Origin of the sequence: Streptomyces bugieae, from assembly GCF_036352915.1 — a bacterium.
Lineage (GTDB): Bacteria > Actinomycetota > Actinomycetes > Streptomycetales > Streptomycetaceae > Streptomyces > Streptomyces endophytica.
In genome coordinates, this window is sequence record NZ_JAZBJP010000001.1 from 673,811 (window position 1) to 789,153 (window position 115,343).

Consider the following 115,343-nt stretch of genomic DNA (forward strand, 5'->3'; position numbering starts at 1 on the left):
CGCGTTGGCCGGCGGCCCGTCCTCGAAGGTGGCGGGGAAGTTCGGCGCGGTGCCGCTGCCGGGCCCCGACGGGCCGGGCGCCAGCGCGCTGGGCGGCTCCAATCTGGCCGTCAACGCGCATTCACGGCATCCGGAGACGGCCGCCGAGCTGATCTCCTATCTGACGTCCGAGCAGGTGCAGCGCCGGGTGCTCACCGAGGGCGCGTTGCCACCGGTGTGGGCGGACCTGTACGCGGATCCGCAGCTGGTACGGCGGTTCCCCTATCTGCCGACGCTCAAGCGGGCCGTGCTGACCGCCCGGCCGCGGCTCAAGAGCCCGCGCTACGACCAGGTGAGCCTGGCGGTGCAGGCCGTCGTGCACGACGCGCTGGTCCACCGGCTGAGCACGGACGCCACCGTCGCGCGTCTGGAGCGCGAACTGCGGGCCATCGTCAGCCGCGGCTGACCCTCGCCTGCCCCTCTCCCCCTCCCTGATCTAGTTATTTGTTAAGTAACGGACGCGCCTCGAAGTGCCTCCCAAGCCCGGACAAATCAGGGCATCTTCCAAGCAGATTGCGTCTTTTCGTTGACACCGAAAAGACATGGCTACTTAACATGCATGCATAACAGCGACCCCGGCAGGCCGCACGGCATGCTCATGCAAGAACGGGATCACGGCAGATGCTCATCGCCACCGCAGACAACGGCTCCCCGGCCGAAGACGCGCCCTCCCTCCCCCTCACCGACCCGGCCGCCCCCGCGGTCCGGCCGGCCACCGGGACCTCGTCCCCGGACACGGCTCAGCGCTGGTGGCGCGACGCGGTGATCTACCAGGTCTACGTCCGCAGCTTCCTCGACAGCACCGGTGACGGCATCGGCGATCTGGCCGGTGTCCGCACGGGGTTGCCGTACCTCAAGAAGCTCGGGGTGGACGGCATCTGGCTCAGCCCCTTCTACCCCTCCCCGCAGCACGACCACGGCTACGACGTCGCCGACTACCGCGACGTCGACCCGGTCTACGGCGACCTCGCCGAGTTCGACCTGCTGGTGGCCGACGCGCACCGGCTGGGCCTGAAGGTCCTGCTGGACATCGTCCCCAACCACTGCTCCAGCGAGCACCCGTGGTTCCGCGCGGCCCTGGAGGACGGGCCGGGCAGTGCGGCCCGCGCGCTGTTCCACTTCGCCGACGGGCGCGGGGCGAACGGTGAGCTGCCGCCCAACAACTGGCGGGCGATGTTCGGCGGCCCCGCCTGGTCCCGGGTCACCGAGGCGGACGGCACCGCCGGCCAGTGGTACCTCCACATGTTCACGCCCGAGCAGCCCGACCTGAACTGGCGCAACCCGGCGGTGCCCGCCGACTTCGACAAGGTGCTGCGCTTCTGGCTGGACCGCGGCGTCGACGGCTTCCGGATCGACGTGGCAGCGGGCCTGTTCAAGCACCCCGAACTCCCCGACTCCCCCGACCCGTCGGCCGACGAGCGGACCCGCGACTCGGTCAACCCGCTGGCCTGGAACCAGCCCGAGGTGCACCAGGTGTGGCGCGACTGGCGCGCGCTGTGCGAGGAGTACACCGCCCGCGACGGCCGCGACCGGCTGCTGGTCGGCGAGGTCTCCGTACGCACCCCGAGCGAGCAGGCCGCGTACGTCCGGCCCGACGAGCTGCACCAGGCGTTCTTCTTCCACCTGCTGACCGCGCGCTGGGACGTCGACACCTTCCGCACGGTGATATCCGAGGCCCTGACCGACATCGCGGGCACCGGCTCCACGGTCACCTGGGTCCTCAACAACCACGACCAGGTGCGGACCGTCACCCGGTACGCGGCCGAACCCAGCAGCGGGCCTGAGGGCACCTCCCGGACGGAGTCCGGGCGAGGACTGGGGCCCGCCCGGGCCCGGGCCGCCGCGCTGCTGATGCTGGCGCTGCCCGGCGCGGCGTACGTCTACCAGGGCGAGGAGCTGGGGCTGCCGGAGGTCGTCGACCTGCCGGACGAGGTCCTGACCGACCCGATATTCCACCGCACGGGCAGCCGGCAGCACATCCGCGACGGCTGCCGGGTACCGCTCCCCTGGTCCGGGCACGCCTCCCCGTTCGGCTTCACCTCGGGTACCGACGCGGCGCGGCCCTGGCTGCCGCAGCCGGAGTGGTTCGCCGCACACGCCACGGACCGGGCCCTGGCCGACACCCGGTCGTTCTGGCACCTGTACCGCGAGGGGCTGCAGCTGCGCCGCAGCCTCCCCCAGCTCGGCGAGGGAACGCTGCGCTGGCTCCCCTCCCCGCCCCAGGTGCTGGCCTTCGAACGCGGCGACGGCCTGGTCTGTGCCGTCAACTTCGGCACCGAACCGGTGCCCGCCCCCGCCCCCGGCGTCCCGCTGCTGGCCAGCGGCGACTGCCCGGCGGGGACGCTGCCGGGCTCCACCGCCGCCTGGTGGATGCACGCCCCCGGGTCCGCGTCCGTACCCGCCCCCCGATAGCCCCACACCCCTCCCCCTCGACGCACCGCCAGTCCTCCCGAAGGGAAAACCACCATGAGACGACCCTCCGTACGACACACCCGAGCCGCCCTCTCCGGCGCGGCCGTGCTCGGCCTGGCGCTGTCCGCCACCGCATGCGGCGGCGGCGCCTCCGCCGGCGGCGGCAAGCAGGCACTCAGCGGCCAGACGCTCACCGTGGCCGGTGTCTGGACCGGCGTGGAACAGCAGAACTTCAAGAAGGTGCTGGACGGTTTCTCCGAGAAGACCGGCGCCAAGGTGGTCTTCTCCTCCACCGGCGACAACGTCTCGACCGTCGTCGGCAGCCAGATCGAGGGCGGCAACGCGCCCGACGTGGTGATGGTCCCGCAGGTCGGCGTGCTCCAGCAGTTCGCCAAGAAGGGCTGGCTGGCGCCGCTCTCGGCGGAGATCGGTGCCGAGGCCAAGCAGAACTTCGCGCAGGTCTGGAAGGACTACGGCACGGTCGGCAAGACCTACTACGGCCTGTACTTCAAGGCCAGCCACAAGTCGACGGTCTGGTACAGCCCGGAGGCGTTCTCGCAGGCCGGGGTGAAGCCCGCGAAGACGTACCAGGAGATGCTGAAGTCCGGCCGCACCCTCTCCGACTCGGGTGTGCCGGCCTTCTCGGTCGCCGGTGAGGCCGGCTGGCCGCTCACCGACTGGTTCGAGAACATCTACCTCTCCCAGGCCGGACAGGAGAAGTACGACCAGCTGGCGGCCCACAAGATCCCGTGGACCGACGCCTCCGTGGTCAAGGCGCTGACCACGCTCGGCAAGCTCTTCGGCGACAAGAACCTGGTGGCCGGCGGCGGTTCGGGCGCGCTGCGCACCGACTTCCCCGAGTCCGTCCAGCAGGTCTTCGGCCCCGAGCAGAAGGCCGCCATGGTCTACGAGGGCGACTTCGTCAGCGCCCTGGTCACCGATGAGCTGCACAAGAAGGTCGGCCAGGACGCCAAGTTCTTCCCCTTCCCGTCGGTCGACGGGGGCAAGGCGCCGGTGGTCAGCGGCGGTGACGCCGCGGTGGTGCTCAAGGCCGGGAAGAACAAGAAGGCCGCGATGGAACTGGTCAAGTACCTGGGCACGCCCGAGGCGTCGGCGATCTGGGCCAAGGCGGGCGGCTACATCTCGCCCAACAAGAAGGTGCCGGCGTCCGCGTACCACGACGAGGTCACCCGCAATGCGGCCAAGTCGCTGACCGGCGCCGGGAATTCGGTGCGCTTCGACATGTCCGACCAGGCACCGGCGGCGTTCGGCGGCACCCAGGGCGCCGGCGAGTGGAAGCTGCTGCAGGACTTCCTGCGCGACCCGTCCGACCCCAAGGGCACGGCCCAGAAGCTCGAAGCGGCCGCGGCCAAGGCGTACGGAAAGTAAGGACCGAGGGCTCCAGCCATGCCTGCCACCACTTCTGCGGTGCCGCCCGCCACCACGCGCGGCGGCCCGCCCCTCCCCCCGGGCGGCACTCCCCGCCGGACGGCCGCCGCCCCCGCGCGGCGCGCCGTCCGGCGCCGCCGCCGGATCGCCGCGGTGTTCCTCTTCCCCGCGCTGTTGCTGCTGGGGGCGCTGGTCGCGTACCCCATCGTGTTCTCGGTCATCCGGAGCATGTACGACGCCTCGGGTGACACCTTCGTCGGGGTCGGCAACTACACCCAGATGTTCCAGGACCCGGCCACGCTCCGGGCCATCCGCAACAGCGCGATCTGGGTCGTCTTCGCCCCCGCGCTGCTGACCGGACTCGGTCTGGTGCTGGCCGTGCTGACCGAGAAGATCCGCTGGAAGACGGCGTTCAAGCTGCTGATGTTCATGCCGATGGCGATCTCCTTCCTCGCCGCCGGCATCATCTTCCGGCTCGCGTACGAGCAGGATCCGCAGCGCGGCGTGCTCAACGCGGTCACCGTCGGCATCCACAACAGCTTCCAGGGCGAGTCCACTTCCTTCCCGACGGCCAAGGCCCGGCTCGGCGACAAGCAGCTGACCAAGCGCCCGGACGGCGGTTACCGCACGGCCCGGCACACCGGCCCCGGCCATGTCGTCAACCTCGGCCTGGTCGGTGTGGCGCCGAAGGACATGCCGCACGAGGCCCGGTTGGCGGCCGGGGCCGCCAAGTCCCCGGCCGGCCACGGTGAACTGCGCGGTGTGGTCTACCTCGACTTCACCCCCGGCGGTGGCGGCAAGCCCGGCACCGTGGACCGCGGTGAACGCGGGCTGCCGAAGCTCACCGTCGAGGCGGTCGACTCCCGGGGGAAGGTGGCCGGCACGGCGACCACCGCGGCCGACGGGTCCTACCGGCTGACCGGGCTGGCTCGGGGGTCGTACGCCCTGCAGCTGCCGGCGAAGGACTTCGCCCCGCCGTACGAGGGCATCGCCTGGCTCGGCCCGACCCTCATCACCCCCGCCATCATCGGCGCCTACATGTGGATCTGGACCGGCTTCGCCCTGGTCCTCATCGGCGCCGGACTCTCCTCGATGCCGCGGGACGTGCTGGAGGCCGCGCGGATGGACGGCGCGAACGAGTGGCAGGTCTTCCGCAGGATCACCGTGCCGCTGCTCGGCCCCGTCCTGGGCGTGGTGTTCGTGACGATGGTGATCAACGTGATGAAGGTCTTCGACCTCGTCTACATCATCGCGCCCGGGCCCGTACAGCAGGACGCCAACGTCCTGGCCCTGCAGATGTGGCTGGTCTCCTTCGGCGGCGGCAACAACCAGGGACTGGGCAGCGCCCTCGGCGTCCTGCTGCTGCTCCTGGTGGTGCCGGCCATGGCCCTCAACATCCGTCGCTTCCGCAGGAGCCAGTCATGACCAGCGTCCAGCAAACCGTCACGCCGCGCAGGCGGTCGGCCCGCCCGGCGAAGCGGATCAGCCGGGTCGTGATCCAGCTGTTCCTGCTCGTCATCGGCCTGGTCTGGCTCACCCCGGCCGCCGGCCTGTTCGTCTCCTCGCTGCGTACGGAGGAGGCGAACGCCAACAGCGGGTGGTGGACCGCGCTGACCGCGCCCGGCCGGCTGTCCCTCGACAACTACGCGGCGCTGCTGAAGGATTCGGGCATCGTCCAGGCCTTCTGGAACACCGTGCTGATCTCGGTGCCCACCACGATCGCCGTCGTGGTGATCGCCGCACTGGCCGGCTACGCCTTCGCCTGGATGGACTTCCCCGGCCGGGACTGGATCTTCCTGGTCGTGGTCGCGATGCTGGTGGTGCCGGTGCAGATCGGGCTGCTGCCGGTGGCCAAACTGTTCGGCGCGCTCGGCCTGTTCGGCTCCATCCCCGGCGTCATCCTGTTCCACACCGCGTACGGTCTGCCGTTCGCCATCTTCCTGCTGCGCAACTACTTCGCGGAGATCCCCAAGGAGATGCTGGAGGCCGCGCGGATGGACGGCGGCGGGGAGTGGCGGATCTTCTCCCAGCTGATCCTGCCGCTGGGCCGCCCGGCCATCGCGAGCCTGGCCATCTTCCAGTTCCTGTGGGTCTGGAACGACATGCTGGTCGCCCTGCTCTTCGCGGACAACGAGTCGCAGCCGCTGACGGTCGCCCTGCAGTCGCAGATGCGGCAGTTCGGCAGCAACATCGGCGTGCTGGCGCCCGGCGCCTTCCTGTCCCTGATCGTGCCGCTGATCGTGTTCTTCGCGTTCCAACGGCACTTCGTCCAGGGGATCATGGCCGGTTCGGTCAAGTAGTCCGGGGTGCCCCCGTGCACGGGCCCGCTGTCCACGACAGCGGGCCCTGGCGCGTTCCCGCACTCAGCAACGGCACGTCTCGGCGGACTTCAGCCATCCGGTGAGGTCGGCGCGGGCGCGGGCCACCCGGGAGCGGACCGTGCCGATCGGGCAGCCCACGGCCGCGGCGGCGTCGGCGTACGGCATGCCGACCAGCTGCGTGAGCACGAACGCTTCGCGGCGTTCGTGGTCCAGGGCGTCGAGCAGCTCGCTCAGGGCCAGTCCGTCGTCGAATCCCGGCAGTCCGCTGGGCTGCCGGTGTTCCGCGACCGCCTGCCAGTCGTCGACGTCGGCGATCCGCGGGCGGGCGGCGGCCGACCGGTAGCGGTCGATCACCACCCGGCGGGCGATGGCCAGCAGCCAGGTACGCGCGCTGGAGCGCGCCGCGAAGTGCGGCAGGCCGGTCAGGGCGCGCAGAAAGGTCTCCTGGGCCAGGTCATCGGCACTGTGCGTGTCGCCGCTCAGATGGGCCACGAATCTCCAGACATCGCGGTGGGAGGCGCGTATGAAGCGCTCGACGGCGACCGGGTCACCGTCCCGCGCGGCCAGTGCGAGGCCGGTCAACTGCGCGTCGTCCGAGGCAGTCCGCTTGCCACGGGCCGGGCCAACAAGGGCAGGAATCATCGCCACATGTCCTTCGGAGCTGCGGGGCCGCACCAGGGCAGGGCACGTCCCCGTCGGTGAGCGGCGCTCCGGGGCACCCGGACGAGGCCGGTCACCACGGCTCGGTGCGGTGGTCGACGGGCGTACGTCCACGGGCGGCACGGAGGGCCGCGGGGCAAGGGCCGGCGTGTGGTCGGCGCGCTCTCCGAGGGAGCGCGAAGGGTGCGGAAGGCAACCGTGCGGACACGCCGGTACTTCGCCCGCCACCGATGCGCTGCGGGGAAGTCCCCAGGGCGGGCGGTCAGCAGCAGACGGGCGCCGCCGGCGGGCCCCTGCGGGAGAGGACGTGGTGCAGGAGGACCTCGCGCAGGCGCACGACATGACCGGTGCGGGCCATCGGGCGGGCGGGCGGTTCGAGGCCGGTGCGGTCCAGCGTCGTCAGGACCAGGAGCAGGGGCGCGAACAACACCGCGGCCGCGCTGCGGGCGAGCCGGAACGCGGCCGCCTCACCGCGCCACAGCCACACACCGCAGACCAGCGCCGCCAGCGCGTGCGCGAGGAACATGCCGGGGGTTCCGTGGAGGGAGTGCACCGGATGCAGTTGGCCCGTGTCGCCCACGACCGGCATGCCCACCATCCCCGGCATCCCGCCCCTCGGCGTCGGCACGGAGACCGGGCCGCCCGGGTGCGGCTGCGCCAGGTCGAAGGCGGAGTGCAGGCCGAGTTGGGCCAGGACGGTGGCACCGGTGATGACGAACCCGCCGCGTGCCCGCCCCGTCAGCCACCAGGCCACCGAGGCCGTGGCGCCGCATGCGCCCACGAGGGCCCACCACGGCAGGGACTGCGCGGACATCCACGCGTGCCCCAGGGCCGCGGTCGTCACGCACACCACCACGAAGATCGCGGCGCGTACGGCGCGTGAAACCGACCCGGCAGTCATGTCGGCCATCGTGCCAGCCGGTACGCCCGCTCGGCAGGGGGCACGGGGCGCGGGGCCCGGTTGTTGTCCGGATCTGCTAAAGCCGTGCCTGGAGGGTCAGTTGAGCGGCAGGGGCCGTAGGAGGAAGGCGGGGAGCAAGGAGGGGTTTACGCCTCCGCCCGCCGGTGCTCCCCTGTCGCGCAGTGGGTCAGCAGTGCCGCGGTCGCGTCGTCGACCACGCGGTAGCGCACCACCCGGCCGTCCCTGGCGCCCTCGACCACTCCGGCGGCCCGGAGCAGGCGCAGTGCCTGGGAGACCGCGGTGTCCTTCATGCCGGTGGCGACCGCAAGATCGGAGACGGCGATGGGGCCGGCCTGGTGGAGGGCGAGCAGCAGGGCCAGGCGCCCGGGCTCGGCGAGCAGGGCGAAGCGGTCGGCCCAGGCCCGGACCTCGCCTGGCTCACCGATGGCGGCGATGGCGTCGCAGACGCGGTGGCCGTCGATGGTGCGGTGGTCGGCGCGCTCGGCCGGGACGAGATGCATGAGGACATCTTCGCAGGTCATCGAATGTGATCTTGGATACCTGCACAGTTGTGCAGGCTTGAAGGGATCGTGGGACGACCCGTAAGGTTGGCGCGCCGTGGCGCTCGGGAAGACCGGTGACGGACCTCGTGGTCCCAGTCCGGAGCGGCCCTCGCCACTGTGATCGGGGAGTTCTCGTCCCGTTTCGTGCACGTTGGTGTGTACGGAGCCACTGGCCGCAGCCTGCGGCCGGGAAGGCAGGGGCGGGCGCGAGCGTCAGCGAACCCGTAAGCCAGGAGACCGGCCACGGCACTTCACGAAGTGATCCACGAGGTGCTGGAGCGTGACCACCGGATGGCCCTGTCCACCGATACCCCGACCACCCCTGCCCCCGCCACGTTCCGCTGGCGCCGGCAGGACACCGTCCGCACCGCGGGCCTGATGGCCGTCATAGCCGCCCTGCACGTCGTCGCCTTCGGCGTGCTCTTCCTGCTCGTGGTCCCCCACCACTATTCCGTCGGCAGCCAGGTCTTCGGCGTCGGGCTCGGCATCACCGCCTACACCCTGGGCATGCGGCACGCCTTCGACGCCGACCACATCGCCGCGATCGACAACACCACCCGCAAGCTGATGGCCGACGGCAAGCGTCCGGTGTCGGTGGGCTTCTGGTTCGCCCTCGGCCACTCCAGTGTCGTGGTCGTCATGGCTGCCCTGGTCGCCGGCGGTGCCCAGCTGGCCGGCGCCCTCCTCAACGACCAATCCCGCACCCACCAGATCCTGGGCACCGTCGGCACCACGGTCTCGGGCACCTTCCTCTACCTCATCGCCGCCCTCAACCTCATCGCGCTGACCGGGATCTGGCGGGTGTTCCGCGGTATGCGCGAAGGCCGCTTCGACGAGGCGGAGCTGGAGCAGCAGCTGGATTCGCGGGGCTTCATGAACCGCTTCCTGGGCCGGTTCACCCGCTCCATCTCCCGCCCCGGCCAGATGTTCCCGCTCGGCTTCCTCTTCGGGATCGGCTTCGACACCGCCACCGAGGTCACGCTGATGGTGATGGCGGGCAGCGGCGCCGCGGCCGGCCTGCCCTGGTACGCGATCCTGTGCCTGCCGCTGCTCTTCGCCGCCGGCATGAGCCTGTTCGACACCCTCGACGGCACGTTCATGAACTTCGCCTACCAGTGGGCGTTCTCCAACCCGGTGCGGAAGGTCTACTACAACCTCACCATCACCGGGCTGTCCATCGCCGTCGCGTTCTTCATCGGCACCATCGAGCTGGTGACCGTGCTCCACGACAAGCTCGGCCTCAGCGACCCGGTGACCGGCTGGGTCTCCGGCCTCGACCTCGACAACGTCGGCTTCATCATCGTCGGCCTGTTCGTGGTGGTGTGGGCCGCGGCGCTGGCGTACTGGCGGCTGGCCGGCGTGGAGAAGCGCTGGGCGGCGCGCTCCGCCGGCAACGGCTGAGGCCTCGTTCCGCCGCCGCGCGTCCCGGGCTCGGCGGGAACCGGCGGGCCGTCCCGGACGACTGACTGGGCCGGGCCCCATGCGGGGCCGGAGCTTCCGGGAGGGCAGTGGTGCGGGCAGAGCACGGTGCAGAAACGGGATCGGAGGCCGCCGCCGGGCCCGGCGGCGAGCCGGGCCGGGCGCGCGGAGCGGGGCCCGCGGTGACGGCGCTGCTGACCGCCGCGATGGCCTGTTCGATGCTGCAGCTGTTCCTCATCGGGGCGCTCGGGCCGCGGCTGGTCGGCGAGTTGGGCATCTCCCGGACGGTGCTGGGCCTGACCACGACGGCGGGCTTCGGCGCGGCGGCCCTGCTGTCACCGGTGGCCGGGCGGTTGGTGGACCGGGTGGGGCCACGGCGCTGCCTGGTGGCGCTGTTGCTGCTCGCCGCCGTCTCACTGGCCCTGATCGGGGCCGCACCGGGGCCGGCCGTGCTGCTGTCGGCGGTGACGCTCGGCGGACTGCCGCAGGCCCTGGCCAACCCGGCGACCAACAAGGTGATCCTGGCCGCCTTTCCGGCCGGGCGGCGCGGTGCGGTGACCGGGCTCAAGCAGTCCGGGGTGCAGCTCGGTGCCTTCGTGGCGGGGCTGCCGCTGTCGCTGGTGGCGGCGGGGACGGGCTGGCGGGGCGCGGTGTGGACGGCGGCCGGTACGGCGGCGCTGGCCGCGGTGTGGGCGGCCCGCGCACTGCCGCGCGACGCGGTCATCACGGCTCCGGGTGCGTGTCCGGCCCGGTCCGCCCACGGAGTGACGCGTCGGCTCGCGGTCTTCTCCCTGCTGCTCGGCTGCGGTATCGCCTCGGTCAACACCTACCTGGCGCTGTTCGGTTCGCAGCGCCTGGGGCTCTCGCCGACCGCGGCCGCCGCGTTGGTGGCCGTGCTGGGGGTGGCGGGCATCGGCGGGCGCGTCGGGTGGTCGCGGGTGGCGGGGCGGCCGGGCCGGGCCGAGGCGATGCCCGCCCTGCTGGCGGCCGGGGCGGTGGGCGCGGCGCTGCTGCTGGCCCTCGCGGTGGTGGTGCCTCCGCTGGTGTGGGTGGCCGCGATCGCCGTCGGCTCGTTCGCGGTGTCGGCCAATGCGGTGTCCATGGTCCTGATCATGCAGCGGGCGGCCCCGGGGCGGGCCGGGCAGGACTCGGCACTCGTCTCCGCGGGCTTCTTCGCCGGGTTCGCGGTCGGCCCGCCGGTCTTCGGCGCCCTGGTCTCGGCGACCGGCTACCCGCCGGGGTGGCTCCTGGTGACGGTGGAGTTCGTGGCGGCGGCGCTCGTGGCCGTGCCCCTGAGGTCCCGTCGCGGGCAGGAGGCCGCATGAGAAGGGCCAACCACCCCACGCAGGGGGCGAGTTGGGCCGATCGCGTTCTCGCGTCCGTACTGGGCCGGGTCTCGGCGACGGCGAGCGAGGTCGGCCCGCGCTTCCCGCTGTACGCGGATCCGGACACCGGCGTGTGGCGGACCACCTCGCGGGGGTCGTGGACCGGGGGCTTCTGGGCCGGGCTGTTGTGGTTGCGCGCGCTGTCCTCGGGCGCACCGGAGCACCGGGCGGCGGCGGCCGACTGCACCCGGCGGCTGCGGCACTGGCTCACGCAGGACACCGCCACCCGTGGCCTGGTGCTCTGGTACGGCACCGCGCCGGCCGCCGGGCCGGGCGGCGACGCGGCGGCGGCCCGGCTGCGGGATGAGGCGGCCCGCGCCTGCCTGGCGTCGTACGCGCCGGACCTGGGAGTGGTGCCGTGGGGCGACGCCTTCGGCGGGCCCCGGCTGCTGGCGCGGGCGGACGGGGTACCGGGGCTCGTACCGCTGCTGACGTACGCGACGGGCGGCGGTCGGACCGCCGCGTACGGGCATCTCACCCGGCACCTCGACCTGTGTCTGTCCGAGGATCCGCCGCGCCCGGCATGGCAGGCGCAGCCGCACGGCGGATGGACGGGGTGCGCCGAGCCCGCGCCGGGTTGGAGCCGTACCGCGGCGTGGCTGTTGTTGGGAGTGGCCGACGGGCTGCACCGGTTCGGGGAGGACGACCGGCTGCGGGCGGCGGGGGGACGGCTGGCGGCTCTGCGTCTCACGTCCGGGGCACGGCTCGTGCCGCTCGCGGAGGGCGGGGACCCCGGCGGTCCGGTGGACACCTCGGCCGCCGCGATCGAGGCGGTGGCCGCCTTGAAGCTGGCCGTGCTCGCCCGGCGGGCCGGTGACCGGCGGGAGGGCGAGCGGCTGGCGGGCCAAGGACGCCGGATCCTGCGGGAGTTGACCACGGTGCACCTGTCCGCTATCGGCGCACTGCTCGACGGCTGCTACGACGCCGGCCGTGGCCTCGCCATCCGCCACGAGCTGATCTGGGGAGACTTCTTCCTCGCGTGGGGGCTGGCGGTACTCACCGGCCTGGTGGCGCCGTTCACGGCATGACGGCGGCGTGCGGCAGTGCGCCCAGGGGCCTCAGCCGCGCAGGACGCGGCGGGCGACCGCGGCGACATGGAGTTCGTCCGGTCCGTCCAGCAGCCGGGCCGCGCGTCCCGTACGGAACAGTGCCGGCAGCGCGGTGTCCGGGCCGAGCCCGGCCGCGCCGTGGACCTGGATCGCGGCGTCGGCGACCTGCTGCAGCATCCGGGCCGCCGCGACCTTGGCCAGCCCGGTCTCCACCCGGGCGTCCGCACCCGCCTCCAGGCGGGCCACCGCCTCGTACACCAGCGGCCTGGTCGTGCGGATGGCCAGCAGGGCGTCGAAGACCAGCTGCTGGACGAGCTGGCGGTCGGCCAGCGGGCCGGCGGTGTGGCTCCGCGAGCGGGCCCGGTCACGCATCAGGCCGAAGGCCCGCTCGGCCTGTCCGAGCCAGCGCAGACAGCGCAGTACGCGGCCCAGCCGCAGCCGCTCCCCCGCGATCCGCAGCGCCTGGCCGGGCTCGCCCACCAGGTGGTCCGCGGGCACCGTGACGTCCTCCAGGGCGATCTCCCACTGGCCGCCCGCCCCGAGGACCGCCAGCTCCCGCACCACCCGGAATCCGGGTGCGGACGTGGGGACCAGCACCAGCGACAGGTTCTCGCCGGTCCGGGCCAGGACGGTCACCAGGTCGGCGTCGCCGGCGCCGGTGATGAACCACTTGCGGCCGTTCAGCGTCCATGTCCCGTCGGGCCCGGGGTCGGCGCGGGTGGTGGTCCGCGCCGGGTCGGTGCCCGGTGTGTCCGGCTCGGTCATGGCGTAGCAGGAGCGCAGTTCACCCGCCGCGAGGCGCCGGAGACAGCGTTCCCGGACCGGTTCGGTGGCGTGCCGGCCGAGCATCAGCACGTCCAGCAGCGCCGCCGAGCCGAGGGCGGCGGGGCCGTGGTCGCTGGCCCCCTCGGCCTCGGCCAGGTGCGCGTAGGCGGACAGCGGCAGGCCCTGTCCGCCGTACTCGACGGGCAGCGGCAGCGCCCACAGGCCGGCGTTCTTCGCCTCCTCCTGGAGGGTGCCCAGTGCGGCCCGTGCGGCCGGCCCGCCCGCGTCGAGCACCGGCTCGCTCGGCATCACCCGCTCCCGCACGAACGCCGCCACCCGCTCGCGCAGTTCGGTGACGGCGGGCGGACAGCCCGGCTGCCCGAACGGGGCGTGGTCGAAGGACGGTTCCGCCCCCTGAGCGCTCTGCTCACGGCCCGACGAGTTCATGGGGTTCACGGCTTTCCTCCGCATTCACCGGGAACTCGGTGAACCGATAGTCCGACTTACTGGCCGTGGAGTTGGTCGGCCCCGATCGCCGTCCGGTTCCCGCAGGTGTTTGTCCACGTGAGACATGCGGCGCACCGCAGCCGCCGGAGAGGAATGGCGTGAACGCCGTGGGCCATCCCACTGTCATCGGGACGAACCGGCCACTGGAGGAGATCCGCATCGACGTCGCGGGCCCCGCCGCGCTCACCGGGCCGGCCCTCGCCCACCTGCGGGCGCTCGGCGCGACGGCCCCGGAGCCGCCGGACGCGCGGACGGGCCCCGCCCGGTTCACCGCAACCGGCTCTGGAGCGGGGCGGGTCACCGCACACACCGCATGGGCCGATGTCCTGCCGGACGTGGACGCCGCCGACGAGGCGACCGTCCAGGCGGCCACCGGGATGATGCACGTCCACGGCAGACGCGAGGGCGCACCGCGCGGCCTCGCGGTCGACTACGCCGCCACCTGTGCGTCCGTCCTCACCGTGCAGGGTCTGCTCGCCGGGCTCCTGGGCCGGGCCCGGGGCGGCGGCACGGCCACGCACCTCGCCACCGGGGCCGACCGGGCCGCCCTGCTGACGCTCTCCCAGTACCTCGCGGCGGCCAACGCGCCGGAGGCGGAGGCCGTGCCGCCGGCTCCCGGCGGCCCGCCGTTCACCGCCGCCTGCGGCACCCGTTTCGAGCTGGAGGCGCTGGAGCCCGCCCCGTGGGCCCGTTTCTGGCGGGCACTCGGCGCCGCCGAAGCGGCGATCCGCGCCGGCTGGCCCGCCTTCCAGTTCCGTTACGCCACCGCCTGCGCACCGCTGCCCGAGGAACTGCACCGGACGGCGCACGCCGCCTCCTGGGCGCGCGTCCGGGAAGCCGCCGCCGCCTCGGGGGCCGAGGTGTGCGCCCTGCGCCCACTGGCCGAACGGGCGGCGGAGCCGCGCTCCGCCGCGCCGTGGACCCTGACGCCGCACGCCCGGTCACGGCCTCGGGGCACCTCCGGTCCCGTGGCCGCCGGCGCCCTCCCCCTCTCCGGCCTCACCGTCCTCGAAGCGGGCCGCCGCATCCAGGCGCCGCTCGCCGCCCATCTGCTCGGCCTGCTCGGCGCGGACGTCGTACGGATCGAGCCGCCGGGCGGGGACCCGCTGCGGGGGATGCCGCCCTGCGCATCGGGCATCTCGGCCCGCTGGCTCGCCCTCAACCGCGGCAAGCGGGCGGTGGAGATCGACATCAAGTCCCCCGCCGGACAGGCCGAGTTGCGGGAGCTGGCCGCCGGGGCGGATGTCTTCCTGCACAACTGGGCCCCGGGCAAGGCGGAGCACTTCCAGCTGGGCGCCGACCGCCTCGCGGCCGTCCACCCCGGGCTGGTGTACGCGTACACCAGCGGCTGGGCCGGCCGGCTGCCCGACGCGCCGATGGGCACCGACTTCATGGTGCAGGCCCGTACCGGCGTCGGCGAAGCGGCCCGGCCCGCGGACGAGCCGCCCGCCCCGTCCCTCATGACCCTGATCGACGTCCTGGGCGGACTGGTCGGCGCCGAGGCCGTGCTGGCCGGTCTGCTGCTGCGGGAACGCACCGGTCGCGGCGTACGGGTGGAGTCCTCGCTGCTCGGCGCCGCGGAGACGCTCACCGCACCGGCCCTGCACCGGGCCGCGACGGGTCAGGACCCGCGCCGCCCGGCCGGATTCCGCCGGCCGCTGCCGACCGCCGACGGATGGGTGGCACCGGCCGACGCCCCCGCGCGCCCGGCACCGGCCGGATCGGCGCGGCTGCGCGAGCTGACGACACAGCAGGCGGTGGCCGCCCTGCGCCAACAGGGCCGGTCCGCCACCGCCGTCACCACCGACCTCACCGCACTGCCGGAAGACCCGCGGCTGCGCGGGGCCTGCTCCCGCGACGCGCACGGTTCCCTCGTCGTTCCCTCGCCCTGGAGGTTCGCATGACGTCCCCGCTCCCCTCCCGGTTCCACGACCTGGTCCCGGCGGCACTCCGGCGCGCCTGGGCCGCCACGGGCCACTGCCCCGACCTGGATCTGTACGCGCTGTTCCGGGCCCGGCGGATCGCCGACCCGCACGCCACCGCCGTGATCGACGCCCACGGCGGGATCAGCTACGCGGAACTGGACCGCCGGGCACGATGTCTGGCCGCCGGGCTCGCCAGGGCCGGCATCCGGCCCGGTGACGTGGTCGGCGTCCAACTCCCCAACACCGGAGCGGCGGTGGCGGCCGACCTGGCCGTGGCCGCGCTCGGCGCCGTCGTCCTGCCCTTCCCGGTCGGACGCGGCGGCCGGGAGGCGCTGTCCCTGCTGGGCCGCTCCCGGGCCCGCGCGGTCATCGCCGCCACCGCGTATCGCGGCGTCGAGCACGCACGGGAGCTGGCCGCACTGTCCCGGCGGTCCGACGAACTGGCCGATCTGCGGGTGGTGATCGCGGCCGGCCCCGGGCCGGCCCCCGAGGGCTGCGTGTCCCTCGACGACCTCGTCCGCACCGACGCGTCCGCGTTCACCGCCGCCCGCCCCGATCCCGATACCGCGGCCCGGATCCTGGTCTCCTCGGGCTCCGAGTCCGAGCCCAAGATGGTGGCGTACTCGCACAATGCGCTCGCCGGCGGCCGCGGCAACGCTCTGGCGCGGCTGCTCCGTGACACGGTGCCGCCCCGTTGTCTGTTCCTCGTCCCCCTCGCGTCGGCCTTCGGCAGCAGCGGCACCGCCGTCACCCTCGCCCGGCACGGCGGATCCCTGGTCCTGCTCGACCGCTTCACGCCCGACGCCGCCCTGGACGCGATCCTGGCCCACCGCCCCACCCATGTGCTGGGCGTGCCCACCATGGTGCGCATCATGCTCGACCGGCTGCCGGACCGGGCCGAGGTGCCGACCGGGCTGACCGCCCTGGTGCTCGGCGGCTCCGCGCTCGACGCGGCCACCCACGACGAAGCCCGCCGGGCCTTCGGCTGCGCGGTGGTCAACTTCTACGGTTCCGCCGACGGCGTCAACTGCCACGGTGGTACGGACTACCGCCCGGACCGCGCCGGGCCGGGGATCACGGTGGGCCGACCGGATCCCGGCGTCTGCGAGATCCGTATCGCCCCGCTGCCCGGAGCGCCTGCCGACCGGCGGGAAGCCCCCTCCGGCGAGCCGGGAGAGATCATCGCGCGCGGCCCGATGACCCCGCTGTGCTACGTCGGCGCTCCCGAGCTGAACCTGCGCTACCGCACGGAGGACGGCTGGGTCCGCACCGGCGACCTGGGCGCGCTGGACGCCGACGGCACCCTGCGCGTCATCGGCCGCCTCAAGGACATCGTCATCCGCGGCGGCGCGAACATCAGCCCCGCCGAGGTCGAGGGCGAGCTCTCCTCGCACCCCGACATCCGCGACGTGCTGTGCGTCGGCTTCCCCGATCCCCTGATGGGCGAGCGCCTCGCCGCCTGCGTCGTCCCCCGCCCCGACCGCAAGCCCGACCTGGCGAGCCTCTGTGCCCACCTGGACGCCCGGGGCCTGGAGCGCCGCAAACACCCGGAGCGGCTGCTGCTGGTGACCGACGATCTGCCGCTCACTCCGGCGGGCAAGCCGGACCGGGCGGCCCTACGGGCGAGGGCGGCCGCCGAATTCCCCACGGGGCAGGGCGAGTTCGGCGGATGAGGGGTCAGGGGGCCGCACCTGGCGGCCCCCTCCGTACGCGGACGAACCGCCCGGTCAGGCCCCCGAGAACGCCTTCTCCATCTGTCCCGCGGCCTTGCGGTAGACCGCCAGCAGGTCGAGGTCCTTCCCCGGGTAGTTGACGACGTTCAGCTGCTCGGCGCCGGAGCCCGGCAGTACGGTCCCGGTCGACATGTTCTCGTTGTCCAGCACGAAGGCGGGCTTCTTCGCCGACAGGGCGGACAGCTGGGCCGGTGTGACCGCCTCGGGGCCGTACGTGCCGACCACCTTGGCCCCCGCCAGCTCGGCCGCCCACGTGGTGAACTTCTGCGACGCCACGGCCGGCGCCTTACCGTGCGGCCAGGTGGCCTTCACCTGCTTGGCGAGGGAGGCCCACGCCGCCGAGAACGTGCTGTTCCACTTGGCGGCGGCCCGCTCCGTGCCGAACTCCTTGCCCAGCCTGGTCACTTCGGCCCTGGCCGCCGCCGGCGTGTTGTCCAGGTTGACCTGGACCAGCTTGCCGTGGGAGCCCGCCGCCTCCTTGATCTTCCCGGCCCAGGGCTCGAAGGAGGCGTACAGCACGTAATCCGCCCCCGCGACCGCCGTCAGATCGGACGGCTTGAGGTCGTAGTCGGGTGCATGACGGATCGACGCCGGAACGATGTACCTGACGTCGCGGGCCCCGGCGGCCTTGGCCAGCGCCGCCTCCCACGTGGAGGTGGCGACCACCACGGGGCCCGACGACGCGCCCGCCTCGCCGGACGACCTATCGGTACCGGACGCGCCGGAACCGTCACCGCAGCCGGTCAGCAGCGCCAGCCCCGCACTCAGTGCGGCGATTGCGGCGAGGGGGCGGAAGGGGACGCGGAGGTGCGCCATGACGAGGTTCTCCGTTCGGGTATCAGATGGGCGGCGAGGGCGACCGCCCCCGCGGCGAGGACGAGGACCGGCCCGGGCGGCAGGTCCCAGGCCAGGGAGAGGAGAAAGCCGACGACGTTCACGACCACACCGATGCCGATCGCCCAGAGCGTGATCGACACCAGCGAACGGCCGAGCCGGCGGGCGGCCAGCGCCGGCAGCAAGGTCAGGGCGTCCACCAGCAGCGCGCCCGTCAGACGCAGGGCGCCCGCCACCGCGACCGCCACCAGGACCAGCAGCACCACGGTCAGCCGCTGCACCGCCACGCCCGAGCACACCGCCAGCTCCCGGTCGTGCAGCAGCAGGGCCAGCTCCCGGCGGCGCCGGACGAACAGCCCCGGTACGGCGACCGCCAGCACCCCCAGCACCACCAGATCGGCCGGCCGCACCGCCAGGATGGACCCCCACAACAGCGCGAACGCCCCGTTGGCGTTCACCCCCGACAGCGCCAGCAGCAACAACGCGGCGGCGATCGCCAGGCTCATCAGCAGCCCCATCGCCCCCGACAGACCGTCCGCGGTACGGGCCAGCGGCGCCACCCCCGCGCCCGACAGCGCACACGCCACCAAGGCGCACAACACCGGGTCCAGTCCCACGAGTTGGCCCACCGCGATGCCCAGCAGCGCCACATGCATCATCGCGAAGCGCACCGACATGATGTCCAGCCCGACGATCACCACCCCGACGACGGGCAGTCCGAGGGCGGCCAGCAGCAACCCCACCCCGGCCCGCTGTACCGGCACCAGCTGCAGCAGATCACCGATCTGCCCCCAGGCGCTCATGGCACCTCCCGCAGCCGCCCGGCAGCCATCTCCAGCGTCCGGTCGCACCGCGCCGCCATCGCCCGGTCATGGGTCACCACCAGCAACGTCACCGGCAGCGAGGTGAGCACCTCGGCGGCCTCCTCCTGCCCCGCGAAGTCCAGCGCGGCGGTCGGCTCGTCGGCCAGCAGCACCCCCGCCCCGGCCGCCACGCACCCCACCGCACGCGCGAGGTGCATCCGCTGCAACTGACCGCCCGACAGGCTGCTCACCGGCCGGTCGGCCAGCCCGCCCACGCCCAGTCGCCCGGCCGCCCGCTCCGCCTCCGCCAGGTCGCCGCTGCTCGCCAGCAACTCCCGCGCCAGCAAGGGGAAACGCCCGGCCGCCGGCCGCTGCGGAATCCACCCGCAGGCCCGCCTCCGCCAGGCCCACTCGGCGGCGTTGCGGCAGCCCCGGCCGCCGACCGCGATCTCCCCGTCGACCTGACGGTGCAGCCCGAGCACCGCCCGCAACAGCGTCGTCTTCCCCGACCCGTTGGTCCCGGTCAGCGCCACCCGCTCCCCGGCCCGCACCTCGAGGTCGACCCCGCTGACCGCCTCCAGCCCCCCGTGCCGGCACACCACACCCCGAAGCCGCACCCCGAGCCCACCCGCACCGCCCGTCTGCCGCCGCCCGGACGCCCCTGACCGTTCCTTGCTCCGTTCCACAGCCCAGTAGTCGGGGCGCGGGCGCATCGAGTTCCCGCGGACGCGAAAACCTTCGGTTCAGCGCCCGGGCGGCGGGGACGAGCCGTCGGAACACCGCGGCCCGTCCCCTCCCCTGAAGCTCAGCGCAGCTCCTGGATGCGGATCAAATTGCCCGCGGGGTCGCGGAAGGCGCAGTCGCGGATGCCGTACGGCTGCTCGGTCGGCTCCTGGACGACCTCGGCGTCGCCGGCCTGCACCCGCTCGAAGGTGCCGTCGAGGTCCTTGGTGGCCAGCAGGATCCAGCCGTAGGTGCCCTTGGCCATCATCTCGACGATGGTGCGGCGCTCGTCGTCGGTGACGCCGGGGTCGGCGGCCGGCGGCGCCAGGAGGATCGACGTGTCGGGCTGGCCGGCGGGGCCGACCGTGATCCAGCGCATCTTTCCGTTCCCGACGTCGTTGCGGACCTCGAAGCCGAGGACGTCGCGGTAGAAGGCCAGGGAGGCGTCCGGGTCGTCGTGCGGGAGGAAGCTGGTGTGAATGGTGATGTCCATGCCTCTCACGCTAGAGGCGCTCGGTGACCTGCGCTTCTCGATTCCTGATCGGTCGGGTCACCTGCTTCGCCAGGCACGCCGGCAGCTCCGCCGGCGCCTGCGCCGCCTGGCGCCGGTAGACGCTGGGCGGCATCCCGACCAGCTCGGTGAAGCGCGTGCTGAAGGTGCCCAGTGACGAGCAGCCGACCTCGAAGCAGATCTCGGTGACGCTGAGGTCGCCACGGCGCAGCAGCGCCATCGCGCGCTCGATGCGCCGGGTCATCAGGTAGGAGTACGGCGACTCGCCGTAGGCCAGGCGGAACTGGCGACTGAGGTGCCCCGCCGACATGTTCACGCCACGGGCGAGCGCCTCGACGTTCAGTGGCTGCGCGTACTCCCGGTCGATCCGGTCGCGGACGCGGCGCAGCAGCGCGAGGTCGCGCAGGTTCTGCGCTGTGGTGGGTCTGCCGGTCACGAGCGTGATCGTGCCACGTCCCGCCGGCGTTGCCCAGCGCCACCGGCATCCGGCGGGGCCGGGGAGCGCCGGTCACTCCCGCCAGCCGCTCACTCCCGCCAGCCGCGCAGCGTGGCCCGGATCGTCGACCGGAAGGTGGTCTCGGCGGTGGCGGCGTCGAGGGCCCCGGCCAGTTCGAGGGTGACGAGCCCGTGCAGCGTTACCCAGACGGAGAGGGCGATGGCCGTCGGCTCGCCCGCGAGGACGGACTCCGCCAAGGCGCGGTCGATCGCCGCGAGGAGCGGCCGGACGGGATCGCCGGTACCGACGGCGCCCGATGGATCAAAGGTCTGCACCCCGCCGAACAGCACCGTGTAGAGGTGGCCGTGCTCACGTCCCCAGCGCCGGTAGGCGACGGCCAGCGCGTAGAGGTCGGCGAGGGGGTCCTCGGAGGTCGGTACCGCGGACAGGCCCTGGAACAGGCCGGCGACCGCCCTCGCGCGCACCTCGCCGATCAGCCCGTCCTTGCCGTCGAACAGGGAGTACACCGCCGTCGTCGACGTCCCGGCGGCGGTGGCCAGCGCACGGACCGTCACCAGCTCCCGCGGACGGGTGGCGAACATCTCGGTCGCGCACGCCACGAGTCGTTCTTTGACGGTGTCGTCATTGGTTCTCGGCCTACCCATGGACAGCAGCCTACGCATCTTTGATAACGTCGTTTTGAAACAGCGTTCTGAAACTGTTCCGGCACATCGGTTCACGAAACGGGGTCGTCCGCCATGCCGCCATCCGCCATACGTCTCGTCCGCCGCACAGGCCGCCTCCTGCTGGCCCTGGCCGCCGTCGCGGGGCTGGTCGTCGTCTTTCTCGCGCTCCTCGTCCTCACGGACGGCGCCGGTTTCGGGCTCGCCGCATGGCTGACGACCCTGGGAGTCGCCATGGTCCTCGCGCTGTGGCGGGGCCGGCGCCGGGCCTGGCCGGCGCGGCTGGTGCCGTTCCTGCCGGTGGTGGTCGCGGCGGCACTGACGGCGACGGTCTGCGTCCCGACCGTGCCCACGGCGCGGCGGTACCCGTCCGCCCTGCCGTTCGTGACCACGCAGCACTGGAGGCTGGCCACGGGCAGCCGGGTCGCGGTCTACCACTATCCGCCCGCGAAGACCGCCACCCGGCGCCCCGTTCCGTTCGTGTACCTCAACGGCGGGCCGGTGCGCGGCATTTCGGTGCTCGACCACCGCTTCCTGGAGCTCCTGGCGCGCCAGGGCTACGACGTCTACACCTACGAGCAGGCCGGCGGCGGACGCAGCGACCTGCTGCCCATGGAGCAGTACACGATCTCCCGGTCGGTCCGCGACCTCGCCGCCTTCATCGACCGCCTGGGCGGCGGCCGGGCCGACGTCCTCGGGTTCTCCTCGGGCGGCGTCGTGCTCACCCGGGCCCTGGCCGACCGGCACGTCGCCGCCCGCGTGCACCGGGCGATCATCGCCGAACCCGGTCCGATGGACGGCCCGACCGCGCGGATCACCGGCCACCGGGGACAGAAATCCGCGCGCGGCCTGGCGCCGGCCATGACCGGACCACGTTCGACACGGGTCCCCCGCTACGCCGTCGCCTTCGGCCTCATGCGGCTCGGGCTCCTCACCCCGGACACCGGGCTGATCGGACAGGCCGAGGGCGACAACGCGTTCACCGCCGCCGATCTCGGCGACGACACCGCGTCCGCCTACTGCGCGCGGGACGCGCACCGCATCCCCGCCGAGAACACGCCGGGAAACTTCTCGTTCAGCCCCGCCGCCAGTCTCCGCGTCGAGCGGACGGTCAAGGACTCGCCGTCCCTCGCCCCGCGGCTGAGGCGCTCCCGGACCCCCGCGATGCTGATGATCGCCGAGTGCTCCTCGCAGGTCCGCCAGTGGGAGACCGCCGTCCTCGCCAACGACCCCGCGATCCGGCGCACGCAGGTCATGCCCGGCGTCGGACACCACATGTGGAACGGCCTCGACGACAACAACGACCGGGCCCGCGCCGCCATCACCGCCTTCCTGCAGGACGAACCGGCTCCCCTCCCGAACCACCCGACCCGCGGCGAGATCCCCGCCTTCCTTCGCGAGCACCGGTGAGGGGACCGCGGCACCCGCGGGGCGGGTTCGGTGTCAGGCGCCGGCCAGGAGGGCGGCCGCGGACTCGTAGCCGTCGGAGAAGTTCGCCCCGAAGGTGGTGGCGGTGACCCGAAGATGGAAGCCGGTCAGCGGCTCCTTCGGGGCGGTGCCCTGGGGCGCCCCTGTCCTGTCCGCTGTCGCCGCCGTGTCCGTTGACATGCGTTCCTCCCGGCATCTCCGGGTGAGGGGGATGGGGGGTCGGTGGGCGACAGCATCTATGAAACTAATCCTCCAAATAATAGGCTGAATGAAAGTTCTCATTCAGATTCCGCGCTCAGCCCGGCGACCGGCCGGGCGCAGGCCCGGGTTTCATCCGGTGGTATATGTGCAGGTGAGAGGTGAATCCGTGAGTGAACGCGGGACGGGATCGAGCACCTCACCGGCCGTGGGGCGGGCCCTGGACATCCTGCTGTACCTCGCCGGGCGGCCGGGCCTGGTGCAGACCGCGGCACTGGCCCGGGACCTCGGCATCCCGCGCTCGTCCGCGTACCACATCCTGTCGGTGCTGGCGGATCGCGGTTTCGTGACCTACGTCCCCGAGGAGCAGGCGTACGGCCTGGGACTCGCGTCCTTCGAGATCGGCTCCGCCTATCTGCGGCACGAGCCCCTGGAACGCCTCGCCCGCCCCATCCTGCGCGACCTCGCGAGCCAGCTCGGCCAGACCGTCCACCTGGGCATCCTCTACGGCGCGGAGACCGTCTACCTGCTCAAGGAGCGCCCCGCCACGGGCCGTTCCGGCGAGGCCGACGTGGCCCTCGTCACCGACATCGGAGTCCGGCTCCCGGCGCACCTGACGGCGAACGGCCGCGCCATCCTGGCCCACTCCCCCGAGGCGCAGATCCGGGCGCTCTTCCCGCGGCCCGGGAACCTCATCACCCGCACCGGCAAAGGCCCCCGCTCGCTCTCCGACCTGCTGAGCCTCCTCGCGCGGGACCGTGAACGCGGCTGGTCGGAGGAGGTCGAGCTGGTCTCGGAGGGGTTCCGCTCGCTGGGCGTGGCGGCCTTCGACCACCACGAGCGGCCGGTGGCGGCGCTCAGCAGCACCTGGCACCGGCACTACAGCCGGTACGACACCGACCAGGTGCGCGACGTCCTGCAACACGGAGCGGCCCGGCTGACGGCCGCGGTCTCCGGCCACGCCCCCTCGGGACGGCCGGGCGGGGGTGACGGGCGCGGAGGAATCGGTTCTCGGATCCGAGAAACCTGACGGGCATCGCTGGTTCCGGTCCGCCCCGTCGCCTGTCATGGGTCGCGGAACAGATCGGACCCCCGCCAGGAGGCAGCATGACCAGCGTTTCCCCCGGTGCCCGCGGCATCCGCGCACCCCGAAGCTCCGAACTCAGCTGTCTGGGCTGGCAGCAGGAGGGCGCCCTGCGGATGCTGATGAACAATCTCGACCCCGAGGTCGCCGAGCATCCGGAGGACCTGGTCGTCTACGGCGGCACCGGCAAGGCCGCCCGCGACTGGGCCGCGTACGACGCGATCGTCCGCACCCTCAGGACGCTGAAGAACGACGAGACGCTGCTGGTCCAGTCCGGCAAGCCGGTGGGCGTGATGCGCACCCACGAGTGGGCGCCGCGGGTGCTCCTGGCCAACTCCAACCTGGTGGGCGACTGGGCCAATTGGGAGGAGTTCCGCCGCCTGGAGCAGCTCGGCCTGACCATGTACGGCCAGATGACCGCCGGTTCGTGGATCTACATCGGCAGCCAGGGCATCCTCCAGGGCACCTACGAGACCTTCGGCGCGGTCGCCCGGAAGAAGTTCGAGGGGTCCCTTGCCGGCACCATCACCCTGACCGCCGGCCTCGGCGGCATGGGCGGCGCCCAGCCGCTCGCCGTGACCATGAACGACGGCGTGGCGATCTGCGTCGACTGCGACCCCACCCGCATCGAGCGCCGGATCGCCCACCGCTACCTCGATGTCGCCGCGGACGACCTGGACCACGCGCTGCGGCTCGCCGTCGAGGCCAGGGACGCCCGGAAGCCGCTGTCCATCGGCCTGGCCGGCAATGCCGCGGAGGTGTTCCCGAAGCTGCTGGAGATCGGCGCGCCCATCGACATCGTGACCGACCAGACCTCGGCGCACGACCCGCTGTCGTACCTCCCGGTCGGCGTGCGCGTGGACGAATGGCACGAGCTGGCCGCCAAGGACCCGGCCGCCTTCACCGAACGCTCCCGGGCGTCCATGGCCCGCCACGTCGAAGCCATGGTGGGCTTCCTCGACGCGGGCGCCGAGGTCTTCGACTACGGCAACTCGATCCGCGACGAGGCCCGCAAGGCGGGTTACGAGCGCGCCTTCGCCTTCCCCGGCTTCGTGCCGGCCCACATCCGCCCGCTGTTCGAAGAGGGCCTCGGCCCGTTCCGCTGGGCGGCGCTGTCCGGCGACCCCAAGGACATCGAGGCCACCGACAAGGCCATCCTGGAGCTGTTCCCGGAGAACGAGCACCTGCACCGCTGGATCAAGATGGCCGGCGAGCGCGTCGCCTTCGAGGGCCTGCCCGCCCGCATCTGCTGGCTGGGCTACGGCGAACGGCACCGCGCCGGTCTGCGGTTCAACGAGATGGTCGCCTCCGGCGAGCTGTCCGCGCCCCTCGCCATCGGCCGTGACCACCTCGACTCCGGCTCCGTCGCCTCCCCGTACCGCGAGACCGAGTCGATGCTCGACGGGTCCGACGCCATCGCCGACTGGCCGCTGCTCAACGCGCTGGTGAACACCGCCTCCGGCGCGTCCTGGGTCTCCCTCCACCACGGCGGCGGCGTGGGCATGGGCCGCTCGATCCACGCCGGCCAGGTCTGCATCGCCGACGGCACCGAGCTCGCCGCCCGGAAGCTCTCCCGCGTGCTCACCAACGACCCGGGCATGGGCGTCATCCGGCACGTGGACGCCGGCTACGAGCACGCCACCGCCGTGGCGCAGCAGCGCGGCGTGCGCATCCCGATGGCGGAGGACGACGCGAAGTGAGGACGGACCCCACCGTGGTGACCGCCGCGGACGTCGCCCCCGAACCCTGGACCGGCCGGGACGACGGACCCGGACCCGAGCACCTGCGCTGGCACCACGCGGTCGGCCTCGACCTCGCCGGTGCCGCGTCCTGCGACGCCGCGCTCGTCGGCTTCCGCAGCGATGAGGGGGTACGGCGGAACAAGGGCCGCCAGGGCGCGGCGAACGGACCCCGCGCGCTGCGCCGTGCGCTCGCGTCGATGGCCCTGCCGTCGCCGGTGCGGGTGCTGGACTCCGGTGACGTCGAGGTGGCCGACGGCGATCTCGAAGCCGGGCAGCACCGACTGGGCCGGGTCATCACCTCCCTCGTCGACCGGGGCCGCCCGGCGGTGGTGCTGGGCGGCGGCCACGAGGTGGCGTACGGCAGCTACCTGGGGCTCGCCGGCAGCCGCGCGGTGCGCGAGGGCGGCCGGCTCGGCGTGCTGAACCTCGACGCCCACTTCGACCTGCGCGAGGACGCACGCCCCAGCTCCGGCACGCCGTTCCTCCAGATGGCGCGCAGCGAAGAGCTGCGCGGGCAGCGGCTCAACTACTGGGTGCTGGGCGTGAGTCAGCCCAGCAACACCGAGCGGCTGTTCCGGACCGCGGACGAGCTCGGGGTGCGCTATCTGCCCGACACCGAATGCGGTCTGCTCGGCCTGTCGCGCGTGGACGCGTTCCTCGACACGTTCCTGGCCGGCTGTGATGTCGTCCACCTCAGCATCGATCTCGACGTGCTCCCCGCCGCGGTGGCCCCGGGCGTCAGTGCCCCCGCCGCCTACGGCGTGCCGATGGAGATCGTCGAGCGCGTCTGCACCCGGGTCGCGGCGAGCGGCAAGCTGGCCGTCTGCGACATCGCCGAGCTCAATCCGGACCTCGACGTCGACGACCGCACGGCCCGGGCCGGCGCCAGGCTGGTCCACCGCATCGTGACGTCCGGCGGCGCACCGTCCCGCCCGGCCTGACCGGACCCGCGACGGTCGCCCTCCCCAGCAGGTCGCCGGGCCGCGTGCTCCCGACGCTCGCCGCCCGGCGACCACCCACCGCCCGCTCACGGGCCTTCGGGCCCCTCGCCCCGCGAACGCGCCGTGCACCAGTAGCGGGTGGCCCGCCTCAACGGCCTCCCATTGGAGACCTGTGCACCGGTTGTCCGGGCCGGTTCAGCCGGCCCGGACAGCTCAGAAGTCCGTCTCCGTGAGTTCGCTGGACAGCGCCCAGAGGCGGGCGGCGGCTTCGGGGTCGGTGGCCCAGGGTTTGACGCCGCCGACGAGCATGTCGTCGGTCGCGGCCGGGTCCGCGAGGTCGCAGTCCTGGCAGTAGGCGCCGCCGTACCCGTCGAGAAGTGGGGAGGTCGCGGCCCAGACCGCGGTGGCCGCGCCCTGTTGCGGTGTCTTGAATCCGTCGGCCGGCCGGCCGTCGGGGGTCACCCAGCCGTGCGCGCGCCACTCGTCGCGCGGAACGTGGCGTTGCAGCGGAGTGAGGATGCTGCCCGGGTGCACGGCGAAGGCATGCAGCCCGCTCGCGGCGCCGAGGCGGTCGAGGTGATGGGCGAACAGGGCGTTGGCCGTCTTGGACTGCGCGTAGGCGAGCCAGCGGTCGTAGCCGGTGCGGAAGTGGAGGTCATCCCACCGGATGTCGGACAGGAAGTGCCCCGAGGAGGCCACGGCCACCACCCGCGAGCCGGGGGCGAGGCTGGGGCGGAGGCGGTTGACGAGCGCGAAGTGCCCGAGGTGGTTGACGGCGAAGTGGGCTTCCCAGCCGGGCCCGATGCGGGTCTCCGGGCAGGCCATGATTCCCGCGTTGTTGATGACGATGTCGAGGGTGCGCCCGGTCCGGAGGAAGCGGTCGGAGAAGGTCCGGACGCTTTCCAGGTCGGCCAGATCGAGCGCCTGGACCTCGGCCTCGGGGACGTCCCGCAGGGCTTCCTCGGCGAGGGCCGCCCGCCGTGCGGGGACGACCACACGGGCTCCGGCGCGGGCCAGGGCGCGGGTCGCCTCCAGGCCGAGTCCCGAGTAACCGCCGGTGACCAGCGCGGTGGTGCCGGTCAGGTCGATGCCGGCGAGGACGTCGTCGGCCGTGCTGTGCGCGCCGAATCCCGTGCCGATCTTCTGCTGCTTCATGATCATGCGGACGACGCTAAAAGCTTGAGTGCACGCTAGGTCAAGGTACGGTTCGCCGAGGGAAGGCACAGCGGGGAGCAAGGGGTGGGCAGGATGGATGGGACCGCGAACGGCATGTCCATCGGCAGGGTCGCCGAATTGACCGGGATGAGCGTCCATGCGCTGCGGTTCTTCGAGCGCGAGGGGCTGTTCCTTCGGGAGATCCCTCGCTCCGCCGGGGGCCGGCGCGTCTATGCGCAGACGGATGTGGACTGGCTGGCGCTGTGCGACCGGCTGCGTGCCTCCGGCATGCCGATCGCCACGATCAGGAAGTTCGCCGACCTCGTCCGCTCCGGTCCGGGCAATGAACCCGACCGGCTGGCGCTGCTGCGCGCGCACGAGCGCGATGTGGAAGCGCGGATGGCGGACCTGCAGGCGTGTCTGGACGTCGTCCACGCCAAGGTCGTCACGTACGAGCAGCACGTGCGCAACGGAACTGCCGTGGGGGTGTGGGCGCCCTGAGGGCCGGCGGGGGGCTCACCCCCCGCCGGCCGGCGCTCAGTTGGTGCAGCTGTCGAGCATCGAGGAGAGGGCGGTCTTCTCCTTGTCGGTGGTGGTGAGCTTCCAGACGGACTTGATGTGGGTGTAGTCCTTGGCGTAGGTGCACCAGAAGGCGTGGTTGGTGGGCTTCCAGTCGGCCGGTCCGCTGTCGCTCTTGGAGCTGTTGGAGGACTCCGAGGCGATCAGGAGCTGGGGGTCCTTGAGGTCGTTGCCGAACGCCTTGCGCTGGTCGGCGCTCCAGGTGTCGGCGCCGGAGCGCCAGGCCTCGGCGAGCGGGACCATGTGGTCGATGGTGGCCTGGGCGACGTCGGTGACCGTCGTGTCGTCGTAGGCCGAGTACCAACTACCGCTCGACGGCTGACAGTTGCCGGACTCGTCGACGACGTTCTTGCCGTCGCGGGCGAGCACGTCCTGGCGGGTGGTGCAGCCGTCGGGCTGCTTGGCCCATATGTCGAATTTGTCGCGGGCGTAGCCGTCCATGGAGTGCGGGGGCGCGACGGTGAGGGCGGCGAGTTCGGCGCGGGCGGTGGCCGTCGAGGGCGGGGCGGGCGGTTCGGCCAGCGCGGGTGCGGCGGCCAGGCCGATGAGGGTGACGGAGGCGGCGGACAGGCCGATAACGGCACGACGCATGGGGTCTCCAGAAGTGTGGGGGGTTGGAGAGACACTTCAGGGAACCGCACAAGGGGGACCGAACGCTACGCGCGTTGAATGAACATGACAAGCTCATTCCTTGTTCATTACCTCCTCATGGGAAACCCCCGCCCACCACACGCACTTGCCCGGCGATCCGTCGTCCGCGCGGGCGGCCAGGCGGGGGTGAGCAGGCGTCAGCGGGTGGAGCCGCTCCAGTAGGCGTCGTCCCACCGGATCGCGTCGGGGCTGAACTCGACCTCGGCCCGGCCGGCGGCAGCGGGCGGCAGCGAGAAGGCGTACTTGCCGACGGCCGTCCTGCCGGGCAGGAGGTATCCGGTGAGGACCTTCTGCCGGCCGCTTCCGTCGATCACCAGCTCCGCCGAGGCCCCGTCGGCGTCATTGACGTCGGGCAGCCCGGTCTTGATGGAGACCCGCTGCTTTCCGGTGTTGACCACCGTGATCGTGACCTGAACGGCCTTGTTGCCCTTGGCGTGACCGTAGGCGATGGCGTCCGGGGTGAACGGTGTCGGCTTGGCCACGGTGACCTTCAGTCCGTCGCCGAAGGTGTACGACTCGCCGAAGGACAGATGCCGGGCCGCCTCCTCGGCCGCCGCCTTCTCGTTGCCCTTCTTGATCTCCCTGACCTTCGCGCGGGCGTCGTCGACGGCGTGTTTGACCGTCAGGACCGTGACGACCCCGCTGCCGGCGGCGATCAGCAGGCCGACGATGCCCATGACGAGACCGCTGACGGCCATGGCCTTGTTGGTGGCCAGGCCCTTGCGCGCATGGCTCAGTCCTATGGAGCCGAAGACCAGGGCCAGCAGGGCCGGCAACCAGGAAATCCAGAACAGGATGATGAACAGGCCGAGGCCGATGCCGACCAGGCCGAGCACCAGAGCCGTGATGCCCATGCCGTTGCGTGGCTGCGCAGGCGGCACCGGGTACGGCAGGCGGGGGACCACACCCGCCGGGGACGACGAAGGCGGGGCCCACGGATCGTGGTCCAGCGGCGGTCTCCCCGAGGACGAGGAGCCGTCGGAAGAGGTGGGCGTGGTCATGCGGATCCCTTCGGGCAATGAGGCACTCGGACCTGCCCGAGTTTTTTCGATTTTATGACCTCGTACCGTCGATACCGGTCCCTCACCCCCGGGACGCGAGGACGCCCCGGCCTTCCACGGCACCCCGGGACGGCGCGGAAGCCGATAGGCGGGACATTTACCGCCAATTCGGCAAATCTCGATGTGATCTTCGTCGGAACCTGCGCCCGCAGGCGACATGACGGCGAGGAAATGCGCCCACGGCGCGTAGATTCTCGGCCACGGGGAGATCATCGGGGCCATTTACGGCTCCTCCCTTCGGTTTTGACGGAACGCAGGCTTCAGCAGGCGTTCCGGTATTTCCCGTTTTCCGGTCTTCTTGGGGGGCACCGTGCGGCACGGCCGCATATCCATCTGCGCCGGTCCGGCCGTCCTCGCGCTCGCTCTCGGGCTGTGGGGCATCACGCGCGAGCACAGCATGTGGCGGGATGAGGCGGCGACCTGGCAGGCAGCACATCGGTCACTGGCCGAGATAGCGCACATGGTCGGCCAGGTCGACGTCGTCCACGGCCTGTACTACGCGGTGATGCACGGCGTGTTCGCCCTCTTCGGCGACAGCCTGATCACCCTGCGGCTGCCCTCGGTGCTCGCCGCCGCCACCGCCTGCGGACTGACCGCGCTGCTCGGCGCCCGACTCGCGACCGCCGTGGCGGGAACGGCCGCCGGGCTCGCCCTGGCGGTCGTGCCGGCGGTTCAGGAGCACGCCCAGGAGGGCCGGTCGTACGCCCTCGTGCTCGCCTTCGTCGTACTCGCAACGTGGCTGCTGGTAGCCGCACTTGAGCGGCCGGACGGTCGGCGGTGGGCCGGGTACGCGGCGGCCACGCTGGTCGCCGCGTGGCTCAACTGGTTCTCGCTGTTCGCGCTCGTCGCGCACGGCGTCACCATGGTGTGCGTCCGGCCCGACCGAACGCGCCTTGTCCGGTGGGTACTTGCCGCCTCGGCGGCCGTCGCCGCGGCGCTGCCGGTGATCCTGACCAGCCGGGCCCAGTCCTCGCAGGTCTCCTGGATCAAGCCGCTCGGCTGGTCGACGGTACTGGGTGTGCTGATCACCGTGGCGATCGCGGCCCTCTGCACGCGGCTGCCGCAGGCACGCGGGGTGGCGGGCACGCGCGAGGAAGCGCCGTATGCGCGCCTGAACCTCGCGGTGGTCGCGCTCCCGCTCTGTGCGGTGCCCCAGGTCGGACTGGCGTTGATCTCCGTCGTCAAACCCCTCTTCGTCACCCGCTATGTGCTGTTCGCGTACGTGGGGCTCGCGCTCCTGATCGGCGTCCTGCTCGCCACGATCGCCGCACGGGTCGGACCGGGCGCCCGCGTGCTGCTCCCGGTCGCCGTCACCCTGGCCCTCCTGGCGCTGCTCCCGATCGAGCTCCGCCTGCGTACCGAAGAGAGCCGCATCGACGACGTCCTCAGCGCGGCGGCCACGGTCGGCCAGGTGCGCGACACCGCCGACGGCGTCCTCTACATTCCCGCCGCGCGCCGCGACACCGCTCTCGTGTCGCCCCGGGAGTTCGCCGGCCTGCGCGATCTGGCCCTGGCCCAGGGGCCGGTGGCATCGGGCACGCTGAAGGGCATAGAGGCCGAGCCGCGCGACATAGAGCGCGCCATGCTGGGCGCGCGGCGCATAGTGCTCGTCACCGACCCCGGGCCGGAGCGGGCCGACACCGTCCGCGACCTCACCAAGCAGCGTGTGCTGAAGGAACGCTTCGTGCGCTGCTCGACCAGCGTCGTACGGGGCCGCCAGGTGAGCCTCTACGCACGCGGGAAGTGTCACCCAGCAGGTGGGCAGGACGCCCCGCGCACCGGCTCGGCACGCCGGGCTGCTCAGGGGTAGCCGCCGGCTCACCCCTCCCCCGTCATCCGCCGTGCCCTTCCGGCGGGGTACGGGGGCGGAGCTGTTGCATGAGGGCGTCGCCGAGCGCGGGTGCCGCCGGGCCCGGGTGGTCGACGCCGAGCTGGGCGGCCAGCTCCCCGAGGTGCAGACGGACGGCGGCTTCCAGCAGCTGGGCGTAGGTGTCGACGGCGGCGTGGATGCGGTACCTGGCGGTCAGGGCGAGGGCCGCGGCGAGCGGGGCGGCGGGCCACCACCACACGGTCAGCGCGGCGTACGGCACGGACCAACCCGCCAGGGTGACGGCCCGGGTGAGGGCCTGCTCGGCGGCGGTGATCTCGGCGCGGGTGGTGTCGGGCAGCACCAGCCACAGGTGCGGCCACAGCACGGCCAGATCGAGGTGGTGGTCGCGTTCCAGTCGTACGGAGACGGCGTGGATCCGGTCGCCGCTCCAGGTGGGCCGGGCGGGTTCCTCGGCGGCGAGGCGCCGCAGCGCTTCGAGCGCGGCCCGGCGCGGGGCCCGGTCGGCCCGGAGTCCGTCGCGGGCGAGGGCACGGGCGTCGGCGTCCCGCTGCTGTCGGTAGCGGTGCGCCGCGGCGTGCCAGCGGGCCCGGCGGCCGGCGACGCGGGCTCGGGCCCACTGCCGCAGCGGGACCGGCCAGGTCTCCCAGTCGGGGGCCAGCGTGCCGCGCTGGACCAGTACGCCCAGGCCCTGGGCGACCAGTCCGGCCGCCGCGGCCGCGGCGAGGACCGCACCGAGCAGGACGACCTGACCGCCGACGGTGGTGGCGGCGGGGGTCTGGGCCCAGCGGGTGAGCCGGTCGGTGAGGCGGTGCGGGTCCAGGGCGTGGGCCTGGCCCAGGGTCGCGGCGACGGTGGCGGTGGCCAGGAAGAGGGCGCCGGGCAGGACCAGGAGGGTCAGCCAGCGCTCGGCGAGCTTCTGCCCCAGGGCGCTCAGGAAGCCGCCCACCGCTACAGCCGTTCCCTGCGCAGGGGCCGGTCGCTGATGCGGCAGCGCGGGGGCTCGCCGCGGTCGGGCCAGGCATGGCGCGCACAGAGCCCGGCCGGGCACAGCAGGACCCACTCGTCAGGCGCCGGCGAGGTGATGCCGAGCGGGGTCAGCCCGCGGGCGCGGCCGTTGACACCCGCGGCGTCGCCGGCGGCCAGCAGCGCCTCGTGGAGCACGTCGAGCGGTGGCCCGAGGTCTCCCCCTGCGCGCAGCGCCGCCAGTAGCCGCTCCAGGGGAGCCGCGCCGTCGGTGCCGTACGCCTCCAAGGTCGCCCGGATGCGGTCCAGTTGGTCGCAGACATAGGCGATGTCCTCGCGCGCGTCCGGTGCGTACGCCCCTTGGCCACCGTCACCGCCACTGCCGGCGCCGTCGCTGCCTCCCCACATCCCTGCTGTGCCCCCTTCGCCGTCGGTTCGGCGGCCTCTCCCGGGCTGCGCGCCGTCGGCGCGGTGTTCCGCCTTGAGCTGTCCCGTCAACTGGCGTTCCATTGTGCCCAATTGGTGCGTGAGATCGGTGCGGACGGGGAGGCTCGGTGGGACAGCGTGACGAACTCCTGGCGGCGGTGCGGGCGCGCGTCGACCAGGTGGCCGCGACCGGGGACGCCTCCGTGGTGCTCGCGGCGGCGGCGCGTGCGGAAGCCCACCGGCTGGCCGCGATCATCGCCGGCGATCCCCTCGACGTGGAGGCCGCGCACGCCCTGGGCCGGCTGCACTACGCGCGTGCTCAGGCTCTTCCCGAAGCGCTGGCCGGACCGGACGTGGCGGACGCACTCCGCTTCTTCACGCCGTGCTTCATCGCGGGACGGGACGACGACCTGCCGCGCCCGCTGCTCACCGCGCTCGCCGAACGGGCCGTCCCGGCCGGGTTGGACGGGCTCGCGTACGCGTCGGAGACGGACGCCGGCCCGGCCTTCCTGACCTCGCTCGTCGCCCTGTGGCGGCGGATCGCGGAGCACACCCCCGCCGACGCCCCCGAGTGGCCCGGGGCGCTGGCGAACCTCGGAACTGCCTTACAGCGGCGGTTCGAACACCTCGGGGAGGCGGCGGACGCGGACGAGGCGGTGACCGCGATCGACGCGGCCGTCCGGGCCACCCCTGACGGTCATCCCTACTACCCCATGCTGCTCTCGGACCTGGCCGTCGCCCTGCAGAGGCGGTTCGGGTGCACGGGCGTGCCGCAGGATCAGGACGCCGCGGTGGAGACGGCGCGTGCGGCCGTCCGGGCCACCCCTGAGGACAGCCCGCACCGCGCGATGCATCTGCACAACCTCACGTCCGTACTCCGGGACCGTTTCGACCGGACGGACGCGGCGGCTGACCTGGACGATGCGGTGGAGTGCGGCCGAGCGGCGGTGCGGGCCGCGGCAGCCGGCCACCCCGGTCCGGCCAGCTACGCGAGCACCCTGGTGCAGGCCCTGCGGGCCCGGTTCGCGCGCACGGGAGACCTGGCGGATGCGGACGAGGCCGTCGAGTGGGCACGCGAGGCCGTCCGGAGTGCCGACAGTGATGACCCCGAGCGTGCCCGTTGCCTCCATGAGCTCGGTGTCGTGCTGCAGCAGCGCTTCGAGCGTTCCGGGAAGCGGGCGGCGCTGGACGAGGCCGTGGAGGTGGCCCGGGCCGCGGTGCGGGCCGCCCCGGCCGATCCGCTCCACCGCGCCGTTCACCTCAACAACCTCGGCATCCGGCTGCAACTGCGGTACGAACGGGCCGGTGCGATCGCCGACTTGGACGAAGCGGTCGAGGCGGGACGGGAGGCCGTCCGCGGCACTCCCCGCGCACACCTCGGTCGTGCCGACCATCTCTCCAACCTGGGCATCGCCCTGCGGATGCGGTTCGAACGCGGCCGTGTGCCCGCGGATCTCGACGAAGCCGTGGCGGCGGGGAGGGCGGCCGTCGAGGGCGCGACGGACGCTCACCCGCACAGCGCCACCCACCGGGGCAACTTCGGCGTCACTCTGCTCGTCCGCGTCGAGCACACCCGCGACGCCACGGGGGTCGACGAAGCGGTGGACGCGGTCCGCGCCGGCGTCCGCGGCACGTCGGACGGCGATCCGGGCCGACCGACGTTCCTGTCCAATCTCGGCCTCGCGCTGTGGTTCCGTTTCTCCCGCAGCGGCGCACTCGCCGATCTGGACGAAGCGGTCGAGGCAGGACGGGCGGCGGTGCACGCCCTCCCCGCCGACCACCCCGAACGTGCCAGGTGCCTGCACACCCTCTGCCTCGTCCTGCGGACCCGGTTCGACTGGACGGGGCAGCTGGCGGACCTGGACGAGGCCGTACGGGCGGCACGCCTGGCGGTGCGGCTCACCTCCGACGACCGCATCGGCCACGCACGCCAGTTGGCCGGCCTGGGCATCGTGCTGCGGATGCGTGCCGAACGCACCGGCGCGCTCGGCGATCTGGAGGAAGCGGTCGAGGCGGGGCGGGCGGCGGCCCGCACCCTTCCCGACGCCCCTCCGGACCGGCCCGACCACCCCGACCATGCCGTCCACCACGCCGTCCACCACGCCTCCTCCGACCACCTCGCCCCCTCTCCTCACCCCGATCACGCCGCGCACCTGACCAGCCTCGCGCTGACCCTGCAGCAGTGCTTCGCGCGGACGGGCGACCTCGCGTACCTGGACGAGGCCGTGGAGACCGGGCGAGCGGCCGCGCGGGCCACTCCCGACGACCACCCGGACCATGCCCTGTACCTCAACAACCTCGGCATCGCCCTGCGAGAGCGTTACGAGCACAGCGGTGTGCCCGCGGATCTGGACGAAGCGGCGAGGCTGGGGCGCGAGGCGGTCCGGGCCACTCCGCACGACCATGGCCACCGCTCCGCATACCTGGCCAACCTGGGCAACGCCCTGGCCATGAGGTTCGATCGTTCCGGTGCGGCCCGGGACCGTGACGAAGCGCTGGACGCGTGGGAGCAGGCCGCCACCATGAAAGCCGGTGCGCCTTGGTTGCGCGTCCGCGCGGCCCGTAACGCGGCGGAACTGGTGGCGGCTTCGGCGCCGGTGCGGGCCGCCGCGTTCCTGGAGCGGGCGGTGCTGATGCTGCCCGAGGTGGCGCCACGCCGGCTGCGGCGGGGTGACCAGCAGCATGCTCTCGGCGCCCACGCCGAGGGTCTCGCCGCCGACGCGGCGGCCCTGGCCCTGGCCGATCCCGAGGGCGGCACACCGTCCGAACGCGCCACCCGCGCCCTGCGGCTCTCGGAGGCCGGGCGAGGCGTGCTCCTGGCCCAATCCCTCGATGTCCGCGGCGACTTGACCGAGCTCACCGAGCAGCATCCCCGGCTCGCCGGCCGTTTCTGCGCACTCCGCGAACTGCTCGACCAGGACACCGCCGTGATCCCCGCCGGGATCGGCCGAGTCCGGCCCGGAGGCATCGGAGCCGAGCGCCATCGGCTCGCCGGGGAGCTCGACGACGTGCTGCGCCGCATCCGGGCCTGCGCCGGATTCACGACCTTCGGCCTGCCGCCGGGCCTCGACGAGCTCTTGGCGGAAGCCGCTCATGGCCCGGTGGTGACCCTCAACGTCAGCCGCTACCGCAGTGACGCGATCCTGCTCACCCGTCACGGCGTCGGCTCCTGTCCGCTGCCGCGGCTCGACCGGGACTCCGTCCTCGACCGGGTCGGCGTCTTCTCCCGCGCGCTGGCCGAGGCGACCGCGCCGGACGGCGACCGGGTCGCCGCGCAGCAGACCCTGCGCCGCACACTGGAATGGCTGTGGGAGGCCGCGGTCGAGCCGGTCCTGTCCGCCCTCGCCGCCATGGGTGAAGCGGTCCCCACGGGCGAGGAGGTGCCAACGGGCGAGGGGACGCCCACGGGCCAGGACGGTCGGCCGCTGCCCCGCGTGTGGTGGACACCGGGTGGACCGCTGGGGCTGCTGCCCCTGCACGCCGCCGGGTTCCACACCGAGCCCGCACGGGGACCGGCCCCCCGTACCCTGTTGGACCGCGTGATCTCCTCGTACACCCCCACCGTCCGCGCCCTGCGGCACGCCCGCAGGCGTCAGGCCCGGTCCGCGGACCGGTCCCGGTCGCTGATCGTCGCCATGCCGACCACCCCTGGGCAGAGCCCCCTGCGGTACGTCCCCGAGGAAGTGCGCCGGATCCGGCCGCTCCTCCCCCGCCCGGTCCCGCTCACCGAACCGCCCGTCGCCCACGACGACGTGTGCGCGCCACCCGCCGCCGAGACCCCGACCACGGCGAGCGTCCTCGCCCGTCTCCCCCAGTGCGGCGTGGCCCACTTCGCCTGCCACGGCGCGAGCGACCCCGCCGACCCGTCGCAGAGCCGGCTGCTGCTGCACGACCACGCCACGACACCGTTGACGGTCTCCGCCCTGGCCCGGGTCGACCTCGACCACGCACGCCTGGCCTACCTCTCCGCCTGCAGCTCGGCGGCGCCGGGCGGCCCTCGCCTCCTGGACGAGGCCATCCATCTCACCAGCGCCTTCCAGCTGGCCGGATTCCCCCATGTCATCGGAACGCTGTGGCCGATCAACGACCGCCTTGCCGCCGAGATCGCGGAGTCCTTCTACACCCATCTGACCACCGGCCCCCGGGAAAGCCTCGCCCCCGACCGTGCCGCGGCCGCCCTCCACCACACCCTGCGCGCCGTACGCGACCGCTTCCCGGCCACCCCGTCCTTGTGGGCGAGCTATCTTCACGCCGGGGCGTAGAGCCTGTCCGAGCCACCGAACGAACAGCCGCACGAGCAGCCGCACGAGGAGCGTATGAGCACCTTCCTGGAGACCGCGCGGATGACGCTGCGCCCGTTCACCGCAGGGGACGTGGACCGGCTGGTCGAGCTGGACGGCGACCCCGAGGTGATGCGGTACCTCAACGGCGGGCGGCCGACGCCGCGCGAGACGATCCGCACCGAGCACCTGCCGCGCCTGCGGCACTCCTTCCCGGCGACCGGAACCGTCGGCTACTGGGCCGCCGAGGCCAAGGAGACCCGGGCGTTCCTCGGCTGGTTCGAGTTCCGTCCCGTCGAGGAGGACGGCCCGGCCGTGGTCGAGCTCGGCTACCGCCTGCGCCGGGCCGCCTGGGGCCACGGCTATGCCACCGAGGGCTCTCGGGCCTTGATCCGCAAGGGATTCACCGAACTCGGCGTGCAGCGGGTGACCGCGAACACCATGGCCGTCAACGCCGCCTCACGACGGGTGATGGAGAAGGCCGGCCTGCGCCACGTCCGCACCTACGTCGGTGACTGGCCCGACGCCATCCCCGGTTCCGAGCACGGCGAGGTCGAGTACGCCCTGACCAGGGCCGAATGGGAGCAGCGGACGGTGCGTCAGTAGTCCGCGACCAGCAGCCGGTAGCCGACGTCAAGGGCGTCGCGGGCGAGCAGGTCGGCGTGGCGTTCCTGCCACCGGCCGGTCGCCAGGTCATCGGCGAGCGCCGCCAGGCCGGGGGCGAGGGCGTCCTCTCCGGTCTGGGCGAGCAGGGAGATGCCGGCACGCACCTGCGGGTCGAGGTAGGCGTGGGGGCGTCGCCAGTACGCGGCGCCGAACCCGTCGGTGCAGTCGTGCGGGACCGGAACGGGCTCCACGCGCGCGCCGCCGAGCAGGGCGACCAGGTCGTCGATCGGGATGGCGCGGGCGTCGTCGAAGGCGGCGGCCTGCGGGAGGTAGTCCCGGACGAGCCAGAACCGTTCGCGGAAGACCTGTTGGTCCCAGGTCAGGATGACGATGCGGTGGCGGGCGACCCGGCGCAGTTCGGCGATCCCGGCCGCCAGGTCGGTCCAGTGGTGGACGGTCAGCAGCGCCATGACGGCGTCCGCGGCGTCGTCGGACAGCGGGAGGTGTTCGGCGACCGCACACACGGCGGGCGCGGAGCCGGGCGGGCGCTGGGCGAGCATGACCTGGCTGGGCTCGACCGCGAGGACGGTGTGCGGTGTCTCGTAGGAGCCGGTGCCCGCTCCCACGTTGATCACGTCCGCGGCGTCCCCGAGCGCGGCGCGGATCCGCGCGGCGATCCGCGGGTCGGGCTGCCGGGTCCGGCCGTACGTCGCCCCGAGCGTGTCGTAGAGAGCCATGCCACTCAGTATCCGGACGGGACGGCGGCCCGGGCCATGGGGGGGGTGCGGAGAGGTGCACCGTCAGCAGTGCGGCCCGGCCGGCGTCCTCGAACGCCGGCCGGGCCTGATGCGCAGTCAGCTGACCTGCCACGTAGGCACGTTGGTGTTACGGAGCCATCTCGTAAGCCCCGGCCAGCGCCTCCACCCGCTCCCAGACGCGTGCCGAGCGGCCGTCGTCGACGGCCGGGCGGCGGACCGCGCCCAGGGCCCAGGCCTGCTGTGCCTCGGTGGCGGAGTCCTTGCCGTGCAGCTCGACGGCGTGTGCGGAGAAGTCCCTGACCAGGACGGCGAAGAGTTCGTCCAGCACGTCCTCGTCGAGGGTGGTGAGCTCGGCCTGCTCCAGGATCAGCTGGCCGTGCACGACCAGGGCGAAGAGCTGGCCGATGGCGAGGAGGAGGTCCAGGTCGCGGCTCTGCTTCTCGTCGGGTGCGGCGGTGGTGACGAACTCGCAGAGGGCGTCGGCCTGTTCGCGGAAGCGGGCGACGTTGGGGAGGTGGGCGTGGGCGTCGTAGGCGGCGCGCCAGTCGTGGAAGCGGATGGCGCCCAGGCCGCGGGCCGGCCCCTGGCGGAAGAGGAACGCGTCGTCCGCCGCGTCGAGGCGGGTGGGCACGGGCGGGTACTCGGCCGGGGCGAGCAGGTGGTTGCCCATGAACTTGAGGATCAGCGCCAGGTTGACGTGGACGGTGCCCTCCAGCTTCGGCAGGCCGCGGATCTCGGTGGCGGCCTGGGCGAAGTAGGTGTCCTTCTCGAAGCCCTTGGCGGCGATCACGTCCCACATCAGGTCGATGACCTTCTCGCCCTCGGTGGTCACCTTCATCTTCGTCATGGGGTTGAAGAGCAGGTAGCGGCGGTCGTCGGGGCCGGCGGAACGGAAGTAGTCGACGGCGCGGTCGCTGAACAGCTTCATGCCGACGAGCCGGACGTAGGCGTCGGTCAGTTCGCGGCGCACGTGCGGGAAGGCGGTGACCGGGCGGCCGTAGAGGATGCGGTTCTGGGCGTGGGTGACGGCCTCGTACATCGCGTGCTCGCAGATGCCGATGGCGCCGGTGCAGAGGTTGAACTTGCCGACGTTGACGGTGTTGAGGGCGGCGTCGAAGGCGGCGCGGCCGGTGTGCAGGATGTCGTCGGGGCCGACCGGGTAGTTCTCCAGGCGGAATTCGCTGACGTACTTCGAGGAGTCGACGACGTTCTTCACCAGGTGGTACGCCTCGTGGCGGCTGTCGGCGGCGAAGAAGACGTAGCCGTCGGGGCCCTCGATGTCGGTGCGGCGGCCGAAGACGGAGACCAGGCCGGCGGCGTTGCCGTTGCCGATGTAGTACTTGGAGCCGGTGGCGCGGAAGCCGCCGGCACCGTCGGGCTCCAGCAGCATGTCGGTGGAGTAGATGTCGGCGCCGTGCGCCTTCTCGGACAGGCCGAAGGCGAACACCTCGCCCTGGTCGAGGAGTTCGGCCGCGCGGGTGCGGGCGGCGGCGTTGTCGCTCTGCCAGACCGGGCCGAGTCCGAGGATGGTGACCTGCCAGGCGTACCAGTAGTCGAGCCCGTAGAAGCCGAAGATCTCGTTGAGCGCGGCGATCCGGGCGGTGTCCCAGCGCTTGTCCTGCTGCCCTTCGCCGGCGGCCGAGGCCGGGGTGAGGAAGGTCGCGAACAGCCCTTCCTTCGCGGAGAACGCGAGGAAGTCCGCGAGCCAGGCGCGGGAGCGGTAGTCCTCGATCAGCTTGCGCTTGCCGCGGGTCTCGAACCAGTCGACGGTGGCGCGCAGCAGCCTGCGGGTCTCGGGGTCGAAGTGCGCCGGGTCGTAGGTGCGCGGGTTGAACAGCAGCTGGTCGGCCATGGAGGGTTGCCTTCCGGGGGTCGGTGGTTGAGGGGTGTGGTTACGGGGCCGGGTCGGCGGACGGTGGTGCCGTGCCGAGCCGGCGGAGGGTGGCGAGGACGTCGTCGAGCCAGTCGAGCGTCATCCGCTCGTAGGCGATGCCGCCGCGCAGCACCACGTGCTGGAGCTGCTGTCCGGCGTCGGGTGCCGCGGGGGCGTCGGGCCCGGTGAAGTCGCGGCGCTCGCCCGCGAGGTAGTGCGCGAGCCGGTCGCTGTGCGCCCGGTGGTGCCGTTCGACCTCACGGATCAGCGCGGACGGATCGTCGAAGGCCGCGCCGCGGATCTTCACCGCGAGGTCGTGCCGGACGCTCTCGGGTTCGATCGGCTCATGGAGCCACTCGGAGAGGGCGGCCCGGCCGCGGGCGGCGACGGAGTACTCCTTCTTGTCCGGCCGGGCCTGCTGCGGCACCTCGCGGACGTCGATCCAGCCGTCGCTCTCCATGCGCTTGAGCACGCGGTAGATCTGCTGGTGGGTGGCGGTCCAGAAGTATCCGATGGACCGCTCGAAGCGCCGGGACAGCTCATAACCGGAGCCCGGCCGCTCCAGCAGCGAGACGAGGATCGCGTGTTCGAGCGCCATGCCCCGATCCTTCTATGCAACTCGTTGCATAAGCAAGAGGGCCCGGCCCGGTGAGACCCGGCTCACCCTGACGTCACCTCGGAAGCCGCCGCCGGCCGCACCATGAGCGAGACGGTCGCCCCTGCGCCCTGGCATGATCGCCGGATGCTGCGCAGCGTGGAGATCACCGCCGAACTGACCAACCCCCCGCGGGACGAGGACTTTCACAACCTGCACTGGCAGAAGAAAGTGCAGCTGAGCCTGGATTGCTTCATCTGCGGGCGCACCAGGCGCACGACCACCTTCGAGGGCGGGCAGGAACACGCTCTCTGTTCGGGCGACGAGGAGTACCCGGGCCATCCCACTGCCGGTCGGATCGCGGCCTTCGACGTCACCACCGAGCGGCACCGGACGACGCTGCGGGCCGTCGTCGACTACTGGTGGGCGCCGTTCCACGACGCGAAGCGGGACCGGGCGTCGACCGCGCTGACGCGTGCGCCGTGGGTCCGCCTGCACCTCGGGTACCACTGCCCGCAGGCCGGACGGTCCGGAGCGTTCAGCACGCAGACCAACATGGTCAGGCCGGTACCGGACGCCTGCAGCCACTGCGCCCGTCCGCTGGCCACCAGCGAGCGGGCCCCCGCCCTCCGGCTCCTCACCTGAGGTGCTGCCCGGTCCAGATGATCTTTCCCTCGGGGGTGTAACGGGTGCCCCAGCGATCGGCGAGGTGGGCGACCAGGTACAGGCCGCGGCCGCCTTCGTCCGTGGTGGCGGCGTAGCGCAGGTGCGGTGCGGTGCTGCTGCCGTCGGAGACCTCACAGGTCAGCGTGCGGTCGCGGAGGAGGCGGACGGCGACCGGTGGGGTGCCGTACCGGATGGCGTTGGTGACGAGTTCGCTGAGGACGAGTTCGGTGGTGAAGGCGGTCTCTTCCAGGCCCCATTCGGCGAGTTTCGCGCTGACGGCGGTGCGGACCGGCGCGACGGCGGACGGCTCGTGGGGCACGTCCCAGTGGGCGACCTGGGCGGCCGGCAGTCGCCGGGTGCGGGCGACGAGCAGCACGATGTCGTCCTCCTGCTCGGCGGGGAGCAGGGTGCGGCAGGCGTCCTCGCAGATCTCATCGACGTTCCGGTCCGCGGCTCCGGCGAGGGCGCGGCGCAGCAGGGTCAGGCCGGTGTCGAGGGAGCGGTCGCGGCTGCGGATCAGGCCGTCGGTGTAGAGGACGATGCGGGTGCCTTCGGGGAGGTGGTGTTCGCTGCTCTCGAAGGGGAGTTGGGTCAGGCCGAGGGGTGGGCCCGCGGGAACGTCCGGGATCGTGACGGTGCCGTCGGGGAAGACCAGCGCCGGTGGTGGGTGGCCGGCCCGGGCCATGGTGCACTGCCCGGAGACCGAGTCGTAGATCGCGTACAGGACCGTGGCTCCGGTGACGGTGATCGCCTCGGTGTCGGTGGATTCGTCGCGGTCGATCCGGTCGACGAGTTCGTCGAGGTGGCTGAGCAGTTCGTCGGGCGGCATGTCGAGGCCGGCGAAGTTGTGGATCGCGGTGCGCAGCCGGCCCATGGTGGCGGCGGCGTGCAGCCCGTGACCCACCACGTCGCCCACCACGAGGGCGACGCGCTCCCCCGCCAGCGGGATGACGTCGAACCAGTCGCCGCCGACGCCGGCCCGGGCCGGCAGGTAGCGGTGGGCGACCTGGACGGCGTCCGGGCGCGGCAGATCGCTCGGGAGCAGGCTGCGCTGGAGGGCCACGGCCGTGGCGTGCTCGCGGGTGTAGCGGCGGGCGTTGTCGATGCAGAGGGCGGCCCGGGCCACCAGCTCCATCGCCGCCGAGCGGTCATCGCCCTCGAACGGGGCGCGCTCGCCGGTGCGCCAGAAGTGCACCACGCCCAGTTCCGCGTCCCCGGCTCGCAGGGAGGCGGTGATCAGGGACCGGAATCCGCTGCGGAGGAGGGTCCGGGCCGGCTCCGGTGCGCGTGACCGCCAGCCGCTCGCGACCTCCAGATCGGGCACCAGCAGGACGTGGGGATCGGTTCCGGAGCGGACGAAGGCAACGGTCTCCGCCGGCACCGCGGCGACCCCGGGCGTCCGGGCAACTGCCGCGCGCCGCATCTCCCCCGGCGCCTGCGCACCGGGCTCCTCGCCGCGCAGCACCCACTCCGGTACGTCGACCGTGACGGCGTCCGCGAAGCGCTCCACCGCCACCTGCGTCAGTTCCTAGGCGGTGTGCGTCACGTCCAGTGTGGTCCCGATGAGCAGGCTGGCGTCGTAGAGCAGTTGGAGGCGTTCCCGGGCGACCTCGGCGCGTCCGGTGACGGCCTTCAGCTCCGTGGTGTCCCGCAGGGTGACCACGCTGCCGCCGTGGGGGCCGGTCGGGCGGCAGCTGGCGGCGAGCAGCCGGTCGTGCACCCGGTGGACCTCGTCCGTCGCCTCCCGGCAGGAGGCCAGCAGGTCGGTGAAGTGGGCCTCCAGGCCCAGGTCGCGGACGTCGCGCTGTTCGGCGCCCCGGGGCAGTTCCAGCAGCCGCCGGGCCTCGTCGTTGGCCAACAGCAGCCGCCGGTCGGGGCCGACGATGAGCACGCCTTCCCGGACGGCGTGCAGTACCGCGTCGTGGTGCTCGTACATGCGCGTCACCTCGGCCGGCCCCAGGCCGTGGGTCTGCCGGCGCAGCCGCCGGCTCACCAGTGCCGCGCCGCCGACGGCCAGGGCGAGCGCCCCGGCCACCGCGCCCCCGAGCAGCGGCAGCTCCCGGTTCACCGCTTCGGACACCGTGGTGATCTGCACGCCCGCGGTGACCACACCCACCACGGCACCGCGCGCGTCGGTCACCGGGACCACCGCGCGGATCGCGTCGCGGGGTGCGCCGGTGAACTTCTCCGTGAACGACTCCCCGTGCAGCGCCCGTGCCCAGTCACCCGAGGCCGGGTGGCCGATCAGCGACGGCACGGGGTCGGTGTAGCGGGCCGGTGGGGCTGAGTACGGCGACGAAGTCGACCCCGGAGTCCCGCCGGATCGCTTGGGTGCGGGGCTGCAATACGGCGGTGGGATCGGGAGCGCGCAACGCCGCTGCCGTACCGGGCGCGTGGGCGAAGCCCACCGCCACCCGAGGGACCGGGCGCCGGCGGTCTGCTCGCTCTCGCTGCGGGCCTGCAGCACCTGCACCGCGCACCGTCGGCCCCGCCGACGCAGCCGGGAGCCACCCCGGCGTGACATTCACCATAGGAAATTCTCGGAATTCAAGGGCAACTGCCCGGTTTAACGGAATTTTCCCCTCCGGTTCTCCGGTCGCCAATGGCCGGGCAACGGCGGATCACTGGGCGGCATGGCCGCTCAGCCTTACGATCAGCGCCTGCCGCACCGCGCACCCCCATACCGCGACGGCTCGTCGTGATTTCCTCACTTCCTTTCTTGATCCAGAAGAAGGCTTCATGAAGCTTCGTCGTGCCTTGACGGCGGTCGCCGCGACCGCCGTGCTGCCGCTCGCCCTCGCCGCCTGTTCGTCCGGCGGTTCCGACCACCCGTCGTCCGGCGCGTCCGCAGGCCACAAGGGGTCCTCGAACGCTGCCGGCGGACCGAATGCCGGCCTGCTCAACGGCACCCGGCTGAAGGCCCTGCTGCTTCCGGTCGGCGAGCTGCCCAAGGGCTACAAGGCCGACCCGCAGGCCACCCGTGACTCGGGGACCGCCTTCGCGCCCGCCTCGTCGAAGGCGCCGCTCAACCTGGCCGGGGCCTGCCCGAAGCTGGAGGCCAGCGCCTGGATCCAGACCGCCGGTCTGGAAAGCGCCGCCTTCGCCCAGGGCGACTTCGCGAACGCCTCCCAGGAGGAGTTCAATCAGGAGGTCGACAGTTTCAGGGGCAAGGACGCGCAAACGGTCATGCTGCGCCTGGGCCAGGTCCTGCAGCACTGCGCGCATTTCACGGACAAGTCCAACGGCACCACCGCCGCGGTGACGATCAAGACCACCACCGTTCCGAAGATGGGCGACCAGACCCTCAAGGCCGTCCTCACCGCCCCCGAGTGGGAAGGTGGCACCACCCTGGTGGCGTCCCGGGTCGGCAACACCGTGATCACCACCTTCTACAACGTCCAGTCCGGCGACAAGGGTTCCGCCGGACTCGGCCTGACCAAGAAGATCGTGGCGCAGGCGCAGAAGGCGAAGTAGCCGGCCCGGCGGCCTAGCCGACCCGGTCGAGCAGGGCCCGGGCGTCCGCCCGGTGCCGTTGCACGGTATTCCGCTCGCCGTCCGCGTCCCCGTCCGCCGTCCCGTCCGCGTCGCCGTAGTCGTCCAGGACGGTACGGGCCCGGGCGCGGGCGGCGGAGTGGCGGCCGAGGTCGGCCTCCAGCCAACCGGCCCTCAGCCGGGCGGAGTTGTGCTCGCGCCGACCGGCCTCGCCGAGGGCGGCGTAGACCGCGATGGCCTTCTCCACATGGCCGAGGGCGTCTTCGTAGGCGCGCTGTACGGTGCCGCCGTCGGCCCCGCCGTCACCGTCGTCATCGTCGTCTTCCGGGTCGCCGGGCTCGGACGCGCGGGCACCAACCAGCAACTCGGCGGTCTGGCGGTGGGTGGCGGCGAGTTCCCACCGCAGCCGGGTGCGCCGCTCCTCGTCCGCCGACGCGGCGAGCGCCTCGGTGAGCAGCAGCTCGGCCGTGGCCAACAGGGCCCGGGCGACCGGCGGTCCGCTCTCCGCGTCGCGCAGGGCGAGCCACGCGCGGGCCCGCACGGCGCGGGCCACGCGGTCCGGCTGCCCGAGGGCGCGCCAGAGTTCCTCGGCACGGGCGTAGGCGGCGCTGGCCTGCTCGTGCAGCCCGGCGCGGTGGAGGGCGTCACCGGCGAGATGGGCGAGCGCGGCATGGTCGCGCTGCCCGTCCCAGCCCTTGGCGAGGTCGGCGGCGAGCAGGAACTGTTCGCTCGCCGCCCGCGCGTCGCCGGTCGCGTCGAGGCATTCGCCCAGCCACCGGCGGGCCCGCACGACCCGGCCTTCGGGGTGGTGCTTGACGAGGTCGGGCAGGGCGCTCTCCAGAACGGACGCCGCCTCACCGAACCGCCGGAGGCGGCGGAGGGCACCGCCGAGCACCAGCCGCGCCCAGGCACCGGGACCGGCACTGTCGGCGGCCTCGTCCGCCCAGTGCGTGGCGTCGAGCGCGTGGGCGGCCACCTCGGCGTCGTCGCCACCGAGAGCGACCAGGGCCTCGGCGAGGACGAGATGGAGGCGGGCGGCGCCGACCGGATTGAGCAGCTCGCCGCCGTGTTGGAGAGCGGCCCGGGCGGATGTCTCGGCGGTCCGCGGATCTCCCTCCTGGAAGGACAGCTCGGCCAGCTGGGCCTCGGCCTCCGCGGCGTACCAGGGCACGGCGGCCTCGTGGAACAGCTCCGCCGCCCGGCCGAACAGCTCGGCGGCCCCCGGTGCGTCGCCGCGCCCCTCGACCACACTGCCCAGCAGGCAGGTGGCGTCGGCGAGGCCGGACAGCATCCGCTCCTCGCCGCGGTGCCGCTCGGCGAAGGCGAGCACCGCGCGCACCTCGTCCTCCAGGGCCGCCGCGGCCGCTGCCGGGTCCGGCGCCGCGTGCAGCGTACCCAGGCGGGTGCGGGCGGCGGTGTTCAACGCCACCGTCAACTGCCGTGCGGTGGCCCGGCCTTCGGCGTGCAGCGCACGCAACGTGCCGCAGATCGCGTCGAGTTCGGCGAAGCCCTCCGGACGTCCGGAGACCGCGGCGCACGAAGCGGCGCGCACCCGGCAGAGGGCGGCCTCGCCGGGGTCGCCCGCGGTCTCGAACCGCTCGGCGGCCGTACGGAACAGCGGAATCGCCGTGTCCGGGTCGTCGAAGGCGTCCATGGCCACCTGGTCCGTCACCTCGGCGCGGGCGCGCGCGTCCAGTTCGGTGCCGGTGCGTTCCGCGGCGTCGGCGACCGCACTCCAGGCGGCGCGGGCGTCCGGGTGCTGCGCCCGGGTGAGGCGGCGGGCCTCGGCCAGCAGCGCGTCGACGTCGTCCGCGGCCTCGGCTGCCGCCTCCGCTTCGACCGGAACGGGCCCGGGAGCGGGATCCGGAGCGGCAGCCTCCGGGCGGACGGTGGTGCGCGGGCCGAGCCGGGCGGCGCGTACACCGAGGGGAAGCCGGTCGGTGAGCGGGGTGCCGGCCATCCGCCGGGCCACCCCGCTGCCGACGGCATCGGTGCCGTTGCGTGCGTCGAAGCGCCCGGCCAGGTCGGTGGCCGCGGCCTCGGTACGCGCCAGGAGGCGGGCGACGGTGAGGGTGGTGCCGCCCGGTGCGGGCACGGGACGGCCGCCGTGGCCCAGTGCCACCAGCCTCCGCAGCAGCAGCGCCGTCGGGGCCAGCAGGTCCAGCCCGTCGAGCAGTTCCCCGTCGGCGTCGAGGTGTGCCGTGTGCTCCGCCAGGATCTCCAGGCCGCGGGCCTCGTTGCCGGTCAGTGCGCAGAATTCGATGTGCCGGCCGATGGTCGGCAGGAGGCTCTCGTTGCCGCGGGCCATGCGGTAGCCGCGCAGATGGTGGTGGCGGGCCTCGTCGTACCGCCCGAGACGCACCAGGGGCAGCAGGGATTCGGAGAGGACGCGGTGCGGTTCCTCCCGGCAGCTGAATTCGCCGCCCAGCACGGGTGCCCAGAGGGCCAGGGCACGTGCGTCGTCACCGTGGTCGGCGTACCAGGTGCCCTGCGCGTCGCGTTCGCAGGCGTGGCAGTTGCTCATCTCGTCGCGGTCGGCGGCGATCCACTCCTCCAGCAGCCGGCCGGCGAGGGCGTCGTCGCCCAGGTGCTCGGCGAGGCGGAACTCGGCGGCGCGGACCGCGCGCATCGAGTACCCGGCCGTGCGGTAGCGGTGTGCCATCTCGGTGAGCCAGCGGCGGATGGCGTCCAGGGGAATGCCGGGGTAGTCGATCATGCCGCTGCTGACCCACTTGAAGCGCCAGTGGAGCCGGTAGACGGCGTAGCTGTCGAAGTCCCCGGGATCCTCGTCCCACATGCGCAGCAGCCGGGAGAACGGCACGAACATCTTGTCGCTCTCCGCGCTGAACTGGTAGCCCTTGATCAGCCCGAAGAGCGCGTCGAGGAGCAGCTTCCGGTCACCGGTCCCCTCGGCACGGTCCACGAGTTCCTCGGCGCGGCCGTTGCGGGCCGGGCCGTTGGGGGCCTCTAGGTTGTCCGCCAGCCCCCGGCGGATCTCCGCGATCTCGCGGAGCCTGCGGACATCGGCGTTCATCGGGCCTCCTCCTGGCCGTCGGAGTGCGTGGCCCAGCGCAGCAGCTCCAGGAACGCGCGGTTGAGCAGCGCCGAATCGGCGGGCCGGAGCGGGCGTTGGGCCATCAGCAGGGCCTGGCCGTACAGCGCCTCGGCGGCGGTGCCGGCCAGTTCCCGGTCCTCGATCCGGGCGATGCTGCGGACCAGCGGGTTGTGGTGGTTGAGGACGAGCCGGGCGCGCGGTTGGCTGCCGCGCAGGCTGCCGAGGATGCCGGCCCACAAATCGTCCGCCTGCGCCTCCTCCTCGGCCCGGGCGCGTTCCTGGCGGGCCGAGCGGTCGTCGAGGTGGAGCGCCGGGACGGACACCGGGTGGAAGGTGCGCAGCACCACGTCCACACCGAGCGGGTCGAGCTTGCCGCGGGCGGCACCGAGGAATCCGGAGACCGCCAGTTCCTCGGCGGGTTCGACCGGGTCGAGGTGGGCGGCGACGGTGTCGGCGTCGAGCTCGGCGACGTTCGTGCCGGGCCGTACCTCCGGCAGCAGCTCGATGAGCTCGGTGTCGTACGTGTAGCCGCCGTTGACGACGCCGATGCCCTGGGCGGCGGCGATGGCGGCGACCTGCCGGAACTCCTCGACGGTCCGGGTGAAGTGCACCACCGGGTGCCGGCGGGCGAACTCCTCCAGGGGCAGCTGCCCGTCCGTGGTCTCGAACGGCAGCCACGGCAGCATGGTGGTCAGCACGTCCCGGTCGTGTCGGGCCAGGGACTTCACGCCCAGGTGGTGCACGGAGAGGAACTGTGCGAGCCGCTCGGGATCCCCGCCGGCGAGACCGGTGAACCACTCCTTGACGCGTGCGCCGAGCGCGTCGCGGACCGCCGCGAGGGTCTCGTCGGCGTACAGGCTCTCGCGGGAGGCGGTGGGGCGCAGGCTGTCGGTGTCGATGACGCAGCGGACGAAGAACGCCCAGTCGGGCAGCAGCTCGTCGGCCCGCTCGGTCAGCAGCATGCCCTTGAGGTGGACCCGGTGCCCGGCACGCTGCGCGGGGCTGACCGCGGAGGGCAGGACGTAGGCGACGCCGCGTACCCCCGCGACCGGCAGGTCGAGGTCGATGGCGTCGAGCGGTGTGAAGCCGAACTGCTGGTGACAGTGGCGGGCGAGGGCGACGCGCCGCGCGGCCGGGGAGGGGTGGCGGCGCTCCCAGACGGCCGGGCGGTCGGTGACCGGTTCGTCCCCGACCCGTACGTCATAGGGCAGCAGCGCGCCGAAGTCCTTTGCCAGTGCGGTGACCCGGGCCTCGGTGAGCCATTCGGCGGCGCCGGGCCGGGCGGTGAGGTGCACGGTGGTGCCGGGCTCCGGGTGCGCGTCCTCGGGCAGGGTGCGCACGGTGTACGAGCCGTCGTCCCGGGCCGTCCACTCCACGGGCGGCGCGGCGGCGTCCCGCGCCGACCGGCTGACGACGCGGATCTCCTCCGCGACGACGAAGCACGCCAGCAGCCCGATGCCGAACTGGCCGAGGAATCCGGCCCGGGCCGACTCCAGGCCGTCGCGCTTGGAGCTGCGCCCGATGGTGGCCAGCAGATCGTGCACATCGGCCTCGGTCAGGCCGACCCCGGAGTCCGCCACCCGCAGCACGCCTGGTTCGTCCGCGTGCAGGCGCACGCGGGCGGGCGCGTCGGGCTGTTCGGCGTGGCGGGCGGTGATGGCGTCCACGGCGTTCTGCAGCAGTTCGCGCAGATAGACCTTGGGGCTGGAGTACAGGTGGTGGGAGAGCAGATCCACCAGGCCGCGGAGATCGACCTGGAAGGTGTGCGGTATGTGATCGGCAGTCATTCATCCCTGCGCAGGCGGACGTGCGGTGCGTGGGCCCGGCGGCGCGGATAGGGCGGCAGTTGGCCGTCAGTGGTCAGATCCGGCCATCATAGGAGCCGCGGCACGGAGTCGACCATGGAATTCCTGCGCGGCGCTCAGCCGGCCGGCCCGGCCGCCCGGAGCGGGCAGCCGGTGCCGACGCGGGCGTCGAGGTCGGCGCGCAGAGCGGCGAGTTCGGCCATCCGGGCATCGATGAGGGCGATCTTCTCCGCGAACAGCTCGGACAGTGCCTCCGCGGAGTCCGGTGCGTCGCGCAGTTCCTCGCCGAGCCGGCCGATCTCCGCGAGGGAGAAGCCGAGCGTCTGCGCGGTGCGGACGTAGAGCAGCCAGGCCACGGTCTCGGGCGGGAAGTCGCGGTAGCCGTTGGGCAGCCGCCGGCCGGTGACGAGCCCGAGCTTCTCGTAGAAGCGGATGGTGTCCTTGGTCATGCCCGCCTGCGCGGCCAGTTCCCCGATGAGCATGACTCCCCGTCAGGTCGTGGGCTTGACCTTGGAGCCTACTCCACCCTTTAGCGTGCGGCGACGCCGTCGTGAGGCCGCGTTCTGAGACCTCGTCATGGGACCAGGTCATGAGAACAACAGGAGTCGCCGTGACACCCCTTGCCGCCCCGTCCCGCCCGTCCTATCTGCGCGTGGTGCGCGCGAGTGCCTGGTACGACCTCGTGGTCACGGCGGGGTTCGCGACCCCGTGGACGTACACGCTGGTGCATGGCGCGCTGTCGTCGTGGGGCGCCGCGCTCGGGCTGGGCGCCATGCCGGCCCGCGAACCGATGCAGACCCTGTTCGCGAACCTGATGGGTTCGGTCGTGGTCGTCTGGGCCCTGCTGCGCGTGGTCAGGCCGCTGCCGGTGCACGGACTCTACGACGCCGCCGCGCGCACGCTGTTCGCTTCCTGGCAGGCGTACGCGCTGGTCCACGGGGCCCCGCGGGTGCTGTGGCCGTTCTTCCTCGTCGAGGTGGCGTTCGGCGTGGTCCAGCTCGTGCCGTGGTGGCGCAACCGCCGTGCCCTGCCCGCACCGGAGCGGCGTCCTCGGTCCGCTCACCCCCGGGAGCTGTCCGGGCCCACCGACGGCAGGTAGCGCGGCGCTCGCCAGGCGTGCAGACGGTGCTCCACCGCGGCCCCGAGCGACAGCAGCTCGGCGTCCTGGTGACCGCCGGCCATCAGGAGCAGGCCGACCGGTAGCTCGTCGACGAATCCGGCGGGCACCGACAGGGACGGGTAGCCGGCCACGGCCGCGGGGGTGGAGGACGGGATCACGTCGTTGTCGCCCCGCGCACAATCGGTCGTCCAGGCGGGCGGGTTCGTCGGCGCGGCGATGGCGTCCAGGTGGTGGGCGGCCATCGTCTCGTCGAGGGAACGCCGGGACAGGTCCGTCAACTCGGCGCGCCGCGCCCGGTATCCGGGGTCGGTGGTGGGCGGCGCGGCGAGCGCCCGCTCGAACAGTTCCTGGCCGGCGAAGCAGCTGCGTTCCGCCGGGTGGTCGCGGTCGAACTCGATGAGCCGGGCGAGGTTCCGCGGCCCGTGGCGGGTGGCGAGATAGGCGTCGATGTCCCGGTGGAACTCGCTGAACAGCGCCGGGAATTCGAGCTCGGCGAGCCGGCCCTGGTACGGCGGCGTCACCTCGACGACCACGGCTCCCGCGGTGCGCAGCCTCTTCGCCGTACGGGTCATCAGGGCGTCGACCCGCGGCCCGAGCGAGGGCAACCGCCACAGACCGATCCGCTTACCGCGCAGACCGCCGGGTCCGCCGGAGCGGCCGGGCACGCCGCGGCGCACGCCGCCGTCGCCGCTGAGCGCCGCGAGGGTGAGCGCGACATCGGTCACGTTGCGCGCCATGGGCCCGGCGGTGTCCTGCTCGGCGGAGATCGGCACCACGCCGGCCTGGCTGACCAGCCCGAGGGTGGGCTTGTGGCCGACCACCCCGTTCATCCCGGCGGGGCAGACGATCGAGCCGTCCGTTTCGGTGCCGATCGCCACCTGCGACAACGACGCGGCGAGCGCGGCGGCTGAACCGGCGGACGACCCGCACGGGTTCCGGTCCAGGACGTACGGGTTGTGGGTCTGCCCGCCCACCGCCGACCACCCCGATGTCGGCTTCTGCGCGCGGAAGTTCGCCCACTCGGAGAGGTTGGTCTTGCCGAGGATCACCGCTCCCGCGGCCCGCAACCGGGTCACCAGGGCGGCATCGCGGTCCGGCGGGGTCCCGGCGAGCGCGAGCGAGCCGGCCGTCGTCGGCATGTCGTGGGTGTCCACGTTGTCCTTGAGCAGGACGGGGATGCCGTCGAGCGGGCCGCGCGCGGTGCCGTGCCGGTGCCTGGCGTCACTGGCGGCCGCCTGGCGCAGGGCCGTCGGGTCGGTACGCAGCACCGCGTGGATCGTGGGGTCGACGGTCGCGATCCGCCGCAGATAGGCCCGGGTCAGCGCGGCCGAGGTCAGCGAACCGTCCGCCATGCGCGCCTGTAACTCCGGGATGGTCACGGTGTCGAGGTGATCGAGCCCTGGTGCGGCGGACGAACGCCCCGGGTCTGCCGTGGAGTTGGAGCCGTGCGCGGTGGTGGCGGCTTCGGCCCGTGGCTGCGGGGCCCCTGACAGGACGAGGGCTCCGGCACCCAGGGCGGCGAGCAGCGTGACGATGCTCCTGTTTCTCATGAGCGGTGGCTTTCCCATGAGGGGCAGCGGACTACATCCCGGCGATCCGCCGCAAGAGGGCGTCGGGGCGTGTGCGCCGTGCCGTGCGGACGTGGGGGCCGGACCTCTTTGGAGAGGTCCGGCCCCCACGGAACGCATGGGCGCAGTAAGGCAGTTACCGCAGTGCGGCGGTCAACGCACTACGGGCGGACGAGGAGGATCGAGTTGATCGGTGTCAGGTCCTTGTCGATGTAGTAGCCGGCCCAGAGGTAACCCTGGCAGTCCCCCGTCCCGTTGTAGCCGGTGCAGGTGCGGGCCGTCGCGCCGCCGGTCTGGTTGTTCAGGACGTAGTGCTGCCCCACCTGGTTGCTGAGGTTGTGGGGCCCGTAGCTGTAGAAGGCGAGGGACGGGCGGTCGCCGTTCCACCCGGCGTTCTGCGGGTAGACGCAGACCGCCCCGGACGGACAGCCGTGCAGGCTGCCCGCGGCCTGGGCGGCGTTGGCGCCGGTCGCACCGACCGTGGCCAGCGCACCGACGGCGAACACCAGCGCGGCGGCTTTGGTGATCTTTCGCATGGTTCTCCCCCTGATGGTCTGGTCCGCGTGACCGCTGCACAGGAACCCGGCGGCATGCGGCGCGAGGTGCCGTACGACGGTCGCGACAGGATTTTTCACCAGATGCCGCGGTCGCACCATCTATTCGATCTGGGGCGAAATCGGCGGCGGAAAGGGGTGACGTGTGGTACTCGCGACGGGCCGGTCAGAGCCGCCGCGGTGGGTGCGCGCCGCCCACCACGACCGCCCACTCCACGACAGCCCCTCCGGCTCAGTTGTGGCGGGTGGTGGCGTACACCTCGATGGCGTCGCGCTGGTACGCGGCCAGGCCCGGCGCGATCGCCTCGTATGCGGCACGCCACTGCTCGTTCTCCACACAGGCGCGTCCGATGGCCCGGTGCTCCTCGGGCGAGACCTCGCGGATCCCGGCCAGGGTCCGGTACTGGGCGTCGATGTGCGCCTGGACCGTGTCGGAGTCGACGGGCTCACCGGCGGCCATCAGCTCGGCCAGCCGGACCATCTGTGCGGTACGCGCCCGGTGCCCGGCCTCGACCTCGGCCTCGGTCATCGTCGACGTGTACCGCTCGACCTCCGCGGCCAGCTCCGGGAACTCCCGCAGGTTCGGTCCGTACTGGTCGGGCCGGACGCCCTCGAAGAGGTTCTCCGGTCGGTTGATGCCGGTCATGGGGGTACCGTCCGTTCTGGACCGCTCCAGTTCGGTGATCGTGCGGGCGACGGTGCCGGCCAGGGCGTCGAGCCGGTCGCGCTCGGCGAGCAGCCGGCGGTGATGACCGCGCAGCGCCTGGAGCTCGTCGACCTGCTCGGCCAGGATCCGGCCGATCTCGATCAGCCCCAGGCCGAGCGCCCGCAGCACGAGGATCTGCTGCAGCCGCAGCAACTGCCGCTCCTCGTAGTAGCGGTGGCCGTTCGTGCCGATCCGGGCCGGCGGCAGCAGGCCGATCTCGTCGTAGTGCCGCAGCGTCCGGGCCGTCACGCCCGACATCCGGGCCACCTCCGCGGTCGGCCAGGCCATCGCCGCCTCCCTCACGAGTGCTTCACCAGGGCCGGCCTTTCCGGCCCTGGTCGGAACGGTAGAAGCTGCCGCTGCGGCAGCTTCAAGTCCGGCGGGTGAATGCCTTTTCTCAGGACTTCGGGGAGTACCCGGCACCTCGGGTGACGGTGGGCGGTACGCGGCCGATCCCGGCCCGACCGCCCGAGGAACCGGGGCATGGCGCCACGCCCCGGCCCCCGGTTGTGGTCGGGTGCCGACGGGGTCAGCCGAGGTGCTGGAGCGCCTGGCGCACCCCGAGGGCGTTCAGCCGGATCGTGAAGCGCGCCGTGTCGTCGAGGGTGAGCGCGCGGGCCTTCCCGGCGTCCGGCACGAGGGTCACGTCGGCGCAGAGGGCGACGGCGTGGACGAAGCCCTCGGTCTCCTCGTCCTGGAGCGCGAACAGCAGGTTGCAGGAGTAGCTGGTGCCGTCGGTGACCTCCCCGCCGAGGAACGCGTCGGCGAGCGCCGCCTCGGTCTTTTCCCAGAAGGCCGGGTTACCGAAGGACTGCCCCAGTCCCTGGCGGACGGTCTCCCTGAGGGAGAGCACCATGACGCCGACCGGGGCGGTCTCCTGGAGTCCCCAGCCGGGGATGATCTTGACCGTCGCGCTGTCGGGGAGCGTCCCCGCCGCGCGGCTGATCGCGCCGAGGTCGTGACCCTCGGTCGCCTGGCCGGCGATCGCGTGCTGGAAGGTGTCGGCGATGCGCTGTGTCTGCGCCAGGGCGTCGGGGCCCACTTCGAAGACCGTCCGGAAGGTGGTCTTCTCAGCGGTGGGCTGGTCGGCCATGACTGCTCCTCATCTGCGGGAATGAACACGTCGCGCCGACGGGCAAGTATGCCGACCGGGCCGCCCGGCGGCCCCGCCCCGTCCTTCCCCGCACCCGATCCGCCGGTCGCCCCAGCGGGCCGGTCGCCCCTCCACGCGACATGGGAGAGCCGTCCTTCGACACGCCCGGTTACGGTTTCGCATGCCTTTCTTCGCTATTGCCCTGACCTTCGGTGTGGTCGGCGGCGGTCTCACCTACGCAGTCGCCAAGGCCCACCTCGGCCGTCACCCCGGGCGGCCGGTTCTTCTGGGCTTGGTGTGGGTGTGGGCCGCCGGTGTCGTCAGCCTTACCTTCGGTACCCGGTCGGGCGGCGGCCAGGCCGTGAATATCGCCCTGCTCGATGTCGGCAATCCGGCCGACATCGTTGATTTCCTCTTGAACATGGCGCTGTTCCTGCCCGGCGGAGTCCTTTTCGCCGCGCTGGGCTGCCGGTGGTTCACGGCCGGTCTCTTCGGCTTCTCCGGATCCCTCGCCATAGAGACGACGCAGTACCTCGTCCATTCCGGGCGGACCTCGGACCTCAACGATCTGTTGTCCAACACTCTGGGTTGCCTCGTCGGCTTCGCCCTCGCGGCACTGGTCGGCACCGCCGTCGGCCGGTCCCCGGAACCGTCCACGACCGTGGAACCGTCAACGACCGCGGATCTCACCAGTGGCTGAACCCCATGGCCGGTACCAGACTTGAACTGAACGTGGGTCATCACCGCATGAGCAATCACCACGTGCGAATCACCCGTCAGCGATCCCTCTGCGAGTCCGATCATGGCCGATATCTGGATGCCCCAGGCTATGAGAGCGGACCTCGGTGACCATGCCCCGTGTGATCCCGGGTTCCCGCCGAAAGCCGTTGCGCACATCACCGCCGACCGTGAGGCCACGGCGGCGGCTCCGCAGGATCTCCTGCCGTTCGACAGTCTGCAGAATTTCTTCACGCACGCCGGGAAAGACAAAGCCCCTCATCTCCTGTGGAACCCGTTCACCGGGCAGTTCGCCCAGTTCTTCCCGGCCACGTCCCGGAGCAAGGCGCTGCGCGACCTGACCGGCGGCACCCGTACCAATCGTGCGGGCAAGGTCGTCATCCAGATCGAGGCGCTGTTCTTCCCGCACTGCCGGGTGAACGGTCAGGTCTTCACGGCGCTGGCCGAGACCCCTTGCAAAGGCTGGGCGGAACTCCATGCCTGGGTGCGGTCCTGGGGAGTGCCGGACACCTGGCCCATGGGGCCGCCGACCGATTTCACCGTGCATCACTCCGCGAGCATCTGGCAGTCCCGGGGCGGCTGGTACGCGCACGCACATGTGCCGGAGAACGACCACGTCGACCCCGGCTCGTGGCCGCTCTTCACGCGGCAGGCGGCGGCAACCGAGCCGTTCCCCGGCCCGGACTTCTTCCACACCGGCCAGAGATCTCCGGTCATCGCGGCCATGCACGGCCGGCTGATCGCCGAGGGCTGCGACCGGTATCCGCCCGGGGACCGGATCGACGTCTGGGAATCCGGAGACGTGATGTCCTACGCGGCGTGGCAGGAGAAAGCGGGCCTTTCCGGTGCCGATGCCGACGGAATTCCCGGTGAGACCAGCTGGGACCGGCTTCGCGTGCCCCACCCCGTCTGACGTGCGGCCGCTCAACTGACCTGAGTCCACAGCCCGTTGGGCCCGCGGCTGCCGTAGCCGCGGGCCCAACGGGTGAGGAGGACGGTCGGGGCCCGGTGTGGTCGGGGCCCCGGTGTCGTCGGGCCTAGTGGGCGGCTCCCGCCGCACCAGCCGACTTGTGGAGCACCATCGCGGACCCGCCGCCCCGGCGCTTCGGTTCGGCGACCGCCTGGGTCCGGCCGTCGCGGAGGAACTCCAGGGCGGCCACGGCACCGATCTCCGGTGACGGTGTGAACGTCTTCGGTGCCTCGACGAAGTGCTGGCCGAGCCGTTCCAGGGCCGCGCGCTCAGGGGACTTGAGGAACGCCGGTTCCGCCTCGGTGTCCGGGCGGTTGCGCTGCGAGATCCGCGGTGCGGCGACCGCTTCGGGCAGGGTCATCCCCAGGTCGATGCGGTTGACCAGGGTCTGCAGCACGGTCGTGATGATCGTGGCGCCTCCGGGCGAACCGACGGCGAAGCGCGGCTTGCCGTCCTTCAGGACGATCACCGGGGACATGCTGCTGCGCGGCCGCTTGCCGGGGCCGGGCAGGTTGGGGTCGGGCACGTCCTTGGCGAGCGGCGTGAAGTCGAAGTCGGTCAGCTCGTTGTTGAGCAGGAAGCCGCGGCCGGGCACGGTGATCGCGGAGCCGCCGGTCTGCTCGATGGTGAGGGTGTACGACACCACGTTGCCCCAGCGGTCGGACGCCACCAGGTGCGTGGTCGAGGGGCCTTCGTACGGCTCGTGGTTGCCGGACCCCTTGGTGCAGCCGTTGCCCGGATGCCGCGGGTCCGCGGGCGCGACCGGGCTGGTCAGGGTGCTGGTCGGCTTGATCAGGCAGGCCCGTTCCTTGGCGAACTTCTTCGCCATCAGCTCCTTGGTGGGCACGTCGGAGAAGGCCGGGTCGCCCACCCACCGGTTGCGGTCGGCGAACGCGATCCGGCTGGCTTCGAGGTAGTGGTGGAGCGCCTGGACCCGGTCGGCCGCGGAGAGGTGGAAGTTCCCCAGGATGTTGAGGGCCTCGCCGACGGTGGTGCCGCCGGACGACGAGGGCGCCATGGAGTAGACGTCGAGGCCGCGGTAGGTGGTGTGGGTCGGGTCGCGGCGCAGTGCGGTGTACTTCGCGAGGTCACCGGCCGCCATCAGGCCGGGGCGGATCTTCGCGTCGGCGCCCGGGGCCACCGGCGGGTGCTGGACGGTCCGGACGACATCGCGGCCGATGGCGCCCCGGTAGAGCGCGTCCATGCCCTCGCGGGAGAGTTGCCGGTACGTACGGGCGAGGTCCGGGTTGCGGAAGCGGGAACCGACGACCGGGAGTTTGCCGTGCGGCAGGAAGAGCTTCGCGGTGGAGGAGATCTTCCGGAAGCGCTCCTCGTTCATCTCCGTCTGGGCGCGGAATTCCTCGTTGACGACGAAACCGTCCTCGGCGAGCCGCGTCGCGGGCCGCAGGGCCTTGGCCGGGGAGAGCGTTCCCCAGTCGCGCAGCGCCTTCCGCCAGGTCGCCGGCGTTCCCGGAACACCCACGGACAGACCGGAGTTGACGGCCTCGGGGAACGGGATCGGCTTGCCCGTCGAAGGATCGACGAACGCGTCGGACTTCATGCGGGCCGGCGCGGTCTCCCGGCCGTCGATGGTGCTGACCTTGCCGGTACGGGCGTTGTAGTACGTGAAGTAGCCACCGCCCCCGATGCCCGCCGAGTACGGCTCGACGACGCCCAGGGCCGCGGCGGTGGCGACCGCGGCGTCGACGGCGTTGCCGCCGTGCCGCAGCACTTCGATGCCGGCCCGGGAGGCGTAGGGGTTGACGCTGGAGACGGCGCCGCCACTGCCGGTGGCGACGGACTCCTTGGCAGGCGGCCTGAGTCCGGTTTCCGAACCGGCCAACGCGGCACGGGGCGCGGACCCGGTGCCCGGCTGGGCACCTGCGCTGAGGGAGAAGACGAGGGGAACGGCGACCGCGACAGCTGATGTGGCGGCGACCACGACACGACGACGGACAGGCAAGACGCCTCCGGGGATCTCTCGACGAGGGGTGAGATTGCCGAAACCCTGACAGCGGTTGATCAGCGCAGCAACGCCTGAGGGCAATAATTGCGCTTCTTCTGAGGTTCCCGCCCGGTAACCACACCAACTACGCCACGTGCATCAACGGCACCGACTGCACCGGCCACTACGGGACTACGCCACGGGAGGCAGGGAAGCGCCTCCGGCATTCCGGTCGAAATCCCGCCCGAGAGCCGCAGCGGTACTCCTCGCCGCATACCGGAAGTACCGGCTCCGCGCACCCCCGCCACCCCGCGCACCGGCACCGGGCCAGGGGTAGCATCGCGAGAGAGCAGGGAATTTCAGAAGCATCGTCGGATCGAGGAGTTCGAGGCGCTCACGGCTTCAACTTTCGCCCCGTCGAAGTGAGCTGAGCCAGTCCATGGAGCGGGACTGAGGGTGCTTCCGGGTGTTGTTGAAGCCCTATGTATCGGGTTTTCGACAAGGAGATCGTCATGAACAGCCCGGCACGGTCACACCCGGAACACGAAGACTTCCCCTGGACCATATCCGTCGCCGACCACCCACCGCGCACCGACAGTGCACAATACAAAGCCAGTCGCAAGCTGATGCGTGAGCTCGTCGACACGACGGATGACTGGACGTTCGCCCCCGGCCCGTACCAGGACCACCACGGCGGCGGAGTCTGGGTCAAGGACGGCGACGGCTGGATCTGCCTGTTCCTCCCGCTCGGCATCGAGTGGTCGGCGCAATTCTGCGCGGACCCCGCGAAGGTGGACCGCGTGCGCCAGTGCGCGGCCCGGGTGGTCAGCGCGTTCCCGGACACCCTGCCCGGTTACGCGAGCTTCGGCTACGACGACGGCGAGCGCCTCCTCGGCACCGCCATAAAGAATGCCGACCAGGTGTCCGAGTGGACGGACTCGATATTCAACGCCTCGGTGCCACTGCCCGCCGGTACCCATTCCGGGGTGCTCCCGAAAGCCGCCGGATACCACCATTACCCGAAGCCGATCGTGGACATCGACCACTTCCGCCATGACGACTTCGAGCTGTTCGTCACCGACGAGAAGGGCTTCTCGGTGGCGGTCGTACCGGTCTCGCCACGCGGCTCCGGAGACGGCCGGGTGCGCGTCCTCGCGGCCCACCCCAGCTCGGCCTACGCCGAGCGCCTGGTCACGCCGAGCCCGGCCGCCGCACCCCGGTCCGCCGCCGCGGACGCGGAGCCCGAAGCGCGGGCCGAGGACTGGAAGGGCGCCGTCCTTCCCGCCGACAGCCCCCTGGCGCGGCAGGCGTTCCGCCGGCAGGGCGGCTGACGGTCCCACGACCGGCACCCGTCCACCGCACCACGCGCCCGCGCACGTCCACATGCCCCTCACCATGCGCCCCTCGCCATGGGCCCTCACAGGGAACCGATCATGACCATCAAAGGAATCGATGTCTCGTCATTCCAGTCGGAGCAGTACCGGACCGCCGGCTCCGACTTCGTGTTCATCAAAGTCACCGAAGGGACCAGCTTCACGAACAAGAAATGGGTCGCCCAGCGGAAGACCGCCCGCGACGCCGGACTGGTGACCGGGTTCTACCATTTCGGCCGCCCCGGCTCCGTCTCGGACCAGGTCGATTTCTTCCTCTCCAAAATCGATCTGGTGGCGGGGGACGTCCTCGTCCTCGACTGGGAGGATCCGGGCGTCTCGAGCGCCTGGAAGGACAGCTGGCTCAAGGAGGTCCGGCAGCGCGCCACCGGCCACAAGGTGATCCTCTACTGCAACCGGGATTTCTGGCTGCACCGTGACAAGTCCGCGTTCGCCGGGGACGGCCTGTGGATCGCCCAGTACAACGGCCGGCCCGGTAAGCCCGATATCCAGCACCCGTGGCTCTTCCACCAATTCACCGATCGCCCGATCGATACGAGCATGGGGAACTTCCAGGACAAAGCGGCGCTGAAGCAGTGGTCCTCGTCCGTCGTGCAGCTCAGCTGACGCGGCTGACGGTGAGCCGGAGACAGGATTCGGCGCCGAGAAGAGGACGGGCCGGCTCGGGCAGCGCGATGTCGGTGTGCAATTCTCCGTCCTCGGCGGTCAGGGAACACGGGTCACTTCTGATCGGATCGACGCGATCGACCTCACCCGCGACCTCCGAGTTCCACGCGGCCCAGGCCTGAAGTCCGGAATCCGGCGCCTGATCAGGGTGGCCGACGTCCACGATGAGTGTGTCCTCCCAGTCGGCCACCTGCTCCAAATGGTCCTCCCAGAAGAACCGGCCGCTCCTTTCGACGAGGTGGAACACCCGGAGCCCCAACGTGTAGCGCGAGCGGTTCGGTGACTGGTTCTCGCTGCGCGCGCGGGCGCGCTCCGGGTCGAGGAGGAATGCGGTGGCCAGCGGGACCGGGGCGACCTGACCGTCCGCATCGGCGTGCTGGACGGCTTCCTGGTTCAGTTGAATCGGGCAGTAATGCGCCGCGGTCTGTTCGTGCAGCAGCACCGGCAGCCCGCGGACCGACAGCCGCGCCTCCGCCTGCCAGACCGTCTCCGCAGCACCGGGGCGCCAGCGCAGGGCGAGATGGCACAGGTCGACCCGGACCTGGTACTTCCCGAAGAGGAAACGGCGCAGATTCTGGTACCCCTCCTCGGAGTTCACCAGTCCGTAGCGTCCCGAGTGGGAGCGGTGGACGTAGGCCCGGTGCGCCTGGTGCACATAGGCGTGGTCGATGTGCACCAGGCCGTCACTGCGCGGGCCGACGGCCTTCTCGACCAGTCCGTAATCGGCGGCGTTGGTACCGACGAGGCAGAACACCCGCTTCGCGTCGAAGGCGGAATCCGGGATGTGCTGCGGCTGCCAGCCGGCGGGGGGCTCCTCGCCGTCGGACGCCCCGGGCGTGAGATAGGTGTACATCCGGGCCGGGGCGAACATCTCCGATCCGGCCGGCCCGAACGTCTCCATCGCCCAGTCGACCAGTCCCCCGCCGACGTCGAAGGAAATACCCCCGTGCGGCGTGCCGTAGGTGAAGAATTTGTCCACCAGCTCGGCACCGGGAACGCGCGGTGCGCCCGAGCTCGGATCCGCGGTGTGGGACACCTTCTGGATCATGCAGCGGGCCACCAGGCCCCCCATCGAATGGGCCACCAGATGGACCTTGACCGCGCCGGTCTTCCGGCGGACGAGCTGCACGAAGTCGTACAGCCGCTCCGCCGCCCTTTCCAGGTCGAACGTCTCCGGGGCCGCCGCCACGGAGGTGCCGAAGGTGGAGGCGGCGTAGTCGTAGAACCGGAACACCCAGACGGACTCGGCCGGGATCGTACCGTCGTCCTGCGCTTCGAGATACGCATGCTGATCGCCGCGCACCAGGAGCTCGTAGTCCTCGTCGATCATCAGCCGCAGCAGCGGCCCCTCGAACTGGTAGAAGCACGGCGCACCGTCACCGTCCACGCGGATGTGGGTGGCGCCGCTGTTGAGCCCGTAGAACGGGTCGTCGACCTGCTTGTCCACCCCGCTGGGCGGACCGGCGTACCCACGCAGATAGATGAGGGGCGATCGCTCCGTCATGGGAGAGCACCTTCCCGGGGCAAACCTCTACCGAGGCGCACGCCCTGCGGAGGCACCTGTCCTCCCGCTGCGGCCGGCGCGCGGTGAACCGCTGACCAGGCCAGCTTCCGGGCCCACCACGGCGCGCGCCAGCCCGGCGGGGCCAGCCGGGTCGTCCAGGGCCCGGCGGCCGCGTACGAGGAGGGTGCGGGGCCGCGCTAGGAGCGGCGGCGCGGTTTGCCGCTCCGGCCGCTCTTGCCGCCCTGAGGGCCGCCGGAGCCGCGGCGCCGACCGGCGCCGGCCGACCTGCCGCCCGCCTTGCCGGCCGACGCACCGGCGGCGGGCTTACGCCGGGCGCCGCCCGCCTCGGCACGCTTGGTCTTCGGCGACTGTTCGGGGGCGGCAGCCGGGCGCCGGCCGCGGGAGCTGTTGACCGTGCGCCCGCGAACGATCCCGATGAAGTCCTCGACCATGTCGGTCGTGGCGTCCTGCGGCCACGACAGCGCGACCCGGGACTCGGGAGTGTCCGATACCGGCCGGTAGGTAAGGTCCTTGCGGTGGTGCAGGCGGGCGAGGGACTGCGGGACGACGAGGAGCCCCACCCCCGCCGCCACCAGCTCGATGGCGTCCGCCGTGGTGGCGGGCCGCTCGAACGCGGGCAGGCCCGGCGGACGCTCCCAGTCGAGGGTGTCGTCGAGGGGGTGCAGCACGATCTCGTCGGCGAGGTCCTCGGCGCTGATCTCGTCGACCGCCGCCACGAGGTGGTCCTTGGGGATCACGACCACCGTGGTCTCGGTGTAGAGCGGGATCGCGGCCAGGTCCGTGCGGTCGACCGGCAGACGCACGAAACCCGCGTCGGCCTCGCCGCTCCGCAGCACGTCGAAGGCGTCGGCGGCGGGCACCTGGACCAGGGTGAGGGGGATGTCGGGCAGCCGCTCGTTCCAGATCCGCACCCACTTCGTGGGGGTCACTCCCGGGACGTAGGCGAGCCGGAACGAAGGGGATGCTTCCGAGCCTGTCACGTCGCCAGCGTAACCGGTCGTGGTCGGCGGTAGTGCATACGCTCGATATCCTTGGCTGCATGACGTCGCACCAAACCACCCAGACGATGAAGCCCGCCACCGCGGCGAAGAAGCTGGGTGTGTACCTCGAGGCCACCCCCGCCGAGTTCCAGGAGGGCGTCGTCTCGCGCGCCGAGCTGAACGCCCTGCAGGCCGATCCGCCCGAGTGGCTGCGGGAGCTGCGCCGCAACGGCCCGCACCCCCGGCCGGTGGTCGCGGCGAAGCTGGGCGTCTCGATCTCGGGTCTCGCCCGTGGCGGCATCACCGAGGCGCTCACCACGGAGCAGATCGACGCGCTGAAGGAGGAGCGTCCCGAGTGGCTGGAGCGGGAGCGCGCCACCCAGGCCGAGGTCCGCAAGGAAGCGCAGCGGGTCAAGGAGAAGCGCCTCAAGGACGAGAAGAAGCAGGCCTGAGGCCTGCCCAGAGGGCCTGACCCGCCCTTTCGCGGGTCGCCCCGCCCACCTGTCCGCACCCGTTCCGCACGGCGCCCAGCAGGGCGTCCCCGGCGGTCCGGGTGCGGTTTTTCGTGCTCGCCCCGTGGAAGCTCGACTCCCCCAGGCGCGTCAGGCGACCCGCACCGTGACGATGCGGCCGGAGGCCTCGACGACGAACAGCTCGTGGCGCGGGTCGTGGGCGCCGAAGCCGAGGGGCACGCGGACGCTGGTGGGCATCCGCAGCCCGCTCACCAGGACGCAGGACCGGCCCGTGGCCGGGTCCACCCGGAGGAGTTCGCCGTCGCGGAAGGACGCCACGACCAGATCACCCCGGAACGCCGTGAGGTCGTCCAGCAGCTTGGCGTCCCAGGGGTGCGGGCTCAGCTCGGTGACCGTGGTGTGGCGGGCCGGGTCCTTCAGCGGGATGCGGACGATCGGCGACGCGGTGCTGGTGAGGACGCTCGCGTACAGCTGGTCGCCGACGATCTCCAGGCCGTTGGTGCCGAAGACGGAGGCGGCCCGCGACCACCGCTCGTCCTCGGTCCCGTCCGGACGGAACTTCCGGACCCCGGTGGCCAGTTCGCGGCTGACGTAGAGGTTGCCGGCGGCATCGATGGCCAGGCCGTTGATGCCGGACAGCCCGTCCACGACCTTCTCGGGACTGGGGTGGGCGGCGGCCGGGTCGAAGCGCAGGATGCCGCTGCCCAAACCCGCGGTCAGGGGATTCACGCCGTAGTTGACGTACATGAGGCCGTCCGGTCCGCGCCGGATCCCGCCGGGCCCGTTGACCGGGAGGGTGGCCTTGAGCGTGCCGTCGGGTGCGTAGCCCTCGACCCGGTGCCGGGTGACGTGGGAGACCCACAGGGTGCCGTGCCCGTCGAAGGCCAGGTTCTCCCGCCAGTCCAGGAGCGGTATGCCGCCCGGCCGGAAGACCTCGATGTGCGTCCGCGCACCGCACGGCTGCGCCGTCGTGGCCCCCGGTGCGTGCCGCCCGGACGCCGCCGCCGGCGGTTGCGCACCGCCGAGCAGCAGCCCGGACAACAGCGCCGTCACCGCAACCGCCGCGCTCCCCCGACGCCCCATCCCCGCTGCCTCCCGCTCGCCGCTCGCCCGCTCGTTGTTCGCCGCTTGCCGCTTGTCGCTGCCGCGCTTCGTGCGCCAAGTCTGCTTTCTGAACGAGGAGTTAGGGAGGGCGTTTCCGGCACATGGTGGTGTCCGGTAATCACCGGTGCGGCGAGCCGGCCCTCGCCCCGGCGGCCCGCGGTCAGCCCAGGTCGTAGCGGAAGGTGTACGCGACGGAGGGGGCACCCGGCGTGGCGGTGTAGCTGCCGGTCCCGCTCAGCCCGGTCAGCTCTCCGGTGGCCGCGCCCGGTACGACCTCGAAGGTGCAGTGCACGGTCCCGTCGGGCTCGAACGAACCGCGCTCCTCGACCACGAAGGTGCCCTCGCGTCCGTCGAGCCGGCCGGCCAGCAGCTGCATGCCGGTGAAGGTGCCGGTCTTCTCCGTGACGTAGACGATGGTGTACTCGCAGTCGGTGTCGGCGGCCTCGATGCCGCCGGAGTAGGCGTTGGTGACGGAGGCGTGGGCGAGCTTCGGGCTCGTCTCGCGCCGGCCGACCGTCCGCTCCTCCCAGTTGGCGAAGGTGAAGTGGCCGGTGGTCTGCGTGGGCATGGTGGTCCTCTCGGTCGGCCGCCGGCACGGGCTCGTGCGGGCGGTGGATGACCAGCATCGGACCCGTACCTGACACCTTCTGTCAGGTACGGCGAAGGACCACGGGACAATGTCCCCATGCGCGCCGACCGGCTCCTCTCCCTGCTGTTGCTGCTCCAGAATCGCGGGCGGATGACCGCTCCCGAACTCGCCGCGGAGCTGGAGGTGTCGGTCCGTACGGTCTACCGGGACATCGAGGCGCTGATCACGTCGGGCGTCCCGGTCTGCGTCGACCGCGGGCCCGCCGGCGGGTACCGCCTGATGGACGGGTACCGCACCCGGCTGACCGGGCTCACCGACGCCGAGGCGGGCGCGCTGTTCCTCGCCGGAATGCCGGGACCGGCGCGCGATCTGGGCCTCGGGGCGGTGCTGGCGACCGCTCAGCTCAAGTTGCAGGCCGCGCTGCCGGCGGAGGCGGCGGACAGCTCCCGGCGCATCCAGGACCGGTTCCACCTGGACGCACCGGCCTGGTTCCGGGACGCCGATCCGGTGCCGCATCTGGCCCCGGTCGCCCAGGCGGTGTGGGAACAGCGCACGCTCCGGGCGCACTACCGGCGTTGGGGCGGTGAGGTGCACCGGGAGCTGCACCCGCTCGGCATCGTCCTCAAGGGCGGGCTCTGGTACCTGGCGGCGCGGGCGGACGGGACGGTGCGGACGTACCGGGTGTCGCGGTTCCTGTCGGTGGATCTCACCGGCGAGGTCTTCGAGCGGCCGGCCGGGTTCGATCTGGCCGCCTATTGGGAGGAGTCCTCCCGGCGGCTGGCGGCCGCGCTCCACCAGGGCACGGCCCGGCTGCGGATCTCCCCCCGGGCGCAGCGGCTGCTGCCCATGCAGTTCGGCGCGCTCGGCAGCCGGGCCCTGGAGAGCGCCGGGCCGCCGGACGGGGACGGCTGGGTCGAGGTGGAGATGGCGGTCGAGGGGGAGGCCGTGGCGGTGAGCGATCTCCTCAGGCTGGGCGCGGAGGCGGAGGTGCTGGGCCCGCCCGCGCTGCGGGAGGCGATGGCCCGGGCCGTGGCCGCACTGGCGGAGCGCTACTCCACGGCGTCCGCTGGCGCCGTACCCAATTGTTATGCGGGACCAATGGGATGAGTGAGGCACCTGATGGCATAAGTGACGTGCGGCTCCTTGACGGGTTCCCGAGGTCGACAGGAAGCTGAGCCGCCCCCCACGGCAACGTTCCCCTTTCACCGATGGAATGCCCATGCGCCCGCTTGTTTTCGCAGGCTCGCTCACGGCCGCCGTGGCCGCGGCCCTGCTGACCGCCCCTTCCGCTTACGCCGCTCCCCCCGGCGACAACGGCACCGTGAAGATCCACGACGCCAAGACCGGCGTGGACCTCCGCAAGAACGAGCCGCACGTCTGCACCTTCTACCTCGACTCCTTCGGCTTCGACGGTGCCCAGCAGGTCGAGTGGCACATCGAGGCCTGGGCCCCGACCGCCCACAGCAAGGGGGAGACGGTCACGTCCGGCTCCCTGACGCTGGACGGCGAGGGCCACGGCCGGACGCAGGACCTGTCCCTGCCCGACGGCCACTACAAGCTGTTCTGGAACTTCGCCGGCGAGCACGGCAAGGCCAAGCACAAGGTCTTCTGGACCGACTGCAAGGACGCCGCCGGGCCCGGCGCCGGCAAGCCGTCGGCGTCCGCCTCCGCGGGCGGGCCGGCGGCGAAGCCGAGCGCCTCGCCGACCTCCTCCGCCCCCGCGGGCACCGCCCCGACGTCCTCGGCTTCCGCGTCCGCCGCGCCGTCGCCGTCGCGCTCCGCGCAGGGCGGCGACCTGGCCGAGACCGGTAACGGCGCGCCCGTCGGCCTGCTGTCGACCGCCGCGGCCCTGCTCGTGGCGGGCGGCGGCTACCTGGTGTTCCGCCGCCGCAAGGCGCAGCAGCACTGATCCCGCCGGTGCTCCGGTGCCCCTGGTCGTGCCCCCGCGCGGGGACGGCCAGGGGCCCGAGCGGCGTTGTCAGTGGCGGCCGTCAGCTTGTGACCATGAACGAGGTTCCCGGCGACGACCGCCGCTTCCCGCCCGCGCTCGCCGAGGTGGCCGACGTCGAGTTCGACTCGGGGACCCGTCCGGCTTCCTGTGGGTGCCGGCCGACGGCGTCGGGCCGATGGAGGCCGTGATGGACGACCGCGCGTCCCGCCCGGACGCCGCGTTGACCGCCCTCGCCGAGCGCTACGCCACGACCCGGCGCCGGCCGGCCCGGCAGATCACCGACGAGGCCGAGGCGGAGTTCCCGACCTTCTCCGCCGACCTCGGCGCACTCTGCCGCTGAGTCCGGGGCGGCGTACCCCGCAGGGGGCGGACCACGGGTACCGCCTCCGCTCCGCCACCGCGTCTTCTCAACCTCCTTGACCTGCAACCATGTTGGGTCACTCACGCGTCTCACACGGCGCTGCTGCTGCCTCTAGAATCCGCAGCAACGAGAAGGGTGGCTCATGACGATCACGGGGGACGTCACCGTCGTCGTGCACGACGAGGACGCCGATGCGCAGGAACTGGACGAACTGACGCGAGGGCTCCTGGAGGAGTTGCTGGCGCTGGATCTGCCCGATGTGGCGCGCGGGCAGGAGCCCGGGGCGGTGGGCGGCAAGAGCGGGGTGTTGTCGTCGCTCACGACACTGGTGGTCAGCGGAGGGTTCTCGGTCGCCGCGCTGCGGTCCCTGACGCTCGTGGTGCGGGAGTGGATCAAGCGCAGCGGGGCCCGCAAGGCCGTGCTGGTCAGCGGGGAGCGGCGGTTGGAGATCGAGGGGGTCTCGAAGAAGACGCAGGAGGCGGTGGTGGATGCCTGGATCCAGGCCCTGGCCGCCGACGACGGGTCCGGCGCGGGCACCGCACCGACGTCGGAACCGCCGGCACCGGCGGCCCTGGAGGGGTCGGCGGGAGGCGCCTGATGGTCCGTCACCATGCTGTCGGCCGGGCGGCGGTGAGCGCGGGAGGTTCGGGTGGGTGAACGGCGTGCCCTGCTCATCGCCACCGAGCGCTATCTCGACGACACGCTCCCTCAGCTGCGTTCGCCGGTGCACGACGCCCGGAAGCTGGCCGCGCTCCTCGAGGACCCCGACGTCGGGCAGTTCGATTCCGTCCAGGTGCTGGTCGACGAGTCGAAGGCCGTCATCGAGGAGGCCGTCGAGCGGCTCTTCCAGGCCCGCGGGGTCGACCTCGCCCTGGTCTATCTGTCCTGCCACGGGCTGAAGGACGGCCGCGGCCGGCTGCACTTCGCGACCGTCAGGTCCAGCCGTGAGATGGTCCGGGCCAGCTCGGTCTCGGCGGAGTTCATCAAGGAGTCGATGGAGTACAGCCGGGCCAAACAGAAGATCGCCCTGCTGGACTGCTGCTTCTCCGGTGCGTTCGGTGCGTCCAAGGGTGGTGCGGACACCGAGGACATCCCCCGGCAGTTCGTCGACCGCGGCAGCTATGTGATCACCGCGGCCAACTCCGTCCAGGAGGCCCTGGAGGACGAGACCCCGGGGGCCGGCGCGGCCGAGTGGAGCTCGGTCTTCACCCGCGCGGTGATCGACGGCCTCACCACGGGCCGGGCGGACCTCGACGAGGACGGCTGGGTCACGGCGCAGGAGCTGTACCAGTACGTGGCCGAGGTGGTCGCCCGTACCCATGAGCAGAAGCCGACGTTCTTCGGCAGCGACATCCAGGGCGGCAACCGGCTGCGACTGTCGAAGGCGGCCGCGCACGCGCACCGGCCGTTCCCGAGCCTCACCGAGACCGAGGGCCCGTCTCCCCTGACCACGCTGGACCAGTTGCTGCCGCCGCTGACGGTGACCGAGGAGCGCGGGCTGTCGGCGGTGGACTGGCGGGACAGCGGCCGCCTGATCACCCCGGTCGGCCGGTCGCACCGCACGGAGGGCCGCCGGGTCCGCACCCACTGCGTGGACCTGTCCGGAGGTGCCGGACACGTCGCGGTGGCCGGTGGTCCGCGCAGCGGCAAGACGCTGCTGCTGCAGACCCTGGTGACGTCACTGGCCCTGACGCACACCCCGCACGAGGTCGAGTTCCACTGCCTCGACTTCGGCGGCGGCGGACTGCGCCGGCTGACGCATCTGCCGCACGTCCGCGGCATCGCCCACCGGCAGAACCCCGACGAGGTGCACCGCATGGTGGCGCACGCCGTCTGGCTCAACACCCTGCGGGAGAACCAGTTCGGGCAGCTGCCGTCGATCGACTCCATCGAGGCGTACCGCGGTGCGCGGGCCCGCGGCGAACTCTCCGACCAGCCGGTGGGCGATCTGTTCCTGCTGGTCGACGGCTGGCCGGAGTTCGCCGACAACTTCCAGGACCTCGCGGTGGCGCTGCGGGGCATCGGGGCGACGAGCCTGCGGCACGGTGTGCACCTCGCGGTGACCACACCGCACTGGTCGGCCCTGCCCAAGTCGCTGCTCGACGTGATGCTGACCCGCTTCGAGCTGGCGCTCAGCTCCCCCGACGATTCCCTCGTCCACCCGGAGCCGGCCGCGCGGCTGACCCCGGCGACCCCCGGGGTGGCCCTGTGCACCGACCGGGCCGAGAAGCGGTACGTGCACATCGCCCTGCCCCGGACGGACGGCCTCACCACCGTGGACGATCTGGCGACGGCGGCCGCCGCGCTCGGGCAGCAGGCCCGCGGCGGCTGGTCGCGGTCGGCGGCCGACGACATCGCGCCGCCCGTTTCCCGCGTCACGGACCAGCTCGATTTCACCCAGCTGATGGGGATCGGCGATCCCGGGACGTTCGACGCCGCCCAGGCGTGGCGGCCGCGCACCGCGCAGGAGCGGCTGCGGGTGCCGATCGGCATCGGGCCGGACGGGCAGCCGGCCGTGCTGGACCTCAAGGAGGCGGCGCAGGGCGGGATGGGCCCGCACGGGCTGTGCGTCGGCTCGACCGGCTCCGGCAAGTCCGAGCTGCTGCGCACCCTGGTGCTGGCGCTGGCGGTCACGCACTCCTCGGAGAACCTCAACTTCATCCTGGCGGACTTCAAGGGCGGCGCGACCTTCGCCGGCATGTCGCTGCTGCCGCACGTCGCGGCCGTGATCACCAATCTCGCCGATGACATGGCGCTGATCGACCGGATGCGGGATGCGATCACCGGCGAACTCCAGCGCCGCCAGGAGCTGTTGCGGGACGCCGGCAACTACCCCAACGTCACCGCCTACGAGAACGCCCGGGCCGCCGGCGCGCCTCTGATGCCGCTGCCCTCCCTCGTCCTGGTGGTCGACGAGTTCAGCGAACTGCTCACCGCGAAGCCCGACTTCATCGAGATGTTCATCCAGATCGGCCGGATCGGCCGCTCCCTGGGCGTGCACATGCTGCTCGCCTCGCAGCGGCTGGAAGAGGGCAAGCTGCGCGGCCTGGACACCTATCTGTCGTACCGGATCGGGCTGCGGACGTTCTCCGCCGCGGAGTCACGGGCCGCGATCGGCGTTCCGGACGCCTACCACCTGCCGAGCGCGCCGGGGTCCGGCCTCCTCCGGCACGACGGCGACGCCATGGCACGTTTCAAGGCCGCGTACGTCTCCGGCGTCTACCGGGCTCCCGGTCGTGCGGCCGAGCATCCGGATGCGCTCGCCGACACCGTCCTGGACGTGCTGGTGCAGCGGATGGACGGCCGGGGGCCGGCGGCGCACCAGGTGTGGCTGCCGCCGCTGGACGAGTCGCCGACGGTCGACCAGCTGCTGCCGCCGCTCGCGGTGACGCCCGCACGGGGCCTGCACGCGGACGGGTTCGCCCCCAGCGCACTCGTGGTGCCCGCGGGGGTGGTGGACAAGCCGTACGAGCAACGGCGCGACGTGCGGTACCTGGACTTCTCCGGCGCGGCCGGCCACGGGCTGTTCGTCGGTGGCCCCCAGTCCGGCAAGTCGACCGCGCTGCGCTCGGTGATCGCCGCGTTCGCCCTCACCCACACTCCGCGTGAAGTGCAGTTCTACGGCGTCGACTTCGGGGGCGGCGGGTTGCTCGACGTCGAGGGCCTGCCGCATGTCGGTACGGTCGCCTCCCGGCTGGACCCCGACAAGGTGCGGCGGACGATCTCCGAGGTCGCCGGCATCCTCGACCGCCGTGAGGAGTTCTTCCGCTCGCACTCCCTCGACTCCATGGTCACCTACCGCAAGCGCCGGGCCGCCGGGCACTTCCCCGACGAGGCGTACGGCGACGTGTTCCTGGTGATCGACGGCTGGTCGTCGTTCCGGTCCGACCACGACGAGCTGGAGTCCGCCGTCCTCGACATCGCCGGCCGCGGCCTCGGTCTGGGCGTCCACCTCCTCCTCGGCGCCAACCGGCACACCGAGGTGCGGCCCGCGCTGCGCGATCTGCTGCTCAACCGGGTGGAACTGCGCCTGGGCGACCCGCTGGAGTCGGAGGTCGACCGCCGGCAGGCCGAGAACGTGCCGATCGGGCGGCCCGGCCGTGGTCTGTCGCCCGACCGGGACCACTTCCTCGCCGCGCTGCCGCGGCTGGACGGCCGCCCCGACCCCGACACGCTCGGGGAGGCCCTGGCGGAGCTGGTGAACGCGGTGCGCACGCACTGGAACGGGCCGACCGCGCCGAAGGTCCGCATGCTGCCGGCCCTGCTCCCGGTCGATGCGCTGCCGCAGCCGGGCGACGGCCCCGCCACCGGCATCCCGTTCGCCCTCGACGAGACCACGCTCGCCCCGGTGCACCTCGACTTCGAGACCGATCCGCTGCTGGTCGTCTACGGCGAGAGCGAGTCCGGCAAGTCGTCGCTGCTGCGGCTGCTGGCCCGGCAGATCGCCGAGCGCCACCCGGCGGAGCGGGCCCTGCTGGTCGTCGCCGACTACCGCCGGTCCCTCCTGGGCGACATCCCGGACAGTCATATCTCCCACTACTGCGGTATGGCGCCCCAGTTGAAGGAGGTGATCGCCGGCCTCGCCGGTTCGCTGAGCCGCCGGATGCCCGGGCCGGACGTCACCCCCGAGCAGTTGCGCAAGCGCAGCTGGTACGACCTGCCGGACGCCTACGTGTTCGTCGACGACTACGACCTGGTGGCGACGAGCAGCGGCAACCCGCTGCAGCCATTGCTGGAATACCTGCCGTTCGCGCGCGATCTGGGGCTGCGGCTGATCCTGGCGCGCAGTTCCTCGGGCGCCGGCCGGGCGTCGTTCGAGCCCGTGATGCAGCGCACCCTCGAACTGGGCGCGCAGGGGCTGCTGTTGGCCGGCGACCCGGGTGAGGGGCACCTGGTCGGCAACCACCGCGCGCGCCACCTCCCGCCGGGGCGGGCACTGTTCGTCAACCGCAAGCGGGAGGCACGGCTGGTCCAGACGGCCTGGTCCCCGCCCGCCTGAGGAAGCCCGGGCCGCGAGGGGTCGCGGCCCGGGCACCTGTGGGGTCGGTCAGCTGTTGAGGCTGGTGTGGTTCCACCAGCCCTGGCGGCCCACGGTGAAGTCGACGTTCGTGCCGTTCCCGTTGAGCTTGCCCTGGTACTGCTGGCCCTTCTTCAGCGGGCTCTCGATGAGCTTGTCGTGCGCGTCCTTGATCGACTCGATGACGAAGGTCGGGACCTTCTTCAGGGTCGCCGGGTCGATGGCCGACGCGGGGCTGATGGTGACCGCCTCGTCCCAGTTCGGGCGGGCCGCGAGCTGGTGCGCGAGGTGGATCTCGTCGCCCTCACCGAACATCAGGTAGGTGAGGTACTCGGGGTAGGGGAGGTCGCCGAGCTTGCGGAAGTAGCGGACGTCCTCCTTCTTGCACTCGACCTCGGTCTCGGTCGTCGTCATCTGCTGGAAGTCACGCTTCCCGTCCTTGTCGACGACGACCCGCTCCAGGTGGACCCGGAAGACCTTGCCCTGCTGGAGCTCCGGGAGCTCGAAGTGGTGCGGACAGCGCAGGGAGTAGAAGACCCGCTCGCTCTCGTGCTGCGCCAGGTCCTTGAGGTACATGTCGCGCAGCTCACCGCTGTCCTTGATGGTGAAGGTGAAGACCGCCTGGTAGTTGTGGCCGGACTGCGGGTTGTACAGCGCCAGGTGGTAGAAGAACAGGTTCTTCTTGCCGAGGATCAGGAAGCGGTGGATGTGCTCGTGGCCGGCGTGGCCGGCTTCGGGGGTGGTGCTCATGGTGAGGTCCTGCCTTTCGTGTGGGGGGTGTTCGGGTGGGGGGCTTCCGGGTGGGAGTGGTGCTGCCGTCGGGCCCAGAAGGGGCGGTCGGGCCAGCGGGTTTCCCGGGCGTGCACGACGCGGTGGTCGTGCCGGTAGGCGGAACGGGCCGTGGCGACCTGCGCCGCGTACCCGGCCAGTGCCGTCCGGTCGCCGTGGAGCCGGGCGTCGACCGCCCGGCCCGCACTCAGCCCGGTGTAGAGGGCGGTGAGGATGCCCTGGGAGCTGAGCGGGTCGAAGGCGGCCGCCGCGTCACCGGCGGCCGTCCAGCCGTCGCCGTGCACCCGGTTCAGATGGGCGGTGTGCGCGGCGGCCCGGCGGGGTGGCGGAAGGTGGGTGAGCCCGTGCGGGCGGGCCCGGCCGGCGACGTGCCGGGTGGCCAGCAGCCGGTCCCGGAACCGCTCGGCGCCGTGCCCGCCCGCGACCGGCAGGTCGGGGTCGGTGAAATAGGCGACCAGCCGGTGCCGGGAGGGCAGCAGGGCCGTGTACCACCAGCCGTCCTGGTCGGACTCGACCAGGGAACGGCCGTCGGCGGTGTGCTGCGGGGCCGGGTCCAGGGTCAGGTGGAGGGCGGTCAGCCGGTCCCCGGTCCGCCGCCGGGCGCCGGCGCGGACGGCGATCGCCGCACCCCGCCCGGTGGCGTCCACCACCCAGCGGCAGCGGACCGTGCGTTCCTCGTCCCCGCGGGAGCGGTCGCGCAGGGCGAGCCGCCAGGTGCCGTCCGGTTGCCGGGCGGGGCGCCGTACGGCGGTGCGTTCGGCGAGGTCGGCGCCGGCCGCGCGGGCGGCGGCGCGCAGCCGCCGGTCGAACAGCGCGCGGTCGAGGTGCCAGCCGTGCCCGTACGGGTCGTGGAGGAAGTCCACGGCGTGCAGTTCGGCCGAGCCCCAGGCGGAGAGGTTGCCGTGGCAGGGCAGATGGCCGGTGCCCAGGACGGTTCGGTCGACGCCGAGGTCGGCGAGGAGCAGCCGCGCCACGGGGACCAGCGCCTCACCGGCCTTGGGCGGTCCGGTACCGGCGTCGGCCAGCAGGACCGTGCGCCCGGCCCGTACGAGGGCCAGCGCGGCCGCGCAGCCTGCCGGACCGCCGCCCGCCACCACGACGTCGTAGGCGGGCGCGGGGCTCACGGGGAGCCGTGCAGGGGGTCGAGCTTCTCCAGGTATCCGGCGGCGATCGCCGTCTCGTCGTGGCCGGTGGCCTCCTTGACCTCCTGGACCGCCTGCTGCACCAGCATGGCGGAGACGGACCGGGCGTCGACCTCGCCGGTCCAGGCGTCGGCCGCGCCGGCCAGTTGGGGCACGCCCGCCTCGGGCACCTGGATGTTGATGAGGTTGGCGTGGTCGGGGGCCGGCGGGTATCCGGGCTCGGACTCCACCTGGATGTAGCGGGGGAACTTGCCGTCCGCCACGGTGTATTCGTGGGTCTCGACGATGCCGAACTTGTACCAGTCGTCGATCATCTGCCGCCGCTGCTTGTCGAAGTCGGTGCCCTGCAGGCCGCGCAGCCACACCGCCCGGTTCTCGAACGCCTTCTCCCGGGCGCTGTCGTCACCACCGGTCGGTTTGGTGTTGACGATGGTGAAGTCGGACTTCTTGAGCACGTGGTTGGGCATCTGGGCGGGCCAGAAGGTGGGCAGGTAGGGGCTGTAGCGGGGGCCGAGCCCGGACCGCACCTGGTAGCCGGAGCGGCAGCTCGCGGTGTCGCACTGCCAGGGGGCGGCCATCCAGCGGGTCAGGTCGCCGGGGCCCTGGGCGTACAGCGGCCCGTCCTTGCTCAGGACGTCCTGGAGGCTGAGCACGTCACCGTAGTCGCGTTCGGGGTTCTCCTGCGTGCGGTGCAGGATGCGGAACGGCTCGGAGTACATGGTCTTGTGGCGCACCGGCCAGGTGACCTCGCAGCCCGGGTGGAAGGCGTCGGCGGCGCAGTTCTCCAGCGCGCCCCGGTCCAGCAGGGCCGGCTGTTCGGTGACCGGCGCCTGGTCGACGTCCGGGTAGCCGGTGCGGGGCGGGCCGGAGGTGAAGTGTCCCTCGGCCCACAGGGCCAGCAGCCGGTCCTGCTCGGCGGAGAGCGTGATGTGCTGGCGGACGGAGGTGGGTTTGCCGCTGGACATGGCGTCGCCGTAGAGCCACGGCCAGGGCAGCGGCGAGGTGCCGTCCCGCTCGTAGTCGCGCATGTGGACGTAGACCTGGCGGCGGAGTTCGTCGCTGGACCTGCCGGGGTCGGCGAGCCGCTTGCGCAGGACCGGGTCGAGGAAGTCGTAGGGGCCCTGCCAGCCGAACTGGGTGGCGAAGCCGTGGTTGACCCACTGCAGTTCGCAGAAGCGGCGCAGGATGGGTTCGATGTGGTCCGGGTACGAGACCTCCTGCACGACGTCCAGCGTCTGCTCGGCGACGAACACGTCGTGCAGCACGTCGTAGAGGGTGCGGACGGTCTTCACGCCGGGGGCGTAGTGCGGCGGCGCGACCACGACCCAGCCGGGGGTGGCGGGCTTGGTGACACCGTTGAAGGTGACCTCGGCGGTGACCGGGCCGTCGGAGACGTCGTCGTACCAGGTGTCGTTGTTGGCGACACCGGAGATGGGCTTCTCCGGGGTGGCGTAGGACGCCGACTTGCCGACGCCGCCGACGACCACGAGGCGACCGTCCGGCTGGGTGGACATGGACCCCAGGGAGACCGGCTTGTCCATGATCTTGCCGTCGAAGGTGGCGGTCTCCTGCGCGGAGGCGCGGATGTCCTTGCGGCCGGGGTCGATGACGAGTTTCTTCCGGTCCGCGCCCTTGACGTCGAAATTGCGACGGCGCCGCTGGGTGTCCGGCAGGGCGGTGGCTTCGGGAATGTCGAGCGGAATGTGGAACTGGTACCAGGCGGACTTCTTGTTGGCGAGGTGTACGGACCATTTGATTTCCGTGACGCCGTCCTGGCCCTGTTTGAGCTCCTTGACGACCTGCCCCTGTGCGTTGTAGCCGTAGAGACGGAATCGTGCGGCCTGGCGGATGACCTTGCCCGAGCCGTCCTTGTACGAGCCGGCCGGCAGCGCCGGCTGATCCGGGGATTCCGGGCCGATGTAGTACTGCTGGTCGCTGTTGCCCACCCGGGCTATGCCGATGGCAGGGTGAATCTTGATTTGTACGATCTTATTGTCCATGGAAGAGCCTTCGTTCGGGTGGGGCCACAAATGCCCACCGACGACTCAACCGTAGGAACACCTCGCCTCGGACCGCGCCCGCAAGGCGTCACAATGAGTGCACGCATTCACTCCTTCAGCCGCCGCAGGACAGGTGTCACCCGCCGTCAATTCACCGAATGTGACGGCGGGCGATACGTCCGCGGGGCTCCGCGCGGCAGACTCAGACGGGCGCCGGGAGGTCGCGGATCAGGTCCGCCGCCTTTTCGGCGATCATGATCGTGGGGGCGTTGGTGTTGCCCCGTACGACGGTGGGCATCACGGACGCGTCCACCACCCGCAGCCCCCGCACCCCGTGCACCCTGAGGCGCGGGTCGACGACGGGACCGATGGCGCAGCTGCCCGCCGGGTGGTACAGGGTGTGCAGTTCACGCCGGACGAAGTCCAGCAGTCCCTCGTCCGTCAGGGACGCCGGGTGGCGGAAGTCGGCCCGGCGGTGCTTGCGCAGGCTGGGCCGGTCGGTGATGTCCAGCAGCAGCCTGACCGCCCGGACCATCGTGGCCCGGTCCTCCTCGGTGGCCAGATAGCGGTGCAGGATGCGCGGCTGCGCGCTGGGGATCGCGGAGCGCAGCGAGACCTTGCCGCGGCTGGTGGGGGTGAGCAGGGCCGCGCCCACCATGAACGCGTGGTCGGTGACCGCGCCGAGGCCCTCCTCGTGGAACATCACCGGGGTGGCGTGCACCTGGATGTCGGGGGCTTCGAGGCCGTCGAGGGTGCGGTGGAAGCCGCCGACCTCGCCGACGTTGGAGGTGAGCGGGCCGGTGCCGTGGCTCTCCAACTGCCGTACGTTGTCCGGGCTTTCGGCGGTCAGCAGGGACGGGGTGTCGGTCAGGAAGGTGAGGCCGACGTGCGGGTGGTCCTGGAGGTTCTCCCCCACGGGGAGGTCGACGCGGGCGGTGATGCCGTGGGCCGCCAGTTCCCCGGCCGGTCCGATCCCGGACAGCATCAGCAGCTGCGGGGAGTTGTACGCGCCCGCGGCGAGCACCACTTCGCGTTCGGCCCGCCGCCGCAGCGGCTCCCCGCCGCGGTCCAGCTCGACGCCGGTGGCGCGGTCGCCGTCGAACAGCACGCGGGTGCACTGGGCTCCGGTGAGCACGTCGAGGTTCGGTCGGGTCAGGGCGGGCCGCAGATAGCCGACGGCGGTGCTGCAGCGCAGGCCGTCGCGCTGGGTGAGGTGGTAGTGGCCGACGCCGTCCTGTTCGGGGCCGTTGAAGTCGGCGGTGAGGGGGTGGCCGGCCTCCTGTGCCGCCGCCACGTAAGCGGCCATCAGGGGGTGCCGGGAGCGGCCCTCGCTGACCGTCAGCGGCCCGCCGGTGCCGTGCCAGGGCGAGGGCGACCCCTGGAAGTCCTCGGCGCGCAGGAAGTACGGCAGGACGTCGTCCCAGCCCCACTGCTCGGCGCCGGCGGCGGCCCAGGCGTCGTAGTCGCGCCGGTTGCCCCGGATGTAGACCATGGCGTTCATCGACGAGGAACCGCCGAGCATCCGGCCCCGGGGGAGGACCCGGCGGCGGCCGTCCAGCCCCGGTTCGCACTCGCTGAGGTAGCGCCAGTCGTACTTCGTCTGGAACAGCTTGGCCAGCGCGGCCGGTACGTGGATCTCCCGGGCGTCGTCCGGCGGCCCGGCCTCGACGAGCAGGACGCGGACGTCCTCGTCCTCGCTGAGCCGGGCTGCCAGTACGCACCCCGCCGACCCGGCGCCCACGATGATGTAGTCGTACACCGTCCCGTCCCCTCCCCAACGCGGTGGTGGAGCCCCCACCCAAGCCGCATCGGCCGGTCCCCCACACCGGGAAACCGGCCATTGTCGGACCGGCCGGACCGACCGGACCGACGGGGTGTCCCTTTCCGGTGGGGCGTCGGCTAGGCGTCGCTCATCCGTGGCATCTCGCCGGCCGTCGTGGTCGTGTCGATGACCGCGAAGGCCGCGCCCTGGGGGTCGGTCAGGGCGGCGAAGCGGCCGAAGGGGCTGTCCATCGGGCCGAAGTGCAGCCGGCCGCCGAGCTTCTTCGCCGCGGCGACGGCGTCGTCGCAGTTCGCGACGGTGAAATAGACCTGGATGTAGGAGGGGATCTCGGCCGGGAATTCGTCGCCCATTTTCATCCGGCCGAGTACCGGATTTCCGGAGTCGCCGAGGCTGAAGACCTTGAAGTCCATGCCCTGGGCCTCGGGATCGTCACCCGGCTCGATCTTCTTCGCGGAATACGGGAACACCGCCTGGAGGAAGGCATCGGCCTTCTCCGGGGCGCGCGTGAACACCTCGGCCCAGCAGTACGCGCCGGGTTCGGCCACCTTCTCGAATCCGTGGTGTTCGCCGGCCTGCCAGACGCCGAGGACGGCACCGCTGGGCTCCCTGGCGAGCGCCATCGAGCCGAACGAGCCGACCCGCATCGGCTCCATGAGGAGGGTGCCGCCGGCGCCCTTGATCTTCTCCGCGGTCTTCGCCACGTCGTGGGACGCGAAATACAGGCACCACGCGGAGGGCACGTCGTCGCCGCCGGGCATCGGCGGGACGACGGCGGCGACGGCCTTGCCGTCGGAATACGCCTGGGTGTAATTGCCGTACTCGGTGGCCGCCTCGCCGAAGGTCCAGCCGAGCACCTCGCCGTAGAAGCTCTTGGCGCCTTCGACGTCCTTGAACATGGCGTCCGCCCAGCAGGGGGCGCCTTCCGGGAAATCGCTCATGGTGTGCCTCACTCCTTCCCCCTTTCACGCTAGGCGCGCGGGGTGCGGTCCGCGCGCCGAACGGAGTGCGGCACCCGCCGGGGGGGTTACTCGAACCGGGCGGTGTCGCCCGCGCCACGGCGTACGATCTCGGGTTCGCCGCCGGAGAAGTCGATGACCGTGGTCGGTTCGGTGCCGCAGTCGCCGGAGTCGACGACGGCGTCCACCACGTGGTCGAGCCGTTCCTTGATCTCCCAGCCCTGCGTCATGGGCTCGTCCTCGTCGGGCAGCAGCAGGGTGCTGGAGAGCAGCGGTTCGCCGAGTTCGGCGAGCAGCGCCTGGGCGACGACGTGGTCGGGGATCCGGACCCCGACGGTCTTCTTCTTCGGGTGCTGCAGCTGCCGCGGGACCTCCCGCGTCGCGGGGAGGATGAAGGTGTAACTCCCGGGCGTCGCGGCCTTGATGGCGCGGAAGACGTCGTTGTCGACGTGCACGAACTGCCCCAGCTGCGCGAAGTTCTGGCACAGCAGGGTGAAGTGGTGGCGCTCGTCGAGATTCCGGATCGACCGGATCCGGCTCATGCCGTCCCGACTGCCCAGCTGGCATCCCAGCGCGTAGCAGGAGTCCGTCGGATACGCGACGAGGGCGCCGGAGCGGATGCTGTCGGCCACGGTGGTGAGGGTGCGCCGCTGGGGGTTTTCCGGGTGGACATCGAAGTACTTCGCCATCCGGTGAGTCTAGGTGATCGGGGGCGGACCGCCCGGGTGGCCGGGCGGCGCGGGGGCGGCCGTGCGCACCCTCTGCGCAGAGGGACTCGCCTCCACGGGTGGCCGGGCGGCGCGGGGGCGGCCGGGACGCGGCCGGCCGCCCCCGCGCCGTGCGGGTCAGACCGACGGGACCGGTTCCGCTTCGGCGATGAGCACGTCCAGCAGCGACAGCAGCGCACCGCGGACGTCCTCGCGGGAACGGGCGTCGAGCATGAGGAGGGGCGTGTCCGGGTCCTTGAGGTGCAGGGCCGCCCGGATCTGCTCGGCGGTGTACGGCTGCTCGCCGTCGAAGCAGTTGGCGCCGACGACGAACGGCAGTCCGCGGTTCTCGAAGAAGTCCACGGCCGGGAAGCTGCGGTCCAGCCGCCGCGTGTCGACCAGGACGATCGCCCCGAGCGCGCCTGCCAGCAGGTCGTCCCACATGAACCAGAAGCGCTCCTGGCCCGGTGTGCCGAAGAGGTAGAGGACCACGCCGGCGTCGCTGAGGGTGAGCCGGCCGAAGTCCATCGCGACGGTGGTCGCCGACTTGTGCTCGATGCCCTGGAGGTCGTCGACGCCGACGCCCGCGGCGGTCAGCCGCTCCTCGGTGCGCAGCGGCTCGATTTCGGAGATCGCTTCGACCAACGTCGTCTTGCCGACCCCGAATCCACCGGCGATGAGGATCTTGACGGGGGACTCTTCCAGGGCGTCTGTGTCATATCCGGGCAAGGTTGTCCCTGATTTTCATGAGCAGGTGGACATTGGACGTTTCGGCCGCTTCCAGCGGCGGCCGGTGATGGATCAGACCGCGGTCGGCGAGTTCGCTGAGGAGGACCGTCATGGGCGTGAGTCGCATGTGCATGCGCGCGGCGATCTCGGCGACGGCCCGGCCGTTGGGCGGCTGGCACATGGCGAGGATGGCCTGCCATTCGGTGGCCAGGCTGCCGTCGGCATCCGCCGCGACCGTCGCCGTGATCAGGGTGTCCATGGTCAGGACGGTGCGCGGTGCGGTGGTCCGCCCGTCGGTGAGGGCGTACAGCCGGGTGCGACGCCGCCGGGCCGGCTGCGGGCCGGCCGTCATGACGGCTTGGGGGCCGCGATGCGCTCCGGGGTGCCGAGCCACTCCCCGAGCGCCTGTGAGGCCCGTACGACCTCACCGCCCAGCTCGCCGAGGCGGGCCTTGCGCGAGGTGACGACGATCAGCGTGCTGCCCTCGCCGCAGCCGACGATACAGAGGTAGCGGTCGTCCATCTCGACCAGCTGCCGGATCACCCGGCCGCCGCCGACCTCCCGGGAGATGGCCTTCATCGTGGCCGCGATGCCGGAGGAGGCCGCGGCTATCCGTTCCGCTTGATCCCGTTCGAGCAGGTAGGCGCTGAGCCGGATCCCGTCGTTGGACAGCAGCACGGCGCCTTCGATGCCGGCGATCCGGCTCAGGTTGTTGTCCAGAATGCTGTAGATCATGTCGTTCGTCGTCATGGCTGGTCCTGTCGGAGCTCGATTTCCACTGTCTCGGTGCCCTGCTCGTAATCCGCCCAGGCGTCGGCCACCTCTTCGGGGGTCGCGGTGTCCCGGCCGGCCGGCTCCACGGTGCGGGGTTCGCGGAGTTGCCGGGCCATGTGCGTCTGGGGCACACGTTCCGGCAGCGGCGGCGGGGCGGCGCCGTCCCGGGCCGGCGGCCCGGCCGTCGCCCGGGCCTCGGCGGGGCGACGGCGCGGCAGCCCGGACCCGGCGGGGGCCGGTTCGGCGGGTTCGGCCGGTGTCACGGGGCTTGCGTGGAGGACGAGTTCGGGCCTGCGCTCTTCCTGCCGTGGCCGCGCGGGGGTGCGCGGCGCGGACCGTTCCGGCGCGGGGGTGGGCGGTGGGGTCGCGGCGGTGGCCGTCTCCTCGGTCGGGACCAGGTGCTCCTGGGGGACGATCACGATGGCGGCGGTCCCGCCGAACGCGGAGCGGCGCAGGGTGACCCGGGCCCGCAGCTGGTCGGCGAGGTGGCCGACCACGAAGAGGCCGAGCCGGTGGGCGTTCTCGGCGAGGACGGCGTACGGCGGGGCGGCGTGCAGCCGGGCGTTCATCTCCTCGTAGCGCTCGGCGGCAACGCGCGGGCCGCGGTCCTCGATCTCCACGGACAGGCCGTCCGTGACGAGTTCGGCCCGGATGGCGACCTTCGACGACGGCGGGGAGAACCGCGTCGCGTTGTCCAGCAGTTCCGCGAGGAGGTGGCTGATCGCGCTGATGGATTGGGGCTCCACGCTGATCTCGTCGAGCGCGACCCGGTCGATCCGGCGGAAGTCCATGACCTCCGCGGCGGCCTCCCGGAGCAGGTCGGCGACGCGCATGGGCTCGGTGTGCGGGTCGGGGATCTCACCGCCGGCGAGGATCAGCAGGTTCTCGATCTGCCGCCGCATACCCACCGTCAGCTGGTCGGACTTCATCAGCTGGGCGAGCAGCGCCTCGTCGTGCCCGAAGGTGTCCTGGAGGTCCTCGGTCAGGCTCAGCTGACGGCTGACCAGGTTTCCGGTGCGGGCGGCGATGCCCGCGGCGAACATGCCGAAGCCGTGCCGCTCGTCGGCGAGCTGGCGGTAGCCCTCGACGGACACCGTCACGGCCCGGGCGAACGCGTCGCTGATGCGGCCGACTTCGTCGCGGTCCCGCCCGGGGCCCGGCAGTACGGCGGCGTCGACGTGCCGGCCGCGCTGCAGCCGGTCGACGATGTCCGGGAGGGTCTTCTCGGCGACGGTGACGGTGCGTTCGTGCAGCATGGCCATGCGGCGCAGCACCGTGCGGGTGGTGAAGACGACGACGGCCACGACGAGCAGCAGGCCGGCGGCGCTGCCCGCGACCATCCACCAGACCTCGGCCTCCAGCCCGTCGGCCGTGGCGTCGGCCCGCTCGATCACCGCCTGCACCCGCTCGGAGTTGAGGGCGGTCAGCTGCGGGACGAGCTTGCCGTAGGCGGCCGGCCAGTCAGCTGCGGCGCGGGGCAGTGCGACGCCGTTGGGGATGTCGTGGTGGTCGGCGAGGGCCTCGTCCTCGATGCGGGACATGGTCTTCCACGCGTCCGAGGCGGCGATCCGGGCATAGGCCTTCCGGCCGTCTTCCGGCAGATAGGGCACGATCGACGTGCCGTAGAGGAACCGGTGGGCGCCGATGGAGTTGGTGAGTTCGCCGAACCTGGCGCCGTTCAGCCTGTGGGCCGGGCCGGCGGACGCGAAGAGGGTGTCCTCGCGGGCGAGCACCTCGGAGGCCGCGAACAGGGCGACCACCGGCCGGCTTTCCTGCGTGAGCTCCGCGTCGTCCATGTTGCTGAACTCTTGGTAGACGCGGATCATCCGGCCGATCGTGTCGCTGTAGTAGCCGGTGATCCGGTCCGCGCTGCCGGACCGGGCATCCGTGCGCTCGCGGTAGGCGTCCAGCTCCCCGAGCTGTTTCTGCACCTCACGGATGTAGCGGTCGACCCGGTCGTCGTTCCGGGCGTCCGGGGTGCCGGCCGCCCGCTGGAACGCGGTGACGGTGCGGTCGGTGGCGGCGCGCCGGCGGTTCAGGACGGTCCGCGAAATGGGCGAGCCGGCCCATCGCGCCGCCGTCATGCTGCGCTCGGCCTGCATCTGGGCCATCAGGTCGTACAGCGGCCGGCCGATTCGCTCACCGTCCGCCACGTCGGCGCGCAGGTTCGCGGACTGCTGCAGCAGCCGGTCCGCGGAGACGAAGACTTGGGCGCCCATCGCGACGGTGGGCACCACCGCCAGCCAGATGAGGAGGGTGCGCAGCCGGACCACACCCCGCCGGCGGCTTCTTGCTTGCTTTCGCTGGCCTTCGGGCGGTGGGCCCTCAGGGTCTGTGGGAGTCATCGGTCCTCGGGGGCGGAGACAGGGAACAGAAGACCATCGGCGGTTCGGCCGCTCCGCGTGGGGGAAACGGAAGGCGCCGGTCCGCCATGGCGAGGCCGTGGGGGTTGCCGATCATAACCAGCCACGACGCGAAAACGAGAGGTTGCTTCGATGATCACTACGTGCTAGTAGCCACCTCAATACGGCACGAACAGGACGCGGAACAACGGGAATTCACGGCATGCCGCGGGCCCCTCGCGCGGACCGGCCGCTGCCCCGCCCGGCGCATCCGGGGGGACGGGGGCACGATGGAAGCCGGGGCAGTGGAAGGAGTGCCCGGGTGAGCGCAGCCGAAGACCCCGGGATCCCGCCGGCCGGCGACGGGCCCGAGGCCGGTCTGCCGGAGGGACGGTGGTCCCCGCCGAGCGGGCTGATGGACCTCCTCGGCGTGGCCGCCGTGCTCGTGGACGCGGAAGGCCGGATCGCACTGTGGAGCCCGCAGGCCGAGGACCTCTACGGCTACACCGCCGAGGAGGCACTCGGCCAATACGCTGCGCCACTGCTCGTCCACGAAGAGCACTGGGACCTGGTGCTGAAGAAGTTCGCCGAGGTCATGGAGACCGGCGGCAGCTGGGGCGGCACCTTCCCGGTCCGGCACAAGGACGGCAGCGCACGGATGGTGGAGCTGCGCAACATGCGGCTGCTGGACGACCGCGGCGACTTCTACGCCCTCGGGCTGGCCACCGACTCACCGACCCTGCGCGAGCTGGAACGGGACGTCGCGCTGTCCACCCGGCTGATCTCCCAGTCCCCCATCGGGCTGGCGATCCTCGACACCGATCTGCGGTACGTGGCCGTGAACCCCGCCCTGGAGCGGATGCACGGCATCCCGGCCAAGGAGCACCTGGGCCGGCAGTACCGCGAGATCATGACCGCCGCGAAGTTCGAGGTGCCCGAGGCCGCGATGCGGCAGGTCCTGCGGACCGGCACGCCCATGGTCGACCAGACCACCATCGTCGGCCACACCCCCGCCGACCCCGGCCGGCTGCACGCCTGGTCGATCTCGCTGTACCGGCTGGACGACCCCCAGGGCCGGGTACTGGGCGTGGCCGACCTCGTGGTCGACGTCACCGACCGTTACCAAGCCGCGATGGAGGCCACCGAGGCCCGGCGGCGGCTGGCCCTGATCGCCGACGGCACCGCCCGTATCGGCACCACCCTGGAGGTCCGGCAGACCGCCCGCGAGCTGGCCGAGGTCACCGTCCCCGAACTGGCCGACGTCGCCACCGTCGACGTGCTGGACTCCGTCCTGGACGAGCACCGCCACGACGCCGCCGACGGGCCCGCGCTCTTCCGCGCCCTCGCGGTGAAGGCCGCCTACCCCACCGAGGCCGTCCAGGCCGCCGATCCCCCCGGCCAGACCGTCGCCTACGCCCCCGACCGCCTGGCCACCCAGTGCGTCCGCACCGGCCGCCCGATCCTGGTCCCCCGGACCGACGAACGGGACCTCGCACGCATCGCCCGCGACGCCCCCTCCGCCGCCCGGCTGGCCCGCGCCGGGGTGCACTCCTACCTGCTGGCCCCGCTCACCGCCCGGGGCCAGATCCTCGGCTTCCTGGGCATGTCCCGGGCCCGCACCCCGCAGTCGTTCGACGAGGACGACCTCGCGCTCGCCGGTGAGCTGGCCGCCCGCGCGGCGGTGTGCATCGACAACGCCCGCTCGCACCAGAGCGTGCGCAACGCCGCCGAGACCCTCCAGCGCAGCCTGCTCCCGGACCACCCGCCGCAGCTCCCCGGGCTGCAGATCGCCTCGCGCTACCGGCCCGCACAGGCCACGTACGAGATCGGCGGCGACTGGTACGACGTGCTGCCGCTCGGCGGCGACCGGACCGCGCTCGTCGTGGGCGACGTCATGGGCAGCGGCATCGACGCCGCCGCGACCATGGGCCGGCTGCGCACCGCCACCAGCGCCTTCGCCGACCTCGACCTGGACCCCGCGCAGGTCCTGACCCACCTCGACAAGATCACCTCGGCGCTGGAGCACTACATCGCCACCTGCGTCTACGCGATCTACGACCCGCACCGCGCCGCCTGCCACCTCGCCACCGCCGGCCATCTGCCGCCGGTCCTCGTCCGCCACGGCCGGCACCCCACCTTCCTCGACCTGCCCACCGGTACCCCGCTCGGGGTCGGCGGCGTCCCCTTCGAGACCACCTCGGTGCACCTCGACCCCGGCGACCAACTCGTCCTGTACACCGACGGGCTGGTCGAGACCCGCCACCACTCCCTCGACGAGCGCCTGGAGACCCTGCTGCACCTGCTGGACGCGCCGGACCGCTCCCTGGAGGACACCTGCGACCGCCTCCTCCGCGAACTACGCCGCCCGGAGGACCCGGACGACGTGGCGCTCCTCATCGCGCGGTGCCTTTGACCTCCCACGTACCCGTCTCTCCCGCCGCGGTTGTTGCGCGCTTTGCGGCCCCCCGTACGTACCCGTCTCTCCCGCCGCGGGTCGCTTCACCCTTGCTCCCCCACTGCCTGATGGGCGTGGCCGGGCCCTCCCCTCCCCGCCCACGAATGCCCAGGTCAGAGGGCTCACGCAGCCAACCTCGCGCCTAAATTGAGGCGTTTCCTTCCGGGTCGGTGCCGAGCATCGGACGTGGACGGCCGCAGCCAACGGATGCATGTGGGCGCATACTGTGGGCAATGACAAAGCCCACTGCACCGAAGCGTCATTTGCCTACCAGCCCCTTCAAGGCCCCGGTCACGGAGACTCCCAAGCACTTCGCCATGGGCGACCAGGTCACACACGACATGTACGGCCTCGGCCGGGTGATCGGCATTGAGGACGGAATCGCGGCCCTCGTGGATTTCGGCTCGGCGCAAATGCGGATCTTGAGCCCGTACGCCAAGATGACCAAGCTGTAGGACCGCTGTGCCCGGTCACGGCATGCCAGGCCCCTTCAGGGACCTGTTACGAAAGGGAGATCTCTCATCGATCTGACGTCGCTGTTCTCCGCCCCGGAAGGGCAAACCCGCTGTTCCACCGCAGCTTCGCCGCCTCCGACGATAGACCCCTTCCAAGCCCCGGACTTCGGGGACGACGAGACCTTCCTGCCCGAGGAGGTAACGGGGCCCACCTCGTAACATCTGGGGCAGCCTGCTGCGCTGTACAGCAGTGAAGTACAGCAACCGCTGGCGCCTTGCGCTGATCGCCAAGGCCCGCGCGGGAACCTCAATGACCGCAAATGGTCGGTCCATGGAGAGCTACGGCTCAGAAGTTCGCCGTGCACCACCGCCGCGCGACCCCAGGTGCTCGCTCGCCGCAACAGTTACTGCTACGAGCACCGGACGAACGGTAGGGGCCCCAGATTGGGTACGGGCCCCTACCGTTCGATGTGCCACTGCTTCGCGGTCTGTAGCCCGACGGCATCCGCTCCAGGTCAGCACAGCAAGCACCGTCTCAGTTTCCGTCTCATTCAGCGCCGTTCGGAGCCGCTCGGACGGGACCGAAGCCGATGGCCGCTCCCACGGCCGACCGCTCACGACAGCACTGATGGGTGCGCGGCCGGCGCTGACAGGTCTCGCTCTTGGCCATCGACGAAGCCCGACCGTCGGTTAGGTCCCGGGTGGCCCCGGGCCGCCCCCAGACAGAGTCGGGGATGAAGCTGCTCTACAGAGTTGGACACCCCGGAAGCCGACCGCGCATCCAAGACCCTAGCCGGGGCCACTGACAACCCACCTTGCGAACGTGGCACCCCGGCCTGTTCGCTGAGACCGGCGGAACCTGTGAAGCGCCGATCGACGGGGGTCACCGTCGACTGCTCCACCCCTGCCTGTGGTGATTCGCCCACACACCATGGGGCACAGCGCTAGCATCAGCGGCCGCGGCGGCAGAGGGGGCGGCAGCGTGGGAATGAGGAACCCGATCGTCGAGCAGCCAGATGTCATGGGCGCGATCAGACCGGTGTATCTCGGGCTGCTCGCGGCACAGGAAATTGTGAAAGGAGATACTTCTCGCCTCTCCCTCGAAGAACTCGAGGACACAATCGATCGCCTGAACTCCGCGATCGCTAATCCAGACCAGTTCCCTCGCGTCAATCTAAGCGTGAATTCGGGTCGCGTGCAGGCCGCACTCGCCACTGGTAATGAACCAGGCCAATTCGGGATTCTTCCGATTCTTCTCGAACAGAAGCGCGCCGTTCTCGCGCGAATCCGAGAACTGCGCGGAAAAGAGCAAATCGAGAGTCTGCAAGACCTGATCGAGCAGGTTTCCGATCCCGACGTGAAAAAAGCTCTCAAACAGCAACTGCAGGAACTGGAGAGAGCAAGTGAAGAGCTCCGGAGCCAGGCGAGGGAACTAGCCCTGGCCCAGGCAGGCGCCAGCGAAGACCAGGAAAGAAGCCTCCGGCTGCTGAAGGTCGAGGTTATGGAGCGCAGGTGGGCCGTCTGGCAGAAGTTCCTCGCACGAGAGTCGATCGCCACGCTAGTGGGCGCGATTCTCCTGATAGCGCTCACGGCTCTCATGGGAGTCGCGATGTTCCTCAAGGTGGCGCCGATGGAGGTGCTGTCGAACAGCTTCCTGATGATCCTCGGCTACTTCTTCGGCCAAGCCACCGGGCAGAGAATGGGTACTGCTGCAGAGGCTCCGGCTGACCTCCCCGTCACTGTCAACCGTTCCTCCACCTCACCTTTGGCCGCTGGTGACGACGTCTGGTGATCGTCACCCCACCAACAAATTGGTGTGAGACCTGAGTGGGGCCGAACCTGGCCTGTCGGCTGCGCGCATATAGGCATTACGTGCACCCCCACTGGCCTAACTTCCCCCCCAACGGGAGGGGACGGGCCGGAGGGGCCGGTTGTGTGGACGTAAAGCGTCAGCAGTCCACACAACCGGCCCCGGAGGCCCGTCACCGCACCCAACAACAACCTGGCCCGCCGCAGGCGCAACGGCGAGAAACCACCACGGCGGGACAGCCGAAAACGTGGGCGGCGCCGCAAAGCGCGCAACGGCGAGCAACAACCGCGGCGGGAAAGCCAAGTACGTGGGATCAAGCCACCAGTGGCCGATCATGAGCCCCCACCGGCGCCGGCAGCACCGTCGCGCCGGTCAGATAGCGGTCCGTGGCGGCCGCCGCCGCGCGGCCCTCGGCGATGGCCCAGACCACGAGGGACTGCCCGCGACCCGCGTCGCCCGCGACGAACACCCCGTCGACCGCGTCCTCGACGCCTCCGGCGCCCTCGGCGGCGAACGCGCCGTCCCGCGCGAAGTTGCCGCGGTCGTCAAGCGCGAGCCCGTACTGCGTCCGCAGACCGCTGTCCCGTTCCGGGCCGGAGAAGCCGAGGGCGAGCAGGACCAGCTCCGCCGGCAGCACCCGTTCGCTGCCCGGCAGCGGCTGCCGGGCCCGCGGTTCGACCTCGGTCAGGTGCAGCGCGCACACCCGGCCAGCCGGATCCCCCTCGAAGGCCAGGGTGGCGGAGGAGAACAGCCGCGGATCGGTGCCCTCCCGGCCCCGGGCCTCCTCATGAGCGTGCGAGATCCGGTAGACCTTCGGGTACGTCGGCCAGGGCTGGGTCTCGGTCCGTTCGCGGCCCGGCTCCGGGTTGATGTCCAGCTGCACCACGGAGGACGCGCCTTGGCGCAGTGCGGTGCCCAGGCAGTCCGAACCGGTGTCCCCGCCGCCGACGATCACCACGTGCCGGCCCTCGGCGGTGACCGGCGGCGTGGCGTAGTCGCCCTCCGCCACGCGGTTGGCGAAGGTCAGGTAGTCCATGGCCTGGTGGATGCCGACCAATTCGCGTCCGGGCACCGGGAGTTCGCGCCGTTCGCCGGCACCGACGGCGATGATCACCGCGTCGTGCCGCCTCCTGAGCTCACGGGCGTCCAGTTCGCCCCCGACGTCGGCTCCGGTGCGGAACTTGGTGCCCTCCGCCTGCATTTGCTCGATCCGGCGGTCGATGTGGTGCTTCTCCATCTTGAACGAGGGGATGCCGTACCGCAGCAGTCCGCCGAGGCGGTCGGCGCGTTCGTAGACGACGACGGTGTGGCCGGTGCGGGTGAGCTGCTGCGCCGCGGCCAGCCCGGCCGGGCCGGAGCCGATGACGGCGACGGTCTTCCCGCTGAGCCGGTGCGGCGGGTGCGGGGGTGCGTAACCGCGCTCCCAGATCTCGTCGGCGATGGCCTGCTCGACGTTCTTGATCGTCACCGGATCGGCGTTGAGGGCCAGTACGCAGGCTTCCTCGCACGGTGCCGGGCACAGCCGGCCGGTGAACTCGGGGAAGTTGTTCGTGGCGTGCAGCCGCTCGGCGGCGGCCCGCCAGTCGCCGCGCGAGGCGTACGCGTTCCACTCGGGAATGAGGTTTCCCAACGGGCAGCCGTTGTGGCAGAACGGTATGCCGCAGTCCATGCAGCGTCCCGCCTGCTCGGACACGAGCGGGAGCAGCGCCTGGCCCGCGTAGACCTCGTGCCAGTCGTTCAGCCGCTCCTCGACGGGGCGCGGCGGAACGGGCCGCCGCGGCGTCCTGAGGAATCCGTAAGGGTCGGTCATGCGCCGCCTCCATCGCACTTGCGGCGTTCCGGCCAGCCTACGCCTGACGGGTTGCGCTTTCATCGGGCGTCGGACGGCGGTCCCCGGCAGGCCCCATGCTGCCGTCGCCTTCCCGTACGGGTATGCCCTCCGCTTCCCGATCACACGGCACCCGTGGCGCGTAAAGCCGCAGGCCAAAGGGGGGCACCCGCGGGGGCGACCGCCGGAGGAACCCCCTCGCCACATAGGTGCCCTAAACAACCGACCGCCCCGCGGAAACTCTCCGCGCCCGGCGCAAGGCCCACCGGCCCTTCCCCTCCCGTGAGCGGAAGAGGAAGGGCCGGTGGGAGCGCACATCATGCCTACCTGCGCGCAGTCAACAGACCAGGCCCGCCCCCACGAGAAACTCCCCCCACGGGAGGGGCTGGACCGGAGGACGAAGTCTGGAGGGCCGGCACCGCACCCGAAAACACCACGCCCGCCGCATGGGGGTACCTCCCACGCCCTTCAGGCAGTGGGCGAGCAACGGCGAGACGACCCGCGGCGGGACAGACAGGTACGTACGGGGCGCCGCAAAGCGCAACGGCGAGACAGCCCCGCGGCGGGAAAGACAGGTACGTGGGCCACTCAACGCAGGGGCAGTGCCAGCTCAGCCGGGTCCGCCGTGGTGGAGCCGAAGGTCACGCCGCTCCCCCGCGGCGTTCGGCCGCCGTACATCGGGTCCTTGGTGTCCAGGACCAGCGCCAGCCGGTGCCCGGCGGGCAGGTCGTAGGCGGTGGTGAAGAGGGAGACGTCGAGCGGGAAGGCGCGGCCCGGCTGCTTGCCGGACCAGCTCTGCGGGGCGTGCGAGATCAGCTTGCCCACGCCCAGCGCGTTGACGTCGTAGAGATAGCCGAAGACCGTGCCCTCCGACGCGGCGGCGGTGACCTGTGTGTGCACCCGTGCGGCGCCGCGGAGATGCTGCGCCGCGGCGTAGGGCGCCGACTGCCAGACGGCGGCGGACCTGCGGGGCAGCAGGGGGACGAGGACGGTCGGGGGCAGGGCGGCTACCTGGTCGAGCGCCCCGGCGAGGAGGGCGATGCCGCCGTCCGCACCCGAATCCGTGCCGCCGACGACGGACTTGTGCCAGCCGGTTCCGGCCGCCGTGCCGCCGAGCGCACCGGTCTCCAGCGGGCCCGGGCCGCCCAGGCGGAGGTGGGCGGTACGGGAACTGATGGCGCGCCAGTCCGGGTAGCTCTCGTGGTGGCCGTTCGGCCGGACCTCCAGGTCCACCGACTGCCGCAGACCGCGGTCGCCGCCGGTGCCCTTGAGGTGCTGGTCGAGCCAGCGGCGGGCGCTCTTCCAGGTCGGGTTGTCCAGGCCCAGCAGGCTCGTCAGCTCCTGGGTGGCGTGGTCGCCGGGGCGGAGTTCGAGCCGCTTGGGGCCGGTCAGCCGCTGGTAGAAGGCGGTGAGCTGGCTGGGGTTGAAGAAGCTGTCGCCCCAGGCGTGGGCGAGGAAGACGGCCGTGCCGTGGGCGTTGATCCGGTTCACGTAGGTGGCCGGGGACCTGGTGTCCGCCCAGCGGACCACCTTGGGCATGTCCCGCCCGTCGAAGAGCGCGGCCAGCATCCGCGCGTACTCGGGGCTGCGGCGGCCGGTGGGCGCCTGGATGGCGGCGAGGAGCGCGGCGGCCTGGAGGTGCCGAGTGCCGCCGCTGTACAGGGAGTTGGTGAGGTCTCCCCAGCCGCTCATGGCGGCGACCGCCTTGATCCGGGGGTCGAACGCGGCGCCCATCAGGGTGAGGCCGCCGCCGAGGGAGAGCCCCACCATGCCGATGCGCTGCCGGTCGGCCGGGGTGTGGGCGAGGGCCCAGTCGATGACCGAGGACACGTCGGAGACGTCCTTGGGCCCCGCGACGTCGACCTCACCGCCGGAGCGCCAGAAGCCGCGCACGGTGTAGGTGACGGCGAGGTAGCCGGCGGCGGCCAGCTGCTTGCCCTGGGCGACGTACTCCAGGTCGTTCTGACCCCAGCTGGCCGGCTGGACGACGAGTGGGTAGTGGCCCTTCCGGTCGGCGCCGGGGGTGCCGGGGGCGGGGGTGAAGACATCGGCCTTGAGGACGGTGCCGTCCTTCATGGGGATGTCGGCGAGCCGGAACGAGGGAGGGGCGAGCCGCGCGGTGGCGGCGGGTCGGTGGGCGGGGGCCGGCGCCGCCGACGCGGGACAGGTGGCGAGGCCGCCACCGAGGCCAAGTGCCGTGACCAGTAAGGCAGTTGTCGCTCTGCGCCGGCGGCCGTGGGGCCTGCGGGAGGTACGGCGGGATCGCGCCATCGATGCTCCATCGGAAATCTGACCGCCGTGCCACGGTGACACCCATCCGGTTGCGGTGCTGGTGAGCGTACGGGCGCATGATCGACCCCGGGAGGCGATGATCAGCCAAACTTACTCACTGGTAACCGGGCGGCGATCGACCGGGGTGAGCGGGGTGCGGATGGTCACTTCCCTGCGGCGGGCCCCGGACCAGGGGGCCGGGACCGCCTCGATGTCACGGGCCAGGCGGTAGGCGAGCGCTTCGTAATTGACCCGCCAGCCACGGAAGTGCGGCCATGCCTCCTCGGGCGTGCGCTCCATGGGATAGCCCTGGGCCGCCATCCGCTCGACACCCCGCAGGAAGTCCTCGTAGCTCAGCTGCAATGCGTCGTCCGGGTGCGGGTCCCGGTCGTAGGCGATGCCCTCGATGGTGGCGATCTCGCGCAGGCAGACGAAGCCGGCGCGCAGCGCCATCCGCACCTCGGCCTGCGGCTGGGAGGGGTTGAAGGACAGTCGCAGGGCCGCGGCGTCCATCACGGACAGCAGGGCGATCAACCAGTTACGGGTCGCCTTCGGGGAACGGAAGTGGATCAGGATCGGGTACGTCGTGTGGCTCTCGCTCACATCCGCGCTCCACCGCTCCCAGGTGCGGAACAGCTCGGTGAGGATCTCCAGCAGCTCCACCTGTGCGTAGCGGGCCAGGATCTCCGGTCCCCACGGCGGGCTGCCGGCGCGCGCCTGCAGCAGCGTCACCTCGGTCTCCCGGCGCTGGTAGGCGCCGTAGAGGGCGGGCAGATAGCCGACCTGGAGCCCGATCACGATCGGGCCCGTGACGGCGGCGCAGAAGTCGATGGCGTTCAGCGTCGCGCGGTCACCGCTGGCGAAGCCGAGCGTGAAGAGCGAGGAACCGGACTCGGTCAGCGCCTCCTTGACTCCCAGCCGGCTCACCGCCGCCTCCAGCAGGGCGTACCCGACCAGGAAGCAGCCCAGCCAGGCGATCAGGGTGACGACGATGGCGAGCGGCGCCATCGGGGCGAGCACCCGGTCCTTGGCCTCCGCGCTCGGCAGCCGGTCGGCCAGCAGCCGGAACGGCCGGTGGACCAGCCGCTGGACGATCCGGCCGAGGCCGGACGGCGTCGGCCGGGGGATCACCAGCGAGTGCAGCACCGAGGAGAACACCCCGAGCACGATGACCGCACCGGCGATCCCCAGCAGTAGACGCACCGTCCGCTCCTTCCCGGCCCCCGGCCGCTTCGACGAAGGAAGCGTACGTGCGGGGTCCGGGCGGCGGCGTCAACCCGTGGGTTGAGTCGGACGCGAGGGCGAGGTCACCGGGACGTGCGCCGCCCAGTCCACGATCTGCACCGCGGCGCCGGCGGCCTCCTGCCCCTGGCAGCGCGCGTGGTGCCGGCGGGCGATGCCGTCCAGGTCCAGGTGGGAGCCGATGGCGGGCAGGGCGGCCAGCCTCCGCGCGTACGCCCACAGCCGCCGGTACCCGGCGATCCGGTGCACCGCCGTGGCGTCCAGATGCCAGCGGTGGACGGTGTCGAGCTGCACCAGTGAGACCCACACGTGGACGTCGGCGAGGGTGAGTGCGCCGCCGAGGACGTGGTCCCGGCCGGCCAGTCGCCGCTCCAGCGCGTCCAGCGCCCGGAACAGGTTCTCCAGTGCGTCCTGGTGGCCGGAACTGCCGATGCCGAGCCGGCCGGCGCGCTGTGCGGCCTCGTGGAGGTCGAGCTCGCAGAGCCGGGCGATCTCCTCGATGTCGTCCCGGGCGGGGGCCGGGTACAGCTCGGGTCCGTCGCCGCGGAACTGCGCGGCCAGGTCCCGCAGGATGTCCGGCGCGTGCGCACTGACGATCCGGCCGGTCCAGCCGTCGCTGAGGACCGGGGCGGCGGCCGGGCCGGGGTGCTGGTGGGAACTGGCCTCGTACAGCGGGCGCAGGGCGGTGTATTCGCCCTGCGGTCCGTCGGGGACGGCCGGCAGCAGCGTCACGGGGAGGGTCTCGCCGAGGCCGAGCAGGCCGTGTGTCAGGGCGATTCTCAGGGACTGCGGACAGGACGGCGTCAGATGCAGGCGATAGCGGTGCGGCACGGCGTAGTGGCCGCTGCGGGCGTCACCGCCGATCCTGCCGCGGAGGGAGGGGACGACGGTCTGGGACGGGGCGGACATACGACTCCCTGGGATCCGGGTGCTCTGAAGGGGCGCGGAAGTGGCCCACGACTTAGGGCGATACGGCGGCGGCACGAACGACGGCAACACGGCGCGGCCGGGCCGCTGCCTGCCGGCTCACCCCACCGCTGCCCGCCGGACTGCCGGCTTCAGCGGAGGGAACTCGCCGCGCTGCAGACGCGCAGCAGATCGATGTGGCGACGCGACGTCAGAAGGGGGAGCGGCTGGATCGCGCCGTTCGCGCGAGCGATGCCCAGCCCTGCATACCCCATGATTTCCCACCTGTTCGCCAGGGTTCCCGCCCCTGAGTGTCGAGGTGCGGCCGGAGCCGCGTCAAGAGCCTGTCCACGGACGCGGTGGAGCATGCGGCGCGGCGGGAAGACACCCGCGGAGAAAACCTGGCGTGCCTACGTCAGGGTGAAGCCCGTCCGCAGGCCGGCCTGCGAGCTGTTGCCCGCGTAGAGGTCGAACTCGCCTGGTTCGACGCGGAATTCGCCGTGCGGGTCGTTGGTGTGGAAGCCCAGTTCCTGTCGTCCCAGGGTGAAGCGGACCGTCCGCCGCTCCCCCGGCTTCAGGTGGACGCGGGAGAAGCCGACCAGTCTGCGGACCGGCTGGACGACGCTGGCGACCTTGTCGCGGAGGTAGAGCTGGACGACCTCGTCGCCGGCGCGGGTGCCGGTGTTCTCGACCTGTACGGCGGCCCGGACCGTCGTCCCGCCGTCGGCGACGCTCCTCGCCGGCAGGACCTCGGCCGACAGCTCCAGGCCGGAGAAGGCGAATGTGGTGTAGCTGAGGCCGTGGCCGAAGGGGTACAGCGGGGTGTGCGGGATGTCGAGGTACTTCGAGGTGTAGGTGTTGTCCGGGTCGAAGGGGCGGCCGGTGTTCTCGTGCGCGTAGTACAGCGGCAGTTGGCCAGCCGAGCGGGGGAAGGTCGCCGGTAGCTTGCCGCCGGGGTTGACCTTGCCGAAGAGGACGTCGGCGATGGCGTGACCGCCCTCGATGCCGGGGTGCCAGGCCTGGAGGAGGGCGTCGGCGCGGTCGGCGACGCCGGTGAGGACGAGCGGGCGGCCGGAGAGGACCACGACGACCAGGGGCGTGCCGGTGGCCGCCAGCTGCGCCACGAGCTGCGCCTGGACGCCGGGCAGGGTGAGGTCGCTGCGGGCGGCCGCCTCGCCGCTCTGTGCGGCCTTCTCGCCGACCACGGCGATCACGGCGTCGGCGGCCCGGGCCGCGGCCACCGCCTCGTCGAAGGAACCGGTGTCGTCGCCCTCCACGGCGCAGCCGCGGGCGAAGCGCACGGTGGCTGCGGGGGCGGCCCGTTTGACGCCGTCCAGGACGGACACCGCGGGGAACAGGGCGGCGCCGATGCTCGCCCAGGTGCCGTGCAGTTCCTTGGTGTCGTCGCCGAGCGGGCCGATGACCGCGATCGAGCCGGTGCGGGTGGCGAGCGGCAGGGTGTGCTTCTCGTTGCGCAGCAGGACCATGGAGCGGGCGGCCGCGGTCCGGGCCGCCGTCCGGGCCGCGGCGCTCGGTGCGGTGATCTCCGCGGCCTCGTCGACGTAGGGGTGGTCGAAGAGACCGGCGCGGAACTTGACGCGCAGCACCCGGGCGACCGCGTCGTCCAGCCGCGCGCGGCTGATCTTTCCCTCCGCGAGCAGCTTCGTGCCGTGTTGGGCGTATGTCGTGGAGACCATCTCCATGTCGACGCCGGCGCCCAGGGCGAGCCGGGCGGCGTCGGCGCCGTCGGCGGCGATGCCGTGCGCGATGAGTTCCTGGACGCCGGTGTAGTCGCCGACGACGAAGCCGTCGAAGCCGAACTCCTCGTGCAGGATGTCGGTCAGGGTGTGCCGGTTGGCGTGCGCGGGGACGCCGGCCACGGTGGTGAAGGACGCCATGACGGTGGCGACGCCGGCGTCCACGGCGGCCTTGAAGGGCGGCAGGCAGACGTCGCGCAGCCGCCGCTCGGAGAGGTCGGCGGTGTTGTAGTCGCGGCCGCCCTCCGGGAAGCCGTAGCCGACGAAGTGCTTGGCGCAGGCGGCGAGCCGGTCCACGGCGGCGTAGTCCGCGCCCTGGTAGCCGCGCACCTTGGCGGCGGTCAGCTTCGCGGTCAGGTACGGGTCCTCGCCACTACCCTCGGCCACCCGCCCCCAGCGCGGCTCCCGGCTGACGTCCGCCATGGGCGCGAACGTCCAGTGGATGCCCTGCGAGGCGGCCTCGCGGGCGCTGGTCTCGGCGTCGGCGGTGACCACGTCGGGGTCGAAGCTGCTGCCCTGGGCGAGGGGGATCGGGAAGGTGGTGAGGTAGCCGTGGATGACGTCCTGGCCGAAGATCAGCGGGATGCCCAGCCGCGACTTCTCCACGGCCGCGCGCTGGAGGCCGTTGCACCGCTTGGCGCCGGTGAGGTTGAGCACCGACCCCAGCAGCCCCTTCGCGGCGAGTTCGGCGCACTCCTTGTTCTGGCCGTCGCCCGGCCCGGTGTCGGCGTGCCAGGTCAGCTGCTGGAGCTGCCCGAACTTCTCCTCGACGGTCATCTTCGCCAGCAGCGCCCGGACCCGGCGTTCGGTCTTCGGGTCGCGGGGCGGCCGCGCCGCGGTGCGGGGTGCCGCGGCGGCGGTGGACGCCGGGAGCGTCCTGCCGGCGCCCGCCCCCACGAGGACCGCGGCCCCGGCGGACGCCTTGAAGATGTGACGACGGCTGAGCGATCCGAACCCGGACACCGGCGACTCCTCACTGCGTGGGCACGCCGCCGACATGTGCCGGCGTGGCGCTTCAAGTCACTGACGGCATATCAACTCGCTGATGTCGTACGGCAGTTAAGCGAGACCCCGACACGGGGTCAATGGATTGAACATGAAACGAGTGCGGTGCGCGGCCACTGATTCATGAGATGTACGGTCACGGGGCGGGCAACAGGGTGCTCAGCGGCCGGGCGGCGGCCTGAGCGGCGGGCCGGGAGACGTACAGGGCCGTGTGGAAGTGGCCGAGGGACTCCTTGCCTGACGGGTCGTCACCGGCCGCGGTCACCGCGGCGACGGCGTACTTCTGCTCGTCGGCGTCGGTGAACCGGCGTTGCGGATAGGTCCGGGTCTCGTCCTTCTCGGTGGTCAGGCCGAGCCGGGCCAGGCCGTCGGCGATCGGCCGGTAGGAGCCGGTGCGCAGGACGAAGGCCGCCACCCACGGCAGGTCCCGGCCGCCCTCCCGCGCCGCGTCCTCCGCCAGCAGCGAGCGGAAGGTACGGGCGGACAGGAAGCTCGCGCCGCCGGTCACCGTGATCAGCCGCAGGCCGCGGAGGGCCTGGCGCAGCGCGGGGCCGGGCGCGGCGGTTTCGAGGTTCTCGGCGAACGCCGCGTCCAGCAGACCGGCCGCGCGGGCGTACCCGAGGGCCGGTGCGGCGATGTCGATGCCGACGACGGGCACCGCGTCGGGGCGGCGGCGCGCGGCGTAGAACCGCCGGTCCCGCGCGATCAGCTCGGCGGTGCTCAGGCCGGCGGCCTCCGCCGAGGTGTAGTGGGCCGCGAGCTCCGCCAGGGTCACGTCGTGGTTGAGCAGGGCGGCGTTGATGCCGTACGAGCAGCAGAGGTCCAGGACGGTGCCGGGCCGCTCGCCGGTGGCGCGGTCCGCCGGGGCGGCGGCGACGGCCGCGCGCAGGAGACGGCGGAAGACGCCCTGGGCGTGCTGCGGCGTCTGGTAGTCCAGCGCGCCCAGCACGCGGAAGTACGCGCGCGGGTCCGGCTGGTCGTAGAGGTCGTCGAAACGGGTCATCCGTGCGGGCGAACCGGAACCGCCGTCGTGCTGGGCAGGGGCCATCGGGACTGTCTCCTCGCGCCGGGAATCAGGGGCGTCGGCGGCGCCGGCCGCGTACCCGGTGGGCGGTCGGCGGTGCCGGTGAGCACAACGATCACGGGAGAGCACGGTTGCCGCCCAGGTCGTCGTGGACGGCGTCGACGTCGGTGCCGAGGTCGTCATACGGTCGCGGCCGATCGGTCGGCGTGGCGCGGGTCCACGTGCCGGGCATCCCGGCCACTGGTCGAGGCGGTTTCGCCTTCCTCAACTCCCTCCGGCATGGCAGTGTTTGACCGGTGCTATGGCAGGGGGACCAGGGGGCACGGCATGACCGGTATCGGAATCAGGCCGCTCGGCGACGACCCACAGCGGCTCGGCGACTACCGGCTGCTGGGGCGGCTCGGTGCGGGCGGCATGGGGCGGATCTATCTGGGGCGGTCCACGGCCGACGGATCACTCGTCGCCGTCAAGACGCTGCTCGCCGAGGGCGCGGTCAACGACACCGACCGACGGCGCTTCGCCCGCGAGGTGGCGCTGGCCCGGCGGATCGAGAGCCCCCACACGGCGCGGGTGCTCGACGCCGACCCGGACGCCGAGCAGCCGTGGATGGCGATCGAGTACATACCGGCGCCGTCGCTGGCCGAACTCGTCCGCCACGCGGGACGGCTGCCCGGTACGGCCGTGCGCTGGATCGCCGCGGGCACGGCCCAGGCCCTGGTCACCCTGCACGACGAGGGCATCGTGCACCGGGACGTCAAACCGCAGAACATCCTGCTGCCGCTGTCCGGCCCGCGCCTCATCGACTTCGGCATCTCGCACGCCTACGACCTCACCCGCACCTCGCTGACGCTGGGCACCATCGCCTTCACCTCGCCCGAGCAGGCGCGCGCCGAGCCCTCCACCGCGGCCTCCGACGTCTACTCGCTCGGCGCGACCCTGTTCCATCTCGCCGTCGGCCGCCCGCCGTACCCGGAGACCGGCGACATGATCCGGCTGCTGGCCGTCGTCCAGCGCGGCGACCTCGATCTCACCGGGCTGCCCAAGGAACTGGGCTCGCTGATCCGCCCGTGTCTGGCCATCGATCCGGGCGAGCGGCCGCGGCCCGCCGACGTCCTGCGGGAGTTCCAGGAAGGGCTGGAGCGGGTACCGACCTCGCGCCGCGCCGAACGCTGGCTGCCGCCGCGGTGGACCGCGCTGATCCAGGAGTACGAGGCACAGGGGCGGGCACTGCGCGCGGCGGGCGGTGCCGAGGACCGCACCCTCGACGCGCGCACGCGCGCGGTGCCGCCGCCGGGGCCCACCCGGGTCTACACCGAACAGCGGGAGCGCGAGCGCGCCGCCGCGCCGAAGCCGAAGCCCAAGCCGACGCCGAAGCCGAAGCCCCAGCCGAAACCGGCACCGCAGAAGCCCGAACCGACGCCCCAGCCCAGGCCCAGGCCCGTACAGGCGAAGCCCGAGCCCAAGCCGAAACCCGCCTCGACGCCCTCGCCGAAGCCCGCGGCGAAGACGACGCCGAAGCCGGCGACCACCTCCGGCGGCAACTCCTCCGGCAGCAGTTCCTCGTCCGGCGGGTGCGGCTGGCTGGTGCTCGCCCTCATCGCGTTCACGGTGTTCATCTGGCAGCCCTGGAAGGCCGCCGACACCGCAGGGTCGTCGTCCGGCTCGTCGTCCGGCTCTTCCAGCAGCGCCTCGGGGAGCTCGTCGAGCGGGACGTACACCAGCGGCGGGAGCGGGCTCAGCTCCGGGCTGACGAGCGGGACGTCGAGCGGCACATCGAGCAGTTCCTCGGGGAGCTCGTCGGGGAGCTCGTCGAGCGGGACGTCCGGCGGGACGTCCACGAGCGGCGGGAGCGGGGGCGTGCCCACACCCATCGCCTCGACCCGCACGCCCAGCCCGGTCGACCAGGCCTTCGCGGCCGTGCGGGCCGGTGACTGCCTGGACGCCTATCAGGACGGCTACGGGAGCTGGAGCCGGACGGCGCCGCTGCGGGTCAACTGCGGTGCGGCCAACGCGTATCTGCGGGTGGCCCGCGTCGCCGGCTCGGGAGCCTGCCCGTCCGGCGGCGGGCGCGGCGGCTGGTGGCACTCCGCCGAGGACTACTCCACCGTCAACCTGTGTGTGGAGCGGCAGTTCCGCAACGGCCAGTGCTTCCTCGCCAAGGCCAGCGGCAACCGGCCCGGCGGCGCGAACCTCCTCACCCTGTGGAACTGCAACGCCGACAAGGTGCCCGCGGCGTTCAACTACATCATGCAGATCACCGCCGTCCTGTCGGCCTCGGCGGGCACCGGCGCCTGCCCGCCCGATCCCGGCCACTACCGCTACTCCTGGAACGTCTACGACGGCCGGACGATGATCTGCGCCAAGGTCGCCTGCCCCGCCGCCACCCGGCTCCGTCGCCGCCCTCTTCCGGCGGCTCCTGCGGACGGCTTACGACCGCCGCGCCACGGGTGACCGCCGAGGGATGTAGCTCCCGCCGGCGCCGGCTCGTCCCGCAGGAGGGTTTGCCCGGGCGTTCGCGGGACGTGCGCATGGGTGCCGCTTCTTCGCCGGGGGCGCGGGCATCCGTACGTCCCGTAGACACCCGCCGGCAGGAAGGGAGCGCGAGGGCGATGGCCAGGGTTTCGGAGGAGACCGACAGCAGGGGGAGCGGGGCCGCGGGGGCGCGCCCGGCGGGGTCCGGGTGGGGCGCGTGGGGACGGGCCCTGCTGGGCGGGGCGGTGATGGCGGTCGCGCTGGGGGCGGGCAATGCGCTGGGTGAGCTGCTGGGCCAGGTGCTCGAAGTGGACGGCTGGGTGCGGCAGTTGCTGCCCGCCGTACTGGTGAGTGTGCTGGCCGTGGGCGGCGTACGGGCTTTGCGGTCGGCCGGGCGGTGGGCCGGGTGCGGCCGGCTGGGGGCGGGGCCGCCGGCCGCGGCGGTACGGGCCTTCCTGGGCGGGCTGGCCGTCACGGTGTCGTGTGCCGGCCTGGTGCTCGGGGCGGGCACGGCGGCCGGGTGGGTGCGGTGGTCCGGGCTCGACGCGGCGGCGCTCGGGGCGTTCCTCACGGGCAATGCGCTGGTGGCGCTGCTGCTGGAGGCCCTGCCGGAGGAGACGACGCTGCGCGGGCATGCCTGGACGGCGCTGCGTGACCGGTTCGGCGGGGTGGTGTCGGCGCTGGGGACGACGGTGGTCTTCCTGCTGGTGCCGGCGGCGTCCACGGTGGTGCAGGCCGGTACGGCCCGCGTGGTGGGCGGGAACCCGCCGCCGGTGGGCCCGACTCCGGCCGGCCAGGACCCGTGGGCGTATCTGGTGCTGCTCACGGTGTTCGGGCTGACCCTGGTGGCGGCCCGGAACGTGCCGGGCCGCGCGCCGCTGTGGGCGGGGATCGGTACGCATCTGGCGTTCCTGAGCGTCAACCGGGTCGTGTTCGAGGGGCGCGAGCGCGCGGCGGGCTGGTCGGCGAGCGTCGCCCCGGCGCATGCCGCGGTCCTGGAGCTGGGTTATCTGGTGCTCACCGCGGCGGTCTTCGTGGGGGCGCGGTGGCTGTCGGGCCGTGGCCGGGGGCGGGCCGCGCGGCGCACGGTCGCCCGCGCCAGGATCCCCACCAGTACGGCGAGGTCGGCCGCGCCGTCGGGGTCGTCGGCGTAGCGGGTGGTCTGGAGGGGGCCCACTTCGTCCAGGACGACGCCGTCGCGGGCCAGGACGAAGGTGAGGGCGAGCAGGGCGGCCCGGCCGTTGCCGTCGGGGAAGGGGTGGTGGAAGGCCACGTCGAGGTAGGTCCGGGCGGCGCGGGCGGGCAGCGGGAGGCCCGGCTCGTCGCTGTCGCGCAGGCAGCGGGCGAGGTCCGCGCGGGTGTGCGGGGTCAGCGGATAGCGTTCGCGGCCGTTCTTCGCGTGCGCGTCGCCGGTCCGGAACGGTGCGTCGGCGGTGCCGAGGACCAGGCGCTGCCAGCCGGCCAGCAGGCCGAAGGTGAACGGGGCGCGGCTCGCCGCGTCCGCTCGGGCCAGCGTGTAGGCGGACCGCAGCCGCTCGGCGCGGACCGGGTCGCGGCGGCGGACCGGACCCTCGCACCAGGCGGTGAAGCCGTCCGTGGCCGGGACGACCGGGCCGGTGACCTCGTAGGCACCGGTGTGCGCCCAGTCCACCCGCGCCCTGGTCCGGCGCCAGGCGGCCGTCGCATCGCCGGCGGTGGCGGCCGGCTCCGCGTCAGTGGCGGGTGTGCCGGCGGTCATGGAACTCCTCCAGGTGGGCGTGTTCCCGGTGGTCGCGGTAGGGCTGACGGCCGGTCAGGCCGACGGCCAGGTCCTCGCCGACCGAGTCGATGAGCGTCGGGCCGGGCGCGGCCCAGCTCCGGAACCGCCCGCCGATGGCGGCCTCCACCGCCGCGTCGGCCGCCGCCCGGTCCATGCCGGTCGAGGTCAGGAACCACTCCAGCGCCAGCCGGCACTGGCCGTACCAGCCGCTCTCCGCGCCGGTGCGGTCGAGCACGAGGGTGACCAGGCGGACCGCCGCCCGCTCCAGGTGCCAGCTGCGCTCCTCCGGGGCCGCCTTCGCGGGTGGCGCCAACTCGCCGAAGCGGACGGCGAGTTCCTCCAGCCAGTCCCGCCATTCCAGGAGGGCGGCGACGGCCCGGCGGGCGGTCTCGTCGGGCGTGCTCACCGAGGCGGGACCGCAGCACCAGCTGCCGACCACTCCCCCGGCCTCGCCGACGGTCCAGTTCCAGTGCCGGGCCCACGGACCGTAGCGCTCCAGGAAGATCCGGTCGATGTGGCGCTCGCACCAGCGCTCCCCCTGCCACCAGCCGGACATGCCGGACAGCACGGGCGGGACGTACTCCTTGATCAGGGCGGTGACGGTGGCCTCTTCCGCCGCGTCGAAGGTGAACGGGTGGCGCTGCGGGTCGAGTTCGTCCCAGGTCAGCGGGCGCGGCGGGGAGGACGGCGCGGGCGGCTCGGCGGACGTGGCGGGCTCCCAGGGCGGAGATCGGGACAGTTGACCGATTATGCCCGGTCGTCCCGCAGGGCCGCCTCCGCTTTTCCGCCCGGTCCGAGGGTGCGGGCGCGGAGCAGCACCATGCCGGTGTCGCCGTAGTCGGGGCGGGTCGGGTCGGGGCCCACATGGGTGAGGACCAGATCGTCGGTGTACGGGCCGAAGACCTCGCGGAGGACGGTGGCGTCGACCGGGCAGCCGGGCCATGCGGGGGCGGTGCCGATGCGGTAGGTCGGCATGTTCTCCATGAAGGAGGCGACGAGGAGGCCGCCCGGGCGCACCGTGGCGATGTAGATGCGGCAGAGCTGCGCGAATTCCTCGAAGTCCTCGGTGATGCTCTCGGCCACGAAGTTCATCGACGCCAGCTCGTAGGTGCCGGCCGGCAGGGTCCGGACGTCGTCGTGCAGCACGTGGACGCGGGCCAGGGCCTGGGTGGCGGTCGGGGGCAGTGCGGGGTCCAGCTCGCGGCAGAAGGCGTAGAACGCCTGCCAGCTCTCGTCGGGGCCGTGGCTGAGCTGGCCGGTCAGGTAGGCGACGTTGGCCGCGCTCCGCTCGACCGCGTCCACCCGCCGGCTGGCGGCGCCGGCCAGCATCAGCGGGTAGAGGTTGGGGCCCGCGCCGAATTCCAGCGACCGGGCGATGCTGCCGGGCGCGAACCGGCGGTAGAAGGCGGAGTGGTGCCGGATGACGGCGGCGTCGCAGGGGTGGATCTCGCGGTAGTTCTCCGCGAGGTAGTCCAGAACCGGCCAGTGGTCCCAGTCGGCGTCGTCGTTGCGGACCGGACCCGGCGGGCGCTCGGCGGGCTCTTTCATGTGCCCTCTTTCGCGGTGCGGGGCGCACTGCCCCGGTCCACCGAGCGTACGCCCGGCACGTAGAGGAAGACCAAGGTGACGACGGCCCCGAGGACGCCGGCGCCGATGAGGGTCGCCCGGACGCCGGCGGCGGCCGCGACCGGCGCGGCCAGGGCGTAGGACAGCGGCAGCAGGGAGATCGACACGAACCATTCGACGCTGGAGACCCGGCCGAGCAGGGCACCCGGTACGAGCCGCTGCTTCGCGGTGGCCCAGGCGACCAGGCCGGCGGTCTCGAAGCCGTTGACGGCGGCGCAGGCGATCGCCAGCTGCCAGGAGTGGGTGGCCAGGCCGTACCCGGCGACGGCGAGCGTGGCCAGCGTCCAGGAGACGTACACGAAGGTGATGAACCTGCTCGGCACCCCGGTCTGGCCGACGGCCAGGGCGACCAGCACGGACGCCAGCCCGCCGGAGGTGAGCACCACGCCCAGGTCCGCGGCGGAACCGTGCAGTCCGTTCTTGATCAGGTAGGGCAGCAGCACCTCGGCCGGGCCGAGGAAGAGCAGGTAGGCGAAGGTGGCGGAGACGAAGGTGGCCCAGAGCCAGCTGTTGGCGCGGACGTACGCCAGACCGCTGAGCAGGTCGGCCCAGAGCGATCCCCGGTCGCCGGCCGGTGGCGGCTTGGGGCGGATGCACAGCAGGCAGCCGACGGACACGGCGAAGGTGAGCGCGTCGAACGCGAACGCCCCGCCGGTGCCGATGGCGGCGACCAGGATGCCGCCCAGCGCGGTGCCGCCGATCTGGACGGCGGCCGGGCGGACGAACTGGTCGAGGGCGTTGGCCTGGACGAGTTCGGACTTCAGGACGAGGGTCGGCACGACGGCGTCGTAGGCCGGGGGGAAGAATCCGGCGGCGCCGCCGTACACCATGACCACGACGATCAGCTGCCACAGCTCCAGGGCGTCGCCGAGGGCCAGGGCGGCCAGCGTGAGCAGGCAGAAGAAGCGGACGAGGTCGCTGATCAGCATGGTGCGCCGGCGGTCGAAGCGGTCGCTGACCACTCCGCCGAGCAGCACCAGGGCGACCTGCGGCACGGCCCGTGCGACGCCGACCGCGGACATCGCGCCGGGTGAGCCGGACAGCGTGTAGACCTGCCAGGCCAGGGCGACGAGCAGCACCCCGTCGCCCACCAGCGAGATGCTCATCCCGATCCACAGGACCCGGAAGTCGCGGTGGGCGAGCGGGGTGAGCAGCCGTACCCGGCGGGCCCGGCCCGCATCCTCCATGACGCGCATTCAGGTCCTCTGCCGGAGTTCGAACCGCTCGGCCAGGGCGGAGATCGTCTCGTTGAGCCGGCCGATGTCCTCGTCGGTGTTCGCGGCGGTGACCTGGATGCGGATGCCCACCCGGTCGCGCGGGACGAGGGGGTACGCCGCCAGCGTCACGTAGATGCCGCGGTCCCACATGAACAGGCCGACGTCGTCCAGGTCGGAGTCGTGGGCGAGCGGGAGCTCGATGATGGGCAGTCCGCTTTCGTTGGGGGTCTCGATGCCCAGCAGGTAGAGGTGGTCCAGGACCCGGGCGGTCTTGCGGTGCAGGGCGGCCCGGACGGTGTCCCCGCGCCGGTCGTTGACGTCGAGACCGGCGAGCGCGGTGGCCAGCGACGCCGTGGGGGACGGCCCGGAGTACAGGTACGGCGCGGCGGCGACCTTGAGGTGGTTCTTCATCCAGGTCGGCAGGGCCAGGAACGCCAGCAGCGAGGAGTACGCCTTGGAGAAGCCGCCGACCAGGACGATGCCGTCGTAGGTCTCGCCGAGGTGCCGCACGATGCAGTTGCCGCGGCTGCCGTACGGGGAGGTCTCGTCGGTGCCGCGCTCGCCGATGACGCCGAATCCGTGCGCGTCGTCGATGTAGAGCAGGGCGTCCCGTTGCCGGCAGATGCCCGCGAGGAGGGGCAGGTCGGGGAGGTTCCCGGTCATGCTGTCGACGCCGTCCAGGCACACCAGGCGGGAGGCTCCGGGCGGCGCCGACCGCAGCAGGACCTCCAGTTCGTCCGGCCGGTCGGCGTGGAAGCGCTGCACGGTGGCGCCCTGCCCCCGGGCCACCAGGCATCCGTCGTAGACCGTGCGGTGGGCCCGGGCCTCGACGAAGATGTTTCCCTCGCCGCCGAGTACCGGTATCACGGACGCGTGGATGAGGGTGATGGTCGGGAGCAGCAGGCTGTCCTGGGCGTGGAGCAGTGCGGTGAGCCGGTCCTCGATGTCGGGGTAGAGCCGGGGGTTGCCGATCAGCCGTGACCAGCTGGGGTGGGTGCCCCAGCGCCGTACCTGCGGTTCGATGGCGGCCATGATCTCGGGGTCGAGGTCGAAGCCCAGGTAGTTGCAGGAGGCGAAGTCGATGAGCCAGTGGTCGCCGCTGCGCAGGTGCCGGCCGTCCACCTCGTCGATGACCGCGTCGCACATGGGGTTGGTCTGCCGCAGGCGTTCGAGCTCGCCCCACCGCGGATCGCGCCGTGCTCCGCCGGTTGTCCTCAGTGCCTTGTGCACGTGATCCTCCTCCGCCCCGGACCGGCGGGTACCGGTGCGCTGTGGGTCTGAGGGTGCGGTGGTCCGGCGGGATACCGGGCTGGTCGCCGCGCTGCCGGCCAGGGCCGGGGCCCGGCGCTCGGCCGTGCTCCGCAGCAGCTGTTCCGCCTGGTCCACCGTCATCGGGCGGGCGTACAGATAGCCCTGTCCGAACCGGCACCCCATGGCCAGGAGCCGGTCCCGTTGCACGTCCTCTTCGATGCCTTCGGCGATGACCTGCAGACCGAGGGTGTCGGCGATGCGCACAATACCCTCGACCAGGGCGACTTGCTGGGTGTCGACACCTATGTCGTCGATGAATGATTTGTCGACCTTCAGCAGGTCGATGGGGAATTCCCGGAGATAGCTGAGCGACGAGAAGCCGGTGCCGAAGTCGTCGATCGCCATGCGCACGCCGAGGTCCTTGAGCGCCCTCATCACCGCGCGGATCTGCTCGTCGGTATGCATCAGGACGGTCTCGGTCAGCTCCAGCACGAGGGAGCCGTGGGCCACGCCGGTGGCGCCGAGGACGGCACGGACCTCGTCGAGGAAGCCGGGGTCGCGGAACTGCCGGGCGGAGACGTTCACATTGATGTGCAGCGGGTCCGGCCGGGGCACCTCCCGCTGCCAGCGGGCGAGGTTGGCGGTGGCCTGCTGGAGCACCCAGGCGCCGAGCGGCATGATGTGCCCGGTCTCCTCGGCGAGCGCGATGAACTGATGGGGCGTCACCGAGCCGCGGCGGGCGTGCGGCCAGCGGGCCAGCGCCTCGAAGCCGGCGAGCGCGCCGGTCGCGATCTCCACGATGGGCTGGTAGCGGACGTCGAACGCCTCGGCGTCCAGTGCGCCCTCCAGCCGGGCCCGGAGTTCGTGCCGTTCGAGCATGCCGGTGTGCAGCCCCGCCTGGTAGCGGCGCCACTGCCGCTTGCCGGCCGTCTTCGCGGCGTACAGGGCCAGGTCGGCGTGGCCGAGCAGTTCCTCGGCGTCGGCGCTGTCCCGGGCGGTGGCGATGCCCACGCTGGCGGAGGTGCTGACCATCTGCTCGGAGAGCCGGAAGGGCTGGTTGAGGTTCTGTACGACCTGTTCGCCGAGTGCCTCGGCGTCGGCGGGCTCGCGCACGCCTTCCATGAGGACCCCGAACTCGTCGCCGCCCAGGCGCGCGGCGGTGTCGCTGGCCCGCATCGTGCCGGTCAGCCGTCGTGCCACCGCGATCAGCAGTTCGTCGCCGATGGAGTGGCCGCTGGTGTCGTTGACGACCTTGAAGTCGTCGAGGTCGATGAAGAGGACGCAGGGGACGGTGCCGTCGCGGCGGCCGCGCAGCAGGGCGTGCTCGATCCGCTCCAGGAGGAGCAGCCGGTTGGGCAGGCCGGTGAGCGCGTCGTGGAAGGCGCGGTGGGTGAGTTCGCGTTCGAGTTTGCGCTGCTCGGTCACGTCCCGGAGGGTCAGGACCAGGCCGTGGACGGTCTGGTCGTGCCGCAGGTTGCTGCACCGGGCCTCGACGTCGATGCGGGCGCCGTCGCGGTGCAGGACCTGCCAGTCGTCGCGGCTGTCCTGGCAGTCGCCGTCGCGCATCCGGCCCAGGGCGCGCAGAGCGCGTTCGCCGTCCGGTTCGCTCATCAGCTCGGCGAGGCGCACTCCGTTGAGCGGGGTGCGGCCGAACATGCCCTCCGCGGAGGGGCTGGCGTAGCGGATGGTGTTGTCGTCGTCGAGAATGAGGATGACGTCCGAGGTGTTGTGCACCAGGGTGCGGAAGTACGCCTCGCTGTTGCGCCGGTTGATCTCCTGACCGAGCGCGACGCGTTCCATCGCCAGGGCCGCCTGCGCGGCGAGGGTCTCGAAGGAGCCCCACCGCTCGGCCAGGCTCTTCTCGGTGCCGGCGACGATCAGGGCGCCGATCAGGGAGTTGCCGGCGGGACCGTTGCTGACGGCCAGTGGGCACAGCAGTGCGCTGGGCAGCGGGGCGAGTTCCGCGACGGCCTGGTCGCCGAGGTCGGTGACGCGCACGATCTGCGTCTCGCGGGCGAGGAACCGGGGGCGCCAGGCGTCGGCCGGCTCGTCCTGCCAGTCGACGGTCCAGGTGTGCGGCTGGGCGGTGGTGGGCACGGAGTGCAGCCGGGTCTCGCCGGGGGCGAGGGTCAGCAGGGCGACCTCGTGGCTCACTCCGGAGCCGAAGAGCGGTCCGGCCGCTCGGCGGATCGAGTGGGCGATCTCCTCGACGCCGGACGTGGACACCAGCGCGGCGGCCGCCACCCGCAGGCCGCGTTCGCGGGTCACGGCCCTCAGGTGCACCACGACCAGTCCCGACAGCCGGGCGAACACGAGCAGGAAGAGCACGGCCGAGAACACCGCGATCACGGGCACCTGCTGCAGCTGGCCGCGGACGGCCTCCTGGATGAGCAGCACGGGCGCGATGAGCGAGGCCAGCGCGAGCACGGCGAGCCGCCGGGGGTGGATGCCGGCCTGCCGGACGGGGGTGCGCTCGGTCAGTTCCACCATGGACGGGTGCAGTGCGGCCAGGCCCCAGGCGGTGAAGAAGACCACCCAGCCCAGGTCCATCGGCGTGCCGACCTGCCAGGCCCCTTTGAGCTGGAGGAGCCCGTAGAGCACATCGGAGAAGAGAATGCCGAAGGTGCCGAGGGTGAGGAACTGGACGGCGCGGGTCCGTACCGAGCCCGGGGTCAGCAGCCGGGCGAGCATCGCCAGCATCAGCACGTCGCCGAGCGGATAGGCGATGGAGATGGAGCGCTGCACCCACGTCATGTCGGCGGCCGTGGTGTACGGGTTGATCAGGTAGTCCCAGGAGAGCAGGGCCAGGCCGGACGTGAGGATCATCGCGTCCAGCAGGCTCGCCACGTCGCGGCCGGTCCGGCGGTAGCGGATGAAGCCCAGCAGTCCGGCGGCGAACAGCGGGTAGGTCGCCAGGTAGAAGACGTCGGCGAGGGAGGGGAACGGGTTCTCCTGGTGCAGGAAGCTGTTGAGCACGTTGTACGTGGTGTCGCCGGCCATGAAGGCCAGGTTCGCGGCGGCGAGCAGCAGCCAGGGCCAGGCGTGGGCCGGCCGGTGCATGCGGATGCCGGCGATGATGGCCCATACGTTGCCGAGGACGATGGCGGCCCAGGTGTACGTGTGGGCGGCGGGCACCGTCAGATAGACCACCGTGGGCGGGATCACGAGGATGACGTACGCGGCCATCAGGCGGTGTATGCGGCTCAAAGCGAACCGCCTCCTCCCGTGACCGGACGGACGCCAACCGCCCTGCGACGTCAACCTGGACGCTTTTTGATACTATGTCCGCTTTTCTGTATATGCATGACGGCACGGGTCATTGGCATATGCCAAAGACATAAACAGAGAGACACGGGTCGTCAGCCGACGGTCAGGCTCCAGCGCCCTCGAACAGCCGCCGCGGATTGCCGACGAGCATGGTGGTGATCTGCTCCTCCGTCACCCCGCGGGCCCGGACGTACGGCAGGACCTCCTCGCCGAGGTGCAGGTAGGGCCACTGCTCCGAGGCTCTCCGCGTATCCGCGGCGGCACATCTCGATCAGGGTGCGGTCGGCGCTCCTCTCGGCGATGCGCCGTACCCGGGGGATGTAGCGGCCGAGACCGACCACGGTCGGGTCGACGAGGGTGCGGACGCCCTGGGCGGCCAGCGCGCGCAGCTTGTCGACCGCGTCGGCCACCCGCTCCTCCTCGCTCCCCCACTCCTTGGGGTAGTTGGCATGTACGTCGGCGGTGAGGGTGAAGAGGTGCTCATGGACGTACGTGCGTCCCAGCTCCGCGCTGTCGACCGGGCCGAGCGCGGCGTTCACCCGCGTCATCGGGCGCGCAGCTCCTTCTTGAGGATCTTGCCGGTGGGCCCCTTGGGCAGCGCGTCGACGATCCGGATCTCCCGGGGGTATTTGTACGCGGCAAGCTGTTGCCGGCAGTGGGCGGTGAGTTCCTCGGGGGTGGTGTGCGCACCGCGGCACAGCGCGACGACGGCGACGACCTCCTCGCCGAGCCGGTCGTCGGCACGGCCGATGACCGCGGCCTCGGCGACGGCCGGGTGGGCGTACAGGACCTCCTCGACCTCGCGCGGGTACACGTTGTAGCCGCCGCGGATGATCAGGTCCTTCTTGCGGTCGACGACGAAGAAGTAGCCGTCGTCGTCCCGGTAGCCGAGGTCCCCGGTGTGCAGCCAGCCGCCGCGCAGCGCCTCGGCGGTCTCCTCGGGGCGGCGGAAGTAGCCCTTCATGACGTTGTGGCCGCGGATCAGGATCTCGCCCACGTGGTCGGGGCCGGGAGGCAGCGCGGCGCCGGTGTCGTCGGCGATCCGCACCTCCACGCCCCAGATGGGCTTGCCGATGGAGAGCACCTTGCGCTGCTCGGGGCTGATGTTGAAGGTGGCGGTACTGGCCGTCTCGGACAGGCCGTAGCCCTCCAGGACCGCCACGCCGGGGAACTTCTCCTCGAAGGCCCGGATGGTCTCGCCCGGAATCGCCGCGCCGCCGGAGACCCCGACGCGCAGCGCGCTCAGATCCCGGTGCGCGGTGTCGGCCTGGAGGAGGGCCGCGTACATGGTGGGGACGCCGGCGAAGATCGTGCAGCGGTGCCGTTCGAGCGCGTCGAGGACCGCACCGGTCTCGAACCGCGGGACCAGGGCCAGCGTGCCGCCGTGCCGCACGGCCAGGTTGAGGACGCTGGAGAGGCCGAAGACGTGGAAGAGCGGCAGCACCGCGAGGCCGATGTCGTCGGGGCGGTAGCCGAACACCTCGCCGGTGACGGTGCAGTTCATGTAGAGCTGGAAGTGGGTGAGTTCGGCGCCCTTGGGGCGGCCGGTGGTGCCGCTGGTGTAGAGCAGGACGGCGGTGTCGTCGGCGCCGGCCGGCTCGATCTCGCCGGTGTCGTCGGCGGTGGTGAGCTCGTCGTAGGGCCGGGTGCCGGCGATCCGCCGCGTGCTGCCGGGCCGCGGGACGACGTACGCCGGTACGCCGCCGGCGAGTTCGGCGCCCTTGACCGCACCGTCGGCGAACTCCTCGTGGGTGAGGAGCAGCCGGGCCCCCGAGTCGGTGAGGTGGTAGGCGATCTCGGGGGCCGTGAGCAGGGGGTTGAGCGGGACCATGACCAGACCGGCCTTGAGGATGCCGAAGTAGGCGAACAGGAACTCCGGCACGTTGGGCAGGTGGACGGCGACCGCGTCACCGCGTTCCAGGCCCAGCGCGCGCAGGACCGCGGCGATCCGGCCGGAGGTCTCGTCGGCCCCGGCGTAGCTGACGGTCCGGGCCCCGAGGTGGCACAGGGGTTTGTCCGGGTGGTTCCGGCGGGATTCACGAAGAGCGGTGGCGAGGTTGAAGCTCATCCGGGCTCCTGGCGGGGTGCGGCTCGACTCCACGTGGTGTGCGTCGATGCGTGCCGAGCATAGGCAGCGGCTGAGCGATGCTCAACAGGGCGAATCCGGTGGATTTCGAAGGGGGTTGAGGGTCGCTCCGGAGCCGGGCCCGGGTCACTTCTTCCCCTTGTGCGCGGAGCCGGACCGGGGTCCGTAGGCGGTCAGGAAGCGGTCGCGGAAGGTGTCCATCCGCCAGACCGGCGTCTTGGGTCCGGGCCGGAGGCCGGGCTGCCAGCCCCAGTCGGAGATCCGGCGCAGCACGGCCGGGTCATGGGCGACGATCGCCACCGGTACGTCCCGGCCGGCGTGCTCACCGGTGACGGTGGGGACCGGCTGGTGGTCGCCGAGGAAGACCAGCACGGTGTTCTTCCGGCCGTACTTCTCGACGTACGAGAGCAGGCTGTGCAGCGAGTACTGGATGGCCCGGCCGTACTCGGTGCGGACCCGGGCGGCGTCCTGCCACACGTCCTTGGGGTCCTTGCCGGCCGCCTCGACGGCACGGTAGACCGAGCCGTCGCCGACCCGGCCCCAGCCGAGCATCTTGGGCAGCGGGGCCCACGGGTTGTGGCTGGAGGTCAGGATGATCTCCGACATCAGCGGCTTGCCGCCCCGCTTGCCGTGCTGCAGCCGCTCGAACGCGGACAGGCTGTACTGGTCCGGCATCCGCGACCAGCTGAACTTCGGGCCGTGGTAGCCGAGCGTGCGGGAGTCGTAGACGGTGTCGAGGCCGTAGAAGCGGGCCTCCGGCCAGGACCGGCTGACGCCCGGCATGATGCCGACCGTCCGCCAGGCGCCGGTCCGCCGGAAGGCGCGGGTCAGGCTCATCCGGTCGCTGGAGGTGACGGTGCGGTAGCGCTGCTGGTTGTTGATCCACAGGCCGGACAGGAAGGTGGAGTGCGCCAGCCAGCTGCCGCCGCCCGCCGTCGAGGAGGTGAGCCAGCCGCTCCGGGCGGTGAAGCCGGCCCGCCGCAACTGCTCGGTCCCGTCCGCGAGCACCTTGTCGACGCCGGGGCCTATCCCCGGGTCGTCTATCGCGCTGCGGCCGTAGCTCTCGATGAAGGTGAAGATGACGTCCTTGCCGCGCAGGCCGTTCAGCAGTTGGTCGGGCGGCGTGCTGCCGAAGGGGTCGGTGGCCGCTTCCGCGGCGAAGACCCGCTCGTCCGCCAGGCTCGTCCGCACCTGCTGGGCGCGGTCGTCGAGGTGTTCGGCGGTGGTGCGGGAGGCGAGCGGCGCCCCGGCGAGCTGGAGGCCGAGCGCGGCGCTGACGAGCCAGGCGGTACCGAGGACGAGGGTGCCGCGGGTGGCCAGGGAGCTGTGCCGGGCCAGGACGTGGCTCAGCCGGAGCACGGCCAGCGCCATCAGCACGGGCAGGGCGAGCGCGACGAGCACGGCCCCGACGACCGCGGCGATCGCACCGGTCCGGCCCGCCGAGTCGTCGAGGAACGACGCGGCGTCGCCGAACAGCCCCCAGTCCAGCACCGGGTCGAACGGCCTGACCAGCACCGCGCGGAAGCCCATGTTGAGGAGGTCGAGCAGGGTCATCAGGCCCAGGCCCGCCCCGGCGAGCACCGCGACGACCCGCCGCGGCCGCGGCGGCAGCAGGAGCAGCAGCGCGGCACCGGCGATGCCCTCCACCGGTATCCGGACGAACGCGCCGGGCGTCAGGCGGAGCAGGTCGTCGGGCAGGACGAGCGCGCCGAACACGAGCACGGCGGCGAGGGCGGACGTGACGGCCCGCCGCCGGCGCCGGTTCGTCCCCTTGGCCAGGAGCTGACGCAGCTGCGTGATGAACGGCACCCGAAGGTCCTTCCGTACGAGGCGGACTGAAGTGGCGACGGATCCGGCCGCTCGGGGGCCGGGCCGTCGTTGTCCGTCTGTACGGCCCGGCGGCGCGGTCCGTTCACCCGGCCGTACAGGTGATTCCTGGAGAAGTGTGGGCGGCCGGGGGTGGTGCACGGGCAGGGAGAGTAGACACCCCGCGCCGCCTCGCCCGGCCCTTCGGCCCCGCCCGTGGCGCCAGTAGCCCTTGAGGTGTGCGCACGGCAAAGACCCGCTGCTGGCCCGCTATCCAGCGAGAGGTTTTGTGTTGAAGCATCCGCGCGTACCCACGCCTGGTTCCGTCCTCGCCGGCGTCGGTGTGGTGACCCTGGCCATCGCTCCGCAGCTCGCCCTGCAGAGCGCCCAGGCGCACACCGCCCGGGCCCCCGGCCCCCCGTCGGCCATCGCCGCCGCCGAGCGTGCGGTGGTCATCGGCTCCTCGCTCGGTGCGGCCGGGGCGGGTTCCTACTACGACCCCGACAACCACAAGCTGGTGGTGAACGTGACCACCGAGGAGGCGGCCGGCAAGGCCCGGGAGGCCGGTGCCGAGGCGAGGATCGTCAAGCACTCCCTCGCGTCGCTGGACGCGGCCCGGGCGACCCTCAAGGAGCACGCCTCGATCCCCGGGACGTCCTGGGCCATGGACCCGAAGATCAACAAGGTGGTCGTCACCGCCGACCGCACCGTCCGGGGGGACGATCTGGAGCGGCTCAAGGCGGTCGCCGGCTCACTCGGGGACCGGGTGGTCGTCCAGCTGTCGCCGGACACCCTGGAGCCGCTGATCGCCGGCGGGGACGCCATCTGGGGCACCGAAGCACGCTGTTCACTCGGCTTCAACGTCACCAAGGGCGGGCAGCCGTAC

91 protein-coding genes, 2 pseudogenes and 1 riboswitch (2 of these 94 running past the window's edge) are annotated in these 115,343 nt (G+C 72.3%); of the genes and pseudogenes, 37 read left to right on the top strand and 56 right to left on the bottom strand.

What is annotated here, in order from left to right; translation table 11 throughout:
* The 5 genes from V2J85_RS03250 to V2J85_RS03270 form a co-directional block, all read left to right on the top strand.
* Positions 1–445: the 3' portion of an ABC transporter substrate-binding protein gene (locus V2J85_RS03250; protein WP_261957243.1), read on the top strand. Its footprint begins 827 nt before the window's first position; only the last 445 of its 1,272 coding nucleotides appear in the window; its start codon lies off the left edge, out of view; the stop codon is at positions 443–445.
* Positions 446–660: 215 nt separating this feature from the next.
* On the top strand, positions 661–2,451 hold the full coding sequence (locus V2J85_RS03255; RefSeq protein ID WP_330820563.1) for a glycoside hydrolase family 13 protein: 1,791 nt from the start codon (positions 661–663) through the stop codon (positions 2,449–2,451).
* 54 nt (positions 2,452–2,505) lie between these two features.
* The gene (locus tag V2J85_RS03260) at positions 2,506–3,840 is read left to right on the top strand and encodes an ABC transporter substrate-binding protein (protein WP_261953199.1); all 1,335 of its coding nucleotides are present in this window, start codon (positions 2,506–2,508) and stop codon (positions 3,838–3,840) included.
* Between the two features lie 18 nt (positions 3,841–3,858).
* Positions 3,859–5,265 carry an ABC transporter permease gene (locus tag V2J85_RS03265; protein WP_330820564.1) on the top strand — a complete coding sequence of 469 codons (1,407 nt, stop codon included), beginning with the start codon at positions 3,859–3,861 and terminating at the stop codon, positions 5,263–5,265.
* Complete coding sequence (locus tag V2J85_RS03270) at positions 5,262–6,140, top strand: carbohydrate ABC transporter permease (RefSeq protein ID WP_261953197.1); 879 nt, start codon at positions 5,262–5,264, stop codon at positions 6,138–6,140. Before V2J85_RS03265 ends, V2J85_RS03270 begins: the two co-directional genes overlap by 4 nt.
* A 63-nt stretch (positions 6,141–6,203) precedes the next feature.
* On the opposite strand, the gene V2J85_RS03275 is transcribed toward V2J85_RS03270, so the two are convergent.
* From V2J85_RS03275 to V2J85_RS03285, 3 genes are all read right to left on the bottom strand, one after another.
* On the bottom strand, positions 6,204–6,803 hold the full coding sequence (locus V2J85_RS03275) for a sigma-70 family RNA polymerase sigma factor (protein WP_261953196.1): 600 nt from the start codon (positions 6,801–6,803) through the stop codon (positions 6,204–6,206).
* A 280-nt stretch (positions 6,804–7,083) separates the two neighbouring features.
* Positions 7,084–7,722: a hypothetical protein gene (locus V2J85_RS03280; protein WP_330820565.1), complete on the bottom strand. Its 639-nt coding sequence runs from the start codon at positions 7,720–7,722 to the stop codon at positions 7,084–7,086.
* 146 nt (positions 7,723–7,868) lie between these two features.
* A complete protein-coding gene (locus V2J85_RS03285) occupies positions 7,869–8,243 on the bottom strand; it encodes a metalloregulator ArsR/SmtB family transcription factor (protein ID WP_261957242.1) in 375 nt (124 codons plus the stop codon).
* 81 nt (positions 8,244–8,324) lie between these two features.
* Positions 8,325–8,545: riboswitch (cobalamin riboswitch) on the top strand.
* On the opposite strand from V2J85_RS03285, the gene nicT reads away from it, so the two are divergent.
* The 3 genes from nicT (at position 8,544) to V2J85_RS03300 (ending at position 12,117) form a co-directional block, all read left to right on the top strand.
* Positions 8,544–9,686 (top strand): Nickel transporter NicT, encoded by a 1,143-nt coding sequence (gene nicT / locus V2J85_RS03290; RefSeq protein ID WP_419836731.1) that lies wholly within the window; start codon positions 8,544–8,546, stop codon positions 9,684–9,686. (Overlaps the previous riboswitch by 2 nt.)
* Before the next feature lie 224 nt (positions 9,687–9,910).
* Entirely contained in the window at positions 9,911–11,029 is a 1,119-nt protein-coding gene (locus V2J85_RS03295) for an MFS transporter (protein ID WP_419836742.1), read from the top strand.
* A complete protein-coding gene (locus tag V2J85_RS03300; protein ID WP_330820567.1) occupies positions 11,026–12,117 on the top strand; it encodes a sugar ABC transporter permease in 1,092 nt (363 codons plus the stop codon). The genes V2J85_RS03295 and V2J85_RS03300 overlap by 4 nt, the downstream gene beginning before the upstream one ends.
* Before the next feature lie 30 nt (positions 12,118–12,147).
* On the opposite strand, the gene V2J85_RS03305 is transcribed toward V2J85_RS03300, so the two are convergent.
* Entirely contained in the window at positions 12,148–13,350 is a 1,203-nt protein-coding gene (locus V2J85_RS03305; protein WP_419836743.1) for an acyl-CoA dehydrogenase family protein, read from the bottom strand.
* Positions 13,351–13,517: 167 nt separating this feature from the next.
* Here V2J85_RS03305 and V2J85_RS03310 point away from each other — a divergent pair, with 167 nt between their 5' ends.
* Both V2J85_RS03310 and V2J85_RS03315 read left to right on the top strand, forming a co-directional pair.
* Positions 13,518–15,314, top strand: coding sequence for a CoA transferase (locus V2J85_RS03310; protein WP_330820569.1), 1,797 nt, complete (start codon positions 13,518–13,520; stop codon positions 15,312–15,314).
* Positions 15,311–17,008 carry a class I adenylate-forming enzyme family protein gene (locus V2J85_RS03315; protein WP_330820570.1) on the top strand — a complete coding sequence of 566 codons (1,698 nt, stop codon included), beginning with the start codon at positions 15,311–15,313 and terminating at the stop codon, positions 17,006–17,008. Before V2J85_RS03310 ends, V2J85_RS03315 begins: the two co-directional genes overlap by 4 nt.
* Before the next feature lie 54 nt (positions 17,009–17,062).
* Here the strand turns inward: V2J85_RS03315 and V2J85_RS03320 are convergent, their stop codons facing one another.
* From V2J85_RS03320 to V2J85_RS03345, 6 genes are all read right to left on the bottom strand, one after another.
* Positions 17,063–17,884, bottom strand: coding sequence for a TroA family protein (locus V2J85_RS03320; protein WP_261953188.1), 822 nt, complete (start codon positions 17,882–17,884; stop codon positions 17,063–17,065).
* Positions 17,833–18,705, bottom strand: coding sequence for a metal ABC transporter permease (locus V2J85_RS03325; RefSeq protein WP_330820571.1), 873 nt, complete (start codon positions 18,703–18,705; stop codon positions 17,833–17,835). The genes V2J85_RS03320 and V2J85_RS03325 overlap by 52 nt, the downstream gene beginning before the upstream one ends.
* The gene (locus tag V2J85_RS03330) at positions 18,702–19,322 is read right to left on the bottom strand and encodes an ABC transporter ATP-binding protein (protein ID WP_261953186.1); all 621 of its coding nucleotides are present in this window, start codon (positions 19,320–19,322) and stop codon (positions 18,702–18,704) included. Before V2J85_RS03330 ends, V2J85_RS03325 begins: the two co-directional genes overlap by 4 nt.
* A gap of 188 nt (positions 19,323–19,510) precedes the next feature.
* Complete coding sequence (locus V2J85_RS03335) at positions 19,511–19,921, bottom strand: VOC family protein (RefSeq protein WP_261953185.1); 411 nt, start codon at positions 19,919–19,921, stop codon at positions 19,511–19,513.
* A 10-nt stretch (positions 19,922–19,931) separates the two neighbouring features.
* Entirely contained in the window at positions 19,932–20,375 is a 444-nt protein-coding gene (locus tag V2J85_RS03340) for a helix-turn-helix transcriptional regulator (protein ID WP_330820572.1), read from the bottom strand.
* A gap of 89 nt (positions 20,376–20,464) precedes the next feature.
* Entirely contained in the window at positions 20,465–21,040 is a 576-nt protein-coding gene (locus V2J85_RS03345; protein WP_261953183.1) for a TetR-like C-terminal domain-containing protein, read from the bottom strand.
* Between the two features lie 93 nt (positions 21,041–21,133).
* On the opposite strand from V2J85_RS03345, the gene V2J85_RS03350 reads away from it, so the two are divergent.
* Positions 21,134–22,468 (top strand): alpha/beta hydrolase, encoded by a 1,335-nt coding sequence (locus V2J85_RS03350; RefSeq protein ID WP_330820573.1) that lies wholly within the window; start codon positions 21,134–21,136, stop codon positions 22,466–22,468.
* A 33-nt stretch (positions 22,469–22,501) separates the two neighbouring features.
* On the opposite strand, the gene V2J85_RS03355 is transcribed toward V2J85_RS03350, so the two are convergent.
* Positions 22,502–22,666, bottom strand: a complete 165-nt coding sequence (locus tag V2J85_RS03355; RefSeq protein ID WP_261953181.1) for a hypothetical protein — start codon at positions 22,664–22,666, stop codon at positions 22,502–22,504.
* A gap of 187 nt (positions 22,667–22,853) precedes the next feature.
* On the opposite strand from V2J85_RS03355, the gene V2J85_RS03360 reads away from it, so the two are divergent.
* The 3 genes from V2J85_RS03360 (at position 22,854) to hutG (ending at position 26,451) form a co-directional block, all read left to right on the top strand.
* Positions 22,854–23,714 (top strand): IclR family transcriptional regulator, encoded by an 861-nt coding sequence (locus V2J85_RS03360; protein WP_261953180.1) that lies wholly within the window; start codon positions 22,854–22,856, stop codon positions 23,712–23,714.
* Between the two features lie 77 nt (positions 23,715–23,791).
* The gene (gene hutU / locus V2J85_RS03365) at positions 23,792–25,468 is read left to right on the top strand and encodes a urocanate hydratase (RefSeq protein WP_330820574.1); all 1,677 of its coding nucleotides are present in this window, start codon (positions 23,792–23,794) and stop codon (positions 25,466–25,468) included.
* Entirely contained in the window at positions 25,465–26,451 is a 987-nt protein-coding gene (gene hutG / locus V2J85_RS03370; protein ID WP_330820575.1) for a formimidoylglutamase, read from the top strand. The genes hutU and hutG overlap by 4 nt, the downstream gene beginning before the upstream one ends.
* Positions 26,452–26,664: 213 nt before the next feature.
* Here the strand turns inward: hutG and V2J85_RS03375 are convergent, their stop codons facing one another.
* Positions 26,665–27,612, bottom strand: coding sequence for an SDR family NAD(P)-dependent oxidoreductase (locus V2J85_RS03375; protein ID WP_261953177.1), 948 nt, complete (start codon positions 27,610–27,612; stop codon positions 26,665–26,667).
* An 87-nt stretch (positions 27,613–27,699) separates the two neighbouring features.
* On the opposite strand from V2J85_RS03375, the gene V2J85_RS03380 reads away from it, so the two are divergent.
* Positions 27,700–28,107: a MerR family transcriptional regulator gene (locus V2J85_RS03380; protein WP_261953176.1), complete on the top strand. Its 408-nt coding sequence runs from the start codon at positions 27,700–27,702 to the stop codon at positions 28,105–28,107.
* A gap of 36 nt (positions 28,108–28,143) precedes the next feature.
* Here V2J85_RS03380 and V2J85_RS03385 read toward each other — a convergent pair whose 3' ends face one another.
* The gene (locus tag V2J85_RS03385) at positions 28,144–28,776 is read right to left on the bottom strand and encodes a GmrSD restriction endonuclease domain-containing protein (RefSeq protein WP_330820576.1); all 633 of its coding nucleotides are present in this window, start codon (positions 28,774–28,776) and stop codon (positions 28,144–28,146) included.
* Between the two features lie 197 nt (positions 28,777–28,973).
* Positions 28,974–29,837: a DUF4190 domain-containing protein gene (locus V2J85_RS03390; RefSeq protein WP_261953174.1), complete on the bottom strand. Its 864-nt coding sequence runs from the start codon at positions 29,835–29,837 to the stop codon at positions 28,974–28,976.
* 370 nt (positions 29,838–30,207) lie between these two features.
* Here V2J85_RS03390 and V2J85_RS03395 point away from each other — a divergent pair, with 370 nt between their 5' ends.
* Positions 30,208–31,707: a glycosyltransferase family 39 protein gene (locus V2J85_RS03395; protein ID WP_330820577.1), complete on the top strand. Its 1,500-nt coding sequence runs from the start codon at positions 30,208–30,210 to the stop codon at positions 31,705–31,707.
* Between the two features lie 22 nt (positions 31,708–31,729).
* Here V2J85_RS03395 and V2J85_RS03400 read toward each other — a convergent pair whose 3' ends face one another.
* Together V2J85_RS03400 and V2J85_RS03405 are read right to left on the bottom strand one after the other, a co-directional pair.
* On the bottom strand, positions 31,730–32,674 hold the full coding sequence (locus V2J85_RS03400) for a hypothetical protein (protein WP_261953172.1): 945 nt from the start codon (positions 32,672–32,674) through the stop codon (positions 31,730–31,732).
* 2 nt (positions 32,675–32,676) lie between these two features.
* Complete coding sequence (locus V2J85_RS03405) at positions 32,677–33,099, bottom strand: hypothetical protein (RefSeq protein ID WP_330820578.1); 423 nt, start codon at positions 33,097–33,099, stop codon at positions 32,677–32,679.
* Between the two features lie 146 nt (positions 33,100–33,245).
* On the opposite strand from V2J85_RS03405, the gene V2J85_RS03410 reads away from it, so the two are divergent.
* Together V2J85_RS03410 and V2J85_RS03415 are read left to right on the top strand one after the other, a co-directional pair.
* On the top strand, positions 33,246–37,379 hold the full coding sequence (locus V2J85_RS03410) for a CHAT domain-containing protein (RefSeq protein WP_330820579.1): 4,134 nt from the start codon (positions 33,246–33,248) through the stop codon (positions 37,377–37,379).
* A 54-nt stretch (positions 37,380–37,433) separates the two neighbouring features.
* On the top strand, positions 37,434–38,003 hold the full coding sequence (locus tag V2J85_RS03415; protein ID WP_330820580.1) for a GNAT family N-acetyltransferase: 570 nt from the start codon (positions 37,434–37,436) through the stop codon (positions 38,001–38,003).
* On the opposite strand, the gene V2J85_RS03420 is transcribed toward V2J85_RS03415, so the two are convergent.
* The 3 genes from V2J85_RS03420 to V2J85_RS03430 all read right to left on the bottom strand — a co-directional run bounded on the left by V2J85_RS03420 (position 37,997) and on the right by V2J85_RS03430 (position 41,232).
* Positions 37,997–38,740, bottom strand: coding sequence for a class I SAM-dependent methyltransferase (locus V2J85_RS03420; protein WP_330820581.1), 744 nt, complete (start codon positions 38,738–38,740; stop codon positions 37,997–37,999). The two genes, V2J85_RS03415 and V2J85_RS03420, sit on opposite strands and share 7 nt — an antisense overlap.
* A gap of 148 nt (positions 38,741–38,888) precedes the next feature.
* Entirely contained in the window at positions 38,889–40,613 is a 1,725-nt protein-coding gene (locus V2J85_RS03425) for an acyl-CoA dehydrogenase family protein (RefSeq protein WP_261953166.1), read from the bottom strand.
* A 40-nt stretch (positions 40,614–40,653) separates the two neighbouring features.
* Entirely contained in the window at positions 40,654–41,232 is a 579-nt protein-coding gene (locus tag V2J85_RS03430; protein ID WP_261953165.1) for a PadR family transcriptional regulator, read from the bottom strand.
* A gap of 144 nt (positions 41,233–41,376) precedes the next feature.
* Here V2J85_RS03430 and V2J85_RS03435 point away from each other — a divergent pair, with 144 nt between their 5' ends.
* A complete protein-coding gene (locus V2J85_RS03435) occupies positions 41,377–41,874 on the top strand; it encodes a hypothetical protein (RefSeq protein WP_261953164.1) in 498 nt (165 codons plus the stop codon).
* Here V2J85_RS03435 and V2J85_RS03440 read toward each other — a convergent pair.
* A pseudogene (locus tag V2J85_RS03440) lies at positions 41,867–44,419 on the bottom strand (SpoIIE family protein phosphatase). The gene V2J85_RS03435 and the pseudogene V2J85_RS03440 overlap by 8 nt on opposite strands.
* A gap of 215 nt (positions 44,420–44,634) precedes the next feature.
* On the opposite strand from V2J85_RS03440, the gene V2J85_RS03445 reads away from it, so the two are divergent.
* On the top strand, positions 44,635–45,369 hold the full coding sequence (locus V2J85_RS03445; RefSeq protein ID WP_330820582.1) for a hypothetical protein: 735 nt from the start codon (positions 44,635–44,637) through the stop codon (positions 45,367–45,369).
* Between the two features lie 13 nt (positions 45,370–45,382).
* Here the strand turns inward: V2J85_RS03445 and V2J85_RS03450 are convergent, their stop codons facing one another.
* The 3 genes from V2J85_RS03450 to V2J85_RS03460 form a co-directional block, all read right to left on the bottom strand.
* A complete protein-coding gene (locus V2J85_RS03450) occupies positions 45,383–48,421 on the bottom strand; it encodes a tetratricopeptide repeat protein (protein ID WP_330820583.1) in 3,039 nt (1,012 codons plus the stop codon).
* Positions 48,418–50,229: an HSP90 family protein gene (locus V2J85_RS03455; protein WP_261953161.1), complete on the bottom strand. Its 1,812-nt coding sequence runs from the start codon at positions 50,227–50,229 to the stop codon at positions 48,418–48,420. The genes V2J85_RS03450 and V2J85_RS03455 overlap by 4 nt, the downstream gene beginning before the upstream one ends.
* A 134-nt stretch (positions 50,230–50,363) precedes the next feature.
* On the bottom strand, positions 50,364–50,729 hold the full coding sequence (locus V2J85_RS03460; RefSeq protein ID WP_261953160.1) for a MerR family transcriptional regulator: 366 nt from the start codon (positions 50,727–50,729) through the stop codon (positions 50,364–50,366).
* A gap of 107 nt (positions 50,730–50,836) precedes the next feature.
* Between V2J85_RS03460 and V2J85_RS03465 the strand changes: the two genes are divergently transcribed.
* Positions 50,837–51,346 (top strand): hypothetical protein, encoded by a 510-nt coding sequence (locus V2J85_RS03465; RefSeq protein ID WP_410011186.1) that lies wholly within the window; start codon positions 50,837–50,839, stop codon positions 51,344–51,346.
* Here V2J85_RS03465 and V2J85_RS03470 read toward each other — a convergent pair.
* The 4 genes from V2J85_RS03470 to V2J85_RS03485 form a co-directional block, all read right to left on the bottom strand.
* Positions 51,307–52,917 (bottom strand): amidase family protein, encoded by a 1,611-nt coding sequence (locus tag V2J85_RS03470; protein ID WP_261953158.1) that lies wholly within the window; start codon positions 52,915–52,917, stop codon positions 51,307–51,309. The two genes, V2J85_RS03465 and V2J85_RS03470, sit on opposite strands and share 40 nt — an antisense overlap.
* 179 nt (positions 52,918–53,096) lie before the next feature.
* The gene (locus V2J85_RS03475; RefSeq protein WP_261953157.1) at positions 53,097–53,471 is read right to left on the bottom strand and encodes a hypothetical protein; all 375 of its coding nucleotides are present in this window, start codon (positions 53,469–53,471) and stop codon (positions 53,097–53,099) included.
* A 250-nt stretch (positions 53,472–53,721) separates the two neighbouring features.
* Complete coding sequence (locus V2J85_RS03480; RefSeq protein ID WP_330820584.1) at positions 53,722–54,483, bottom strand: MerR family transcriptional regulator; 762 nt, start codon at positions 54,481–54,483, stop codon at positions 53,722–53,724.
* Between the two features lie 241 nt (positions 54,484–54,724).
* Positions 54,725–55,288: a Type-2Aa cytolytic delta-endotoxin gene (locus tag V2J85_RS03485; RefSeq protein WP_261953155.1), complete on the bottom strand. Its 564-nt coding sequence runs from the start codon at positions 55,286–55,288 to the stop codon at positions 54,725–54,727.
* A gap of 181 nt (positions 55,289–55,469) precedes the next feature.
* Between V2J85_RS03485 and V2J85_RS03490 the strand changes: the two genes are divergently transcribed.
* Positions 55,470–55,988: a VanZ family protein gene (locus V2J85_RS03490; RefSeq protein ID WP_330820585.1), complete on the top strand. Its 519-nt coding sequence runs from the start codon at positions 55,470–55,472 to the stop codon at positions 55,986–55,988.
* Positions 55,989–56,117: 129 nt separating this feature from the next.
* Complete coding sequence (locus tag V2J85_RS03495; protein ID WP_261953153.1) at positions 56,118–56,939, top strand: peptidoglycan-binding protein; 822 nt, start codon at positions 56,118–56,120, stop codon at positions 56,937–56,939.
* Between the two features lie 124 nt (positions 56,940–57,063).
* On the opposite strand, the gene ggt is transcribed toward V2J85_RS03495, so the two are convergent.
* On the bottom strand, positions 57,064–58,959 hold the full coding sequence (gene ggt / locus V2J85_RS03500) for a gamma-glutamyltransferase (protein WP_261953152.1): 1,896 nt from the start codon (positions 58,957–58,959) through the stop codon (positions 57,064–57,066).
* A 494-nt stretch (positions 58,960–59,453) separates the two neighbouring features.
* Here ggt and V2J85_RS03505 point away from each other — a divergent pair, with 494 nt between their 5' ends.
* Both V2J85_RS03505 and V2J85_RS03510 read left to right on the top strand, forming a co-directional pair.
* Positions 59,454–60,272: a DUF6424 family protein gene (locus V2J85_RS03505; protein WP_261953151.1), complete on the top strand. Its 819-nt coding sequence runs from the start codon at positions 59,454–59,456 to the stop codon at positions 60,270–60,272.
* Positions 60,273–60,374: 102 nt separating this feature from the next.
* Positions 60,375–60,938, top strand: coding sequence for a glycoside hydrolase family 25 protein (locus V2J85_RS03510; RefSeq protein ID WP_330820586.1), 564 nt, complete (start codon positions 60,375–60,377; stop codon positions 60,936–60,938).
* Here V2J85_RS03510 and V2J85_RS03515 read toward each other — a convergent pair.
* Together V2J85_RS03515 and V2J85_RS03520 are read right to left on the bottom strand one after the other, a co-directional pair.
* Positions 60,931–62,502, bottom strand: a complete 1,572-nt coding sequence (locus V2J85_RS03515; RefSeq protein WP_330820587.1) for an esterase/lipase family protein — start codon at positions 62,500–62,502, stop codon at positions 60,931–60,933. The two genes, V2J85_RS03510 and V2J85_RS03515, sit on opposite strands and share 8 nt — an antisense overlap.
* 197 nt (positions 62,503–62,699) lie before the next feature.
* Positions 62,700–63,503, bottom strand: a complete 804-nt coding sequence (locus tag V2J85_RS03520; protein WP_330820588.1) for a LysR family substrate-binding domain-containing protein — start codon at positions 63,501–63,503, stop codon at positions 62,700–62,702.
* A 59-nt stretch (positions 63,504–63,562) separates the two neighbouring features.
* Here V2J85_RS03520 and V2J85_RS03525 point away from each other — a divergent pair, with 59 nt between their 5' ends.
* Positions 63,563–63,955 (top strand): DUF5997 family protein, encoded by a 393-nt coding sequence (locus V2J85_RS03525; protein WP_261953147.1) that lies wholly within the window; start codon positions 63,563–63,565, stop codon positions 63,953–63,955.
* Positions 63,956–64,105: 150 nt separating this feature from the next.
* On the opposite strand, the gene V2J85_RS03530 is transcribed toward V2J85_RS03525, so the two are convergent.
* On the bottom strand, positions 64,106–65,029 hold the full coding sequence (locus V2J85_RS03530) for a hypothetical protein (protein WP_261953146.1): 924 nt from the start codon (positions 65,027–65,029) through the stop codon (positions 64,106–64,108).
* 211 nt (positions 65,030–65,240) lie between these two features.
* Complete coding sequence (locus tag V2J85_RS03535) at positions 65,241–65,648, bottom strand: DUF3224 domain-containing protein (protein ID WP_261953145.1); 408 nt, start codon at positions 65,646–65,648, stop codon at positions 65,241–65,243.
* Between the two features lie 117 nt (positions 65,649–65,765).
* Between V2J85_RS03535 and V2J85_RS03540 the strand changes: the two genes are divergently transcribed.
* From V2J85_RS03540 to eccCb, 5 genes are all read left to right on the top strand, one after another.
* On the top strand, positions 65,766–66,776 hold the full coding sequence (locus V2J85_RS03540; protein WP_261953144.1) for a helix-turn-helix transcriptional regulator: 1,011 nt from the start codon (positions 65,766–65,768) through the stop codon (positions 66,774–66,776).
* Positions 66,777–66,888: 112 nt separating this feature from the next.
* The gene (locus V2J85_RS03545) at positions 66,889–67,578 is read left to right on the top strand and encodes an LPXTG cell wall anchor domain-containing protein (protein WP_330820589.1); all 690 of its coding nucleotides are present in this window, start codon (positions 66,889–66,891) and stop codon (positions 67,576–67,578) included.
* A 229-nt stretch (positions 67,579–67,807) separates the two neighbouring features.
* A complete protein-coding gene (locus V2J85_RS03550; RefSeq protein ID WP_330820590.1) occupies positions 67,808–67,960 on the top strand; it encodes a hypothetical protein in 153 nt (50 codons plus the stop codon).
* 163 nt (positions 67,961–68,123) lie between these two features.
* Positions 68,124–68,579: a hypothetical protein gene (locus V2J85_RS03555; protein WP_330820591.1), complete on the top strand. Its 456-nt coding sequence runs from the start codon at positions 68,124–68,126 to the stop codon at positions 68,577–68,579.
* A gap of 51 nt (positions 68,580–68,630) precedes the next feature.
* On the top strand, positions 68,631–72,980 hold the full coding sequence (eccCb, locus tag V2J85_RS03560) for a type VII secretion protein EccCb (protein WP_330820592.1): 4,350 nt from the start codon (positions 68,631–68,633) through the stop codon (positions 72,978–72,980).
* 48 nt (positions 72,981–73,028) lie between these two features.
* Here eccCb and V2J85_RS03565 read toward each other — a convergent pair whose 3' ends face one another.
* The 10 genes from V2J85_RS03565 to V2J85_RS03610 form a co-directional block, all read right to left on the bottom strand.
* The gene (locus V2J85_RS03565) at positions 73,029–73,748 is read right to left on the bottom strand and encodes a hypothetical protein (RefSeq protein WP_261953140.1); all 720 of its coding nucleotides are present in this window, start codon (positions 73,746–73,748) and stop codon (positions 73,029–73,031) included.
* Complete coding sequence (locus V2J85_RS03570; protein WP_330820593.1) at positions 73,745–74,911, bottom strand: FAD-dependent oxidoreductase; 1,167 nt, start codon at positions 74,909–74,911, stop codon at positions 73,745–73,747. The genes V2J85_RS03565 and V2J85_RS03570 overlap by 4 nt, the downstream gene beginning before the upstream one ends.
* Positions 74,908–76,929: a LodA/GoxA family CTQ-dependent oxidase gene (locus tag V2J85_RS03575; protein WP_261953138.1), complete on the bottom strand. Its 2,022-nt coding sequence runs from the start codon at positions 76,927–76,929 to the stop codon at positions 74,908–74,910. Before V2J85_RS03575 ends, V2J85_RS03570 begins: the two co-directional genes overlap by 4 nt.
* 202 nt (positions 76,930–77,131) lie before the next feature.
* A complete protein-coding gene (locus tag V2J85_RS03580; RefSeq protein WP_330820594.1) occupies positions 77,132–78,688 on the bottom strand; it encodes a GMC family oxidoreductase in 1,557 nt (518 codons plus the stop codon).
* A 140-nt stretch (positions 78,689–78,828) separates the two neighbouring features.
* Positions 78,829–79,650: a VOC family protein gene (locus tag V2J85_RS03585; protein ID WP_261953136.1), complete on the bottom strand. Its 822-nt coding sequence runs from the start codon at positions 79,648–79,650 to the stop codon at positions 78,829–78,831.
* An 86-nt stretch (positions 79,651–79,736) separates the two neighbouring features.
* Positions 79,737–80,357: an L-threonylcarbamoyladenylate synthase gene (locus tag V2J85_RS03590; protein WP_261953135.1), complete on the bottom strand. Its 621-nt coding sequence runs from the start codon at positions 80,355–80,357 to the stop codon at positions 79,737–79,739.
* Positions 80,358–80,513: 156 nt separating this feature from the next.
* Positions 80,514–81,104 carry a GTP-binding protein gene (locus V2J85_RS03595; protein WP_261953134.1) on the bottom strand — a complete coding sequence of 197 codons (591 nt, stop codon included), beginning with the start codon at positions 81,102–81,104 and terminating at the stop codon, positions 80,514–80,516.
* Positions 81,091–81,456, bottom strand: coding sequence for a DUF742 domain-containing protein (locus V2J85_RS03600; protein ID WP_261953133.1), 366 nt, complete (start codon positions 81,454–81,456; stop codon positions 81,091–81,093). Before V2J85_RS03600 ends, V2J85_RS03595 begins: the two co-directional genes overlap by 14 nt.
* Positions 81,453–81,854 (bottom strand): roadblock/LC7 domain-containing protein, encoded by a 402-nt coding sequence (locus V2J85_RS03605; protein WP_261953132.1) that lies wholly within the window; start codon positions 81,852–81,854, stop codon positions 81,453–81,455. The genes V2J85_RS03600 and V2J85_RS03605 overlap by 4 nt, the downstream gene beginning before the upstream one ends.
* Entirely contained in the window at positions 81,851–84,151 is a 2,301-nt protein-coding gene (locus V2J85_RS03610; RefSeq protein ID WP_330820595.1) for a sensor histidine kinase, read from the bottom strand. The genes V2J85_RS03605 and V2J85_RS03610 overlap by 4 nt, the downstream gene beginning before the upstream one ends.
* A 292-nt stretch (positions 84,152–84,443) precedes the next feature.
* On the opposite strand from V2J85_RS03610, the gene V2J85_RS03615 reads away from it, so the two are divergent.
* From V2J85_RS03615 to V2J85_RS03625, 3 genes are all read left to right on the top strand, one after another.
* Positions 84,444–86,633 carry a SpoIIE family protein phosphatase gene (locus V2J85_RS03615; protein ID WP_410011185.1) on the top strand — a complete coding sequence of 730 codons (2,190 nt, stop codon included), beginning with the start codon at positions 84,444–84,446 and terminating at the stop codon, positions 86,631–86,633.
* Positions 86,634–86,908: 275 nt separating this feature from the next.
* On the top strand, positions 86,909–87,130 hold the full coding sequence (locus tag V2J85_RS03620) for a hypothetical protein (protein WP_261953129.1): 222 nt from the start codon (positions 86,909–86,911) through the stop codon (positions 87,128–87,130).
* Between the two features lie 988 nt (positions 87,131–88,118).
* Complete coding sequence (locus tag V2J85_RS03625; RefSeq protein ID WP_261953128.1) at positions 88,119–88,922, top strand: hypothetical protein; 804 nt, start codon at positions 88,119–88,121, stop codon at positions 88,920–88,922.
* 331 nt (positions 88,923–89,253) lie between these two features.
* Here the strand turns inward: V2J85_RS03625 and V2J85_RS03630 are convergent, their stop codons facing one another.
* From V2J85_RS03630 to V2J85_RS03655, 6 genes are all read right to left on the bottom strand, one after another.
* A complete protein-coding gene (locus tag V2J85_RS03630) occupies positions 89,254–90,750 on the bottom strand; it encodes a glutamate synthase subunit beta (RefSeq protein ID WP_330820596.1) in 1,497 nt (498 codons plus the stop codon).
* Positions 90,751–91,356: 606 nt separating this feature from the next.
* Positions 91,357–93,039, bottom strand: coding sequence for a CocE/NonD family hydrolase (locus V2J85_RS03635; RefSeq protein ID WP_330820597.1), 1,683 nt, complete (start codon positions 93,037–93,039; stop codon positions 91,357–91,359).
* A 111-nt stretch (positions 93,040–93,150) separates the two neighbouring features.
* Positions 93,151–94,242, bottom strand: a complete 1,092-nt coding sequence (locus V2J85_RS03640; RefSeq protein WP_261953125.1) for a hypothetical protein — start codon at positions 94,240–94,242, stop codon at positions 93,151–93,153.
* A gap of 69 nt (positions 94,243–94,311) precedes the next feature.
* A complete protein-coding gene (locus V2J85_RS03645; RefSeq protein ID WP_261953124.1) occupies positions 94,312–95,190 on the bottom strand; it encodes a glutathione S-transferase C-terminal domain-containing protein in 879 nt (292 codons plus the stop codon).
* A gap of 407 nt (positions 95,191–95,597) precedes the next feature.
* A complete protein-coding gene (gene bglX / locus V2J85_RS03650) occupies positions 95,598–97,907 on the bottom strand; it encodes a beta-glucosidase BglX (RefSeq protein ID WP_261953123.1) in 2,310 nt (769 codons plus the stop codon).
* Positions 97,908–98,085: 178 nt separating this feature from the next.
* Positions 98,086–98,997 (bottom strand): hypothetical protein, encoded by a 912-nt coding sequence (locus V2J85_RS03655; RefSeq protein WP_330820598.1) that lies wholly within the window; start codon positions 98,995–98,997, stop codon positions 98,086–98,088.
* Between the two features lie 303 nt (positions 98,998–99,300).
* Here V2J85_RS03655 and V2J85_RS03660 point away from each other — a divergent pair, with 303 nt between their 5' ends.
* The gene (locus V2J85_RS03660) at positions 99,301–101,424 is read left to right on the top strand and encodes a serine/threonine-protein kinase (protein ID WP_330820599.1); all 2,124 of its coding nucleotides are present in this window, start codon (positions 99,301–99,303) and stop codon (positions 101,422–101,424) included.
* A gap of 269 nt (positions 101,425–101,693) precedes the next feature.
* Positions 101,694–102,344: pseudogene (locus V2J85_RS03665) on the top strand (CPBP family glutamic-type intramembrane protease); the annotation flags it as partial.
* 107 nt (positions 102,345–102,451) lie between these two features.
* Here V2J85_RS03665 and V2J85_RS03670 read toward each other — a convergent pair.
* The 8 genes from V2J85_RS03670 to V2J85_RS03705 form a co-directional block, all read right to left on the bottom strand.
* Positions 102,452–103,183, bottom strand: coding sequence for a Fic family protein (locus tag V2J85_RS03670; protein ID WP_330820600.1), 732 nt, complete (start codon positions 103,181–103,183; stop codon positions 102,452–102,454).
* On the bottom strand, positions 103,158–103,772 hold the full coding sequence (locus V2J85_RS03675; protein WP_330820601.1) for a hypothetical protein: 615 nt from the start codon (positions 103,770–103,772) through the stop codon (positions 103,158–103,160). Before V2J85_RS03675 ends, V2J85_RS03670 begins: the two co-directional genes overlap by 26 nt.
* 179 nt (positions 103,773–103,951) lie before the next feature.
* Positions 103,952–104,752: a class I SAM-dependent methyltransferase gene (locus V2J85_RS03680; RefSeq protein WP_330820602.1), complete on the bottom strand. Its 801-nt coding sequence runs from the start codon at positions 104,750–104,752 to the stop codon at positions 103,952–103,954.
* Positions 104,749–106,017: an MFS transporter gene (locus V2J85_RS03685; protein ID WP_330820603.1), complete on the bottom strand. Its 1,269-nt coding sequence runs from the start codon at positions 106,015–106,017 to the stop codon at positions 104,749–104,751. Before V2J85_RS03685 ends, V2J85_RS03680 begins: the two co-directional genes overlap by 4 nt.
* 9 nt (positions 106,018–106,026) lie before the next feature.
* Positions 106,027–110,505, bottom strand: a complete 4,479-nt coding sequence (locus V2J85_RS03690) for an aminotransferase class I/II-fold pyridoxal phosphate-dependent enzyme (RefSeq protein ID WP_330820604.1) — start codon at positions 110,503–110,505, stop codon at positions 106,027–106,029.
* Positions 110,506–110,657: 152 nt separating this feature from the next.
* Complete coding sequence (locus V2J85_RS41600) at positions 110,658–111,113, bottom strand: phosphotriesterase family protein (protein ID WP_330820605.1); 456 nt, start codon at positions 111,111–111,113, stop codon at positions 110,658–110,660.
* Positions 111,110–112,633, bottom strand: a complete 1,524-nt coding sequence (locus V2J85_RS03700; protein WP_261953115.1) for a long-chain-fatty-acid--CoA ligase — start codon at positions 112,631–112,633, stop codon at positions 111,110–111,112. The genes V2J85_RS41600 and V2J85_RS03700 overlap by 4 nt, the downstream gene beginning before the upstream one ends.
* Positions 112,634–112,777: 144 nt before the next feature.
* Complete coding sequence (locus tag V2J85_RS03705; protein WP_261953114.1) at positions 112,778–114,460, bottom strand: alkaline phosphatase family protein; 1,683 nt, start codon at positions 114,458–114,460, stop codon at positions 112,778–112,780.
* Between the two features lie 289 nt (positions 114,461–114,749).
* Here V2J85_RS03705 and V2J85_RS03710 point away from each other — a divergent pair, with 289 nt between their 5' ends.
* On the top strand, positions 114,750–115,343 hold the 5' portion of the coding sequence (locus tag V2J85_RS03710; protein ID WP_419836732.1) for a S1 family peptidase. The gene runs 483 nt beyond the window's last position; 594 of the gene's 1,077 nt are visible here — the first part of the coding sequence; the start codon lies at positions 114,750–114,752; the stop codon falls past the right edge of the window.

Coding starts and splice junctions, on each gene's coding strand:
- V2J85_RS03255 (WP_330820563.1), top strand. CDS start 661: ATGCTCATCGCCACCGCAGACAACGGCTCCCCGGCCGAAGACGCGCCC.
- V2J85_RS03260 (WP_261953199.1), top strand. CDS start 2,506: ATGAGACGACCCTCCGTACGACACACCCGAGCCGCCCTCTCCGGCGCG.
- V2J85_RS03265 (WP_330820564.1), top strand. CDS start 3,859: ATGCCTGCCACCACTTCTGCGGTGCCGCCCGCCACCACGCGCGGCGGC.
- V2J85_RS03270 (WP_261953197.1), top strand. CDS start 5,262: ATGACCAGCGTCCAGCAAACCGTCACGCCGCGCAGGCGGTCGGCCCGC.
- V2J85_RS03275 (WP_261953196.1), bottom strand. CDS start 6,803: ATGATTCCTGCCCTTGTTGGCCCGGCCCGTGGCAAGCGGACTGCCTCG.
- V2J85_RS03280 (WP_330820565.1), bottom strand. CDS start 7,722: ATGACTGCCGGGTCGGTTTCACGCGCCGTACGCGCCGCGATCTTCGTG.
- V2J85_RS03285 (WP_261957242.1), bottom strand. CDS start 8,243: ATGCATCTCGTCCCGGCCGAGCGCGCCGACCACCGCACCATCGACGGC.
- V2J85_RS03295 (WP_419836742.1), top strand. CDS start 9,911: ATGGCCTGTTCGATGCTGCAGCTGTTCCTCATCGGGGCGCTCGGGCCG.
- V2J85_RS03300 (WP_330820567.1), top strand. CDS start 11,026: ATGAGAAGGGCCAACCACCCCACGCAGGGGGCGAGTTGGGCCGATCGC.
- V2J85_RS03305 (WP_419836743.1), bottom strand. CDS start 13,350: ATGAACTCGTCGGGCCGTGAGCAGAGCGCTCAGGGGGCGGAACCGTCC.
- V2J85_RS03315 (WP_330820570.1), top strand. CDS start 15,311: ATGACGTCCCCGCTCCCCTCCCGGTTCCACGACCTGGTCCCGGCGGCA.
- V2J85_RS03320 (WP_261953188.1), bottom strand. CDS start 17,884: ATGGCGCACCTCCGCGTCCCCTTCCGCCCCCTCGCCGCAATCGCCGCA.
- V2J85_RS03325 (WP_330820571.1), bottom strand. CDS start 18,705: ATGAGCGCCTGGGGGCAGATCGGTGATCTGCTGCAGCTGGTGCCGGTA.
- V2J85_RS03335 (WP_261953185.1), bottom strand. CDS start 19,921: ATGGACATCACCATTCACACCAGCTTCCTCCCGCACGACGACCCGGAC.
- V2J85_RS03345 (WP_261953183.1), bottom strand. CDS start 21,040: ATGGGTAGGCCGAGAACCAATGACGACACCGTCAAAGAACGACTCGTG.
- V2J85_RS03350 (WP_330820573.1), top strand. CDS start 21,134: ATGCCGCCATCCGCCATACGTCTCGTCCGCCGCACAGGCCGCCTCCTG.
- V2J85_RS03355 (WP_261953181.1), bottom strand. CDS start 22,666: ATGTCAACGGACACGGCGGCGACAGCGGACAGGACAGGGGCGCCCCAG.
- hutU (WP_330820574.1), top strand. CDS start 23,792: ATGACCAGCGTTTCCCCCGGTGCCCGCGGCATCCGCGCACCCCGAAGC.
- V2J85_RS03375 (WP_261953177.1), bottom strand. CDS start 27,612: ATGATCATGAAGCAGCAGAAGATCGGCACGGGATTCGGCGCGCACAGC.
- V2J85_RS03380 (WP_261953176.1), top strand. CDS start 27,700: ATGGATGGGACCGCGAACGGCATGTCCATCGGCAGGGTCGCCGAATTG.
- V2J85_RS03385 (WP_330820576.1), bottom strand. CDS start 28,776: ATGCGTCGTGCCGTTATCGGCCTGTCCGCCGCCTCCGTCACCCTCATC.
- V2J85_RS03390 (WP_261953174.1), bottom strand. CDS start 29,837: ATGACCACGCCCACCTCTTCCGACGGCTCCTCGTCCTCGGGGAGACCG.
- V2J85_RS03405 (WP_330820578.1), bottom strand. CDS start 33,099: ATGTGGGGAGGCAGCGACGGCGCCGGCAGTGGCGGTGACGGTGGCCAA.
- V2J85_RS03415 (WP_330820580.1), top strand. CDS start 37,434: ATGAGCACCTTCCTGGAGACCGCGCGGATGACGCTGCGCCCGTTCACC.
- V2J85_RS03420 (WP_330820581.1), bottom strand. CDS start 38,740: ATGGCTCTCTACGACACGCTCGGGGCGACGTACGGCCGGACCCGGCAG.
- V2J85_RS03425 (WP_261953166.1), bottom strand. CDS start 40,613: ATGGCCGACCAGCTGCTGTTCAACCCGCGCACCTACGACCCGGCGCAC.
- V2J85_RS03430 (WP_261953165.1), bottom strand. CDS start 41,232: ATGGCGCTCGAACACGCGATCCTCGTCTCGCTGCTGGAGCGGCCGGGC.
- V2J85_RS03435 (WP_261953164.1), top strand. CDS start 41,377: ATGCTGCGCAGCGTGGAGATCACCGCCGAACTGACCAACCCCCCGCGG.
- V2J85_RS03445 (WP_330820582.1), top strand. CDS start 44,635: ATGAAGCTTCGTCGTGCCTTGACGGCGGTCGCCGCGACCGCCGTGCTG.
- V2J85_RS03450 (WP_330820583.1), bottom strand. CDS start 48,421: ATGAACGCCGATGTCCGCAGGCTCCGCGAGATCGCGGAGATCCGCCGG.
- V2J85_RS03455 (WP_261953161.1), bottom strand. CDS start 50,229: ATGACTGCCGATCACATACCGCACACCTTCCAGGTCGATCTCCGCGGC.
- V2J85_RS03460 (WP_261953160.1), bottom strand. CDS start 50,729: ATGCTCATCGGGGAACTGGCCGCGCAGGCGGGCATGACCAAGGACACC.
- V2J85_RS03465 (WP_410011186.1), top strand. CDS start 50,837: ATGAGAACAACAGGAGTCGCCGTGACACCCCTTGCCGCCCCGTCCCGC.
- V2J85_RS03470 (WP_261953158.1), bottom strand. CDS start 52,917: ATGAGAAACAGGAGCATCGTCACGCTGCTCGCCGCCCTGGGTGCCGGA.
- V2J85_RS03475 (WP_261953157.1), bottom strand. CDS start 53,471: ATGCGAAAGATCACCAAAGCCGCCGCGCTGGTGTTCGCCGTCGGTGCG.
- V2J85_RS03480 (WP_330820584.1), bottom strand. CDS start 54,483: ATGGCCTGGCCGACCGCGGAGGTGGCCCGGATGTCGGGCGTGACGGCC.
- V2J85_RS03485 (WP_261953155.1), bottom strand. CDS start 55,288: ATGGCCGACCAGCCCACCGCTGAGAAGACCACCTTCCGGACGGTCTTC.
- V2J85_RS03490 (WP_330820585.1), top strand. CDS start 55,470: ATGCCTTTCTTCGCTATTGCCCTGACCTTCGGTGTGGTCGGCGGCGGT.
- V2J85_RS03495 (WP_261953153.1), top strand. CDS start 56,118: ATGAGAGCGGACCTCGGTGACCATGCCCCGTGTGATCCCGGGTTCCCG.
- V2J85_RS03505 (WP_261953151.1), top strand. CDS start 59,454: ATGAACAGCCCGGCACGGTCACACCCGGAACACGAAGACTTCCCCTGG.
- V2J85_RS03510 (WP_330820586.1), top strand. CDS start 60,375: ATGACCATCAAAGGAATCGATGTCTCGTCATTCCAGTCGGAGCAGTAC.
- V2J85_RS03515 (WP_330820587.1), bottom strand. CDS start 62,502: ATGACGGAGCGATCGCCCCTCATCTATCTGCGTGGGTACGCCGGTCCG.
- V2J85_RS03525 (WP_261953147.1), top strand. CDS start 63,563: ATGACGTCGCACCAAACCACCCAGACGATGAAGCCCGCCACCGCGGCG.
- V2J85_RS03535 (WP_261953145.1), bottom strand. CDS start 65,648: ATGCCCACGCAGACCACCGGCCACTTCACCTTCGCCAACTGGGAGGAG.
- V2J85_RS03540 (WP_261953144.1), top strand. CDS start 65,766: ATGCGCGCCGACCGGCTCCTCTCCCTGCTGTTGCTGCTCCAGAATCGC.
- V2J85_RS03545 (WP_330820589.1), top strand. CDS start 66,889: ATGCGCCCGCTTGTTTTCGCAGGCTCGCTCACGGCCGCCGTGGCCGCG.
- V2J85_RS03550 (WP_330820590.1), top strand. CDS start 67,808: ATGGACGACCGCGCGTCCCGCCCGGACGCCGCGTTGACCGCCCTCGCC.
- V2J85_RS03555 (WP_330820591.1), top strand. CDS start 68,124: ATGACGATCACGGGGGACGTCACCGTCGTCGTGCACGACGAGGACGCC.
- V2J85_RS03565 (WP_261953140.1), bottom strand. CDS start 73,748: ATGAGCACCACCCCCGAAGCCGGCCACGCCGGCCACGAGCACATCCAC.
- V2J85_RS03575 (WP_261953138.1), bottom strand. CDS start 76,929: ATGGACAATAAGATCGTACAAATCAAGATTCACCCTGCCATCGGCATA.
- V2J85_RS03585 (WP_261953136.1), bottom strand. CDS start 79,650: ATGAGCGATTTCCCGGAAGGCGCCCCCTGCTGGGCGGACGCCATGTTC.
- V2J85_RS03590 (WP_261953135.1), bottom strand. CDS start 80,357: ATGGCGAAGTACTTCGATGTCCACCCGGAAAACCCCCAGCGGCGCACC.
- V2J85_RS03600 (WP_261953133.1), bottom strand. CDS start 81,456: ATGACGGCCGGCCCGCAGCCGGCCCGGCGGCGTCGCACCCGGCTGTAC.
- V2J85_RS03605 (WP_261953132.1), bottom strand. CDS start 81,854: ATGACGACGAACGACATGATCTACAGCATTCTGGACAACAACCTGAGC.
- V2J85_RS03615 (WP_410011185.1), top strand. CDS start 84,444: ATGCCGCGGGCCCCTCGCGCGGACCGGCCGCTGCCCCGCCCGGCGCAT.
- V2J85_RS03620 (WP_261953129.1), top strand. CDS start 86,909: ATGACAAAGCCCACTGCACCGAAGCGTCATTTGCCTACCAGCCCCTTC.
- V2J85_RS03625 (WP_261953128.1), top strand. CDS start 88,119: ATGAGGAACCCGATCGTCGAGCAGCCAGATGTCATGGGCGCGATCAGA.
- V2J85_RS03630 (WP_330820596.1), bottom strand. CDS start 90,750: ATGACCGACCCTTACGGATTCCTCAGGACGCCGCGGCGGCCCGTTCCG.
- V2J85_RS03635 (WP_330820597.1), bottom strand. CDS start 93,039: ATGGCGCGATCCCGCCGTACCTCCCGCAGGCCCCACGGCCGCCGGCGC.
- V2J85_RS03645 (WP_261953124.1), bottom strand. CDS start 95,190: ATGTCCGCCCCGTCCCAGACCGTCGTCCCCTCCCTCCGCGGCAGGATC.
- V2J85_RS03655 (WP_330820598.1), bottom strand. CDS start 98,997: ATGGCCCCTGCCCAGCACGACGGCGGTTCCGGTTCGCCCGCACGGATG.
- V2J85_RS03660 (WP_330820599.1), top strand. CDS start 99,301: ATGACCGGTATCGGAATCAGGCCGCTCGGCGACGACCCACAGCGGCTC.
- V2J85_RS03670 (WP_330820600.1), bottom strand. CDS start 103,183: ATGACCGCCGGCACACCCGCCACTGACGCGGAGCCGGCCGCCACCGCC.
- V2J85_RS03680 (WP_330820602.1), bottom strand. CDS start 104,752: ATGAAAGAGCCCGCCGAGCGCCCGCCGGGTCCGGTCCGCAACGACGAC.
- V2J85_RS03685 (WP_330820603.1), bottom strand. CDS start 106,017: ATGGAGGATGCGGGCCGGGCCCGCCGGGTACGGCTGCTCACCCCGCTC.
- V2J85_RS41600 (WP_330820605.1), bottom strand. CDS start 111,113: ATGACGCGGGTGAACGCCGCGCTCGGCCCGGTCGACAGCGCGGAGCTG.
- V2J85_RS03700 (WP_261953115.1), bottom strand. CDS start 112,633: ATGAGCTTCAACCTCGCCACCGCTCTTCGTGAATCCCGCCGGAACCAC.